We start from the raw sequence: 113,983 nt of genomic DNA on the forward strand, positions 1-113,983 counted from the left end.
CGAAGGGGGCAGGATGAGGGGGCGCTAGCTCTCTGCATATCTCTACCCTCGCCCCCTCATCCCGCTGCCGCGACCTTCTCCCCGGCGGGGAGAAGGAGACAAGCCGTGCTCGCTCGATCCGACCTCAATCTCTGAAACTTGCTCAGCCCTCCCTTGCCTCGAACCTCCTCCTGCCATAAAAGAACAAAAAGTGAACTTTGAGGGCGATATGAGCGAGACAGCGGCACCGGCGCTGAAGGAAATCTTCAACCACGAAAAACTGCGGCACATCGCCGATCAGACAAAGGCCGTCTACGCGCCTTTTGACGTTTCCGCCTTCATGGCGCTCGCCACCGAAAACCTCGAGGCTCTGGGCATCATGCAGCGCATGCGGCAGGTGGCGACAAGCCTGCACGCCACGCTTCCCGGTGGCTACGCCCGCAATATCGAAATTCTGACCGCCGCCGCCCCCGGAATAGGCAACGGTTTCGCATCCATTTCGCTGCCGGAATATGTAGCCCTCCATGGGCTCGACGATTTCGATATTTCCATGCAGGCGCTGCAATATTTCACCCGCTTCGGTTCCTCGGAATTCGCCATCCGGCATTTTCTGCAGAAGGATATCTCCCGCACTCTTGCGGTGATGGAAACATGGTCTCAGCACGAAAACGAGCATGTGCGGCGGCTGGCGAGCGAGGGCTGCCGGCCGCGCCTGCCCTGGTCGTTCCAGCTCAAGCCGCTGATCGACGATCCGTCTCCGGTTGTCGCGATCCTCGACGCCATGAAGGCCGACGAGGCTCTTTACGTGCGTAAATCCGTCGCCAATCATCTGAACGACATCACCAAGGACAATCCCGCTTTCGTACTGGCGCTCATCGACTCATGGCCGAAGGAGAACCCGCATACGCGCTGGATCGTCCGGCAGGCCTTGCGCACGCTGATCAAGAAGGGTGACGCCGCAGCGCTTGCCCATCTCGGCGCGCATGAGGAAGCAGAAATTGCACTTGAGGCGTTTCAGGTGTCTCCGGAAAAAGTTGCCCTCGGCAATCCGGTGCGGATTTCAGCCGCCTTCACCTCCACAGCCAAAGGCGCGCAGAAGCTGGTGATCGACTATGCCGTGCACTACGTGAAGAAGAGCGGTGACGCTTCGGCGAAGGTCTTCAAATGGAAAGAGATCGAGCTTCAGCCGGGTGAAACACTAAACCTGTCGATAAGCCGCGCCATGCGCGATTTCACCACCCGCAAGCACTATGCGGGTGTTCACAAGGTTGATCTCATGCTCAATGGCCGACTGGCGGCCGAAGCCTCTTTCGAGCTTGTGATCTGAGCCTGCCGAGGGCGTCTCACGCCGCCGGGAAAATCTTTGCCCGGCGGATGATGACGGAACCACGGTCTCCGGCAGCGACATCGTTTTCCGGCGGCACATCGAATTCCAGGACATCGCCGCCATCGGTGTTGGCGATCACCCGGCGCTCACCCGCCCGGTCGAGAACCCGGGCCACGGAAGCCGGAATGCCCTCATGCAGATCCTCCCATTCCAGATCGGAGGGGCGGGCATAAATCTCGACAGCGCCATCCGCCTGACCATAGGAAAAAGGCAGCTCATTGTCGCCCACATAGACCTTGCCGCCCCGCGCTACACCGGACACCCGATTGGCATCGCCCAGAAAGCGCATGACGAAGGCGCTGTTCGGCTGGCGGCAGACTTCCTTGGGCGTGCCCTGCTGAACAATCTCACCCTGATTGAGAATGACGACACGGTCAGCCAGATCGAGCGCCTCTTCCTGGTCATGCGTCACGAAAATCGTGGTGATACCAAGCGCATCGTGAATTTCCCGCAGCCAGCGGCGCAGGTCACGGCGCACATTGGCATCCAGCGCCCCGAAAGGCTCATCCAGTAGAAGAACTTTCGGATCAACCGAAAGCGCACGCGCCAATGCCACGCGCTGCCGTTGCCCGCCGGATATCTGCGCCGGAAACCGGTCGCCGAGACCATCAAGTTTGACGAGGTTCAGAAGTTCCCTGACGCGGGCGTCGATTGCCGACCTGTCGCGCTTGACCTTCGATACCTTCATGCCGAAGGCAATGTTTTCGTGGAGCGTCATATGCGGGAAAAGCGCGTAATGCTGGAACACGAAACCGACGCCGCGATCGCGCACCGGAATATTGGTGGCGTCCTCGTCTCCGAAAAAGATGCGGCCGCCATCGCTATATTCGAGACCGGCGACCATGCGCAGAATCGTCGTCTTGCCTGAACCGGAGGGGCCGAGCAGCGCCAGAAGCTCACCGCTTTCAATATCCAGCGAAACATCGCGGACGGCACGGAAGGTGTCGAAGGTCTTCACCACATTTTCGAGGCGGATTTTCATGGGAATCAGGTCTCCGTGGCGATGGCGGCACCGCCATTGGTCTTTTTGGCTCCGCGCCCTGCGCCGCGCCGTTCCAGCGCCACCTTGGCGATGATGGTGACGACGGCGAGCAAAGCGAGGATGGAGGCCGAGGCAAAGGCGCCGGCCGTCTGGTAATCGTGATAAAGCAGCTCGATATGCAGCGGCAGCGTGTTGGTCTGGCCGCGAATATTGCCCGAGACGACCGACACCGCGCCAAACTCGCCCATCACGCGGGCGTTGCACAGCACCACGCCATAAAGCAGCGCCCATTTGATGTTCGGCAGCGTTACCGAAAAGAAGGTGCGCCAACCGGACGCACCGAGAGACGTCGCCGCCTCCTCGAGATCGCGGCCCTGCGCCTGCATCAGCGGGATAAGTTCACGCGCCACGAAGGGTGCGGTGACGAACATCGACGCGATGACAATGCCGGGAAGCGCAAACAGTATCTTGATGTCATGCGCATCAAGGAACGGGCCGAAAAGCCCCTGCAGCCCGTAAACGAAGAGATAGGCGACACCGGCGACGATCGGCGAGATGGAGAAAGGTATCTCGATCAGCACCAGCAGGAAGCGCCGGCCGGGGAAATCGAACTTGGTGATCGCCCATGCCGCCGCAACGCCGAAGACCGTATTGACCGGCACGGCGATCAACGCCGTCAGCACCGTCAGCATGATCGCGTGGCGGGTATCTGGATGGGTAATGGTGGCCGAATAGACCTTCCAGCCCTGCGAAAAGGCCTCGACGCCGATGATGATGAGGGGTGCCACAACCAGCAGGGCGCCGATCACAAGAACGAAAGCGATCAGGCTGCGGCGAACCCAGGTTGCATCACCAACGCGCGGCGGCTTGCGATGCGAGGAAATGGCGTTCATGTCTCAGCTCCTCACCGTGTAGCGAAGCGCGCGCGCCTGCAGGTAATTGGTCACCGCCAACATCACGAAAGCGGTGATGAGCAGCACGGAAGCAATGGCCGCGGCGGCCTGATAATCATATTCCTCGAGCCGGATGAAGATCAGCAATGCCGTGATTTCCGTCGAGAACGGTTGATTGCCCGCGATGAAGATGATCGCCCCGAATTCGCCGAGGCTGCGGGCGAAGGACAGCGAAAGACCGGCGAGCAGTGCCGGCGTCAGGAGCGGCAGGATGACCTTGCGAAAGATTTCAAGATCGGAACCGCCAAGCGACTGCGCCGCTTCCTCCAGCGCCGGATCGAGGTCTTCCAGCACCGGCTGCACGGTGCGCACGATGAAGGGCAGGCTGGTAAAGGCCATCGCCACCATGATGCCGAGTGGCGTATAGGCCACCTTGATGCCGAGCGGCGCAAGCAACGAACCGAACCAGCCATTGCCCGCAAACAGCGTAGTAAGCGCGATGCCGGCAACGGCGGTGGGAAGCGCAAAAGGCAGGTCGACAATGGCATCGATAAGACGCCAGCCGGGAAAACGGTATCGTGTCAGCACCCAGGCGAGCGCCAGCCCGAAGATGACGTTGAAGAGCGTGGCGGCGAGCGCGCAAAGCACGGTCACGCGGTAACTTGCAACGGCGCGTGGCGAGGAGATGATCGACCAATATTCGGCCGGCCCAAGGCTAGCGGCCTTGAACACCAGCGCCGAGAGCGGCAGGAGTACGATGATGGCGACATAAGTGAGGGTAACGCCAAGGGACAATTTAAGTCCCGGCAGAACATTCCGCTTCAAACCCCGCCCCCATTTCATCATAAAGCGACCCGGCAGTTTCCCGCCGGGTCGTTTGCCTGTTGCATATCGCTGTGATTAACGGCTGCCGTAAAGCGTATCAAGCGTCGCGCCGGATGCAAAATGCTCTTTCTGGATTTTATTCCAGCCGCCGAAGGCGTCGTTGACGTTGACGAGGCGAATGGCCGGGAACTTGTCCTTGAACTCGCCGACGACCTTCTCATTGTGAACGCGGTGACCGAATTCGGCGGCGATGCGCTGGCCTTCTTCGGTGTAGAGGAAATCGAGATAGCTCTTTGCCAGATCGCGGGAACCGCGCTTGTCGACGACCTTGTCCACCACGGCGACCGGGAATTCGGCCAGCAGGCTGACGGAGGGCACGACGCCTTCCACCTTGTCGGCGCCATATTGCTTGGCGATGCCGCGGGTCTCGGCCTCAAAAGTGATCAGCACATCGCCGATTTCACGCTCCACGAAAGTGGTGGTGGCAGCACGGCCTCCGGTGTCGAATACCGGGGTGTTGTCGAAGATTTTCTTGACGAATTCCTGAACCTTCTTCTCGTCGCCGTTGAACTTCTCCTTGGCGTAAGCCGTCGCGGCGAGATAGGTGTAGCGGGCATTACCAGAGGTCTTCGGATTGGGGAAAACCACCTTCACATCGTCACGGGCAAGATCGTCCCAATCCTTGATCTTTTTGGGGTTTCCAGCGCGAACGAGGAAGGACGGGAAGGAATAGAACGGCGAAGCGTCATTCGGGAAATCCTTCTGCCAGTCGGCGGAAACAAAACCCTGCTTCACCAGAAAATCGACATCGGTGACCTGGTTGAAGGTAACGACATCGGCTTCCAGACCCTCGACGATGGCGCGCGCCTGCTTGGAGGTGCCGGCATGCGACTGATCGACCGTAACGCCCGGATGCTGCTTGATGAACGCCTCGTTTTCGGCGGCAAAGACCTCACGGGCGACGTCGTAGGACGCGTTGAGGATGGTGGTCGGAGACTGTGCCTGCGCCGCGCCAGCAATGAGAGCGGCAATGGCAGTGCCGATGATAAGAAGACGTTTCATGAATACCCCCGGAAAATCGAATGGTCGTCAACATAACGGGCGGCGGCAACACCCGCGAGAAACAGCCGTGCGTTAGGGAGCCGGGGATTGGAAATTCCGCCCAAACAGGAGCAGTTCAAAAGACGATGATTTCATATTTGGCTGCAGGCCGGATTTCTTTTGCGTCGCACAATCTAGAGGCGATGTTCGGGAAACAGATTTCCGGCATGTTCGGGAAAATACGGCGAAAGATCTTCTGCACGCACCTCTTCCAGCCGCGCCGGCCGCCAACGGGGATTGCGATCCTTGTCGACCAAGGCAGCGCGCACGCCCTCATAAAAATCATGGCCCCGCAATATTTCGGTACCGGCGGCAAATTCGCGCTCCAGGCATTCAATGAGGCTCGCGCTTTCCCGGCCGAGGCGAAGCAATTTCAGGGTCAGCTTCAGGCTGGTGGGGGAGCGTTTCTGGAGGACCTCGAGGGTCTCTCGCGAAAACGCATCATAGCGTGCAGAAAGTGCCGCAAAAATCTCCTCCACCGTGTCGAAACGGAATGTCGCGTCGATGATATCGCGGTTTAAAGCCAGCACACCTTCGCCCGCATCGACGGCGTAGGCCGCGATCGCCGCCTCGATACCTTCAATATCCTTCGCCCGCGATAGATCCGCCACGAGAGATTCGAGACCCTCCGAAGGCATGAGATAATCGGCGAAACCGGCATAGATCGCATCGGCGCCAGCGACGGCATTGCCGGTCAATCCCAGCCAGGTGCCGCATTCGCCCGGCGCTTTCGGCAGAAGCCAGGAGCCTCCGACGTCTGGAAAGTAACCGATGCCCGTTTCCGGCATGGCGAGCCTTGTCCGCTCCGTGACGATGCGGTGGCTGCCATGGGCGGAAATACCGACGCCGCCGCCCATGACGATGCCGTCCATCAGCGCCACATAGGGTTTGCCAAAACGGGCGATGCGATAATTGAGCGGGAACTCTTCCCGCCAGAAATCAAGCACCTGCGGGTCACCCGCCTTGCCCAGATCATGAATGATGCGAACATCCCCGCCGGCGCAAAGGCCCCTTTCACCTTCTCCTGACAACACCACACAGGAAACCTCGGGATCATTCTCAAAACGGGCAAGCGCCTGAAACAGGAGGCGAACCATCGGCACTGTCAGACTGTTGATGGCTTTCGGGCGGTTGAGGCGGATGATACCTGCACCTCCCCGCTGCTCGACGATGACCTGCGCCTCCGCTTCGGTTGCAAGCTCCAAGGTCCCCTCCTGCACTATTGTTCATCCGCCCATCTTGGCGGGGTTGGCCTCATCACGCAACGTTGATGTTGTCGTGTGGGAACGTCTTTCGCCTAAACCGCTTTCACCAGCGTAAAATGCCTGAAATCCGCTTTCGCAATGCAGCATGTTTGCTTGACGCCCGGAAGATCATGGCATGTAATGCAACTTGGAAATGCCGGCATTGATTCCTGTCGAGCGTGTGCCGGACCAAGCGGGATGTCGCCTTCTCAAAGGCGCTGTAAACAGCAACGGGAGACGAGCATGCAGGTTTCGGAAAACGAATGGATCAGTAAACGGGCCTATACCCTCTGGGAAAAGGAAGGCCACCCCCACGGCCGCGATGCGGAACACTGGGCACAGGCAAAACACGAATTTTCGCTTTTGAAGACATCGGAAGCGACGAAACCGGCGCAGCGCAAGAAGGCAGCTCCCAAGGCGGTTTCCGCTGAAGCCGCTCCGGACGCAGAGACGCCAGCAAAACCCAAGGCCCGTGCCCGCAAGGCTGCGGCCGCGAAATAAGCGCCCGACCGATAGTCAAAAGCAGCATATGAAAAGCCCGACGAAATCTCGCCGGGCTTTGTGTTTTTAGCGTGGGTCGCAACCCGGGTCGCCGATCCGGCATCCACCCTGGGGGTTTTCCGAGGCGGGCGCACGACGTGGGTCGTCCCACTGACGGCGTTCGGGACGGCGCTGACCTTCGTCCTGATTCGGCTGGCGATCGCGATTGCGGTCGCGGTTTTCCTCTTCGAAGCGCGGGCGATTATCCTCGCGGCGCGGCCTGTCACCCTGGTTTCTGTCACCCTGGTTCCAGTCACCGTAACGGCGCTCCCAGCGTCCGTCATTCGGTCCGCCGCCCTGGCGCGGATCGCGCCATTCGTCACGGCGGCCGTCTCGCCACTCGTCGCGCGGACGCGGCCGGTCCCAGTCGCCACGCGGCGGCGGAGGGGCCACATTCCAGTAACCGCCGGAGGGCGGCGGGCGACGCCAGCGATCACGCTCGCGATAGAAATCGCGGTCGCGGTAATAACGGTCCCAGTAACGACCGGCTTCGAAGGTGATCACCGGAACGCCGAGATCACGATAATAGCGCGGCTCTACATAGACCCGATTTTGCCGGTACGTCGTCTGGATATAGCGACCGGCGACCCAGCCGCGACCGCTGACGAAAGAGACGTCGCACCACGGCGTATCGGACAGGCAGCCATGCACCGTCAAGGGCGCGCCAGCCGGGATGACAACGACGGCCGGATAGGCCGTGCTCGGGCCGGAGCGCATATTCACATTCGCGGTGGCAAAGCCGCGCGTCGCGGCTTCGGCAAGTGCCGGCGCGGCGAGCATGGCCACCAGCGCTATTGCGCCAAACAGTTTTTTCTTCACTTCTTTCTCCTCAAGCAAAGGCCCGCTTTGCCCATGTCGGCATCCATCGCTGTCGATGGACGAGTATGCGTTCCGCATACTGCCACGACCGGAAAATACGCGTTCCTCCATGAACGCAGCATGAAACAAATGAGGCACCCCATCGGTTCCACCTGCGGCAATGAGGCGCCCGACAATTTGCCGGCGGAATGGACCGCCGGTCTTGACTTCGGGGGGCAATCATCCGACTTCAATGCAACAGCAATATGGAGCAGAACCATGAGCGAAACCGCAAAGACGACCGTCGACCAGAGCGAGGTGGATCGCTTCTCCGCGATGGCTGCGGAATGGTGGAGCCCAACAGGCAAGTTCCGCCCGCTGCACAAATTCAATCCCGTGCGGCTGGAATATATCCGCAACCGCATCTGCGACAATTTCGGCCGCGACCCGAAAGCGCACCGCCCGCTGGAAGGGCTGCGCGTGCTGGATATCGGCTGCGGCGGCGGTCTTCTTTCCGAGCCGGTGGCACGTATGGGCGCGGATGTCGTGGGCGCCGATCCTTCGGAAAAGAATATCGGCATCGCCTCCACCCATGCGCGGGAAAGCGGTGTGACCGTCGACTACCGCGCCGTGACCGCCGAACAATTGCTGGAGGCCGGCGAAACCTTTGACGTCGTCCTCAACATGGAGGTGGTCGAACATGTGGCCAATGTCGACCTCTTCGTCACCACCTGCGCGAAAATGGTCCGCCCCGGCGGGCTGATGTTTGCCGCCACCATCAACCGTACGCTCAAAGCCCGGGCGCTGGCGATCTTCGCCGCCGAAAACGTGCTGCGCTGGCTGCCGCGCGGCACGCACCAGTATGAGAAGCTGGTTCGCCCGGAAGAGCTCGAGCGGCCGCTGGTGGCAAGCGGCATGGATATCGTCCACCGCACCGGCGTCTTCTACAACGTGCTGCAGGACAGCTGGAATCTTTCGCCGGACATGGATGTCAATTACATGATGCTGGCGAAAAGGCCGTCGTAAACTCGTGCACCCAACTCTCCGTCATGGTCGGGTTTAACCCGACCGTCGATTTGCGAACGTTGGGATGCATCCTCGGGTCAGGCCCGAGGATGACCCTGCTTATTGGTCGATATCGTCAAAACCGAATGAAGTTCAATTAACGTCGTCAGGCAGCACTGGCAGGGGGGCGATCTCAATGCCCTCGTCCAGCAGGGCCTTGGCATCCTGAGCCGAGGCATGGCCGATGATGCCGCGTTCGTCGGCCTCGCCATAGTGGATCTTGCGGGCCTCTTCGGGAAATTTATCGCCGACATCTTCCGCATTCGCGCGAATATTGGCGACGGCTTCACGGATTTTTGCCAATGCTTCTTTTTTCGCCGTGTCCATGGCGAGTGTCTGGCGTTCATCCTTCTTGCGGGCGGTGGAGACCGAAGGCGCCATCAGAAGTTTGGAGACCTGCACTGAATTGCAGACCGGACAGGACAGGAAGCCGCGCTGCAACTGATTGTCGAAATCGTCACTCCCGGAAAACCAGCCTTCGAACTCATGGCCCTTGTCACAGGCCAGCGCATAACGGATCACGCCGCCTCACCTCCGGCAGATTTCAGGGGAACAACCGTATCCAGCGCGAATTCGCGGGAATTGCGCAGATTGGGAATTTTTCCGCGCGCGGCAGCCACGAGCGACGTATCGATCTCGGCGAAGATAATCTCTTCACCGGCACCACCGGCAATTGCCAGCACCTTGCCCCATGGATCGATGATGATGGAATGACCGAAGGTTTCGCGACCGTCCTCATGCACGCCGGCCTGCGCGGCGGCAATGACAAAAGCACCATTTTCAATGGCGCGGGCGCGCAGCAGAATTTCCCAGTGGGCTTCCCCCGTCTGGCGGGTGAAGGCGGCCGGAACCGTCAGAACCTCGGCGCCGGCAAGCGCTTCCGCCCGGAAAAGCTGTGGGAACCGAACGTCGTAGCAGATCGCAAAGCCGAATTTTGCCAGCGGAAGTTCGGCGACACGCGCCTCGACCCCGGGTTCATAGGCAGCGCTTTCGCGCCAGCTCTCGCCATTGTCGAGATCGACATCGAACATATGGATCTTGTCATAGCTGCAGATACGCGACCCGTCCGGCGCGAAGAGAAAACCGCGATTGGCGATCTTGCCATCCGTACGGGCAATCGCCGTCGAACCGACATGGACATGAATGCCGAGTTCGCGTGCCAGCCGCGCGGCGGTCGCGACAATAATATCGCCATCATCATCACGCAGCTGGGCGCGTAGCGCCTGCCGGTCTTTCTGGATGGCGCCGGTCATTTCCGGCGTCTGGACATAGACAGCACCTTCAGCCGCAGCGGCACGCACCAGGCGCTCCATATCGGCGGCATTCTTTACCGGGTCGACGCCGGATCGCATCTGAATGGCGGCAGCCTTGAAAGTCATCACGTCCTCCATGCCCGGAATAGAGCCGATCAGGCGGCCAACATAATGTCGAGTTTACCGGCACGCTCCAGCGCATGCAGATCATCGCAGCCGCCGACATGCTCGCCATTGATGAAGATTTGCGGGAAGGTCGTGCCGCCGGATTTCTCGATCATTTCCTGCCGGTATTCCGGCGTCGTCGTGGCGTTATATTCAGCGTAGTCGACGCCCTTGCTGTCCAGCAGCGCCTTGGCGCGCGCGCAATAGCCACAAAAATCCCGCGTATAGATCGTCACCGGTGCCATGTTCTTCCAAGCCTCGCAAACATGCGCCGAAGCGCACAATTTCCTCATCGCATTCAGGCTTCATATAGGCGCGGAAATGGCCATTGCAAAGGTCAAAACGGTCACTTCCGCGGCACCCGCTTTCCGCAGCGCACGGCTTGCCGCACCGACCGTCGCACCCGTGGTGTAAACATCGTCAACCAGCACCACACGCTTGCCGAAAATTCCCATTTCCCGACCGGATGATATTGCAAAAGCACCGCGCATATTGTCCCGCCGGGCAAGTGCCGAAAGCCCCACCTGCCGCTCGGTCGGCTTTACCCGCAACAGCGTATCCACAAGCAGGGGCTTGCCGGCGGCCTTGGCCAGATGCCGTGCCAGTTCAGCAGACTGATTGAACCGGCGACGCCAGAAACGGTGGCGATGCAAGGGCACAGGCACGATACAATCGCAGGCGTCAACCGTCCCATCACTCGCTCTCAGCATCCACAGCGCCATAAGCCGGGCAAGATCGGTCCGGTCCTGATATTTCAGCCGGTGCACGAGCTTGCGAGCGGTTCCCTCATGGCTTGCGGCTGCGCGCAGCCGATCAAAGGGCGGCGGATTTGCGATAGCCTCAGCGCTCACAGCGCCTTCGCCGTGATCCCGGGAAAACGGAATGCCGAGAACCTCGCAAAACGGGCGATCGATGAAGCTGACATCCCGCCAGCAATCGGGGCACAGGGCGCCCTCGCCGCCCGTCATGCGGGCGCATCCGGCGCAGGTCGGCGGATAAACCATGCGGAAGGCCGAGCGCAATGTGACGCGTGCCGCCGCCGACACGGCAGCGGACTTCGACAGCAATCCCGAAAACAGATCATCACCAGCACCCATGAGGTTGACTTTACCGCCGAACGGGTGCCTTTGCGAGAGCGATATGGTCCGGTCTCATCCCGGCAAAACGATGCCCAAGCGGCATGACAGCAACGATGCGGCCCGCCGATCCCAAAGGCGATGGAGGCCGAGCAGGCAAGACGATGGATATTCTCTTTGACCAGGCCCTGATTGAACAAAACCGTCACCGGGCGTGGAGCCGGCGTGACGACAAGGCCCTGTTCCTTCTCGACATGGCAGCCGAGGAGCTTGCCGACAGGCTCGCAATCGTCGAGCGCCGGTTCGAGACCGCAATCGAGCTGCATGGCGGAACGGGCGTCACTGCCCGGCGCGTGGCCGAGACAGGCAAGGTGGATATTATCCGCCGCATCGAGACCGAGAGCAGTTTTACGACGGATGGAAATAGGCCCGAGGCCGCTTCCATGGAGCATCTGCCGCTTGAGGAGGCTTCTGCCAATCTCGTCGTTTCGCCGCTTGCCCTGCATCTTACCAATGATACGCCCGGTGCGCTGATCCAGATAAGGCGGGCATTGAAGCCGGACGGGCTGTTTCTCGGCGCCATTCCCGGCAGCGGCACCTTGCAGGAATTGCGCGACGTGCTTTTGACGGCAGAGGCTGAACTGACCGGCGGCGCAAGCCCGCGCGTCATTCCCTTTGCCGATGTGCGCGACGTCGGTGCGCTTTTGCAGCGCGCCGGTTTTGCGCTCCCTGTCACCGATTCGGAAACCTACACGGTACGTTACGACTCGATTTTTCCCCTGATGCGCGACCTGCGCGCCATGGGCATGGCCAATCCGCTGGCAAGCCGCAGCAGAAAACCGCTCAACCGCGCGTTTTTCCTGCGCGCAGCGGAACTTTACGCCGAGCGTTATTCCGATCCGGACGGGCGGATAAGGGCGACGTTTTCCATCATCTATGTTTCAGGCTGGGCGCCGCATGAGAGCCAGCAGAAACCGCTAAAGCCCGGCTCCGCCAAGATGCGCCTCGCCGACGCTCTGAAGACAACTGAGGTCAAGCTTTCCTGAGCGACCGGGGCGATTTCAGCTGTTGGCGAACGTGTCAGCGATAAGCTGGAACACTGTATTGATATTGCCGCTGATGGCGGTTGCGCCACCGATGAGTGCGGCGGAAATCAGTCCGACAATTAAGCCATATTCGACCGCGGTCGCGCCGCGTTCGTCCTTATAGAAACCGATCAAAAAATGCAGCACAGGATATTCCCCATCCGCCATCCGGTGCGCTCAGCCAGCCGGCATTATGACATATTGAAATCGGATTTATCTTAAGGCCGAGCGCATGAGGGATTCGTTACCGATGATGGTAAACGATCAGCAACCGCTCTCATTGCTATAGCCAGTGACGACACAGGGCATCTCCGGCATCGGCTGGGTAATGCTGCGACGGATGGAATAGGTCTTGCCGGCATCGGTCTTCTTGATGGAGCCGGTGCTTATCATGTCGTAATTATCGGGGAACTGCGCCACCCGGGTCGAGGACTTGCCGGCCAGCATGGGGGTGACGATCAGGGAGAGCGCGATCACCGCCGTCCCGAAAAGCAGGGCGACGTTGAGAACACCGGTGCGACGGGATTTATTGGAATAAGAGTGACGACCTTCCACCGTCTTCCAGAAATCCTCGTTCATGACCAACCTCGTCTCGCGCAGTTTACCGCTTCTTTAGATTAACAATCTGCCAGAGGGTGCTGAACGATCTCTTAACGCAGCCCCGTTTTGGCACGGCAAAACCGGGATACATCGCCTTTTCACGAAGCTGTTACGGCGTGAGGCACGCCAGCTGCGCTTTAAAGCAGGTCCTGAAGGAAGGGGATGAGCGGCTCGTCGGCCGGTGGCATGGGGTAGTCGCGCAGGGCCTGCGGCTTTACCCATTTTATCGCCTGCCCTTCCCGCCCATGGGCAATGCCCTCGTAACGGCGGCAGACATAGAGCGGCATCAGCAGGTGAAAAGTCTCGTAGGTGTGGCTGGCGAAAGTCAGCGGCGCAAGGCAGGCGACCTTGGTTTTCACACCGAGTTCCTCATCCAGTTCACGGACGAGGGTTTCCTCCGGCGTCTCGCCATGCTCCACCTTACCACCCGGAAACTCCCAGAGACCGGCAAGCGACTTGCCTTCCGGACGCTGGGCCAGAAGGATGCGGCCATCCTGATCCAGCAGGGCACAGGCGGCGACCAGCAGGATTTTTTTGCCCGCTTCACTCATTCTCCCGCACCTTTGCGCCAGTAGCGATAGCTATAGGCCTCGCTGAAACCGAATTTTTCGTAAAGCGCAATCGCGGGTGCGTTGGTTGAAACAACCTGCAACCAGGCGCTTTTGGCACCGCTGATCCTTGCCCACCGCAGCGCTGAGGCCAGAATCTGGGTGCCGAGCCCCTTCTGGCGATGCGACCTCGCAACATCGAGCGAGAGGATGCCGGCAAGATCGTTGTCCTGCACGCAGATGACGGTCGCAAGCGCGCTGCCTTCAACTTCCTCGTTGATGAACAGGCCAAGCGTCGGCTTGATCGAACTGACGATTTCCGCAATCGCCGGCCTTTGGGCCGGGTCGCCATCGCTGACCTTGATGCTCGCTTCGACAAAGCGGCCAATATCGTGGCTAGGCAGGCTGACGAGGGTTTCCGGCAATTCCATGCCGGCAAGATCAGCCGTCATGACCTTGACCTCTTCGAAAACAGACCAGCCATCCTCCACGAGGAAAGCCTTGAGCTGCGGCGGCATCAGCGTCGTTTCGCGCACCACCAGCTGGCGGCCGAAATCCTCGAAACGCTTGCGGGCCTTTTCCAGCCGCACCGCGCAATTGCCGTAATCGGAGGGATCGAGCGGCACCACGCAGTTGATGCGCTTGGAAGGGTGCGAACCCGTGAGGCGAATCTGCCAGCTGCCATCATACATCACGGACGAGGCAGGCCATGCCCGGAAGCTGACGGCTTCCAGACGGCGAACCAGCGGCAGATTGACGGCCTTGTTTTCCTGCATTCTCTTCGGCTCCAACGGTCAGCTCCGGTAGTCGCCGTTGATCGCAACATATTCCTTGGTCAGATCGCAGGTCCAGACAGTGGCGGTGCCCTGACCGAGACCGATATCCACCTTCACCGGAATGTCCTCCAGCCGCATCACGGCCGTGGTCTCGGCTTCCGAATAGGCGGGATCGCGTTCGCCATTGACGGCCACGCGCACATCGCCGAACCAGATGGCAAGACGGTCACGATCGGCCATTTCGCCGGATTTACCGACAGCCATGACGACACGGCCCCAGTTGGCGTCTTCGCCGGCAACGGCGGTCTTCACCAGAGGCGAATTGGCGATGGACAGGGCTATCTTCTTGGCGGCGGCATCGTTTTCCGCACCTGTGACGGTGACTTCCACCATCTTGCGTGCGCCCTCACCGTCACGCACCACCTGCAAAGCCAGATCCTTCAAAAGATCGTTGAGCGCAGCGCGGAAGGAGGACAAGCGCTCGTCATCGGCGCTCGTTACCTTCACCTGACCATCTTCAGCCGCCGTTCCCGTGGCAAACAGCATCAGCGTGTCTGACGTGGATGTGTCGCTGTCGACCGTCACGGAATTGAAGGTTGGGCCGACACCGGCGGAAAGCAGGGATTGCAGGGCGGCGGGCTCAATATCGGCATCCGTCACCACAAAAGAGAGCATCGTCGCCATATCGGGAGCAATCATGCCCGCCCCCTTGGAAATACCATTGATCGTCACGATCACGCCGCCGATTTCGGCTGTGCGGGTCGCGACCTTGGGATAGGTGTCGGTGGTCATGATCGCCTTGGCAGCTTCCTGCCAGAAATCGGCTTCCGCCCTGACATTCATGTCGCCGAGAACACCGGCAAATTTCGAGGCATCGAGCGGTTCGCCGATCACGCCCGTCGATGCGAGAAACACTTCACCCTCAGAGCAGCCGACGGCGGCGGCGGCGGATTTCGCCGTCAGTTCGGTCGCCGCCTTGCCCTTGACACCGGTAAAGGCGTTGGCGTTGCCGGAATTGACCACCACGGCGCGCGCCATGCCGCCGCCGAGATTGGCGCGGCAGAAATCGACGGGGGCCGAGGGGCACTTCGATTTGGTAAAGACGCCTGCCACACTTGCCGGCTTGTCGAATACCATCAGGAGAACGTCAGTACGGTTCTTGTACTTGATGCCGGCGGCAGCCGTCGCCATGCGAACACCGCGCAGCGCGGGCATCTCGGGATAGGATTTCGGAGCGAGCGGGGAAACGGCAACGGACATGAGGAAGCGCCTGAAATTCTGGAAAAGAGAGGTATGGGAATGCTTGAGATGAAACGGGGCGGCCTGTAAGCCGCCCCGTAACATGGGTCATTATTACTGCTGCGGCTGAGCCTGCTGTTCTTTCGTGGCTTCGTCGTAGCCCTTCTTCAGCGTCTCATCCATGATTTCGATCTTCTGGTCAGCCTTTGCCTTCTCGATGAGGGCAACGTACTTGTCACGCATGACAAGCTGACGAACCTGCGGCTCGACCTGCTCGAAAGCCGGCGGCGGAGCGATGCGCTTGTCTTCCAGCTTGATGACGTGGAAGCCGAACTGCGTCTTCACAGGGGTCTTGGTGTAGGCGCCCTTTTCGAGGCCGAAAGCGGCTTCTTCGAATTCCGGCACCATGCGGCCCTTGCCGAACCAGCCGAGATCGCCGCCGTCATCCTTGTTGGAATCGGTCGACTTCTCCTTGGCGAGGGCCGCGAACTCCTTGCCCGAATCAAGCTGCTTGATGATGTCCTTGGCTTCATCTTCGCTCGCGACCAGAATGTGGGCGGCCTTGATTTCTTCTTCCTGCGGCAGGGCTGCGACTTCCTTGTCGTAGCGCGCCTTCACTTCGTCGGCGGTAACGGCATCAACCACATGCTTGCGGAAATAGGCATTGTGCAGCTCACGGTCCTGGATGAATTCCATGCGCTTCTTGAAATCCTCGGTCTTTTCCAGACCTTCGGCGCTGGCGTTCTTCACCAGAAGCTTGACGTCGATCGCGCCGGAAAGGGCTGCAACCTTCTTCTGCTCGTCGGGAAGCTGCGCGAGCTGCGGGTCGAGATTGCCCATGGCGAGGTCGAGTTCGGACTGGTGGATTTCCAGATCGCCGACCTTGGCGACAACCTTGTCTTCCTGTGCGAAAGCCGGAAGCTGGAGGCCGAGCGTGGCCACAATCACCGCAGCCGCAATTTTATTATAGCGCAACATTTTGAACCTTTCGGGGACAATGCCGGCTCCAGACATGGTTTCCGGCTCTGAAAAAACTTCCAAACACCGGATTGTGGCCATTCTGTAACGGGCAGAACCGTTGACATCATTTGCCCCCCCTCTTATCTGTCACGCAACCTCGCGTCCAGATACGTTGAAGGGCGAAGTCCGTCATTTGTGCTGAAAACAGCGTGACGGAGAACAGCGCCCGGCAAAACGGAATTTCAGAAAGGGCCAGTAAGATGGTCAGTCTCGGCGGAATAGCCCGCAAGTTGTTCGGTTCGGCAAATGATCGCCGCGTCCGCTCCTATAAAAGCAAGATCGCAGCCATCAATGCGCTGGAAGAGGCCACCAAGGCACTCTCCGACGAAGCGCTGGCGGCCAAGACGGCGGAATTCCGCCAGCAGCTTGCCGACGGCAAGACGCTGGACGACCTGCTGATCCCGGCTTTCGCCGTCGCCCGTGAGGCGTCGCGCCGCGTTCTGCACATGCGCCCCTTCGACGTGCAGCTGACCGGCGGCATGATTCTGCATGGCGGCGCCATCGCCGAAATGAAGACCGGTGAAGGCAAGACACTGGTGGCGACCCTCGCGGTCTACCTCAACGCGCTCGCCGGCAAGGGCGTGCATGTCGTTACCGTCAACGACTACCTCGCCAAGCGCGACGCCGCCACGATGAGCAGGCTCTATGGCTTCCTCGGCCTGACGACCGGCGTCATCGTCCACGGCCTGGACGACGATCAGCGCCGCGAGGCCTATGCCTGCGACATCACCTACGCGACAAATAACGAACTCGGCTTCGATTATCTGCGCGACAACATGAAATACGATCGCGCCCAGATGGTGCAGCGTGGCCACAACTACGCCATCGTCGACGAAGTCGACTCGATCCTGGTCGATGAGGCGCGTACGCCACTCATCATTTCCGGCCCGCTGGACGATCGCTCCGATCTTTACAACACCATCGACGCTTTCATTCCGCTTCTGTCGCCGGAAGATTACGAGATCGACGAGAAGCAGCGTTCGGCCAACTTCTCTGAAGACGGCACCGAGAAGCTCGAAAACCTGCTGCGTCAGGCGGGACTTCTGAAGGGCGAATCGCTTTACGACATCGAAAATGTCGCCATCGTCCACCACATCAACAACGCGCTGAAGGCCCACAAGCTCTTCACCCGCGACAAGGACTACATCGTCCGCAACGACGAGATCGTCATCATCGACGAGTTTACCGGCCGCATGATGCCGGGCCGCCGTTATTCCGAAGGTCAGCACCAGGCGCTGGAAGCCAAGGAAAAGGTGCAGATCCAGCCGGAAAACCAGACGCTTTCCTCCGTCACCTTCCAGAACTATTTCCGCATGTACTCAAAGCTTGCCGGCATGACCGGTACGGCATCGACGGAAGCGGAAGAATTCGGCAACATCTACGGCCTCGATGTCATCGAAGTGCCGACCAACCTGCCGATCCAGCGTATCGACGAGGATGACGAGGTTTACCGCACCGGCGAGGAGAAGTTCCTGGCCATCATCACCGAGATCAAGGCGGCGCATGAACGCGGCCAGCCGGTTCTCGTCGGCACCACGTCGATCGAAAAATCCGAACTTCTGGCCCATATGCTGCGCCAGTCCGGCTTTACCGATTTCCAGGTCCTGAACGCCCGTTATCACGAGCAGGAAGCCTATATCGTTTCGCAGGCCGGCGTTCCCGGCGCCGTGACCATCGCCACCAACATGGCCGGCCGCGGTACCGACATCCAGCTCGGCGGCAACGTCGACATGCGCCTCGAGCGCGAGCTGGAAGGCATGGAGCCGGGTCCCGAGCTTGATGCGAAGGAAGAGGCGATCCGCGCCGAGATCAAGGTGCTCAAGGAAAAGGCGCTTGCCGCCGGCGGTCTTTACGTCATCGCCACCGAGCGCCACGAAAGCCGCCGTATCGACAACCAGCTGCGCGGCCGTTCCGGCCGTCAGGGCGACCCCGGCCGCTCGAAATTCTATCTCTCGCTCCAGGATGACCTGATGCGCATCTTCGGCTCCGAGCGCATGGACTCGATGCTGCAGAAGCTCGGCCTGAAGGAAGGCGAGGCCATCGTCCATCCCTGGATCAACAAGGCGCTGGAACGCGCCCAGAAGAAGGTCGAAGCCCGCAACTTCGAGACCCGCAAGAACCTTCTGAAATATGATGACGTGCTGAATGATCAGCGCAAGGTGATCTTCGATCAGCGCCTGGAGCTGATGGAAGCCGACAATATCGGCGAAACCGCAGCCGACATGCGCAACGAGGTCATCGAAACGCTCGTCGCCAAGCATGTTCCGGAAAATGCCTATGCCGAACAGTGGGATATTGCCGGTCTGAAGGCTGGTATCGCCCAGTTCCTGAACCTCGACCTGCCGGTGGAGGAATGGGCCAAGGAAGAAGGCATCGCCGAGGACGACATTCTTCAGCGCGTTACCGAGGCGGCCGACAAATACGCCGCCGAGCGTGCGGAGCGTTTCGGTCCTGAGATCATGACCTATGTGGAACGTTCGGTCATTCTCCAGACGATCGACCATCTGTGGCGCGAACATATCGTCAACCTCGACCATCTGCGCTCCGTCGTCGGTTTCCGTGGTTACGCCCAGCGCGATCCGTTGCAGGAATACAAGGCGGAAGCCTTCGAGCTGTTCCAGGCACTGCTGGCCAATCTGCGTGAAGGCGTCACCGCCCAGCTGATGCGCGTGGAGCTGGTGCAGCAGGAACCCCAACAGCCGGAACTGCCGGAAATGACCGCACATCACCTCGACCCGGTCACGGGCGAAGACGAGATGTCGCATGGCGGACAAGTCGTGCCGGTTGCTTTCGTGCCGAGCGAGGAGCGCGATCCGGAAAACCCCGCCACCTGGGGCCGTATCGGCCGCAACGAAATGTGCCCCTGCGGTTCGGGCAAGAAATACAAGCACTGCCACGGCGTTTACGAACAGGCCTAAGCCCGGTCGACCAGAAATGAAAAATCGCCCGTAACCTGCGTTACGGGCGATTTTGTTTGTGGCGGATCGTTGCCGCCGATCGGGGTGTTGACTGGTATTGGCACTTTCCATATGGGAGCCGGATCATCTGCTGGAAACTGCCCCCATGGCCCCTCGCGATCTCGCCGCCTATATTTTTCTCGCACTCGCGTGGGGTGTGTCCTTCCTGCTGCTTCTCCATGTTGTGGCCGCCTTCGGCTGGATAGGCGCAGTGACACTTCGTTCACTGATGACCGCCGTGGCCCTCTTTCTCATCGCGCTCGCGGCGCGCCGCAAGCTCACATTTTCCGCAGGCTGGCGGGCATTTGCAATTGTCGGCGCAACGACGGTCGCCGGGCAGCTGATCGGCCTGTCCTACGCGACACCCCAGATAGGCACCGCAATGGCCGCCATTCTGGTCGCAACAATCCCACTTTTTTCCATGCTCATTTCGCAGATATGGGGGATCGAGCGGCTGACACGACAGGGAATTGCGGGTCTCGTCATCGGTTTTGCCGGCATTGTCCTGCTTGTCGGTTTTCCCGCCGTGCCCGTTACCACCGGCTTCATCATCGGCTGCGCCGCCGCCGTCGCCGCCTGCATCTGCGCCGCCTATGGCAGCAATTATGCGAGCCTTCACCTGAAAGGGGTGGGCTCCTGGGAAATCACCATCGGCTCCTTCCTGACCGGCGGCCTGATGACCTTCCCGCTTCTTCTCGCCGTGCCCTTGCCCGGAACGCCGGGTCTTGTCGATTACGGATATCTTCTCATCCAGGCGGTCGTCATGAGCGGCCTCACCTACATCACCTATTTCCGGCTTGTCTCCTCCATCGGCGCGACCAAGGCGATCAGCGTGGAGTTCGCCGTAACTGTCGTCGCGGTGCTCGTCGGCGCCCTGGTGCTCGATGAACCCCTGTCGCTTCCCCAGCTGTTTGGTGCCGGCATCATCATACTGGGCTGCGCATTGGTGCTCGATCTCCTGCCCGGCAGGAAAGCGCCGCCCACGCCATCGGGGGCATGAAGGGTTTATTAGCGTTTTCCACTAATAGTCGTGCCGGTCGTAACAGATCACACGGGATCGCGTTTTCAACGCGAGGGAAAAATGCAACCGGGCAATTCAGACTATGAGCATTATTGGGACCCGCTCAGGGCTCTCCTGATGCTGCTCGGCATTCCCTATCACGCCTCCCTGCTCTACAGCCACGCCCTGCCCTGGGACATCAAAGATTTCGAGACCAGCCCGCTCCTGAGCGCGCTCGGTGCGGCATTCGTGACGTTCCGCATGCCGGCGTTTTTTCTCGTCGCCGGGTATTTCTCGGTCATGGTCATCGGCAAAAAAGGCAGGATGCGCTGGCTCAAACAGCGCTTCCTTCGCCTCGGCATACCCTTCGTCGTGGCGGTGCTCCTGCTTGGGCCATCACAGCTTTTCATGCTCAAACTGTCGGAATTTGCCAAGGGCGACATCACTGCCGGCGAAATGATGCAGAACCTGCCGGATCTGTTGCAGCCGAGCGAGCAGTGGATCATGCATCTATGGTTCCTGCCTGCCCTTCTCGCCTATTCGGTGCTGCTTGCGGGCCTGCTGCATCTCCTGGAGCAACCACCATTTGCAGATGCAAAAGACTGGCTCGACAGGATGAATGAGCGATATCCGCGCCTGTTCTTCACCGCCCTCTGCGCCCTCCCCGTCCTGTGGGAATTGTTGGTTTATGGCTCCGATCTGCTTGCCGCGAAAAGCGAAAACAGCGTTTTTCTTCTTTATGAACGGGCCTCCGACCCCTATGCGCGCTATCTGCCATTCTTTTTAATCGGGGCCCTGCTGCGCCGTGACAGAAACCTGTTTCACCGCTTTCGCCAGACCGGCATTCTCACGGGTATCGTCGCGTCCGGTTCCATCGCGACGGCGGTAACGCTGCGATTGCAAAACCCTTTTTCAAACTCGGCGCCACTGGTGCTGGTTTCGGCGATTGCAGCCGTGACGACGAGCCGGCTCCTGATCGACCTTGCCTGCCGCTATTTTGACAGGCCCAGCCCGCTTGCCAAACGGATGACGGATGCCTCCTTCACCATCTATCTGCTTCATCATCCGCTGATTTATGCCTTCGGCACGCTTTTCATCCTGATTTCACTGCCGCCTGTCTTGGAATTTGCCGTCATCGTCGTGGCAACCACGGCAACGGCCTATATGCTGCACCAGGCAATACGGTGCAGTCCGCTTGCCCTCTTTCTTTTCAACGGCATCCGCAGGCCGCCGGTGGCAAACGATATTGGCACACAAGTCCCCGCCTCCCACACCCTTCGTTAATGATGAAGCCCTTATAATCGGGTTGCCTATTCAACTGGAAATGATGGCGTGTGGATCATGGCTATCCTCAACACGGCGGAAAAAGCCCTACCCGCAGGCCTGCGTGCGAAACTCGCGCCGCTGGTAGCGAAAATCGCTGTCATTGTGTCCGGCGGAGATGATGTCTCCCGCGCCCAGCGCATGGCGCTGGTCGCGTTTGCGGTGCGCATCGTCAGTGCCGGCATTGCGTTCATTTCCCAGATCATCCTTGCCCGTCTGATGGGCGAATTCGAATACGGCCTGTTCGCCTTCGTCTGGGTTCTGGTGATCCTGTTCGGCAATCTGTCCTGTCTTGGCTTCCACACCACCGTCATTCGCTTTTTGCCCGGCTATCGTCTGGAGGAGGCCCATGACAAGATCATGGGGCTGACCTCGACGGCGCGCATCTTCGCCATGCTTTCGGCCAGCGCTCTGGCGCTGTTCGGTTTCATCTTCCTGTATTTCTTCGGCGAGCGGATCGCAGCCTATTACCTCATCCCCGTTGCGCTGGCGCTTTTCACCCTGCCGATGGTGGCGCTTGGGGACGTGCTGAACGGCACCGCACGCGCCAACGGCTGGGCCATCTCCGCGCTCAGCCCCACCTATATCGTCCGTCCCGTGCTAATCCTGCTGTTCATGCTGGTGGCAATCGGTCTCGGTGCGGAAAAGACCGCGACGACGGCGATGCTGACGGCCCTTATGGCTACCTATGTGACCACGCTTTTCCATTTCGCCTTCATGAACCGAAGGCTCAACCGGCATTTCCGCAGCGTTACCCGCCAGGTGCATTTTCGCCACTGGCTGCGCTTCGCCTTTCCCGTCTTCCTGATTGATGGCATCGGCTTTCTGATGACCAATTCCGATGTGGTGATCGTCGGTCTTTATCTGCCGCCGGATCAGGTGGGTATCTATTTTGCCGCGGCCAAGACCATCGTGCTGATGCAATTCGTGTTTTTCTCGGTGCAGGCAGCGGCGGCGCCGCGCCTCGCCGCCCTGATTTCGGCAAATGACAGGCAGGGCCTGGCGGGCTTCGCCAGCCAGGCGGCGCGCTGGGCTTTCTGGCCGTCACTGGCCGTGGGCGGCGTCGTGCTTCTGGCGGGTCCGTTCCTGCTATCGCTGTTCGGTCCGGGCTTCGTCCAGGGTTATGAGTTGATGTTCTTCCTCTTTGCCGGCTTCCTTGCAAAAGCGTTGATCGGTCCCGGAGAAACGCTGTTGAATATGGCCGGCAAACAAAAATTGTGCGTAGCGCTTTATATTATTATCTTCGGTTGCAACATTCTGCTCAACATGGCGCTGATTCCGGTCTATGGTCTGACTGGGGCCGCGGCGGCGGTCGCGATAGCCATGTGCATAGAAGCTATGCTATTGCATATTGCCATTCGCCGTACACTCGGGATCGTCCTTTTTGCCTTCAACGATCCCCGGGCGGGTCAAGACACTGGGAAGGCGGTGTAACGATAAGCATGTCCAGCGACCCAAAGAATCCGGATTTTCAGGACCCGCGCATTGCTGCGCTGATGGCGTCTGCGGAGCGTGACCGCCCCGTTGCAGACAGCAGCCGGCGCGTGGGACGCGACGGCCGCGAATTCTGTATCTATCCGGGCCAGCTCGGTTATGAAATGCAGGAGGAACTCGACTTCCTGTCCAATCGCGTCATGGAAGCGAATGTCTTCTTCACCGGGCGGCTTCTTGCGCCCGCCATGCCGCGTATCGACGACAAGTCCGTGCGTTTCGCCCTCATTCGCGACGAAAACGGCGCCAGAAGCCGCATGCGTTTTCTGATGCCCTTTACCGTCGAAAAGCCGGGCTTTTCCATCGGTCCTTCCATTATCCGTGTCTGGGCGAACCCCTTCGGTCCGCTCGGCACACCGCTGGTCGATACCGAAGGCGCTGCGGAAACGCTCGACAATCTTTTCGACGCGCTCTCCGATCCGGAAATGCGCCTGCCGAATGTGCTCGTGCTGCCGGATGTGAGGCTTGAAGGGCCTTTCGCCAGCATGTTCAGGGCCATCGCCATCAGCCGCAACCTGCCATTGACCACGACAGGAAGTTATCAGCGGCCGGTTCTGGAAAGCCTTCTGGATGGTGAGGCCTATCTGCGCAACTCGCTCGCGCCGCACCATATGCGGGAAATGCGCCGGCAGTGGCGGCAACTCGAGCAGCTCGGCACATTATCCTATACGGTTGCCCGTCAGCCGAAGGACATACGCTACCGCATGGAGGAATTCCTGGCGCTGGAGGCGAGCGGCTGGAAAGGCCGTAAACGCACCGCTCTGGTCAATGACCGTTATCGCGCGGCCTTTGCCCGCGAGGCGATCACCAATCTGGCCGAAGCGGATGCGGTGCGCATTCACACCATCGATCTCAACGGCAGCGCGATTGCGTCCATGGTCGTCTTTTTGACGGCGGGCGAGGCCTATACATGGAAAACCGCCTTTGACGAAAACTACGGGCAGTTCTCTCCCGGCAAGCTGCTGGTGCAGAAGCTGACCGGCTGGCATCTGGACGACGCCAATATCATGCGCAGCGACAGCTGCGCGGTGCCCGATCATCCAATCATGAGCCGCTTCTGGCAACAGCGTCAGGAAATGGGCACATTGGTCGTGGGGTTGACCCAGAACAGCGACCGCGACGTGCGGCAGGTTTCCACGCAGGTGGACATGTATCGCAACACCCGCAATCTGGCCCGCAGCCTGCGGCAGAAGATCCTGTCCTTCGGACGCAAGGGCAATTAGAACCGAAGGACGCGGATAGCGTCCTTCGGTCGATGCTGCGGTATCAGACCAGATCAGCGTGAAGCGGTGCGGATCATCTTGCACAATTGCGTCAGAGCCGCATCGTAGCCGCCGCCCAGAATATCGATGCAACGGCGGGCGAGCTTGATCTGCTCGGTCCGTGACATGTCATTATAGGCCTGTATTGCATTGCGCATGCCACCGGGGGAAACCGTTCCCGGATTGCCGGGATTGGATGGATTGCCCGGGTTGCCGGGATTTCCGGGGTTCGTGGATGAACCACCGATACCAACCCCGACCCCAAGGCCAAGACCGCTCGATCCACCCACATTGGCGCCGACATTGGCATTGATGCCGCCTGAGCCGCCAACCGAGGCATTAACCCCCGCGTTGACACCGCTCGATCCGCCGACGGAAGCATTGACGTCCGCATTGACGCCGTTGCTGCCACCGACCGAGGCGTTGACATCCGCACCCAGCCCGCCGCCGCTCCTGCCGCCGACATCCGCACTTGCATTCACGCCGCCGCTGCCGCCAACGGAGGCGTCGACACCCAGCCCACCGCTGCCATTGCCGCCCACGCTGGCATTCACCCCATTCTCACCGCCAATCCCGATATCCAGCGCATGAGCGTTGACCGGCAGGATGAGACAGGCAGACAATAATAAATTGCGAGAAAGCGCCCTCATAGTTTCCTCCATATGAGTTAGGCCATTCCCGCCCCGCGTGGAAACTCCACCCGGACATCATAATTCAATTAGCAATTGCGTATATTCTAATTTATTAGAGGTGCCTAATATTAGATTGCCGACGCAACTACAGGTGTATCGATGTGGGAAAGCGTAGATATTGCGAGTAATATAGGGGACAAAATCTAAATCCGACGTAAGATCGTGCTAGATTATTTGCCGCTCACTGCTTCAAATCGATGAAGTAATTCAGGAAACGAGAATGCCACCGAAAGAACAAAAGAACCGCGGCACGTGCATCTTCTGCGGAAAATCGAACAACCGTTTAAGTAAAGAGCACATCTGGCCCAAATGGCTGCAGAACCATATCCCAGATCCCGGTCCATCGCGACATACAGTCAGTCAAGGGTTCATTATCGATGGGCAAATAGTCAATGTAATGGACAAAGGTCAACTCTATCGACCGGGAACAATAATATCGCAACGACTTCGTGTAGTCTGCTTACCCTGCAACAACGGCTGGATGAGTAGACTGCAAAACCAAAACAAACCCATCATTGAAGAGTTTATCAAAGGGCAATGGCCAAAACTGGATCTGCTTAGGCAACGTGATCTAGTTCGCTGGTGTTTGATGTTGGCTACGATGATGGACTTTGCCCACCCGCTCACTAGCGCTATCTCAGCGGAGCAAAGGCTTGCTCAGTCGACTGGCGTTATACCAGAGCAAACAATTGTCTGGATCGGAAAAATCGCAGGGGAGAAATGGCGTATAGGGTTCAATCATTTTGGCTTTGATCCGCACACGATTGCCTTTACGGCAAAAGATGCAGAGAATGTATTGAAGAATGGCCTATATATGGCTCAGACAACTACCTTCGTCGTCGGCAGCCTACTAGCTGTAGTCTATACTTCAACCAAACCCAGGACAGTCGCGGCAGCACATCTGGGAAACGCTCATTCACTAGCCATTGCTTGGCCTACTGGAACCACCATCAATGAGCCAAAACGAATACATAATGATGAGAGCGCGAATGCAGCTAGTCAAATTCTACTACCACCTGAACAACGCCAAATAGTTCGACCGGCTTGGGTCACACTATAAATGCCTACATTTTCGCGAGTTAAGGTTTTGAGTCTCAACTGCGCTGGTTCCAAAAACAAGAGGAGACTGACAACGAAGGCCGTAAATGCCTCTAACTCAAAGCTTTGGGGTTGCACGCATGGCCTTGACCATGATAGACGCCGTGGCATTACCACCGTTGCCCCAATGGCGGAATTGGTAGACGCGCCGCACTCAAAATGCGGTTCCGAAAGGAGTGCTGGTTCGATCCCGGCTTGGGGTACCACTTTCCAGAAACAGCATTGATTTTCTTTTATTTTTGCCTCGGCCTTGCCGCAAGGCCGTTCGATTGCCCAATGGTCGCCGGCATCCTCACGAAACTTTGCTTACGCACCTCGTTTATTACCGGGCTTTCATTTGCCAGATGCAGCGGACTGGATTAGACGCATCCTGTGACACACGTTGAACTGGCGACTTAATTTCGCCATCACGCCCGCCTTTTTGAAAGCCCGTTCGGGATATCTGCTTCTTCGCGAAGTTTGGGGAAAACATCATGGCCACTGCAACGACCGCCGACAACAGCCGCACGCTCGCCGCTCTTGGCGTCACGGCGGGAATGATCTTCACCGTGGGCTCCGCCCTCGGTTTCCAGCATATTGGCGGTTACACGCCCTGCGCCTTGTGCCTGTTGCAGCGCGATCCCTATTATTATGCCATTCCGCTGGGCATATTGGCCGTTGCCACCAGCGTCTTCAAGCTGCCGGTTCAGATCACCCGGCTGCTGCTTGCCCTCATCGGCGTGGCGATGCTGATCGGCGCCGGGCTTGGCGTTTATCATGCCGGCGTGGAATGGGGTTTCTGGGAAGGCCCGATCACCTGCGCCACCGGCGCGCCGTCCATCACCACCAATGCCGGCGATCTGCTGGGCAATCTGAACGCCATCAAGGCGCCTTCGTGCAACGATGCGGCACTTCGGGTACTCGGCCTTTCCTTCGCCGGCTGGAATGTCATCGCAAGCGTTGCACTTGCGGCAGTCGCCTTTTTTGGCGCGAGCCGTAAAAGCCGGTAAGCGGGAAAACTCCCTTGCAGTCCTGAAGGATCAGGGCTGCAGCTCGGTATCCCAGTAAAGATAGTCCATCCAGCTTTCGTGCAGATAATTGGGCGGGAACAGCCGCCCATTATTGTGCAAATCCTGAACCGTGGGCTGGAAAGGCTTCTGCGCCGGGAACATGCCCGCCTGCTTGGGAAGCTTGCTGCCCTTTTTAAGGTTGCAGGGAGAGCACGCCGCAACGACATTGTGCCAGGTGGTTTCACCGCCATGCGCGCGTGGAACCACATGGTCGAAGGTCAGTTCGTCCCGCGTGCCGCAATACTGGCATTCGAACTTGTCCCGAAGGAAAACGTTGAAGCGCGTGAAGGCGGGGTTGCGGGTGGGCTGCACATAGGTCTTGAGGCTGACGACACTCGGCAGCCGCATGGAAAAGCTGGGGGACGACACCGCGTGATCATATTCTGCAATGATGTTCACACGGTCTAGAAAGACGGCCTTGATCGCGTCCTGCCAGGACCATAACGACAAGGGATAATAACTCAGTGGCCTGTAGTCTGCGTTCAGAACGAGCGCCGGCAGGGCCTGTGGTGAAACTGCAATCGTCAAGGGCTTCTCCTGAGCGATTCGGCATCTGCACTTGTATATTAGGTCCGTTGTTACAGGATTGTGAAGCCTATAAATGCAGCGGAGAAGAGCTTAATTTTTCAGCGCTAAAAACGTCTTTTTTACGTTCTGGCGTCCACACGACGGGTGGGGTTCCCCGCCGCCTTCCGCTGATGCGTGACGACGACACGGCGGCGATTCGGCTGCCGCCGGGCGCAAAATCAATTTCACGCACGAAAGGGCATCGGTGGTATAATCATCGCGGCGAATGAGCGGGAAACGCTTCTGTCATTCCATGAAGGGAAGGAAACGGCCATGGTCCTGCGCAGGCATCGAGCAGAACCGTTGTGGGCAAGCCTGGCGGCTGGCGTTTTTGCCGCGCTGATGGGTGTCACCACCTCCGTCCAGGCGCAGCAATATCAGAATTTCGAAGTCACACCGGACGGCCGCGGCGGTGCGCAGGGCACGGTCGGCGGGCGCAATTTCGAGGTCTATCGCAATTACGACCGGCCACCGGCCGGTGGCCGTGTGTCGCCTGAGACAAGGCGCGAGCAACGCAATGCCGTTCCGCAGCAGACCTGCATTATCGACGCCCAGGGCAAGACCCGCTGCAAGTGAGCGTAGCAGCGTCTGATTTGCCGCCTTTTATCAACCGGGAATAAAATTCAATTTCCTTAAAAAGCAATCTATCGACTTAAACGGCCTGCAAGAAAGGGCGGCTATCTTCCCGGGTACAAGAGAAAACAACTGTGCAGGGGCAAGACATGGCGAAGAAAGCAATCCGTCTCGCAAAGACTTTGGCAGTCGCTGCCGGCATGGCGACAAGTATCGCGACAACGGCACCGGCCGTTCCGCTTGGCGGCCTCGCGAAGAATCCCGTCGTATCACGGCCCGGCCAGTTCATGACAACGAGCCGTCCGACCATCGCGCCCATCGCCTTTGCGAAATTCTGTGATAATGCCGCCGACCAATGTGTGCGGATTGGCGATCGCGACACGGTCGAGCTGACGAAACAGAAGCGTGCGGAGCTTCAGAGTATCAACTCCCAGATCAATAGCGCGATAATCTATGTCAGCGAATCGGCCGGACAGGACGAATGGAAGCTGAACCCGGCGAGCGGCGACTGCGACGACTACGCGGTGACCAAGCGGCAGCGGCTGCTGCGCGCCGGCTGGCCCTCGGGCGCGCTGCGCATTGCCACCGCCCGCACCACTGATGGCATAGGCCACGCAGTTCTCGTCGTCAGCACAAGCCAGGGCGACCTGGTGCTGGACAACCGCACCAATGTCGTCAAACCGTGGAAATCCGTGGACTTGAAATGGATCAAGATTCAGTCACACGAAAACCCGCGTGTCTGGCTGAAACTCTAGGTTCCGGTTTCACGGGATCATATCTTTCAAACAGGACGGAGGGGACTTTGGCCCCCCCTTCAATTGCGCTGCGGAAACTTGTGAAAAATCGGCGCTGGCTCTGGTTATCGATACTATGGGAACCAGTATCCATCCTCCCAGAACCGTGTCCTTCAGCAAGGTTTTGGCGAAAGCCCACATGCCTTCCAGCGGGCGGCTTTACCGGGCGAGAAGCATCCGCCTTGAACGCTCTTGACCCGGTGCCTGAGAGACAGTATCGCCAGCTATGCCCAAGGTGCTCAACTGGATTCGCGGTCGTAAACAGCCTGCCCTCCGCGACGACCGGAGGCGGCGCAGAATAGACCTTGGCGACAGGCCGGTATCCTTTCCGATCTACGCCATTGGCGACGTGCATGGCAGCTTGGATCTGCTCCTGCATGCGGAAAGGAAAATCCTTGCGGACATGGCTGGCAATCCATCTCCTGCTCTGGTCGTTCTCCTGGGTGACTACGTCGATCGCGGGCGCGATTCCTGCGGTGTCCTCGAACACCTGCTGCGACCACCACAGGCGCCGCTGCGTCGCATCGCGCTTTGCGGCAATCACGAGCAGCTCTTCAGCGATTTTCTCGAAAATCCGCAAGACAACATGCACTGGCTGGATTTCGGCGGTCGCCAGACGCTTCTGTCCTACGGCGTCGACATAGACTATTTCCTGCACAAGGGCCGTCTGCGGCTTCAGCCATTCAAGGATGCGCTGATCGGCGCCATTCCCCAGACCCACCGTCAGCTTTTATCCAGCCTGCCAATCTATGCCCGCATCGGGCCTTACATCTTTGTGCATGCCGGTTTCAGACCTGGCACGCCGCTTGAGGCACAGACCGATGAGGATATGCTGTGGATCAGGGAACCCTTCCTTTCGGAAGGCGCGGGCCTAGAGCTTCTCGTCATCCACGGGCACACCCCGGTCGCGGAACCAGAGAGCGGCCCGCAACGTATCGGCATCGACACCGGCGCTTTTACGACGGGCAGGCTTACCGTTCTGAAACTCTCGGATGCCGGGCTGCACCTGATTTCCTGACGGCGTGCGCCTACCGTTCGCCAGGGCATTTTCAGCAAAAGTGCATAGCGGTTCTACATCCGGAAAATGCATAAAACGAAACAGTAGAGCCTGTCGAACGCTTCCGTTCAAACGGGGCGTGTCCAGCACCAAAGCGGTCAGGATTCACCTGAAATCCGGATTACTGACCGCTGAGGATGTTGCCAAGCGCCGTCATCTGCTGACGGTTCCATTCGACCGCGTCTTCGAAGGCCTTGTTTCCGAGCGCCTCGCGCTGATCGCGGCTGGAGGAGATTTGCAGGATAGCATCGGCAAAAGCCTGATGGTCACTGTCTTCCACAACGACAACGCCGCGGCGATAGCGCTCCGGCAACCCCCTTACGCCAGTTCGGCTGGTGACCGTTGGGATACCGGCCGCCAGGGCATCGAGCAGTTTTATGTTGATGCCGGTGCCGAGTGCGATGGGATTTATCGAGAGCGGCGCGCGCGTAAACGCTTCCTTCAAGCGGTCCACACGGCCGAGTTTGACAACCCCTTCCCTGTCTTCGATCTTGCCGCATACGCTACCGGCCACGACCAGGCGAATATCCGGGCGTGCCGCCCTGACGAGAGGCAGGACGTTATCAAGGAATGCATTCAGGGAAATAATATTGGCATCATTGCCTGAGCCAAGGAACAGGAAGTCACTCGAGGTGAGGTCTTCCACCCTTCCGTCAAGGTCGAGAATATGACTGACAGTTGCGACGGCCGGTGCCTCTTTGCCCAGCCGCTGCCTGAAGGTACGCTCCTCTTCCTCCTGTATGGCGACAACCACATCCGCGCGGCGGAACGCTTTGCATTCCACCTGCGGGGGAACCGAGAACCAATAGCCGTATTTGTTGGCGGTATTGATGAATGCCTTATGACGGTCGGCAAAGGAATCATGGGTATCGAGAATACGACGCACATCGTCAGGCAAGCCCAGAAAAGCCCTCGAATGAAAAGCATATTCCACGATAACGGCGTCAATTCCCAGCCGGCGCTGAATATCGCGGACCTGCCGGCCTATTTCAGGGTAATAAAACTCGTCGAGGTAATTGTAGAAACCACTGTCGTGACCGAGAAGCCGGTGGACCTTGCGGACGCCGCGGAAAGCCTTGTGGCTGAACTTGAAACCGAAATCTTCGATGAAGCGGGTTTTCCAGTCTTCGCGGCGGCGGGTTATCTTATGGAAACATCCGATCGAAAATTCGGTTGCGTGGGCCTCTTCCTCAAAATCCAGCACCATCGGCGTGTCGACATAAACGAAATGAACCTCGTGACCAAGCGCCCGCACGGCGCGGGTCAATTGCAGTATTCTGCTGCGATTCCCCTCGCTGGCAGGCACGGCCGGTATGGCTGAGATAAAAGCGATTTTCATACTATCGATCAACACTCTTGGAAAAAGTTTCGAATAATTGAAAATTGTTTTTTGACAGGCCAAGTACCTCCGGCAATTTCTGCCTCACGCGTTCACGAATGTCGTCAGCCTGATCGACGAATTGCAGCAGGGCATCCTTGAGGCCCTGATCCGTATAAAAAGCGGATGGCGACAGCAATTCGGATGCGGCTAAACCAAAATGCTGATAGAGCCCCTCGAACTTGCCTTGATAAGCGACGCATGTGACGGGAACGCCTTTGCCAAGCCCGGCTATGGCAAGATGCATTCGGCCGCTGACAATTCCGTCAAGCTTGCCGGCGATGCCCTTGAGGACCGGGGCCGACCATTGGCCATCCAGATATCGAACCCGATCAGCCAGTGAAGCGGGCACGAGTCCAGAAATGGCCTGAAGGCAGAACTGGTCGCCAAAACCCTCCCGGTAATCATGCGGAATAAGCAGCCAGCATACCGGCCGTTCATCAGCCACAAACCTCAACGCTTCAGCGCCGCGCGCGATGATCGTGTCAATCTGGTTGCGATCCGCATCCTTGAACAGCATCGGGTGCAGGTTGAACCCCATAACCCTGTAGCCCTCTGCACGCTTTTGCGCGATCCAGGCGCTTGTGTCCTCGTCAGGCTCCGAAGAAACGAGACTGAAGGCTGAATCGGCCACCAGCGCCGCATGTGTCCTGGCGAAGGATTTCAGCCGGCCAAGGGACACCGGGTCACGTACATTAATTGCGACGTCAGGATGAAGCGCGCTATAAAACATCGAAAGAGCGGGATGAGGCGTTTCGTTGAAACTGAAGCCCAGGATGACGTTTTTTATTCCTGCCGCTGCCGCCAAATCCGCGGCAGCCAGCAGTTTCGCACTCACCAGGGCATTGTAATAGCCGTCCATGACGTCAGCGCCGACGACAACCACACAATCATATTTTCTTGTCTTGAATTGCTGCTGCAGGGCACTGACGAAATCAGGCCTTCCGAAAATATCGACTGGAACAAAACCACGTGCGCTTAAAACATCGGCGCATTCCAATCCGTTGACGACGACATCGACTTCTACGCGATCATTTATGGCCCGGGCGTGTTGCACCACCGCAGTGATCATCGCATCATCGCCGATAGAACCGAAGACGGTTCTGGGGTCGCAGGCCACGATCAAGAGGCGCTTCAGAACGGTGCTCGCAGGGCGTGCAAATCGCAGCTTACGCTTCTCTTTCTGCAGGGCCTTGAAGAACTCGTCTATAGTCGGCTCCCTGTTGCGGCGTTCGTTGTACTTGACCCATTCACGGTGCAGCGGTGCGGGGAGGATCTTTTTTACGAGTTTACGCATGCGCTTCCTTCCGTGAGAGCACCTTGCTCATGACGAACATCAGTGCCGATCGCGCCTGTGTGCGGGCAACCGTCGCCATGAGCAGGAAATAAGTGACGACGAACGTGGATCCGAGCAGGATGCCGGACAGGAAATCGCCAAGGCCCAGTCCGGCGATTTCAGGTCGCATCCACTGAACCAGCGCAAAGCACAGACCGCTGGAGGCAAAACTCGGCAGCAATACAAGAGCGATGCGCCGGAGCGGGACATTCAGTTCGCGCGAGACAAAAAAGAAAGTGAAGGGCGTGGAGGCGAGTTGCCCAAAAACATAGACAATGACGAGTTCACCGATACTGTCTGTCGGTATCAGCAGGATCATGAGAATTGTCGCGACCGACTTGACGGTACCGGCAATCAGCACCTTGTTCGGACTTCCGCGCGCGGAGAGAAACGGGCCGTTCTGAAACTGCACACATTGCAAGGCACCAAGAAGAAGTAGGGGCCGTGCAATCACATCCGCCCCCTGCCATTGCGCCCCGAACAGGACACGGCAGATCTCCGGTGCCAATGCGGCGAAAAGCACGAAGGCCGGTGTCGAAACGATTGCGGATATGGCGATCAACTGCTTGTAGAGTTCCGCCATTCGCTCCCGCTCGTGCGATACACGGGAAAGCACCGTCAGGGAGACGTCATAAAGCGCCGACTGAAGCAATTGCATCATAAGTTGATAGAGACGGCTGCCAACGGTGTAGAGCCCGAAGGCAGCCACACCGTATCGTCCGAGAATGAGAAAGTCGATCAGGCGCGTCGACCCGAACTCCACGATGCGCAAGCCGAGCGCCGACGAACCAAAACGAAGCAATCCGATGAAACTATCCGGCTTGAGGGTAACACCCGGAACCCAGTAGGGTTTTCGCCAGAGCCAGACGAGGTTGACGACAGTTGCGACATATCCTTGAACGACAAGGCTCCAGACGCCGAGGCCGGTAATTGCGAAAACAATCGCAAAAGCACCGCCAATAATATTCGATATAAAGGTTCTGATCGCCAGCGGTTTGAAGGCGAGCGCACGCCGATAGTTCACTTCCTGAAAAAGAGAGGCTGTATTCAGCGGCAGCAATATGCAGATCGCCACGATGATTGGCGCCAATCCATCCACCTCGAACCAGCTTTCCAGCTCAGGCGAGAACACGCAAACAGTAGCGGCCAGCAGCGTCGCTACCGCGACCGAAACATAGAACGGCAGATTGACGTCACTGGGCTCCAGATCGCGCTTCTGCACAATCGCATCCGCAAATCCGAATTCCGACAGCATCTGGATCAGCATCAGAACCAGACCGGCCGTGGCGACCATGCCGTAATCCGTGGGGCTGAGGAAACGGGCGAGGACAATGAAGAGGATGGAGGTAAAAAGCTTTCCACCCCAGTTCTGGACAATGGACCAGAAAACTCCCCGAACAGCAGCGTTGCCTATTGAATTTGAGGTCGACATCAGTTGGCCACCCGCAAAGCTGGCTGTGGTGGTGCCAAGCTGGAGTTAATGAAATTACGTGCTGGCTTCTCGAACCCTTTGAAAACCACATAACTCATGAAGGTGAGGGATATGATCGTCACACTTAGATAAGGCAGCAAAAATTCGATCGGCTCGCCAAGCGCCTGCCACATGAACCTGAATAGCGTGGCAAACAGGATCCCGTGAATCATGTAGATTGCATAGGAGCAATCGCCGGCTTTTGACAAAATGGAAGCAATTCTCCCGGAGTAGGAAATGCTTCGCTCCCCTAATGCAGTGAACAGCATCGCAAGCGCCAGGAGCACCATAATATGATTGGGATTGGAAAGCCGGAACATCCACCACGCGGCGAGTAAAAACGTGGAAAGCCCGAGATATAGAAGCAAGGAATTTGAGATTTTCACCTGCTGATAAATCTTATAGGTGAGACATCCCATCAGAAAGCTCGGTAGAGCGCGAAGCATGCCAAAATCATAATTGGCGCCATACATACCGCCGGGTTGCTCCCATAAGGGCAGCCACGGGCGTGAAAAAACATAGAAAACGATAAGGACAAGCGGGGCGGAAACGTAAATCCTGGCGCTGCGGATCACCACAACAATGAACGGAAAAAGCAGGTAGCAGAAAAATTCTGCACTGATGGACCAGGACGCATGATTGAGCGTGAGTTTGTCTGCCAGTCCCCATGCCTGCACAAGAAAAGCGTTCAGCACGATATCGCGATATTCCACGCCGCCTGTTGGAAACGACAGCAAAACGGACATGCAAACCAAAACCGCCATGGTTGCTATATGGAGCGGATAGATGCGCGCCAACCTGCGCACCAGGAATGTCGAATAATTCGCTACGCCGAGCTGCAGATCCTTGTAATTGTGAAAAAGCACAAAACCCGACAGCATAAAAAAGAAGTCGACAAAAATGCCGAAACTTCCCACATCGATGACCGACTTGGCACGGCTATCAATGCTGTTGACGTGAAAAAGCACCACGCCGATTGCAGCCAGAAACCGATAAAAATCAAGCATTAGGAACCGTAATTTATTACTTGCTTCCATCTGCTTTTCCTTCGAAAAATCCGTAACAACACAATGTCCGTTACCGGCCTACGACGCGCGCAACGTCCTGTTCTCGCTCTGCTTTGCCAAAACGTCCTCGTAGAGTTTCACGTAGTTCTCGCCGACACGGCGCGAGGTGGATTCCTCGACGATGTTTCCGAAATCGGCCTCCGTCGGCAATTCTTCGCGTGAAAGCGTCAAAACCCGCCGAATGCGTGCGGCAAGGTCGGTAGCGTTGCCCGGTTCGAACAGCCAGTCGTGATTGGTCTCGCCGATAAGTTCAGGAATACCGCCGGAGGCTGCGCCGATGACCGGCACACCCATGGCATAAGCCTCGTAGATCGTGCGTGGCGAAGGCTCGGCCCAGAAGGATGGGACGATAAGAACATCGATCTCTTCGAAAAACTCCTTCGGCTTCGCCCAGCCGATGAACTCGATCGGCAGATCACCGGCCTGCGCCTTGAACCGCTCGATGGAATCGTCCATCGCCTGGCCGGCGACGAGACAGCGCCAGTTGCCGTGGCCGACTTGCCTGAAAGCATCGACCATGTTGCCGACGCCCTTTTCCGTATTGATGCGGCCAATATAGCCGAAGGTCAGCGGCCGGTCGGCCCGGTCGATCTGCCGGCGCGCAACGGGATCGCCCTCCGGAACCGTGCAGGAATAAAAGATGACGCGGCGCAGGCTTTCCGGAATGTGATGGAACAACCCGTGATTGACGTGCGTCTTGAGGATTTCCGTACCGACGCTTGCAACCGCGCCAATATAACGCTGCGTGAATTTCTTGGTGAAATTCACCACCTGACAGCCAAGATGGATGTGCTCGCACGGCTTGCCGCCCTTGAACATCGCAGCGTTGCCACACAGAAGGTCATATTCGCAGATCGTGTGAACGATCGGAATGCCGCGCTTATGAGCCGCCCGCCATACCAATGTCGTGACGTCCAGCAAGGAATGGGTGTTGAGAACATCGGGCCTGAAATCGTCGAGCACAGCCTCAAACTGCTTCTCGACATCGAAATTCCATTGCTGCTTGAGCTTCTGCATCCGCCTTTGCTGCGGTGAATATTGCGGCCAGTCCTCAAGCCAGAAATCATTGTTGTGGAACATGCGGTAAACGCTGACGCCGTTGCGCACGGTTTTTGGTTCGGCCTGCCGCTCTATGCAGGCGGCACCGACCTCATGTCCCATGGAGACGAGTTCCTCGGCCAGATGTTCGACCGAGCGTTCGCATCCACCAACAATATGCGGCGGATAAAGGCTGCTGAGATGGAGAATTCGCATGCGGATACGCTCTATTTTCCTTCATCGAAAATTTATGTATCCACCCCGGCCTCGCCCATATACCCGAACTTTCGAGAACAAACGGGCATGTGCAAAAATAAAAAGCCGGAACGGATCTAACGTCTGAAAATATGAATAACCAAAAATCTGCTTTTAAAGAGCACGGTAATCGACGCCATTTCAAGTCATTTTTTTCGCGGCGCGGCAAAAGCCATCCCGTGTTGCGAAAAGAACAGGTCTCGTGTTAGCTTCTTTTTATGAGAGAGGTTCAGGCATAGGCGGGAAACTTTCGCCGTGCCAGATTTTGATACTACTGCTTTTTATATTTATTTCATTTCAGAACATGGATTTGATTGCGACGGAAAATGCCAAAAGCTTCCAGGACATTTTGACAGGCGTTGCTGCCATTTAAGCCAGCGTCGCCCCGCCCTATGGCGGCCACGCTAGACTTTCGCCCGGATTGCCAGGAGACGCAGATGAACGGAAAACTGCCGGTTGCCATGGGCCGCCTGACACGGCGTGGTCTTCTTTCCGTCGCACCTGCGGCATTGGTCGCGGCTGCGGGCCTGCGTTCCACAACCGCGCAAGCTCAGCCCGTCGTTTCTGCCGACACGGAAGCATTTCTGGACAGTGTCGGCGTGTGTGGCCATTTTGCCCGCACGAAGGGCGTCTATCCGGAACGTTTCGAACATATCCTGCCGGAAATGGAAGCCCTTGGAGTGCGCCACCTGCGTGACGAGGGCCTGATTACCGCTTCAGACCGCCGCAACAGCCCCGCATTCCAGCGCCTGCGCCAGATCGTGGCAGCGGATATTCGTCTCACCATCATCTGTTACGATGATCTCAATCCTTACGTCTCCACGCCGCTAGACAGGATCGCGGATTTCTACGACTGGTGCGATGGCGGCATCGAGCTTTTCGAGGGCAGCAACGAACCTGTTTTAACGAAGGATCCCCAAAATGCGCCACGCCGCTCGGCGCAGCATCAGGCAGCGCTTTACGAAACGGCCCGCTCCAATCCCCGCTTGAGCGCCATCGGCATTGTCGCACCGAGCTATATCCAGACGAACATACCGCTGGCGCTCAATCTTGAGGAGACGTGCGATTTCGGCAATATTCACCCCTATGCCGGCATGGAGCATCCCGAAACAACCGGGCCGGGGCAGCTTTCAAAATTCGTGACGGCGTCGGCACCCATAGCGGCACGCCGGCCGATACTCGCCACGGAGATCGGATACCACACCTCGCTGAAGACCAAGAGCTTCCATTTCCCCGTCACCGAAGGCATCAAGGCGCGCTATATGCCGCGCACGCTCTTATGGTGTTTCATCAGCGGTATCCGCCGGTCCTATATTTACGAGATGGTCTCCAGTTTCGCTGACGATGAGACAAACCCCGAAACATCATTTGGCCTGTTACGGCATGACCTGAGCCGTACGCCGGCTTACGAGGCCGTCCGCGCCCTGCTTTCGCTTTGCAGGGCAAAGCGGCAGACGGCGCCGGCTGAACGCCGCATCGATTTCCTCCAGAGCGATACCCAAAGAGTATCCCTGCGGCTGGCGAGACCAGATGGCGCGTTACTCGTGCCGGTGTGGCTTGCTGTCCGGGGCTGGCAATGGCCGGCGCGGATTGAGAATCCGCCTGTTGAACGTCCCACGGCTTTTTCGGTAACAGGCACACATAGCCAGGTCATCGCACACCGGTTCCACGATGATGGGTCCGTTAGCCAGCACGCCATTGTGCAGGAAGGGGGGCAATATAGGCTTCCCGCTAGCGATCAGCTCACGGTTCTGGAAGTGTTTTGAGTGATATAAAACGGGAATTCCGCCTCTCGATTTTATGCATTGCCTCGGTCGGCTGCATGCTGTGAGATGCGGAAATACAGACTGCACGACCGAGCGGCCAGATATTATTAAATATATTTTTTGTAGATGGAAATGATAGCGCAAACATCAAAAAAACCACCAGTCACCGGTTCACAACGTCTGGACGTGCTTCAGATCCTGCGCGCAGCAGCAGCAGCGATGATTGTTGCGCTACACGCCCATGCCAATTGGGAATTTTCTCTTTTTCCCCTCCCCACCACAAAGCTTGGGGCTGGCGTCGATCTGTTCTTCGTTATTTCCGGCTTCGTCATCGTCTATGCCTCAAGACCCTATTTCGCCACGCCCGGCGGACGATCGGCCTTTTTCCTGCGAAGGCTTATCCGCATTCTTCCCCTCTACTGGTTCGCGCTCACGCTGCGGCTGGTGGCGCTGGCAGCGGCGGCCTTTCTCGGCGTCAAGGCGTTCCCGTCATTGCAGGCAATCCTCACGTCCTATTTCTTCATTCCGCATGACAGCATGGGTTACGGTGACGCCTATCCATTCCCAATCCTGGATCTTGGCTGGACGCTGAACTACGAGATGTTTTTTTATGTCGTGTTCGCATTCTTCATTGTCCTGCCGCTGGAACGCGCCGTTTGGGCGACAGCCGGCACCCTTTGCGCCGGCGTCCTGATCGGCGCCGTTTTTGATTTGGCCCTGCCCTTCAGTTTTTGGCTTCAGCCTATCGTTCTGGAATTCGTCGCGGGAATGGTGCTGGCCGTGTTGTTCCTGCGCGGCCTGCGCTTGCCGGCTGTGATTGGTTTTGCGGCAGCTGTGTCCGGCCTGGCGATCTGGGCACTCGTAGACCTGAGCATGTTCGAATCCTACGGTAATCCGGGCTTCTATTCATTTCCCAGGCTGTTCGTTCTGGGCGGCGGCGCTATTCTGCTTATGGTCGCCGCCACCCTGACGAGGGGGATCACTCTGCCGCGCGTCGCGCAACCTCTCGCAGCGCTCGGAGATTCCTCCTATGCGCTTTACCTGCTGCACCCATTCATTTTTCTCGGATTCAAAGGGGCTTTGGGAGCCTTGGCACTCCCGCAGGCGTGGAACAATGGCGTCTATCTTGCCGTTGTCGTTAGCACAATCGCTATCGCCCACGCCTTTCACCGCTTCGTCGAAATGCCGACGACAGCATGGCTTCGTGACAGGATCATAGCACCTCGAACGAAGATCGCCGTATCATAAGCCCTTCAAACGAAATCAAAGCTACCTGGTCATTAAGGATAGCTGCAGCTTGCCATCCAGCGCGCATTTTAACACTTGATCGTTTGCTTGGGCTGTGCGATTTAAGAGGAAATTTAAAATGTTGGATAACTCTGTTCAACATTGCGCATATTTAAGTTTGTATTTTAAAAATTTGGAGAGTTGTAATGTCTCGCCTTCGTAACGGCTCGACGCTCGCTGGTGCGATATTGGTTACCAGCATCGGCATTTTTTCTGCACCTGCCAATGCCCAGACGGTCGAAACCACGCCTCCGGCTGCTCAGCAGCAGACGCCACCGGTTGAAAGCGCAGCGACAGGCGCTCCCGTCAAAGCCGCAGATGAAACCAACGCCGCATTTCTGGCGCGCGTTCACAGCACCAATCCCGGTACCGTCGCTGTTTCCGCCGCAGAACTGTTCAAGCAGTCTCCCGCGCCCGGAACCATCAAAGATCTCATCACCATCGCATCCAGCACCGATGCGGCGACCGCCAACGTGGCAGGAGAGGTGACGAGCGGGTTTCCCATCATCGCCGTCTCCACCAGCGCCGCACAATTCTCCGAACAGCTTTCTGCTCTGGTTCTGAGTGATTCCAGCCAGTTGCCCACCATCGTTGCGCTGGCCCAGAAGGTCGCCAACAAGGACTTCTCCGAAGTTGTCGGCGAAGGTCTCGCACTCGCTTATTCCACAGCGATGCAAAGGGGCGATACGATACTTGCCGCCGCCATACAGTTGCAGACGAAGGGCACCGGCGTGCCCCCCGATCTTCTGATCGCCTTTAGCGAAAACGTCCAGGGAACGGCCGCCGGCCCGGCTGCACCCGCAGCTGCCGCGGCAGCCGCTTCCCCCATTGGCGGCGCCGGTTCCTCACCTGCAAGCGCCAACAGCATTGGTGGCTCAGGGGATACGGGTGCCGATGGCGGGACGATACAGGCGGGCGGTGGAGCAGCCCCCGTCGGCGGTGGCGGAAGCGGAACAACAACGACCGGTGGCACGAGCACTCTGCTGTCCATAACGGTTTCAACCGGCAGCACCAGCACGCCAACGAGCACAAGTCCCGTTTGAGCCTGGCTTTGCCGCCTTTTCCTTCGGAGATGGCGGCCGCCTGTTCCACGATGCAACCGAGACTTGGCGGGCGCTGCGCCCGCCATAAAGAGCGAGGCTGACAGTTGTTGCAAAGGCACGATCCCCTGACGATGACCGATTACGATAAAAGCGGACTTACAGCCGACTTTATCGATATCGACGCCGCCCTTGCGATGATCCGTCGGCAATGGCGCATCGTCCTTGCCGCGATCGTCGTTGCCGGGGCAATTGGTCTCGCCTTCGCCGCAACGGCCGTTCCAATCTATTCCGCCACGGCAACTCTCCTGATTGACCGCAACAACAGTCAGATCGTCGAGCAGCTTTCGACAATCGGCGGCGTCATCGAGGACGAAGCGTCCATTCTCAGCCAGGTCGAAGTCCTGCAATCGGAAACCATCGGTCTCGCTGTCGTCGACAGTCTCAACCTGACGGAAAACCAGGAATTCAGGGCAACACGTGCATCGCTTCTGAGCTCGATATTCAGCACCGTCCGTTCGCTGGTCAACGTGTCGCAATGGTTCTCACCCGTCAAGAAAGAAACGGTGATTGACGATGGAACCCTGAAAAGATCGCTGTCTGACCGGCTGCTTCAGGGCCTCAGTGTCAAACGCATTGGCCGAACCTATGCACTGGAACTGACCTATAATTCAACCTCGCCGGTTCTCGCCGCACAGATCGTCAACGCGGTGGCGTCGGCCTATCTGGTCGACAAGCTCAACTCCAAATATGAGGCGACGAAGCGGGCCAGCGACTGGTTGTCCGATCGCATCGCCGAGTTGCGCCAGCGCGCCCTTGAAACCGATCTGGCCGTGCAGAAATTTCGCGCCGAACACAACCTGATCGAGACCGGCACCAGCGGCCTGCTCTCTGATCAACAACTGGCGGCGTCCAACAGCGCGCTGATACTGGCGCAGTCGGATACGGCGCGAGCGCGGGCGAGGGTGCAACGTATCGAATATATCCTCGCCACCGATGATGTCGATGCGGTCGTCACCGATATTCTCGACAGCGCGGTTGCAAATGACCTGCGCAAAAAATATCTCGAATCCTCAAAGCTCGAAGCGGAAATCACCAGCCGGCTTGGCAGCAACCATGTTCAGGCGGTGCGTCTGCGCAACGAGATGCAGGAATATCGTCGGCTGATGTTCCAGGAAATCAGCCGAATCGCGCAGAGTTACAAAAGCGATCTCGAGGTTTCGGAAGCGCGGGAAAAATCTCTCGCGGAAAGTGTCGCCAAGGCCACCAATGTCAGCACCTCCGCCAGCCAGACCCAGGTTCAGCTTCGCGAATTGCAGCGTGAGGCGGAAACCTACAAGAACATGTATCAGACTTTCCTGCAGCGTTATCAGGAAGCGATGCAGCAGCAGTCCTTCCCCGTGACGGAAGCGCGCGTTATTTCCAAGGCGATGCCGCCTTATACGCCGAGCAAGCCGAACAAAACCATGATCCTGGCGCTGTTCATGATCATGGGGGCTGCAGCCGGCGGCGGTATCGCTGTGTTCCGCGAATTCCGCGACCGCTTCTTCCGCACGGGAGAGCAGGTTCGCGACGTTCTCGGTCTGGAGTTCCTCGGCAACACGCCGCTCGTCCAGGGCAAGCCCGGCGCGGATACCCTGAAGGATCAGGGTGATGCATCCAGCGCCACACGTCCCTCAAGCGTCGCCCGCTACGCTGTCGACCACCCGCTTTCATCTTTCGCCGAAACGCTGCGCAGCACGCGGCTTGCCATGGATCTCGGCATCGCCTCGAAACACGGCGCAAGGGTGGTCGGCGTGGTATCGGCTTTGCCGAGCGAGGGGAAATCGACGATCTCCATCAATCTGGCGCAGCTTCTGGCTGGGCAAGGTGCGCGGGTTCTGCTGCTGGATGCCGATATTCGTAATCCGGGCGCCACACGTGCCCTGGCGCGTCACGCCACCGAAGGCCTGCTCGAAGTGCTGCTGGAAGGCCGCAATATTCGCGATGTCCTTCTGCACGACGAAAAGACCCGGCTCGCTTTCCTCCCGACCGTCGTCAAGCAACGCGTACCGCATTCTTCCGAGCTGCTGACATCGCCACAAATGCACAAATTGCTAGCCGAGGCCGGCAGCGTCTTCGACTACATCATTGTCGATCTGCCGCCACTCGGGCCGGTTGTCGACGCCCGCGCGATGGCCAGCCGGATAGACGGCTTCGTTTTTGTTACCGAATGGGGCAAGACCGCCCGCAGGGCGGTCCGCAATACCATCGAAAACGAAGTCCATATCCGCAAGAAATGCCTCGGCGTCATTCTCAACAAGGTCGACACTGAAAAGCTGAAGCTCTACCGGGCCTATGGTTCGAGCGAATATTATCATTCGCGCTACACCAGATATTACCATGACTAGGCGGGACGGCCTGATGCGCCTGCCCAATATCTTGGTAGTTGTGCCGGTTCTCATCATTTCCGTCTTCGTTTTGTCGGTTGCGGCACATGCGTTTTCCGAAGCACGGCGCTTTTCCGATATAGTCGCCATGGCGAGAATTGCTGACGACAGAAACGGCCTGGCACCCGATCTACTGGCCACGGCCGTCGACGGACTTCGCCCCGTCGTTGCAGAAAGAATCTGCCGTTCAGATATCGTCAAATCCGGGCTGCGGCTGGTTCTGGCCGATCTTGATGCAAATGGCAAAGACGTGACATCCGAGACCGGCGCTGCGCGCCTTGGGTTTGCCGAGACCTATATTCGTCATGCCCTATTTTGTTTTCCGGCAAATGGCGATGTTTGGCTGCGTCTGGCCATGGTTCGTTCGCTGCGCAACGCCTCACCCCTGGAAATCGCCGTGCTGATGAATTTTTCCCATCTCTACGGGCCGGCCGACGCCAATCTCATACGCGGACGCTTCGTGATGTGGCAGCAATTTCCGAAAGAAACGCTGCCACAGGCCGAAGCGGCCAGGGAGGCGGATACAGCAGTCGTCTGTGGCAAGGAAGGTGAAATTCTGCGCTGGACCTTGCGGGATGCCTGTCCCCAGGAGCCGGCAAGCGGCACGAAACGATCCAAGCCGGCGCCATGAGGTAAAATCCGCGAAATGGCGCGAAACGCCTATTCGCTCCTGACACTGTCACAGCAAACGTCTTACAAAGCCGAAAACCATGCCGCCATTCGAAGCCCAACCAGAACCGCTGTCCCTCTCACCGTCCCGACCGGTCGCGTTTCAGGACTATTTCCGGACGGCCGCAATGGTAACATTCTGGGCAATATTCCTTCTCGCGCTTCTCAATCGCGGCGCGACCGAAATCGAAAGCCGCATCGTCGTCACCATAGCAATTTATGTCCTGCTGGTGCCTTCCATTCTGGTGTTCGGGCCGCCTCAAGGCGGTTCCGGCAAAGCGCTGGTCGCCGCCTGCTTTTTGCTGGCGGCACTCATCGTCCAGACCCTGCTGCAAACATCGCCTTTACCGGGCATCGCGCCACCCAACCCGGCCTGGGCCACCGCCGCGATGTTCGCGCAGGCCGTGCCCGCCGCCACGATCTCTCTCACCCCGGCGGATGATCAGCTCGGACTTTTGAGCGCTGCCCTGCCCTTCGGGGCTTTCATGGCCGGCCTTGTGATTTTCGATAGCGACGAGCGCGCAGCAAAAGCGCTACGATGGTTTGCAATAGCCGGCGGTTGGCTGGCGCTATGGGCGATCCTGCAATTTCTGCTTTTCCCGGACATGCTGGGCTTTATTCAGAAACGCTTTTATCTTGGCAGCCTGACGGGTCTTTTCGTCAACCGCAACACCGCCGCAACCTTCTTTGGCCTCATCCTTCTCACCCTCGTCGTACTGCTGCACAAAAGGCTCGTGGCGCCGGACTGGAGGATGATCCGAGCACTTGTGGCAAACCGCCTGACGGTGCCGGACGAACAGAAACGGCTCATCCGCAAAGCCGCCTTCATCGGCGCTCTCACCGCCTTTTGCTTTCTCGCCCTGATGCTGACCGGATCTCGCGCGGGGATCATGTCGAGCTTTGCCGCGCTGCTTTTCCTTATTCTTCTCACCGTTTTCAACTCCCCCTTGAGGGCGGGCCGCAAGGCGGCGGCTTCACGGCGCAGGCGGCGCGGGTTTAAACGCAAGGCGGCAGTCATGCTCGCCATCACCATCGCCCTGTTCTCGCTTTTCGCCAGTCGGGTGGCGCTGCGCATGGAAACGCGCGTGGAAGACGATATGCGCTTCTGCTACATGCCGGGCATCATGCGCGCCATCGCCGATAACTGGCCCTGGGGGTCAGGCCTTGCAAGTTTTGCGGAAACCTATGCACCCTATCATATGGCACAATGCGGCGTGGATGCCATCGTCACCCATGCCCATAATGTCTATGCCGAAGGCTTACTGACACTCGGCATCGCATTTCCTTTCTACGCGGCTTTTTTTGTGCTTGCCCACCTCGCTATTTTTATTCGCGGAGCGCGCAAACGCAAAAGCTACCGTTACGCCTCCCATCTCGGCCTTGCGGGGTTATTGCTTGTCGCACTCCATTCCACACTTGATTTTTCGCTACAGGTGCCAGGCTTCGCCATGGCCTATGCGGTCTTCCTTGCCCCCATTGTCACTCTTTGCCTTCGCCCGCCGGGAGTGGAGCGGGAGGGGCGACGGCGAAGACAATCTTCGGCCGGTCCCATGATGCCAGGCTCGACCGGCCAGGGTGAGGCGGTGAACACCGCGTTTTGGCAACCGTAACCGCTATGAGGTGCATATTCGGACAGCGCGAAACAAATGATTGCAGAACCAAATAGGCGCGGGAAATTGGCATGCGGATATTGCAGGTAACATCTCTATTTTCTCCCGACCGGGTGGGCGGCGCGGAGATATTCGTGGAAGACCTTGCACGCGGGCTGGCGGACAAGGGACATGCGGTTGCGGTGGCCGCCATTTCCCGGAAACAACAGCCTGCGGAGCTGCGTGATGGTTTCGCCATCCACCGCCTTGGATATACGACACCGTTTTTCATCGGCGATTGGGAGCAGCAGCCGGGATGGAAGCGCAAATATTACAAAGCCGCCGTGCAACTGGATCCGCGCCTTGTGCGCCGGCTCGCACATGTCATCAATGATTTCCGCCCGGATGTCGTTAACACCCATTCGCTCTCTGAATTGACGCCGCTGATCTGGCCGATGATCCGCAGGCGAGGCATTCCGCTTGTTCATTCCCTGCATGATTTCACCAGCATGTGCACCAACGGATCGCTGTTTCACGATGGGCACATTTGCGATGGCAGCAGCAAGAAATGCCGCACCTTTTCTTATCTGCACCGGCGTTGCCAATGTGCCGTCGATGCCGTGGCCGGCGTTGGCCGCGATATTGTCGATCGCCATGTCCAGGCCGGCTTCTTCACCCATGTGCCCGAAAATCGCCGCGCGGTTATCTGGAACGCCATAGCGCCGCCGGTCTCACAGAATTCGCGCAAGCCCCGCACGGCCGGTGAGCCGATTGTTTTCGGCTATCTCGGCCGCATCGAGGCGCCCAAGGGCGCGGATCTGCTGATCGAGGCGCTGCACCTCCTGCCGCCGCAAGGCTGGCGGCTGGTCATGGCGGGTCGGGCACCGAGCGGCATCGAAGCCTATCGGCAGAAGGCCGCAGACCTTCCCGTCGAATTCCCCGGTTATGTGGAGGCCGATAATTTCTTCGCGGGTATAGATTGTCTTATTGTGCCGCCTTTATGGCCGGAGGCTTTCGGGCGCACTGTCGCCGAGGCTATCCTGCGCGGCGTTCCCGTCATCGGTGCCAATCTCGCCGGGGTTGCCGAACAAATCGGCCACGACAGGCCGGAACGTCTTTTTACACCGGGCAAGGCAATCGAACTCGCCGCACGCATGGTCGATGCCATGCACAATCCCGAAATTCTCGTGGAGACGCCCGAAACCATGGCGCGAATTTCGCAGGGCGTCTCCCCCGAGCGGGTGGTCGCGGCCTATGAAGCGCTCTATGCGGGTCTGCGCAGCAGCATTCGGTCATAAGCCGTGAGAATTGATATTTTTATGGAAAAGCTGCGCATAGCTCTCCGCCGCCTTCTGCCATGAATATAGCTTGCGGTTCTCGTAACCCGCCTCGCGAAGATCATCCGCCAGACCAGGTTCCCGGAAAAGCCGGTCAAGCGCGGCGACAAGGCTGTCGGCGTCGGCGGGGTCGAAGGTAAGCGCGCCCCTGCCGGCAATCTCCGGCGTCGCGGAGCGGTTGGAGCAGACGACCGGACATCCCAGCTGTTGTGCTTCCAAGACCGGCAGGCAGAACCCTTCATAGGTGGAGGGCACACAGAGGCAGGCGGCATGTCGATAGAGTTCTGCCAGTTGCCGGTCGTCTATGCCAGAGAGCCGGACCAGCCGCGCCTTCAACTCCGGATCGTCTAGCGCATTGCCGATTTCCTCGGCTTCGTCCTGGCCCACATGCACCACATGCAGATCCGGCCACGCCTTGCCAAGCCGCGCAAAAGCCCTGCCGAGCAGTGCAAAATTTTTATTGGACGTCGCGTTTCCGACCGCCAGTATATAAGGCCCGGCTATCGGCGAGGGCTCGTTTACAGCGTCCGGGTCAACCTTCAGGGTGCTGTCGGAATAAATGGTCAGGCTTTTGCCGGCAGCGGCGGGATAAAAGCGCGCCAAGTCCCGTCGTGTCGCATCGGACACGCAGCTTATTCGATCAGAACCGGCCATCATAAGGCGAAAAATGAAATCGGTCGTCAGGGTCGCCCGCCAGCCGATCTGTTCCGGGATCGTCTTGAAATAAAGATCGTGAACAAGCGTGACACGCCGTTTGCCGCCAAGAGGACTCCCAAAGGGATCGGCATTAAAAAGCACATCAATCCTGTGCCGGCGGCAAAGTGCAGGCAACGTCAGGGCCTGACGCAGCACATCGAAAACCATGATGCGCGGCCGCGGTGTCTCTATCAATTGAAGGCGGCTGTCACGCAGGCTTTCGGGCAATTGCGCCCGCGTCCAGGGAGAACGCAGAATATAGTCGTCCTGCGTCTGCTCCAGAAGCCACTCCAGCAGGCTGAATGTTACGCGGGCGACGCCGGAAGCCTTGCCGCCATATTGGCTCGGCATGTTTACGAGAATGCGCATCGACTGCCTCACGCCGCTTCCGCCAGCAACGCGGAAACCGCTCTGCTGGTCTCTTCCAGCGAAAAACGCTGGCTCACATCATCCCGCCCCTTCTGCGCCAGCCTTTCTGCCAGAGCCGGATGCGACAGAATGCAGCCAAGTGCTGCGGCGAGTGCGCTGGCATCGTTCGGTGGCACGAGAAGACCCGTTTCCCCATCCCGAATGATTTCGGTAACTCCGCCACCGCGTGTGGCGACAACCGGTCGGCCACACATCATTGCCTCGACCACCACCCGGCCGAAGGGTTCGGCGACTATCGAGGTGTGAGCAATCGCATCCATTGCAGCCATCAGTTCAGGAACATCCGAACGGAAACCGAGGAAGCGGACGCGACCATCGAGACCGAGACGGGATGCCTGGTCACGGATGCGCGCCTCATAGGCCTCCTGCCCGAAAAGCGCTCCGCCAACGACAACGGCCTGAACACCATCCATCGCTGCAATCGCCTCCAGAAAAACATGCTGTCCCTTCCATTCACTCAGCCGGCCGAACAACCCGACGACGCGTTCAGGGCCAAGGCCGAGTTCGGCACGCAGCCGTGCGGCCTTGCCAGGATCATAAATGGCTGCTTTCGCGGGATCGAAGCCATTGTAAACGATGCGGACCTTTTCCGCTTCGCCGCCCGCCTCAATGAAAGCCCTGCCCGTTTCCTGTGAATTGACGGCCACAAGCCTGGCAAAATGGCGCGCAAATGCCAGCGAAGCGCGGCGATTGGCGGCGCTGAAAGCTGGATCGGTGACAATGTCATGTAAAACCCAGACAAGCGGGCGGCGGCTGAGTTTCGCTGCAAGCGCACAGACAAAAAGCGCCTTCTGCGAATTGGCGCAGATGACATCGTAATGTCTCGCCTCCCGGCTCAACTGCCAGGCGACGGCCATCACGTCGGCCGCTCCACGCAGCATTGCACCGACAGATGAATCGCGACGTATCGACAGCATTTTTTTGCCAGCGGACAACATGACTGGTGGCCGCCCTGAGGCCGCAAGATCATCTGCGGCGCCGCCGCCGCTGAGAAAACAGGCACGCCAGGAAGGTGGCCCAGCCTTGACCAGATCCGTCAGGAAAAGCTCGGCTCCGCCCTTCTCACCGGTATGGCTGACAAAAAGAGCGGATGTCATGGCATCACCTGTAGTGCGGCGAGGCGTTCGCCATACCATTGCCCCTTATCGCGGGCACGAACAGAAGGCTCAAAAACGGCCCCAGCACGCCTGGCAGAGACGGGCATATCCTGATCATGAGCTTCAGTGTAAGAACGACAATGCTTGCTTACGCTTGAAAAAAATGACATTTAAACCTTCATGCGGATCAAAAATCCGATCCGCTTAAAATAAAAGAAAAATATTCTATTTTTGTATTTTAAAATAATTCGAAGAAAAATGCGTGACGTTCAATTTTATATGCTGTTCACCGCTTGGCTTCCTGCGTTTTTCCCCCCGGTATCACGGCAGCGCTATACTGCGGCCAGACCAGGAGAACGAACGATGACAGTACTCGAACATAACATATGCATATATATGACGGGAACGAAAGAGGTGCCGGCATGATCGGCGTGACACTCGGTATCGTTCCCGGGAATATCCGCGCCCTCGTCCCCTCCCTGAACGCACTCTCACCTTTGCGCGCCCGCCTGACCACCGGACGAGATGCCACGATCTTCGTGAATGGCGACAGTACCGCCTATGCCGAAGCCGGACCTTTCCAGCAATTTGCCGTCATGCTTGGCGAGCTGCACGACTTGAAAGTGGTGGTATACCGCTGGGCGGAATGGCAGACAAACGCCCCGACCGGACCGAAAGCCTATGCCGAGCCGGTGACACTGCGCGCCGGCACTGGCGGAACGCTCACGGTCTATCTCGCCGCACTGCCGGGGGGAACGGCGGGTTACATGCTCGCGGAACAGCGCGCGACTGCGCTGAAGATTCCACGTCCCGATCTGTGTATCATGCATCATGGGCACAATATGCAGAGTTTTGAGGCGCCTGGCGGCATCCTGAGTTCGGGACGATCCACCCTGTTTGGACCGCTGGGTATGACCGAATGGCACTGGCCCGACACCCCACAACTCATCACCACGCAAAATCCCTGGCGCGATAACACGGCTTACGACAAAGTCTATCAAGCGATCCTCGATGTGGGCCGGACCCACCCCAACCTCACTCTGGTGGATACCCACGCAGCATTTGTGGCAAAAGGTAAGGACGCGACCCTTTATCGTGACAATATCCATCCGAACGACGCCGGCTCTCGGCTCATCGCCCAAACCTTGTTCGGCTGTTATCTGGCGTCAGCGCCCGAAAGCAGTTTTCAGACACCTTGCTGGCCGAAACTTCCTAACACCAATCTCATAGCTAACGGCGATTTCACCGATTGGACAGGCTCCGTTCCAACGGGCTGGAGCTTGAATGCCCCAGGCTCCGTTATCAAAGCCGCCGATGTCACCTTTTCCCCCACCTTCGCACATAGCCTCGCCTTGCGTGCGAATGGTAGCCAAGCAGTGGGACTTCTTCGCTATTTCCGTAATTCGGAAGCTGTCGCAATGATCGGCAAAACCGTTTCATTTGCGGTGCTCTACAAATATTCCGAGGGGCAACGCCCACCCTTTGTTGCACTGGTCGTGAAAAGCGGTGGCACATCCCGCACCATCAACGCCGCGGCCCTTCAGTTCGGCGGAGCGAACGGTCTGGGTAACAGCGGCTGGATGTGGGCCACCGCCAACGAGATAATAATAGATTCCGACCTTAGTCCCAGTGGTTTCGGTTTATACCTGCAAATCTATCCAGCCTTCGGTGCCAGCCCGCCAAGCTCAAATGAACCACTTTATATCCAACGGGTCATCGCCACAGAAAGTCCTCTGCCGAAAGGTAATCTGAGCGGCTGAGATACACAGAAAGATTGTCTTGCGCGGCCATGCTGTCAAGATCACTATTCACCGTCATCCCCCTATTGTCCTGCGGAGATGACGCCCTCTCAACAGGGCCACTCCAGGTCCGCCAATGAAAGACAGGCCGCGAATGACCCGACGCGCAAATGGGCTGACATCGCGTCAGTTCCCGTTACCAGGCTTCGTCATGGCGATGCCGCTCTACCCTCGAAAAACATTCAATGTTCCCACTCGTTTTCTGTCCATCTTTGTTTTTTCGATCGGTTTTTTCATTCAATGCAATGTCTTGACCAGCAATATCGGCCTGCGCTTTCTCAACATCACTGACATGCTGGTGCTGGTGACTTTACCCGTCATCGCACTGCTTTACATTCGGTGCCTTACGCCTTCGATCACCCTGTTATATCTTGTCCCGCTGACTGTGATTTTCGCTCTTACGACTATTTTTGCCGATGAGCGCGGCGATGGCGAATTTTACACCACGGCGATGACCTATTTCTACGCCGTTTATTTTCTGTTCTTTGCCTATATGCTGTTCAAGGAGGATCTTCTTGAGCTGTTCTGCTGGAGTATTTTCGCCGGTTTTATCGCTGTGACGATACTCTTGTTTCTCGATATCGTCATTCATGATCGGCTTGCTTCTCTTGGCCTGTCTTTCATGTTCGATGAAGTCGGGGTGCTGGAGGCTGCGGCAAAAGGTGAAATAAGTCCGTTACTTTTGCGCGTCGAAAAAGCGGGAGGAATCTGGCCCGTAGGGAACACCGCGGGACCGGTATTCGCTCTGGCCGGTGCGGCGGCGGCCTATCTTGCAGAACGCCACAGGCGTCCCACGCTGTTTGCGGCATTTTTAATTATCTACTTGGCGACCTTTACTCTCACGCTTAACCGGTCGGGGATATTTGCGGTTCTCATCATAGGGCTCTATTACTACGTCAGAAATTTTTCAATCCGGATGCTCCTCAGTACATATTTCGGCTTTGCTCTCCTGGCCCTCAGCATCGCCGCCATTTTGCCATTGGGCGCTTTCGATTTTGCCGAGCAAGCTTTTTCGAAGCGTTTTCTTGAGGACACCAACACGAGTAATAACGCACAGGAACGTTGGGAAACAATTGTCGCCGGCGTCCAGGTCATGCTCAACCATCCGTTGGGTATTGGCTTTACTGCACGATATGGTGAATTGTCTCAAATGACGAGAATCGGCACGCCACATAATGGCTTTCTGGCCACCGCCTATGCATCGGGCATTGGATTTTGCATTCTCAGCGCCTTTGCGACCATCTATGCAGTTTTCCGAAAACGAAAGATCAGTTTCTTTGCCTATTCAGCGATTGGGGTCATAGTCGGCTACCAATTTGAAGAGCTGAATTTCAATCCTGTCTTCATGGCGCATGTTGGACTTGCCCTCGCCTATGCTTTCATCGATCTCGATTTCAGGCTTTTTCTGAAAAATACGATAACGCGGATGGCAGCGATGACGCAGAGCGTACGCAGCGGGGATGCAGGCAGCTTCACCGACAAGGTGGGAGCCTGAGACATCCAGCCTTCTGATGGAATAAATTGGTAACAAGCGCCAAGCCGATCAAATCATATATCTGCGCGGCGGCCATAGGTTCAGTTTTTTGAGCTGGCGACTAGCCTATTCCGACGACTTCAATCTCGCTGCCACCCAAACTCACGACATCGCCCACCACTTTCCCCATCAACACCCGTGCCACCGGCGACACATAGGAGATTGATCCTGTTGCAGGATCGGCCTCATCCTCGCCGACGATCCGGAACTGTTGCGTGCGCCCATCATCGCGGCTGAAGGTCACGAGGCTGCCGAAGGCAACAATGCCATTTTCAGGCGGGTTCGGCATGAGCTGGGCGGTGCGAATGCGCTCCGCAAAATAGCGAACGTCCCGCAGAGGGCTCGCGGAAAGCCGCCGTCTTTCATTGACGTCTTCGACGGCATTGGCGGCCTCGCAGGCCTCGCGCGCCAACCGCAATTGCTGTTCCAGCGCTTTCAGCCCGGCCTCGGTCACCAAATTGGGATGCGGCGAAATCACCCGATCCGGCAGAACGGTTTCGGCTGCGGTTTCGGCACTGTCTTCCTTGGTGAAGGCTACACTCAATCTGATACTCCATTTCGGTGAGACGCCGCTTGAGACATCTCTTTCCGGTCCAATCCTGCCACCACACGCTGGAGCACGGCAAGAGTAGAACCAGCCATAGCTTCAAAGCGGACCGGGCCGAAGCGGAGTTCACCGACCGCGCTACTGCTCGTTAATCAAATCGACGCTTTTCAGCACTCTCGCCTGGTACACACGCACCCCTCATATCTTGCCCTAACAGCAGGCATTTTGCCCTGTTAGGATGGTCCGTGGGAGGAGGAAGCCAACGCTAACGGACAGGAGACGGCTCATGACCCGGACAGTAGTGAATGCGCTTGGAGACACACTTTATTATAGTGGCAGTTCCACCGGATTTTTTTCCGCCACCGGGTCCGGTCCGCTGCTTGCCGGCACAGCCGGCAATGATTCCATGTGGGGCGACAGCTCCGTGAATGTGACGATGGCGGGCGGCACAGGCGACGATATTTATTATCTCTATTCCAGCATCAATCGCGCCGTGGAAAACGCCGGCGAAGGCATCGACACGATCGACACCTGGATGAGCTACACCCTGCCCGAGAATTTCGAGAATCTGCGGGTAACAGGCGACGGCCGTTATGCCTTCGGGAATTCGCTCGACAATATCATCACCGGCGGATCGGGCAGCCAGACGATCGATGGCGGCGCTGGCAACGACGTGTTGATCGGCGGTGGCGGTGCCGACACATTTGTTTTCACCAGTGGCAACGGCACCGACCTCATCATGGATTTCAGCGCCAACGATACGATCCGGCTGAATGGTTACGGCGTTACCTCCTTCGACCAGCTCGTCAGCAATGCCACCCAGCAAGGCAGCGATCTCTGGCTGAACTTCGCGAATGGCGAAGCTGTCGTTCTCGCAGGAACAACCATCGACGATCTTCAGGCTGACCAGTTCGAACTCAGCCTTGACCGGTCCTCGCTGACCCAGACCTTTGCCGACGAATTCGACGCGCTTTCTCTGCGCAGCGGGGGTGAAGGCACCTGGGACGCCAAATATTGGTGGGCGCCGGAAAAGGGAAGTTCGCTGACGACGAATGGCGAAGCGCAATGGTATATCAACCCCGCTTATGCCGGGACATCCGAGGTCAATCCCTTCAGTGTGGAAAACGGTGTCCTGACCATCACCGCTGAAGAAACCGCACAATCGGTCGCCGATGAGGTCGAGGGATACGATTATACGTCGGGCATGCTGAACACCTATTCCTCCTTCAGCCAGACCTATGGTTATTTTGAAATCCGCGCCGATATGCCGACCGACCGGGGCGCATGGCCGGCTTTCTGGCTTCTGCCGGAAGACGGATCTTGGCCACCGGAACTGGATATCGTGGAAATGCGCGGCCAGAATCCCAATACGCTGATCATGTCCACCCATTCCAATGCAACGGGCGAACAGACGTCTGTTATCAAAAATGTCAGCGTGCCGAGCACGGAAGGGTTCCACACTTACGGCGTGTTGTGGGACGCGGAACACATTACCTGGTATTTTGACGATGTCGCGGTGGCACAGACGGATACGCCCGATGATATGCACGACCCCATGTATATGATCGTCAATCTCGCCGTCGGTGGCATGGCGGGAACGCCATCTGCCGGTGATTTCAGCGATGGCTCTCAGATGATGATCGACTACATCAGGGCCTATTCGCTTTCCGACTGGGCCGCGTAAGGAACGACAACGCCGGCAGTCGCGTCCAGAACTGCCGGCGTTTCAGGCATTAGCCTATCGGGGCTGTGCCTTGTGCAAGCTGGTCATTCAGCCGCGATCTGCATCCGATCGGCGTGGAGCGACATGAGGTGCCGAGCCGTTTCAAGGCTCGCCGGCTGTTCTGCCCGGTAGCGGCGGCTGATTTCCATCATCAGGACGGTATCGGGCAGGAAGGTCAGCTCCGAGAAGATGCTTTCCCATTCGATATCGCCCCAGCCGAGCGGCATATGCAGATCGCCAATGCCAAGCGCGGTATTTTCCTGGTCGAAATATGGCTGGTAAAAACCCTGCGGCCGACCGAAGGAATCGTGGACATGCAGATGACCGGCGACCGGCGCCATGGCGCGAAGCTGCTCGCGGAAATCGAGACCGCGATAGGTGGATTCGATATAGGCATGGCTGAAGTCGATCAGCGCCACGACGTTGTCGTGACCAACAGCCTTCACGGTCGCCGCCACTTCGGCGGGCGTCTGGCGATACTGGCCCGGCTCGGTGGAGAAGATATTCTCAAGCGCGATACGCACGCCATAGGGCTTGCAGAATTCCGCAAGCTCAAAAAGCGCTTCCCGCTCACGGGCATCGGCATCGGCTCGCTCGGCGATCTGGTCCGCACGCAGCGCACCACCATGCTGAACGAGGATGCCGGCACCGATACGGTCGCATAGGACGGCCAGCGCCTTGGCGGCATCAATCTGGTAACGGCAGGTCACCGGATCCATGAAATTGGAGGACACCAGCCCGTGCACGGTGTAGCGGAAATCGAACTGTTTCGCGAGCGACACGAACCGGTCGGCACGCTCCTCGATGATGCGGCCGCCTGCGATCAGATCGAGGCTGGTCACAGCCAGTTCGACAGTGTCGCAGCCAATATCGGCCAATGCGCGCAGATCGTTTTCAAGGGTGGCCAGTTCGCCGTCGTCCGAGCCGGCGTTAAAACCGGTACCAATAAGATTGCTCATGTCGTCATCTCCAGGGGGGTAAAGAAGTTTATGCGAGTTCAGGCAGCCGCGCGGCACGCCGTAGCGTGTCGAACAGGTCCGGGCGGTCGATGTTGACATAGTCTACCCCGGCCAATGCGATCTCATTATGAAGGTCGACATCATCGCCACCATAATAAACCATGACCTCGAGACCCGCATTGCGGCATGCCTCGACAAGTCCGGGCTTGCGCATCTGTTCCGGCGTGATCTCGATGATCGAGGCATGGTGCACCGCGGCCGCGAGCGAAGGCGACCTGGCAATTTCGAGCGTCATCATCTTGCGGAAATCCGGTGCGGCGGCGGCCAGGCCCCGGCGCATTTCCTCGGAAAAGGAGAAAAAGAAGGTATCGCGCACCATGCCGAGGCCGCGCACCAGCGCTACGACCTTGACGGGATCGCAATATTTTAGCTCGACATAGACCCCGCAGCGGCCGCGCAAATGGCGCAGATAGGCATCGAGCCGGGGCACAATCGCCCCCTTGAAGCTTTCGCCGAACCAGCCGCCGGCATCCAGCGCATCGATCTCGCTCGAAAGAGCATGGCCGATGGGCCCCGTGCCGTCGGTGGTGCGGTCCAGCGTTTCATCGTGGAAGACATAAAGAACGCCGTCAGCGCTCTCACGCACGTCAAGCTCGATATAATCTGCCCCATGTCGCAAGGCGAGGTCGGCAGCGGCAAAGGTGTTTTCGGGTGCGAACCGGTTGGCACCACGATGGGAGACGATTTTGGGCATGGGAAGTCCTGTCAGTTTACGGGCTCCGGCTCACGTGCCGGAATGGTCGAATGGTGGGGAAGATCGGCGTGAAGCCCGGCGATGCGGTTGCCGGATGCGTCGAAAACAAGCGTCAGGCCGGGTTTGCAGCCGATACCAACCCGCTCGCCGGGCGCATGACGTATGACTTCACCATATTCCAGCGCATGGATCATGCCGGCAGGCGTGTCGATCGTGTAGAACACCTCGCGCCCCATGGGCTCGACGGTGGCAACCTTCCCCGCAAGCCGCGCTTCCGTAGGTTCAATGAGGGCGATATCTTCCGGGCGCAGGCCAAAGGTCACCTCGCCGTCGCAAGGACCATCGAGATCGAGCAAGGCATCGCCAATCTGCAACTGCCCGCCCTGCGACCATCCCTTCAAGAGGTTCATCGGCGGCGTGCCGATGAAGCCGGCCACGAACAGATTGTCGGGTCGGCGATAAAGATCATCAGGCGTGCCGATCTGGGCGACCGCGCCATTGTTCATGCAGATGATCCTGTCGGCCATGGTGATCGCCTCGATCTGGTCATGGGTGACGATCAGCGTGGTGATCTTCAGCCGTTTCTGCAGGCTTTTCAGCTCGGCGCGCATGGTGATGCGCAGCGTCGCATCGAGATTGGAGAGCGGCTCGTCCAGGAGGAGGATGTTGGGCTCCTTGACCAGCGCCCGGGCAAGCGCCACACGCTGCTGCTGGCCACCGGAAAGCTGCGAGGGCCGCCGGTCAAGCAACGCGCTGATCTGCACGAGGCTTGCCGCCTCCTCCACCCGCCGCGCCGCTTCCTCGCGCGCAACATTCTTGAAACGCAGCGGAAAGGCGATGTTCTGCCGCACCGTCAGGTTGGGATAAAGCGCATAGGACTGGAAGACGATGCCGACATTGCGGTCGCGCGCATCGATACGATTGACGTTGTGGCCGTCGAAGGCGATTTCTCCACCGGTCGGCGCGTAAAGCCCGGCAAGCAGGAACAGCGTGGTCGATTTTCCGCATCCCGACGGGCCGAGAACGGCGACGAATTCGCCGTCTTCGATAGCAAGCGTCATGGGTTGCAGAACCCGGGTGTCGCCCCAGCTTTTGGTGACGTTGGTAAGGGTGATCCTGGCCATGGCGATTATCCTTTGATCCCGCCGAAACTCATCTGGGTGATGTATTTCTGCGTGAAGATGTAAATGATCAGCACAGGCAGCAGATAGATGATGCCGACGGCGGCAATCATGCCGTAATTCACGCCGACGCTGTCCTGTGCCACGAAGAAGAGATAGAGGCTCATCGTCATCTGGCTTTTTTCGATGAGCAGCGTCTGGACGAAGACATATTCCTCCCAGCCGCGCAGAAAGGTGAAGGTGGCGACCGCGATCAGCCCGCTTCTCACCTGCGGCAGAACCACCATGCGAAAGGCCTGGAAGCGGGTCGCGCCATCGGTGACGGCGCTCATTTCGATGTCCCAAGGAACATTGTCGAAAAAGCCCTTGAGCACGAAGATCGCAAACGGCAGCTCCAGTGCGCTCATGACAAGCACCACGCCGAAGAGATTGTTGAGAAGGCCCATGTAGTGCAGCTGCACGAAGATCGCGACGGTGAGCGCAAGCGCCGGAAAGGCGTGCAGCAGCAGAAGGCCTCGCAGCAGGTTTTCGCGTCCGGCAAAGGCAAAGCGTGACAGCGCATAGGCGGCAGGCGTGGCGACCAGCGCTACGATCAGGGTCTGGGAGCCGGCAAACAGCAGCGAGCTGCGCATGGCTGTCCAGATGGACGGCATCAGCGCCATGCGCGTGGTGCCGGTTTTCTCGATATCGCGGCTCCACAGAAAACTGTAGTTCTCAATGGTCAGATGCGGCAGCACCAGCACGAAAACGAGTGCTGCAACAACGGCGCCAAGCGCCAGCCACAACAGCACGGGATTGCGCAGGCGCGCGGAGAAAATTGCGACCGCTATCGCCCCGCAATAAGCGAAAGCGGCGATTGCGCCGCTGCGCCACAGGACAAGCCGGCTGAGATTATCATCGGAACTCGTCAGCGATTTCACCAGCAGCCACAGATAGGGCAGGAGAACGGGAACAGAGACGACCGTCAGGAACACGAGGATGACCGGAAGAAAGCCGGCGCGATGCGCGAGACTGCGCTTTTCAAGGCGCGTCCAGTCCGGCTTCAGGTCAGGCGCGCTCCTGTGGGCAGGCGCATGGGAGTGGGCGAGCGTCATCACAGCACCTCGATTTTGGCGGGAGCAAAGGTCGAGCGCATGTTGCTGAGACGCCATTGGATGAGTGTCACGGCAACGCCGATGGCCATGAGGCCGAGTGCCAGCGCCGCGCCATAGGCGTAAGCGCCGTTTTCGAAGGCGCGCCGGTAGATATAAAGCGCATAGGTCGTGCTGTCATAGACCGGGCCACCGCCGGTGATCAGCAGGATATATTCATAGGTCGTCATCAGCGACAGCGCCTGATAGAGCGTGATGAAGCGGATGGGAGCAGAGAGCGCCGGTGCGACGACATGGCGAAGCACGCCCCATTCGCTGGCGCCATCGACACGCGCCGCATTGGCCAGATGCGAGGGTATGGAGCGGATGGACGATGTGAGGATGACCATGGCGAAGGACGCGCCGACGACGCCGTTCGCCACGACCACCAGAAGCAGCGGAAAGTCATTGCGCAGGTTGAGAGCGGGTGCACCGAGTGCGCCGAGAAACTGGTTGAGCAGGCCGGAAGAGGTCGGATCGGCGATCCATATCCATAACACGCCATAAAGCACGGCCGGGCTCATGCGCGGCAGCAGCCACAGGCCGCGAAAGAAATTGCCGAGCCGGTCCGGTATCGCCGTCGTCGTGACGGCCAGCAGCGCACCCAGGCCGATATTGAAGAGGAACAGCGTCGCGCCGACATAGACAAGCGTCGTCATCAGCACGATCGGCAGGCGCATATCACGCTGGACCATGCGCTGGAAATTCTCGACCGTAAATTTGCCGACCTTCAGATTTGCGCCCATATCGGTAAAGGCGATCACCAGATTGACGACGATCGGCGCGAGAAAAACAGGCCGAGCAGGACAAGTGCGGGCGCCAGATAAAAGATCGGCCGGGCCGGACGGCGCGCTCTGAGCTGGAATTGGGACATTGCGATATACCGGTGGGAACGCGGAAAAGCCGCCCGGCAAGGCCGGGCGGCGTGGTTTCTGGCAAACTCAGTTGCTTGCGGCTTCGCGGATTTCGATCTCTGCGCCGAATTGCAGTTCGAGCTCGTCGGCGATGAAATCGACCGCCTGCGCAGCCGTCATCTTGCCGGTCTCAACCGCCTGCAGACCGCTGAACAGCACCTTGTTGTAGCTGCCGAACTTGGTGTGGTTGGGCACGAACTGCGCATCCTTCATCATCGGCGATGCAGCGGAAAGAACCCAGTTGTCGCGATATTTCGGCATCGCCGTCTGGGCGTTGCTGATCGCCGTGTGATAGGAGGTCACGGCATGCTCGTTGTTGAAATAGGGCAATGTCGCGAGTGCCACGAGATCGGCGGCGACGTCGGCATTCTTGCTCTTTGGATTGAGGGTGTAGAGCAGCGGGTGCGACAGGTTGGAAGGTTTGCCACCCTTCTCGGCAGCCGGTGCGGAAATCCAGCCTATCTTGTTGAAATATCCCTCGCCATCGGTCGGCCAGGTCGCGCCATTCTTTTCACCCACCTGCCAGGCAACCGCCCAGACGCCCTGGTGGAAAATGAAGGCCTTCTCCTGCTTGAATGCGGTCTGGATCGCTTCCCAGCTCATGGCCGTGTTGTCGACCGGGGTCACGCCCTGCTTGGCGTTACGCTCGTACCAGCCGAGAGCCTTCGCCATCTCGGCCTTGGGGAACACCAGCTTGCCGGTCTTTTCGTCCATGAACTTCACGCCATAGGACTGAAACACCATCAGATAATCGATGCCGACATTCGGACGGTGCAGCATGCCATATTGCGCGACCTTGCCATCAACCACTTCCTTCGACAGCGCCGTCAGATCATCGAGCGTGAATTCGCCGGCATCAACCTGGGCCGGCAGGCCTTCGATGAAGGCTTCATCCTTGCCGATCTTGCGCAGCATGTCCTTGTTGTAGAAGAACATGCGGATTTCCGCGTCCTGCGGAATGCCGTAAATCTTGCCGTCCGTCGCCTTGGCCGAATTCCACAGAACCGGCAGAATGTCGCCATAGACCCACGGAGTGGCAGCGATCTTGTCTTCCATCGCCATCGCATAGCCGTCCTGCGCGAACTGGCCGATCCACTCATGCGGCAGAACGTAAATATCCGGCCCCTGCCCCACCGAAAACGCCTTCAACGTATCCAGCGCGAAAGCGTCCCAGCCCTGTACGCTGCTGTTGTTGATGTCGATAACGATGCGCTTGTCGACACCTGCTGCCTTGAACTGCGCGTTCATGATACCGGCCGCCGCCTCGATATTGGTGACGCGGCCGGGCGCATTCTTGTCGGCAAGTGTCCAGAGCTTGATGTTGATGTCTTCGGCAAAGGCAACAGCCGGCAAAAGCGCGCTGAGAGCGACCGTCGCCGCCAAGGAGAGAGACTTGAACATAGGATCCATTCCCGTTGAAACTGATTATTTAATTAAGTTGCTTAATTTACAGCTTTATGACATTCCCGGAGATAAGGCTGGGAGAGCGAAACCTTGAATGACAGACGAAACGGTGCATTGACCGGCATTGGCGCAACACAGGGCGCGCTTCTGGGATACATCAGGCGCAAAGGTTCGGCCTCACGCGTGGAACTGGCCGAGTACTGCAGCATAACCCCGGCAGCCGTCAGCATGATGACACGCAATCTGCTTCAGCGCGGCATTATCGAGGAGGGCGCACGCCGGCAGGAAGGTCGCGGTGCACCGCATATCGACCTCACGCTCAAAAAAACCGTCGGCTATGCCCTTGGCGCGCATGCCAACCGCTATTCGGTGATGTTGACGCTCTTGAACTTCGGCGGGGAGATCGTCGGCGAATTGCAGCTGCGGGGCTCCTATGGTGCGTTCTCGGATGTTCAGCGGGCGCTTCAGGACGGGTCCGAGGAACTGCTTGCGAAAAACGCGATCAATAGAAGCGACCTCATCGGCGCAGCGATCGCCATGCCGACCCGCTTTCGCAAGGAAGCCATGTCGCTCGATCTTGCCGAAGAGGTGATTTCCTGGGCGGGATCGGACCTTTCCGCCATGCTGCGCGAGGCATTGCGGTGCCCGGTCATCATCGAAAACGACGCGAATGCCGCCGCCATGGGTGAGCTCACACTTGGCAACACCGCCGGACATGAGAACTTTGCCTATCTCTATCTGTCCGAGGGGATAGGCGGCGGCATCATCATCAAGAACGAGCTTTTTCGCGGTTATCTCGGCAATGCCGGCGAGATTGGCGCCCTGCGCGGCCGTGGCGCGTCACGTCCTTCGTTTGAAGATTTGGCCGCATGGTGTCTCGAGCATGTGGGTGAGAAACCTGCCGGGCGCGCACCCGAGGCCTGGACGGATTATCTGTCGCGCAATTCCGCCGTGTTTGATGGGTGGCTCCAGCGGGCGGGACCAGAAGTCGCCCGCCTAGGCTTCGCCGTCAGCGCCATCCTTGCCCCCACGGCCATCTTTGTCGGCGGCACTTTGCCGCGCATGGTACGCGAGAGACTGGCGCAATGGCTGGATTACGAACGCTCGGACCCGTTCAGCGGTTCAAAGGTGATACAGCCGCAAATCCTGTTGCCCGAGGTCGTGGCGACAGATCCCGTGGCCTTTGGCGCCGCAGCGATGATCCTGCACGGTGTCAGCGAGGCGGGCTAAAAATGGAACACGGTTTGCGGAAGAAGCCTCAGCCGAGATTCTGAACCATGAAATAGATCAGCCAGCAATGCCCGATCACCAGCACCGCCCAGGCCCATTTGGCGGCCCGGATATCGGAATCGACCACGGTATTACTGATCTCGGCTGCGCGTCCGGCCTCTTCGCCCGCCCGCTCCTGCGGCGGCCGCGACACCGGCCCCGCTCTAAGCTCGGCCTCGCCCACGACATAAAGCCGGTCGTTGTGAACCGGTGGACGTGGCTCATCGCCGGCGCTCTCCGCGCGGGAAAGGACGCCGTTGTCGGATGCGCAATTCACCGCGAAAAGCTGCGATGACACCCGCCTGTTACGCATGTTACTTCTATTGGGCATCATAATTTTCCACACAATAAAAATAAAAATATTCCCCCGAGATTTCCGATAAAGCCGTGGCTTTACCGGACATGCTTGCGCTTCACGCACGTCGCTCAGCACCTGTCGAACCGCGTCTTCCGCGCACCTTTCCGCCCTCCCGGAGCCGATTGGCGCCCGGCGGTTACCGCGCCGGGCTTCCGGGAAACTCCCTTTTTCCCGCGTAAGGCTTGGCCTCCCGCTGGATCAGGAAGACGGATTTCTCCACCGGAAGCGGCTCGGCCGTCCGGTAGCGTTGAAACCGCCTCGAATATTCGAACCGGATCAACCTGTCGTCGAATTTCCCCGCCAGAACGCGATAGCCGTTGACGACCTCGTTCAGGATTTCCAGTTCTTCCCCCCACAGCCAGCCGCCATAGGAGGTGCCTTCGTTCGAACGCAGGACGATCTCGAAAAAATGCCCACCTGCCACGACGGGCATGCGGAAGAGAATATCGAGATTGTCCTCGTCCTGATCGTCGCTCTTCTCCGCCGACAGCCTGGCATGGGCAACTTTCGCGTGAACCAGCGCCGAGACCGGATAGAAAGGACGGCCCTTGAACCACATGAATTCGCTGACCGCATAACCGACGTCATCGGCACGCTGGTAAGGTTCGATACGCGGCTCGAACGCCATGTAGCTTCCGTTAAACGCAATCAATTTCGAAAATTCCCGATGCCTGCCCGCTGCATGTTCGCTGTTTTCCGCCCGTCATCCACGCTTCTGTCTGCGACAATAGCCAGCCCGCGTCACACCAGCGTCAAATGGAACGCTATGATGACTTTCAATTTCCCGGGCACGTTGTTAGATGGTGAATCATGAGGGGACGAATGTGGCTGGGCACGCTGAACTAATATCGATCCGGCTTTTTGGAACCCCGCGCTGTGAAGCGGTGCGGGACGCCTTTTTTCCGTCCAAGGGCTTTGCCCTGACCGCCGCCCTGATCCTTGCTCCGAACCAGTCGCTTTCCCGCCAGCAGGCCGCATCGCTCCTATGGGAAAATGTCGAGCAGAAAAGGGCTCTTGGCAATCTGCGGCAGCTGATCCTGCGCCTTCAGAAGCTCCCCAATGGCGACGAGGCGATTCTCCTGACCGAAGGCAACGACCTGAAGGCCGGAAAGCTGGCGCAGCGCACCGATCTTGCGATCTTCCTTACCGGTGCGCGATCCGAAGACCCGATGCGCCGGCTGCACGCCCTGCTTGAATTCGGCGGTGATTTGCTGGAGGGGCTGGAGACCGGGCAGGATCATCTTTATCTCTGGCTGCTGTCGGAACGACGCCGTCTCAAGGACCTGTTCTTTTCAAGCTATATGCAACTGCTCGAGGAGCTGACGCGCTTCGGCCGCGCCAGTTCGAACGACATTGGCAGGCTTGCCGAATGCGCCCTCAAGATCGAGCCGGAGCGCGAGGAAACCTACCGCGCCGCCATGGCGGCCTATGCGCGGATCGGAAACACCAGCGCCTGCGAGGGCGTTTTCCAGCTTCTGCTGGAACAGCTGCGTCAGGAAGAGCGCTCTCCGGAAGCCGAAACGGTGGCATTGAGACGCCGGATACAAAGCCTGACTTCGACGATAGCTGCCCCCAATGAGGCAGACGAGGGCAGCCGCCGAAAGGCCACGGCAAAACCGCGCGTCGCCTTTGGCCGGCCGGCGCGGGTAGACGGGCTGCCGGTCTCGCCGGTGATGCAGGCCTTCGTCGAGGATGTCGCCAACAGCCTGGTCCGATACAGGACCTTCACGGTCCTTTCGCCGCACAGCACCTTTGCGCTGACGCGCGACCGCACCGATGACAGCTACGCCATGTTGCGGGCGGATTATCGCATCATGTCGACGGTTTTCGACGATGCCCGCATGTCGGTTGCCCTGATCGAGGAAGCGACTGGCGAGATCGTCTGGTCGCTGGAAGCTGTCTTGACGGAGCGGCAGATTCACGCCGCCTTCCGGCTCCTGTCCAAACAGGTCGCAGCCGCACTTGCCCGCGAGATCGAGCGGCTACAGGTGGAACCCGACCGCAACCATAGCGGCGAAGCCTACCGGCAATTGCTGGAGGGCCAGCAGCTTCTGCGCGGCAAATGCGATCTGCCGCTGCTGCGGCGGGCCCGTTCGATGTTCCGCAAGGCGGTCGATATCGACCACAGCATGGCGGTTGCCCGTGCCCGCGTGGCGCAGAGCCTGCAGCTGGAGTGGCTGATGCTGGGTGGCAACGACCCACACCTGCTGCACCGCGCCAAGGCCGAGGCCGACGCCTCCATCGAAATCGACCCGGCCCTTGGCGTCGGCCACTGGATGTGCGCGGTGGTGGCGCTCTATCAGCGGGATTTCGACATATCCGCCGAAAAATTCTTCGAGGCAGAAGCGCTTGCGCCCAACTCCGCCGATCTTTTGCTCCAGCACGCCGATGCGCTCGCCCATTTCGGCGATGCCGAGATCGCCTGGGAAAAGTTTCAACAGGCCATCGACCTCAACCCGCTCGCGCCCGACATCTACTGGTGGGCGGGCGCCAGCATCGCGTTCAAACGCGAAGATTACGGCGCAGCAGTGGAATTATGCGGGCGGATGGAGAATGACGAGCCAGCGCTGCGCGTCTTGACCGCAAGCCATGCGCTGCACGGCGATTTGGTCGCCGCCCGGGAAACCGGCGGCAGGCTTCAGGAAAACTATCCGGGTATGACGGCGAGGGAGATCAGCAGCCTGTCTCCAGACCGCGACCCGATAGCGAATGAAAAGTTCTATCACGCTCTTCGATTAGCTGGGATCAAATAGGAGATATTATGTCCTCGCATTTCTTCATTGTCGGAAAAAAGGATTTCGGCGTTCTCTTCATTCGCACGGCGCCGCTCAGGGTTGCGTCCGTATCGCATGAGACGATTGCCGCCTATGAATCCGCCCATCCCGGCGTGGATGGCTATGCACGCGTTGCAGCGGCTGCAAAATCCATGCTCGTTCGCCAGGACGGCCAGCCCGAGACCGAGCTGGATCAGGTTCAGATCCAGGGCATCGAAGCCCTCGTCGCCGGTGGCGCCGTGGTTTCGGAGGCTGATTTCGCCTTTATCGGCGAAGTGGTCGATGCCGGCTGGGACTTCAACCGCATGGTGCAGGCGCCGATCGAAGCGGCTTTGAAGGCTGTCGGCCCTGCCGGTTCCATCACCGGCGAACTGTTCGACGCCATCCTTGCCGACGACACCAACGCGGCACCCTGATGGCGGTCCCGCAGCCTTGACCGCGGCCGGTGCTCCCAATTCAGCGACAGCGGCTTCAAGACATGCGGACGCTTCGTTCTTCGATCCCGAACTGCTTCGGCGGTTCGGGATTACCCGCGTTGGCGATGTGACCGGTCTCGATATTATCGGCATACCCGTCTGGTTCGCGACGCGGCCCAATTCACGCGGATTGTCGGTATCGCAGGGCAAGGGTCTTGTTGCAGGGCAGGCCCGGCTTTCGGCCGTCATGGAAGCGATCGAAGGCGCGGTCGCCGAGGACACCCGCAAACATATTGCTGTTTTCGGTTCCATTCAGGACATGCAGAACAAGGGCGTTCCACTCGTTCCATTCGAAACGGTCGGCCGGGTCGACCCCGCCATGCTCAATCTGCAAAACGAGCGCGCCTGGATAAAGGGCACATCCATTCGCCAGCAGCGGGACGTTTTTGCTCCCTATGAACTCGTCGGCATGGATTTCCGCGCGGATTTCCCCTGGGACCGGCGAGCCTTCCTCATGAGTTCGCAGGGTCTTGCCGCCGGTTTCGACCATGACCATGCCGTTCTCCACGCCTTGCTCGAACTCATTGAAAATGATGCCTGCTTCCTCGTCGATACATTTGAAACCCGCACCGTCGCTCCACGACCGGTGCTGTTTCCGGCCGGTATCGATGCCTCCTTCGACACGCTCGTTCAGCATCTTTCGGATATCGGTCTGCCGCCATCCTTCTTCGACCTTACCAATGCGCTTGGCGTGCCGGTGGTGATGGCGAGCCTGCCCCGATCCGTCCATACGCAGGATGGGCTTGCGACGCGCAGCGCTGCCGGTGCCGCCTGCCGTCCCGGCGCCTATGACGCGGCAATCGCCGCCCTGCTGGAGGCAATACAATCGCGTTTGACGGATATCAGTGGCGCAAGGGACGACCTCTCCCCTCTGCGTTACCAGCGGGACATGTCTTGCGCGGGGACGACGGGATCAGGAGCGCGAGCGGCCCCGGTCAATCTCGATCTTGCCCATGGCGATCCGTCCTTGCCACAATGGCGAAAGCTTGCGGAACATCTGTTCGCTGGCGGGATCGAGGATATCTATGTCTTCCCGCTGGAAACGGGCGTCTCCGGCCTGCATGTGGTGCGGGTTCTGGCAAGCGGCCTCTCCCCGGCCGGTGGCGGCTTGCAACACATATCGCAGCGAGCGCTCCATGGCCTCCTCAAAATCGGAGGGCTTTGATGAAGCCCGTCATTTTTGCAGGTCCGTCCATCCACGGCATCGCCCGCGACCATCTTTCCGGTTTCGATCTGCACGGACCGGCGGCATGCGGAGACATTTTCGATGCGGTCCGGCAGGGTGCGCGCGTGATCGGGCTGATCGACGGTCTTTATGGTGATTGTGCCGCCGTCTGGCACAAGGAAATCCTCCATGCACTCTCAGCCGGTGTCACCGTTCTCGGCGCTGCCAGCATGGGCGCTCTGAGGGCTGCGGAATGTGCGGCCTTCGGCATGACCGGCATTGGGGAAATCTTCGAAGCCTATCGCGATGGGCAGCGTTTTTCCGATGCCGATGTGGCGGTGAGCCACGCGCCAGGCGAACTTGATTATCGCCCGCTGACGATTGCGCTGGTCGATGCCGAAGCGACGCTGGAAGCGTGCCACGCCAAAATGGAGCCGGAGGAACACGACGCCCTGCTCCGCGCTGCCCGCAAACTGCATTTTACCCGCAGAACATGGCGTGCCATCACAACCGAGGCCGGTAGAGGCTCCGAAACCGCAAATTTGCTGACGGAGAGGGCAGTTTCCGTCAAACGAAATGACGCGGCCAGACTTCTGGCGCTAATTGGCGGCCAACAGCTGCCTCCTCCGGCGCTATCATGGAAATTCCAGAACACGGTGTTTTTTCAGCAATTGGCCATGCGGCGAACAGCGGGAGAAACAGCGTCTTGACCGCCATCCGGTCCCGGTCTCTGGTGCCCGATTGCGGCGGGCTGATCCGCACCATCGCGCTTGCGTTGCCCGCATCTTTTTTTTCGGCTGACAGGCCTGACAATATCGTGTCACCGCTCGTACCGATCGGAAACCTGCTATCGGCACTGCCTTGCGATGTGGCGACGGTCATTCTTATCGATCGCATCAGTCTCGAGCCGGCGCAAAACTGGCTGGACAGGCTGGAAATCCGCCCTGGCGCTGTGCTGGTTCCAATTGATGGAAACACCGGCGTTTCGCATCCCTGGATACAGGATATGTTCCATGTCCGGACCAATGGCGAGGCTGCATCCGAACTGGTTGTAACAGCGGCAAATGCTGTCGCCGATGCGCTTGCCGATTGCCTGGGGCTTGCAGCGACCGTCATTGATGTCGTTTTGCCGGGCGGCAACCAGCTGGTTGGCCCTGACTTTCGGCTGGTGGGCCATTCCAGCCTGCAGGATGACAGGGGTTTCGGCAGGAGCACCTCAAGCGACCGCAGCGAACGGTGGCAGCAGGTTCAGGCGCTTGACGGCAGGGCCGTGCACAGTTTCGGATATCGGCCGGAAGACTTAGGCAATGCCTCGGCTTGGTCGGATTCTTCCATGGTAAAGGCTTCCGCCGCGGCAATCCCCGGCGAAAAAATGCATCAATGCGGTTTCCATGTCGATCAGTTCGTTTCGGTTACGGGCCTGAACCGGGATGGCCATCCCCTGCTGCTTGTCGCCGATCCGGTCGCACCTGGCGATTGCGCCAGCCGTGCCGCCATGGAGCTGAAACGGAAACTGGATGCATCGGCTCTTTCGCTGGCGCGGCAAGGCTTTGCGATCCTGAGAAATCCCATCCCGATCCTACCCGCCATCGATACGAATAAATGCCTCCCCCGGCTTTACAACAACGTCTTTCTGGAGAATGTCACACGGTCCGGTCAAAAACGGCCATTTGTCTGGATCCCGCATTTCGGCGACACGGAGATGGTCGAGGATTTCGACAAGGAAAACCGGCACATATGGGAGAGCCTTGGATTTCACGTTATTGGCGTGGCCGGGTGGAGCCATCTGGCAAGTCGCAACGGAGCACTGCGCTGTGCAACCAAGGTGATAAATCGTGATCCTGTATAGGGTTGGCAAAAGAAAAACCGCGCTATTTTGCCAATAGTGAGCTACAATACCCGTGGAAATTGTGTTGAATGTATACCTTCAACAATATTAATTGATAATTATCCGATTTAAGACCTCACAACTGGAGGAATTCAATATGCAGGCCAAACTACCCAGCCCGATCGACGTACATGTGGGCGCACAGATCAGAATGCGCCGCAAGTCGCTCGGCATGAGTCAGAGTGCGCTGGCGGGTCGATTGGGAATTACCTTCCAGCAGGTTCAGAAGTACGAAAAGGGCGCCAATCGCGTCGGCGCGTCCCGTCTGCAGGCGATTGCGTCGGTTCTCGGTGTCGATGTCAGCTCCTTGTTCGCCAATGCGACGCCCGATGGCGGCATCGCCAATCCGGCGCTTGGCACGATCAATGCCATGCAGACATTCGTCGCTTCGAATGAAGGCTTTTCGCTGAACCAGGCATTCTCCCGGATCAAGAGCACCTCTGTCCGTAGAAGCATTGTTGCACTCGTCACATCGCTGGCTGCGACCGAAACGGCAGAAAATGCGGCTGTGCCGGCAAACAAAAACGACGATTGACGCAGGTGTGACGCTCGCGTGACGCTCGATGTGGTCGAAAATGAACAACGCAATATCAAAGCGTTTTCATACTGTCGATTGTCGAGAGGGAAGCATGGCGGCGTCTACCACAGCAATACTTGAACAGGACAATGCAGACGAGATTCTCGCGCTTGGTAGGATGGTTTCCTATCTTTGCCAGCGTTCGAAATCCATGGATCTGGGCATGTCGACCTATTTCCTCGAAATGGCGTTGTTATCGCTGGCCCAGGACATCAATCAGCACGGTCTGCCGCCGGCAGGCGCAGAGCTGAACGGCAGCGGTTTCGCACCCACCGATCTGCATTGAAAGCCTCCGGGGCAGCAATGGCATAGACCACGAATCGAGCGTCCACACCGACCTCCAGTCGCAGACCCTCGGGATCGTTCTTCGGTTTTCCGGTCCGGCCGGCTCCATCCTGCCGGACATATACCCCTCCCCAATTTTTCTTCATGCAAGCGAGGCCCGGTTTTGCCGGGCCTCGCTTCATATCAGGGCACTGCCCGGCGAAGTTCGGCGGCCGCAGCGACCATGTTGACGAGCGCGGGCCTCACCTCTTCCCATTTGCGGGTTTTCAGGCCGCAATCCGGATTGATCCAGAGCTGCCGGTCGTCAAGCCGCTGCCGCGCCAGCGCCAGGAGATCGACCATTTCTACCACGGCCGGGACGCGCGGCGAGTGGATGTCGTAAACGCCGGGGCCGATCTGGTTCGGATATTTGTAAGTCCGGAAGGCATCCAGCAGTTCCATCTTCGACCGCGAGGTCTCGATGGAGATTACATCCGCATCCATGGCCGCGATGGCATCGATAATCTGGTTGAACTCCGAATAGCACATATGGGTGTGAACCTGCGTCCGGTCCTCAACACCGCTTGAGCAAATACGGAAGGATTCCACCGCCCAGCCGAGATAATCCTGCCAGTCCCGATGCCGAAGCGGCAGACCCTCACGCAGCGCCGCCTCATCAATCTGGATCATCTTAGCACCGGCTGCCTCGAGATCATTGACCTCATCGCGGATGGCGAGCGCGATCTGGCGGCAGGTCAGGCTTCTGGCGATATCGTCGCGAACGAAGGACCAGTTGAGGATCGTCACCGGTCCCGTCAACATGCCCTTGACCGGCTTTTCGGTCAGCGACTGGGAATATTCCCACCAGCGGACCGTCATCGGCCTCGGTCGCGACACATCGCCGAAAATGATCGGCGGGCGCACGTAACGCGAGCCGTAGCTCTGCACCCACGCATGCTGGGTAAAGGCGAAACCGGAAAGCTGCTCGCCGAAATATTGCACCATGTCGTTGCGCTCGAACTCGCCGTGAACGAGGACGTCGAGGCCGATTTCCTCCTGCCAGCGTATGGTCGCTTCGGTTTCCTTCTGCAGGAATTTTTCATATTGCGCATCGGTCAGGGCGCCCTTCGAATGTGCGGAGCGAGCCTTTCGCACCTCAGGCGTCTGCGGGAAAGAGCCGATGGTGGTTGTCGGGAAAAGCGGCAGCGCAATAGCCTGCGACTGCACCTTCTGTCGCTCGGCAAATGCGCTCGCCCGCTTCTTGTCAGCCTCAGCAATCATCGCGATACGGTTCTGCACGGCGGGGTCCGTCACCTTTGGCGAGGATGCACGTGCGGCGACGGCCCCGGAGGCAGCCGCCACCTCCACCGCGACTGCGGCCCTGCCCTCACCAAGCGCCCTGCCGAGCGTGGCAAGTTCGCCGAGTTTCTGGGTGGCGAAGGAAAGCCAGCTTTTCAGATCGGCATCGAGGCCGGTCTCCAGTTCGAGATCGACCGGAACATGCAACAGCGAGCAGGAGGATGCGATTTGAAACGCCTCCACGCCGCGTTCGGCAATGGCGGCTTCCAACCGGTCGATGATCGCGGCGAGATCTGCGCGCCAGATGTTGCGACCGTCGATGACGCCAAGCGACAGGACACGGCTTGCGGGCAAAGCCTTCAGCACCGCCTCAAACTCACCCGGCGCACGCACCAGATCAATATGAATAGCCGTGACCGGAAGTGCTGTAACAGCCTCCAGATTATCCTCAAGACCACCGAAATAGGTCGCGACGAGGATTTTCAGATCCGGCGCGGCTTTCGACAAAGCCTGATAGGTCACAGTGAGCGCATGGCGTTCGCCCTCGGAAAGGTCCAGAACGGCAACCGGTTCGTCGATCTGCACCCAGTCCGCGCCGACAGCCCGCAGCCGGCGCAGCAGTTCTTCATAGACCGGCAGCAGCCTTGCCAGCAGATCGAGCGGCTTGAACGCTGCCCCACGCGCCTTGGCAAGTTTCAGGAACGTGACCGGGCCGAGAATAACCGGACGCGTGTGGATGCCGAGCGCCTTCGCCTCAAGGAAGTGGTCGACGGGCTTTTGTGAGGTGAGCACGAAATGCTGATCCTCTGAAATCTCCGGCACCATGTAGTGATAATTGGTGTCGAACCATTTGGTCATTTCCAGCGCCGGAACACCCTGTGCGTGATGGGAATGTCCTTCATGCGCATGGCCGCAACCTGCATGGCCTTCGCTCTGGCTGCCGCGCGCCATGGCGAAATAGGTCGACAGGGGAACCTCTCCGTCCGTCCATCCGTAGAGGGATGGAATGGCGCCCACCATCACGGCCGTATCGAGGACATGATCGTAGAAGGAAAAATCGTTGGAAGGGATGTGGGTGATCCCCTTCTCACGCTGAAGCGCCCAGTTTTCGGCGCGCAGCCGGGTGGCGGTTTCGCGCAGTTCCGTCTCGGAAATCTTTCCGGACCAGAAGCCTTCAAGCGCGAACTTCAGTTCACGATGGCGTCCGATCCTCGGAAAACCGAGCGATGCGACTGGAATGGTCTTATTTGGCATTGTCATACCCCATTTGGTTGTGGGGGCATGGGTAAAGCGGACGCGTGCAGGCCCGGCCTTTGCCGGACCATTGCAGCAACCACCGGGACACCCCGCCCGTGGACGTTATTTTGTCCTGGCAGGTCTCCTGGCTTACGGGTCGTCGCCTTTGCCCGTCTTCCCGGGGCTTTCACCCCAGTGACGTGGATGGACAAAGGCTCGCCGCTTACAGTTGCGGGGGCAGCTCCGGTCTTGCCGATAAAACGGCGCACCGGATTCCCTCTTAGCTCCGGGATTGAAATAATCAGGCCCGGAGAACCATGACACCCGCATTTCTCACCACGGGCGTCACGATGTCAATAGACATAAAGAAATCTTTATATCTTTATTTCACTGAGCTCAGAGCGCGACCGCACCCGGCCCCGGCACCGCACCGGGCGGCACCTTGCCCAGAATGATCATGCCGAGAACCTCGTCCTTGGTGACATCCTCTGTCCGTGCATGGCCCACCACCTTGCCGTTCTTCATCACGAAGACCCTGTCGGCCAGATCAAAGACATCGTGAATATCGTGGCTGATGAGGAAGATGCCGATGCCCTGCCGTTTCAGCTCCTTGACGAGATCGCCCACCTGCGCCGTTTCCTGCGGGCCGAGTGCGGCCGTCGGCTCGTCCATGATGAGGATGCGGGCATCGAACAGAATGGCGCGGGCAATGGCGACGGACTGTCGCTGGCCGCCGGACAACGCCTTCACCGGCTCCTTGAACCGCCGGAAATTGGGGTTGAGACGCCCCATCACCTCGCGGGCCGAGGCTTCCATGGCGACATCGTCAAGCGTGCCCCATTTCGTCTTCAGCTCACGACCGAGATAAAGATTGGCAGCCGCATCGACATTGTCGGCTACGGCCAGCGTCTGGTAGATGGTCTCGATACCGTATTTCTTGGCATCGCGGGGATTGCGGATATCCGCATCCTCGCCGTTGATGAGAATATCGCCGCCATCGCGCCGATAGGCGCCGGAGAGGATTTTGATCAGGGTCGATTTGCCCGCGCCATTATGGCCGAGAAGGGCAACCACCTCACCGGGGAAAAGATCGACAGAGGCGTTTTCCACCGCATGGATACCGCCGAAGGAAATGGAAATATTGCGCATTTCCACGAGGGGCGTGACTTGGTCCGTCATAGGAGTTCTCCTCGGTTCTTACTTGGCGCGGGCGCGGTAGATGGTGTCGAGCCAGACGGCGACGACCAGAACCACACCGACGACGATGCGCTGGAAGGGCGTATCGATGCCCACCAGCACCATGCCGGATTGCAGCGATTGCATGACGAGCGCGCCGAGCATCGCGCCCGCTATGGTTCCGACACCGCCGGCAAGAGAAGTGCCGCCGATGACGGCCGCCGCAATGGTATAGAGCTCGTCGAGCTCGCCCTGCGCATTGGTGGCGGCATTGAGGCGGGCGGTCGAGATGGCCGCGGCGATGGCGCACAGAACGCCCATCAGCGTGAATATCTTCACCGTGACCCAGCGGGTCTTGATGCCGGCGAGTTCCGCCGCTTCCGGATTGCCGCCGATGGCAAAGACATAACGTCCGAAGCGCAGCCTTGTGGCGATGAAGGTCATGACCGCACCCACGGCAAGCGCCATCAACACCGGAATGGCGATGCCGTGCGAAATGAACAGACCGCCTTCAGGCCAGGTTATGCCATTGGCATCGGCATAGTTGCGGGCGATGTTGACCGGCCAGGGGTAGCTGTTGACCACCGCGACAAAACCGACAACCACGAGGCAGCCGAGCGCCACCAGAAAATATTCCGCCCAGACCGGCCGCAACGGAAAACCGAAACGGCGGCGCTGATGACGTGAATTCAGAATGGCCGCAACGATGGCGACGCAGGCGACGACGGCTGCGATCCAGCTCCATGTCGCGCCGATCGAACCGCTGGTGCCGCCGCCCATCAGGCGAAAGGTGGAATCCATCGGCGCCACGGTGCGGCCGCTGGTGATGAACCAGGTGCCGCCGCGCCAGACCAGCAGGCCGCCGAGCGTAACGATGAAGGACGGCACGTTCAGGAAGGCGATGATGGAGCCCTGCAGCATGCCGATGGCGCCGCCAACGAGAATGCCGACCAGAAGCGTGACGATCCATGTCGCCCAATGTTCGAAGCCGAGGATCTGCGGCAGGATTTCCGCCTGCATGACACCCATGATCATGCCGGAAAAACCGAGGATCGACCCGACCGAAAGGTCGATGTTGCGGGTGACGATGACGAGCACCATGCCGGTTGCCATGACAGCCACGGAGGCGGTCTGCACGGAGAGGTTCCAGAGGTTTCTCGGCGTCAGGAACAGGCCGCCGGACAGGATATGAAATCCGATCCAGATCAGAAGAAGCGCGCCGACCATGCCGAGCAGGCGGGTATCCAGCTCCGTGGCGTTGATGAAACGGGCTATCGAGCCTGTTTTTTCCGTCTTTTGCGACGCTGTAGTATTGGACTGGGTCATATCGGCCATGAACTGCCGGTGCTCCTCACATCTTAGAGCGTTTTCGCTTTTTCCTTAAACGCGAAAACGCTCCAAATCTTTGTTCTGGCGCATTTCCGAAGGGAAAACCGGGCTCCACTTTTCCTGGAAATGCTCTAAAGGCGCCGCGCCATGAGCCATGGCGCAGCGCCCGAACCGGGACCTATTCGATCAATCGCAGGCTTTGACCGTTTTAGCCTTCACGCCCTGGCAGGCCGTTTCCTTCTTGATCCAGCCGGCGTCGATGACGACGTTCAGATTGTCCTTCGTGATGGCGATAGGCTTGAGGAAGACCGACTGCATCTTCACTTTTTTCGGACCGCCTTCAAAGGTGGAGACACCCTTGATCTCGGTCATCTTCTTGCCGCCGGCCAGTTCCAGCGCGATGCCGGCTGCTTCCTTGCCGAGTTCACGGCTGTCCTTCCAGACCGACACCGTCTGCGTGCCGAGCGCGACACGGTTGAGCGCGGCGAAATCGGCATCCTGACCGGAAACCGGAACCGAACCTGCAAGGCCCTGCGCGGCGAGAGCGGCGATGGCGCCACCGGCCGTTCCGTCATTCGAGGCGACGACCGCATCGACCTTGTTGTTATTCTTGGTCAGGAACTGTTCCATGTTCTTCTGGGCGTTTTCCGGCTTCCAGCCATCGGTATAGGCTTCGCCGACATTCTTGATCTTGCCGCCGTCGATAGCGGCCTTCAGCACTTCCTGCTGACCCGCAAACAGGAAGTCCGCATTCGGATCGGAAGAGGAGCCCTTGATGAAGACGTAATTGCCTTCCGGCTTCACCTTGAAGACTTCGGCAGCCTGCAGACGGCCGACTTCCTTGTTGTCGAAGGTGATGTAGAAGGCGTTCTGGTTTTCGATCAGGCGGTCGTAACCGACGACTGGAATACCTTCGGCAACGGCCTTTTCAACGGCCGGGCCAATCGCGTCGCTGTCCTGCGCCAGGATGATCAGCGCATTTGCGCCCTGGGAAATCAGCGATTCCACGTCGGTCAGCTGCTTTGCGGCCGATGATTGCGCGTCGGCGGAGATGTATTTCGCACCGGCCTTGTCGAGCGCCGCCTTGATGGCCGCCTCATCCGTTTTCCAGCGCTCTTCCTGGAAATTCGACCAGGAAACGCCGACGACGAGATCAGCGGCCATGGCGGCAGTGTGCAGGGAAACGAGTACGGCCGTACCCGCCAGAAGCTTGGCAAATGAATTCATGATGTCCTCCCGGTAAGGGCGAAACCTGCACCTCCATGCAGAAAAACGCCCGGAAAAAAGCTGCCGGTCTCTGTGGTTTCACAATTTTCTCGACAGTCGAGAAAATTAATGTCAGAGATTCCTAATGCTGTCAACAACGGCCGCGGGCAGCATCCGGGTGTCTTGATCTTGTCTGTGGCATGCGCCATCAGACAGGGGAGCACGACAGGAAAAAGCCGTTCAGGGAGCAGGCCCCAGCCCATGTCCGCCATTGCAAGTACGGAACTGGTGCGCCAGAAAAACAGCCTGTCTGTGATGGCGGCCCTGCGCCTGCATGGCAGCCTTTCCCATACCGAGATGTCGTCCTTCACCGGACTTGCCTCCGCCACCGTTTCCGCCATCACCATGGAACTGGAACGCGCCGGCCTCATTTTGCGCAAAGAGCAGCTTGCCGCTGCCGGACGTGGACGGCCGCGCATTCTTTTTGGGCCGCGCGGCGCCTATTGCCACGTTGCCATCATCATCATTTCGTCCGACAGCGTGCAATATTCGCTGGTCGACTACGCCGGCAAGCTGGTGGACCGCTTTACCGAACAAAGGATCGCGGCTGAAAAAGGTACGTTCGGACAATCGATTCTGACCGGGCTGGCACGGCTTGCGGATCGTTCGCGCATCGACCGGTACGATATTCTTCAGGTATCGATCAGCAGCAAGGGGCTTGTGGATGCCGCAACGGCCACCCTCGTTTGGTCACCCGTGCTCGGCAATGAAAGGATCGATTTCCAGCAATTGGTTTCCGGGGACGGACGTATCCGCGTGACGCTGAACAATGAAACCCTGCTTGCCGCAAAAGCCGTCTGGATGAGGGAGCAGGCGAAGGAACGCCCGGCGCCGGAGGCGCTTGTTACGCTTTCGCTCGGCCACAGCATCGGTCTCGGCATTGCCCGCACGGGCACCGAAGGGGCGATCGAGGTCAGCGCTCCCAATTTCGGCCACATGCTGCATCTCGCCGATGGCGCGCTGTGCCGCTGCGGCACAAGAGGCTGTATCGAGGCCTATTCCGGGTTTTATGCGATCCTGCGCTCCGCTTTCGAAGCGCCGCCGCAGGCCGAACCGGCGAAATTCGTCCCTGTTGCCGAGGTGGACAAGATTGCCGCGTCAGCCCGTGCCGGCGCGCGCATGGCGCGTTTTGCCTTCCGCACCGCCGGGCTTGCTCTCGGCAACGGTCTTTCGCGCCTGTTCAGCCTGCATGGCCATATGCCGGTTTTCATCACCGGCCCCGGCACACGCTATTTCGATCTTCTGGAAAGCGGTCTTCACGACGGCCTTGCACAATCGCAGGCAGTACGTTTCGGCGGCATGCCAAAAATTGGCATTGCGCCCGACGAACCGGAGCTAGTGTTTGAAGGGCATATGGAGCACGCGCTTTCGGCCGCCGACGACTACATCCTGAGCGCCGACGGCCCTGAGAGAGCGGGAAGGAGTTCCCCGATTTGACAGGTGCCAAACGGTCGTCCGTAACGAGACACAACCATTCGCCGCTTCGCTAAAGCCGACGCAGGCCTTCGCGATGAGCAGTATTTTCCGGCAATTTAACCGCAGTAGCGATACCAAGCCTTGCAAGCAACTGGATAAAATTCCAGCCAAGATCAATCTGTCCCGGCTCCAGGCCGAGCCGTGCCGATTCCGGAAAAGCGTGGTGGTTACCATGAAAGGATTCGCCGAAAGTGAGCACTGCTGCTGTCGGAATATTGTAGCCCTGCACAGCGACATTATCGACTGCCCACACCTGTTGGCCTCCACGATGCGCATAGTGGCCGACAAGCCAATGCCCGGTCAACGACACCGAAATGCGCACTGCGATGCCCCAAACCACCCAACTCCAGCCACCGAGAAAATAGAACAACAGTGTCCAGGGCAGTTGCTGCGCCATCCAGCTACGCTCCAGGAACCAGTAGAATCGGTCATTTGCGACCTCCGGCTCAATGAGGAACATCGGCGGATGCTTGAGTATGACTGCGCAGTGCATCTGCCACCAGGCGTCGACAAAGAAGGACCGCCGGTGGGCGAACAGGTCATGGCATGCTATTTGCCGCTGCGCCCAATCGCGTATGTCATGTGCGTAGATCATGCCGAAAGGTCCGGCCATGCCGACAAGCGTCCCCAGATAGACCAAGACACGTTCAACCGGCTTGCCGGTGCGGAAGGAGCGGTGGATCAGCAGCCTGTGCATTCCCACCGAATGTCCGGCACAAATGGTGATCGCGGTCATGATGACGAACAGAGTAAAGCCACCCCAGGAAAATGTCAGCGGCCCGAAGATAACCGCCACCGCCGTCATCGCGCCCGTCCACACCGACTTCGCCGGCATCCAGCATACGCGCCCCTCCCTTGCATCACTCAGCGCTTGCGAGATCATACGCCCTGTGGAAATCGTCGTCATCCATCCGCCCTTTTCCTGACTTGCCCGCACGCAGCCTTGTGCCATCAACCAACGGGTGGTAGTCATTTAGTCTATGAGCTAATTACCTTTATAGCCGGTTTTACCAATTAGGCAATTAGCTAATTAGTTTAATTTTCGGCATTTGGAATCATTCAGGGAAGGCAGGAGTATGTGATGGAGCAGGAGAACGATTCGGAAAAGCTGGCCGAGCAGGTAACAACTCCGCCCATGCAGCTTGTTTTTGAGGCACTGGCATCAGCCCCACGCCGCAAAATCCTGGCCTATCTCACCCATTCGGATCTTACGGCTGGTGAAATAGCTGCACGCTTTGACATGTCGAAACCCTCCATCTCGCAGCATCTCAATGTGCTGGAAACCGCTGGCTTGATCTCGGGCAAACGCGAAGGCCAATTCATCCGCTACTCGCTGACGCCGAACAAGCTGGTGAATACACTCAACAGCTTTGTTCAAGACGTCTGCCCTGTAGGGCGACCGCTTAAGAAAGAGAGCAAGGTATTGGCAGAGTTGAAAAAAAGCACAAAGGAGCGATGAACGCTCGATAGAGACCGTTCAACGTGCTGCGGAGTTCGTATCGCTGATGCTCAGGCTCGCTCCACCACGGCTTCAGCCTTTTCCTCGCCACCCGCCAGTGTTGCCACGAATGCATCCAGACCGGCGGCCTCGTCCTTGCTCAGGCGCAGACCCTGTTTCGTGCGTCGCCAGAGAATGTCCTCGGCCGCGCAGGCCCATTCATGCTCGATCAGCCAGCGCACCTCGCATTCGTAGAGCGTGCCGCCAAAATGCCGGCCGAGGCCGGAGACATCGGTGGCGCTGCCCAACAGTTCCACTGCCTTGGTGCCGTAGTTTCTGACAAGCCGCTCGGCATGACGGCCATCGAGGAAGGGATAACGGGAGACAAGCGCCTGCACCTGCGCCTCATATCTTTCGACGCCGAAATCGCCGCCGGGAAGATGCGAGCCCGCCGTCCACGGCTTACCCTTTTCGCCAATCGCCGCGCCGATCTTTTCCAGCGCATGTTCCGCCAGCCGCCGATAGGTGGTCAGCTTGCCACCGAAAATATTGAGAAGCGGCGCTTCGCCTTCCCCCTCTTCCACTTTCAGCACATAATCGCGCGTCGCTTCCTGCGCTTTCGAAGCGCCGTCATCAAAAAGCGGCCGCACACCGGAATAGGTCCAGACGATATCTTCCGGCCGAACCGGCTCATTGAAATATTCGCTGGCCGCGTTGCAGAGATAGGAAATTTCATCTTCGGAGATGCGAACCCTAGCCGGATCGCCCTTGTAATCGCGGTCCGTGGTGCCGATCAGCGTGAAATCTCGCTCATAGGGAATGGCGAAGATGATGCGGTTATCCGGGTTCTGGAAGAAATAGGCGCGCGGGTCGGAAAACTTCCTGCGCACGATGATATGGCTGCCCTGAACGAGCCGGACATTATGTACGTCGTTGCGGCCGAAGACGCCGGAAAGCACATTGTCCACCCAGGGACCCGCGGCATTGACCAGCATACGCGCCTTGTGCGTGGCCGCGCGTCCGGTTTTTTCATCCAGCGTCTCGATGAGCCACAAGCCGCCTTCGCGCCGTGCGGAAACGACCCGCGTGCGGTTCATGATTGTCGCGCCGCGATCCGCCGCGTCGCGCGCGTTGAGGACCACGAAACGGGCGTCATCCACCCAGCCGTCGGAATATTCGAAGGCCCTGGTGAAAGCCGGCTTCAGCGGCTTGCCCGCCGGGTCCTTGCGAAGATCGAGCGTGCGTGTCGCCGGCAGAAGCTTGCGGCCGCCGAGATTGTCATAAAGGAACAGGCCGAGCCGCACCATCCATGCCGGGCGCACGCCGCCTTTCTGGATGGGCAAAACGAAACGCATGGGCCAGATGACATGCGGGGCCATGGCCCAGAGGATTTCCCGCTCCATCAGCGCTTCGCGCACCAGACGAAACTCGTAATGTTCGAGATAACGCAGGCCGCCATGAATGAGCTTGGTGGCGGCGGAAGACGTGCCCGAAGCGAAATCACCCTTTTCCGCAAGCGCCACGGAATAGCCCCTGCCCACGGCATCGCGGGCAATGCCGCAGCCATTGATACCGCCACCGATGACAAAAAGATCGAAAATATTCTCGCCGGACATAGAGCCTCCACGACAGCGTCGGGGGATCGTGTCCCCATCGTTGAAAGACAATTGCCATAAAAACGAAAACAAAACGAATGTCAAAAGAAAACAAACGAAACACGTTCCGGCAAAGATGAACGGCCGCTGCGCGCCGTCCACCGTATGGCCAGCCTCTTACGGGGTCTGTGTTTCAGCCATGTGTCGGGGAAACCTGCTCAAGCTCATAGAGCACGCCGCCCATATCCTTCGGATGCAGGAAAAGAACGGGATTGCCATGCGCGCCGATCTTCGGCTCGCCGTCCCCCAGAATTCGAACGCCTTTTTTGACGAGATCGTCGCGGGCCGCGAGAATATCAGGCACTTCGAAGCAGAGATGATGCGTGCCGCCGCCCGGATTTCTCTCGAGAAAAGCGGCAATCGGCGAATTTTCGCCGAGCGGATAAAGAAGTTCGATCTTGGTATTTTCAGCCTGAATGAAAACCACGGTCACACCGTGTTCCGGCAGGGATTGCGGTTCCGAGACATCTGCGCCCAACAGCCTGTAGCGGGCAATGGCGGCTTCGAGATCGGGCACCGCGATGGCGACGTGATTCAATCTTCCGAACATGGCCGTCTTTCCCTCACGCGTTCCGCCTGACGCCTTCGAGCAGGTCAAGGACCTTGTTGGCGGCATCCATGACATTGGTGCCGGGGCCGAAAATCGCCGAGACACCGTGGTCGAGCAGGAACTGATAATCCTGCCGTGGAATGACGCCGCCAACAACGACGATAATGTCTTCCGCGCCCTTCTTTTTCAGCGCCTCGACCAGCTGCGGCGCAAGCGTCTTGTGGCCAGCGGCAAGCGACGACATGCCGACCACATGCACCCTGTTCTGGATGGCGAGATCAGCCGCTTCAACGGGTGTCTGAAACAGGGGGCCGGCCAGCACATCGAAACCGATATCGCCGAAGGCGGAGGCGATGACCTTCGCGCCGCGATCATGCCCGTCCTGCCCGAGTTTGGCGACCATGATGCGCGGCTTGGTGCCGATCCTCTCAGCCACACCGGAAAGCCGGGCGGCGAGCGTGGCAAGTTCCGGCTCGTCCTTATAGGCCTCGCCGTATATATCGCTCACCACTTCCGGCACGGCGGCATGGTCGCCGAAGGCCGCACGCAGCGCATCGGAAATCTCTCCCACCGTGGCGCGGGCGCGGGCAGCGACAACGGCGGCTTCGAGAATATTGCCCTTGCCGCTGCGGGCGATCTCGGAAAGTGCTGCCAAAGCGGCGGTCACGTCCTTGCCATCGCGGCGACGGCGCGTTTCTTCGATGCGGCGGATCTGCGCGGCGCGCACGGCGGCGTTGTCGATATCGAGAACATCAATATCCTCTTCGTTTTCGAGACGGTAACGGTTGACGCCGACGATAACCTCTTCGCCCTTGTCCACCGCCGCCTGGCGGCGTGTCGCCGCCTCCTCGATCAGCCGTTTCGGCAGGCCTTCCGCAACTGCCTTGGTCATACCGCCAAGCGCCTCGACCTCCTCGATCAGCGCCCAGGCCTTCTCTGCCAGCTCGTCCGTCAGGCTCTCGACATAATAGGAGCCGGCCAACGGATCGACCACCTTGGTAATACCGGTTTCGTGCTGAAGGATAAGCTGGGTATTGCGGGCGATGCGGGCGGAAAACTCCGTCGGCAGGGCAATCGCCTCATCGAAGGAGTTGGTGTGCAGCGACTGCGTGCCGCCGAGCACGGCGGACATGGCCTCAAAGGCGGTGCGGACGATATTGTTATAGGGGTCCTGTTCCTGCAGCGAGACGCCCGACGTCTGGCAATGGGTGCGCAGCATCAGCGACGACGCCTTCTGCGGCTTGAACTCCTCCATGATGCGCGACCAGAGCAGGCGCGCGGCGCGAAGCTTGGCCGCCTCCATGAAGAAATTCATGCCGATGGCGAAAAAGAACGACAGGCGCCCGGCGAAATCATCGACATTCAGCCCCTTGGCCAAAGCAGCGCGCACATATTCGCGGCCATCCGCCAGCGTGAAGGCAAGCTCCTGCACGAGCGTCGCACCCGCTTCCTGCATGTGATAGCCGGAAATGGAGATGGAGTTGAATTTCGGCATCTCCTTCGCCGTATATTCGATGATGTCGGCAATGATCCGCATCGAGGGTTCCGGCGGATAGATATAGGTATTGCGGACCATGAACTCCTTGAGGATATCGTTCTGGATGGTGCCGGAAAGGGCGGCGCGAGGAACGCCCTGTTCTTCCCCCGCAACGATGAAACTGGCGAGCACCGGAATGACCGCGCCATTCATGGTCATCGACACCGAGACTTTTTCGAGCGGGATGCCGTCGAACAGGATTTTCATGTCTTCGACGCTGTCGATCGCCACGCCCGCCTTACCGACATCGCCTTCGACGCGCGGGTGATCGCTGTCATAACCGCGATGAGTGGCGAGATCGAAGGCAACGGAAACGCCCTGCTGGCCGGCGGCGAGCGCCTTGCGGTAAAAGGCGTTCGAGGCTTCGGCCGTGGAAAAACCGGCATATTGACGGATGGTCCAGGGCCGCCCGGCATACATGGTGGCACGCGGGCCGCGCGTGAAAGGCGAAAAGCCCGGCAGGCTGTCGAGATGGGAAATCTTTTGAAGATCGTCAGCCGTATAGAGCGGCTTGACCTCGATGCCTTCGGGCGTGTGCCAGACGAGCGTTTCCGGTGAGCGCTTCAGCTCCTTTTCGGCAAGCTGCAGCCAATCCCGCACCGTTTTTTCACCCGACATGCATCTCTCCCCTTGTGCATTTCATTTTAGCACTGTGGCGGGTGATCGTGACGAAAATCGAACAATCCGCCCGCAGGTCCGACCCCGTAAACCGCTCCGGCCCACATGCGTTCCGGAAAAACGGCAGCGGCCATCACTCGAATTCGAGGATCACTTCATCCACCGCAAGGCTGTCGCCCGGTTTTGCCGCCACTCTGGCAACGCGGCCGCGTTTTTCCGCACGCAGGATGTTTTCCATCTTCATGGCCTCCACCGTCGCCAGCGCCTGCCCGGCCTCCACCTCATCGCCCTCACCCACCGAAATACCGGTGATGACGCCCGGCATGGGGCAAAGCAGCAGTTTCGAGGTATCCGGCGGTAGCTTTTCCGGCATCAGCAGCGCCAGTTCCGCCACACGCGGGCTACGCACATGGGCACGAATATCCATGCCGCGCCAGCGCAGGCGGATCGCAGCACCTGCAAGATCGACCTTGGCGGCGATAACCTCACCTTCCACCGTGAACAGGCCAAGGCTCTGGCCGGGAAGCCAGCCGGTATCGACGGTGAGCGCCGCCCCGTCTTCAAAACGGACCGCCGTGCCATCCGTGCCGGTTTCAACGGCGACCCTGTGGCGAGAAGCACCAAACGACACCGCCCAGTCCTGGCCAACAATGCGGCGGTGATTGCCGATGGTGCCGGAAATTTCGACCGCGCGGCTCTGCAGCCGCTGATGGATGATGGCGGCGATGGCGGAAAGCTGGCACGCCGTGGCCTCATCCGGTTCCGCGCCGGAAAACCCTTCCGGAAACTCTTCCGCGATAAAACCCGTCGTCAGGCGGCCAGCGCGGAAACGCTCATGCTGCATGACGGCCGACAGGAAGGGCAGATTGTGGCCGATACCCTCCACCTCGAAACGATCCAGCGCCTGCCCCATGGCGTCGATGGCGGTTTCACGATCCTTGCCTAGAGCGCACAGCTTGGCGATCATCGGATCGTAATACATCGAGATTTCGCCACCTTCGAAGACGCCGGTATCGTTGCGGATAACCGTTCCGTTCGCCTGCGCACCTTCCTGCGGTGGGCGATAACGCGTCAGCCGGCCGATGGAGGGCAGGAAGTTGCGGTAGGGGTCTTCGGCATAAAGCCGGCTTTCGATGGCCCAGCCGTTCAGCTTCATATCCGCCTGCCCGAAGGAGAGCTTTTCACCTGATGCCACACGGATCATCTGCTCAACCAGATCGATGCCGGTGATGAGTTCCGTTACCGGATGTTCCACCTGCAGGCGGGTGTTCATTTCCAGAAAGTAGAAATTCCTCTCGCCATCGACGATGAATTCCACCGTGCCGGCCGAGTGGTAACCGACGGCTCTCGCCAGCGCCACGGCTTGCTCGCCCATGGCTTTGCGGGTCGCTTCGTCCAGAAAGGGTGATGGCGCTTCCTCTATGACTTTCTGGTTACGCCGCTGGATTGAGCATTCGCGCTCACCCAGATAAAGTGTGTTGCCGTGCTTGTCGCCCAGCACCTGAATTTCAATGTGGCGCGGCTGGGTGACGAATTTTTCGATGAAGATGCGGTCGTCGCCAAAGGAGGATTTCGCCTCGTTTTTCGAGGAATGGAAACCCTCGCGCGCCTCGGCATCGTTGAAAGCGATGCGCATGCCCTTACCGCCGCCGCCGGCCGACGCCTTGATCATGACGGGATAACCGATCTGCGAAGCGATCCTCACCGCCTCATCCGCATCCTCGATCAGCCCCATATGGCCGGGAACGGTGGAAACGCCCGCTTTCGCAGCCAGTTTCTTGGAGGTGATCTTATCGCCCATGGCCTTGATGGCGCCAACAGGCGGACCGATGAAAACGACGCCCGCCTTTTCCAGCGCCTCGGCAAAGGCCGCATTTTCCGACAGGAAACCGTAACCGGGATGAACAGCATCCGCCCCGGTCTTCGCTATTGCCTCAAGAATCCTGTCGATGACGATATAGGACTGCGACGAAGGGGCCGGGCCGATATGAACGGCCTCATCCGCTTGTCTCACATGCAGCGCATTGGCATCCGCATCCGAATAGACCGCGACAGTGGCGATGCCCATTTTCTTCGCCGTCTTGATGACCCGGCAGGCGATCTCGCCGCGATTGGCGATGAGGATTTTCTTGATCATGCGGTTATTCTCCCCCTCTTCCCCTCACGGCAAATGCCGTACCCCGTCGTCAGATCTCGAAGAAATTCTCGAAGGATTCCGGGAAGTTCTGCCGCGCAACGCGCTCATCAATCACCAGCATTGCCTGATAGGAAAGCGGATCGAAATTCTTCTCCGCCGGCACGACCTCGCGACCGAAGAGGAGGTTGAGGCGGGCGGCGTCGAGATTGCCGCGCTCGAAGGGCTCGGCACCGAAATGGTGCCAGAGCGAGTGCAGGAAGGCGGCATCGATGCGATGCTCCTTGGTGTCGTTGCGCGCCCGGCGGGGTATCATCTTGATAGGTGTTACCCCTTTGGGGTTGGCGCGGCGGATGGTGAACTGGACGCCCGTGCTCGGCATGCCGGAGGGAAATCCCTTGTGTTTGGTCATTTCGGGCAGGTTCGCCATCTTTTGTCCTTCCAGAACATTTCCATTAAAAGCTGCCTTGCTTTTACGTCCGGAAATGCGCCAATTCAAATAGTTAGAGCGCTTTTGGCGCTCTAATCTTTTCTTACGCCTTGCCGATCTTGTCCTGCGTCTTCGTCTCGAAGTCGGAGGCATCGTGGCGTTCATGCAATTGTTCGGACGGATCGCCCGAGGTCTTGTTGACGATCACGCCACGCTTGACCGCCGGGCGTTCGCCGATTTCGAGCGTCCAGCGCATGACGTTTTTGTAACCGTCGGCTTCAAGGAACGCACCGGCATCGCCATAGGCCTGACCGAGCGCAATCTTGCCGTACCACGGCCAGACGGCCATGTCGGCGATCGTATATTGATCACCCGCCAGATAGCGGTTCTCAGCCAGATGCCGGTCCAGCACGTCGAGCTGGCGTTTGACTTCCATGGCGTAGCGGTCGATGGCGTATTTGATCTTCACCGGCGCATAGGCATAAAAATGGCCGAAACCGCCGCCGAGGAAGGGGGCGGAGCCCATCTGCCAGAACAGCCAGTTCAGCGCTTGCGTGCGGGCATTGCCCTCTTTCGGCAGGAAGGCGCCGAATTTTTCCGCGAGGTAAACGAGAATCGAGCCGCTTTCGAAAACGCGCGTCGGCTCAGACGTCGAGTGATCCATCAGCGCCGGGATCTTGGAATTCGGATTGACACCGACGAAACCGGAACCGAACTGGTCACCTTCACCGATCTTGATCAGCCAGGCATCATAGTCTGCGCCCTTGTGGCCGGCGGCCAGCAATTCTTCCAGCATGATGGTGACCTTCTGGCCGTTCGGCGTCGCCAGCGAATAAAGCTGCAGCGGGTGCTTGCCGACCGGCAGTTCCTTTTCATGGGTGGGACCGGCAATCGGGCGGTTGATACTGGCGAACTGGCCGCCATTGCCCTTGTCCCAGGTCCAGACCTTGGGCACTTCATATCCGGCGGGGAAATTATCTGCGGAGGAATTCTCGGCCATAAAAATCTGTCCTTGTGCGTTTCGGGAGGACATCCGGACATCCGGGCGCCTGAACAAACATATAGTAAGGTGGCCGAAGCATTTTTCCAGTCTCAGAGCGGAATAGTGTCGTGTTTCTTCCAGCGGGTTTCCACGCTCTTGTTACGCAGCGACGCGAAGGCGCGGGCGATGCGGCGGCGTGAGGAATGCGGCATGATCACCTCATCGATAAAACCGCGTTCCGCCGCCACAAAGGGATTGGCGAAACGCTCCTCATATTCCTTCGTGCGCGCGGCGATCTTCTCCGGATCGGAAAGCTCGGAACGATAGAGGATTTCCGCCGCACCCTTCGCGCCCATCACGGCAATTTCCGCCGTCGGCCAGGCGTAATTCACGTCCGCGCCGATATGTTTGGAGGCCATCACGTCATAAGCGCCGCCATAGGCCTTGCGGGTGATCAGCGTCACCATCGGCACCGTCGCTTCCGAATAGGCGAAAAGAAGTTTTGCGCCGTGCTTGATGACGCCGCCATATTCCTGCGCGGTTCCCGGCAGGAAGCCCGGCACATCCACCAGCGTCAGCAGCGGAATGTTGAAGGCATCGCAAAAACGCACGAAACGGGCGGCCTTGCGCGAACTGTCGATATCAAGGCAGCCGGCCAGCACCATCGGCTGGTTGGCGACAACCCCCACCGTCTGGCCTTCGAGACGGATGAAGCCGGTGATGATGTTGCGGGCGAAGGCCTCCTGCAGCTCGAAGAAATCGCCCTCATCGGCCAGCGCGTGGATCAGCTCCTTCATGTCATAGGGCTTGTTGGAACTATCAGGGATCAGCGTATCGAGACGTGCTTCCAGCCGGGCCGGATCGTCGTGGAACGGGCGCACCGGCGGCTTTTCGCGGTTGTTGAGCGGCAGGAAATCGAACAGCAGCCGCACATGTTCCAGCGTCTCGATGTCGTTTTCATAAGCGCCATCGGCGACAGACGATTTTTTCGTATGGGTGGAGGCCCCGCCCAGCTCTTCGGCCGTAACGATCTCGTTGGTGACAGTCTTCACCACATCCGGCCCGGTCACGAACATGTAGGAGGTATCGCGCACCATGAAGATGAAATCGGTCATGGCCGGCGAATAAACCGCACCGCCCGCACAGGGCCCCATGATGACGGAGATTTGCGGCACGACGCCGGAGGCGATGACATTGCGCTTGAACACATCGGCATAACCGCCGAGCGAGGCCACGCCCTCCTGAATGCGCGCGCCGCCGCTGTCGTTGAGACCGATCACCGGCGCCCCGTTGCGCACCGCCATATCCATGATCTTGCAGATTTTCTGGGCATGGGTTTCCGAGAGCGAACCGCCAAGCACAGTGAAATCCTGCGAAAACACATAGACCTGACGGCCATTGATGGTGCCCCAGCCGGTAACGACACCGTCACCCGCCACCTTCTGCTCCGCCATGCCGAAATCCACCGCCCGGTGGGTGACATACATGTCATACTCTTCGAAGGAACCTTCATCCAGGAGCACGTCGATACGCTCGCGCGCCGTCAGCTTGCCCTTGCCATGCTGCGCTTCAATGCGTTTGACGCCGCCGCCGAGCCGCGCTTCGTCGCGGCGCGACTGCAATTGCTCCAGAATGCTGGGCATGTTTCCTCCATGCGTTTTCCCAAAATCAATAGCTTAGAAAACATTCGCCTAGAAGCCTTGATCGTGCGCGTATGCGTGCCATAAATATTTGCAATGTATAATTTTGCAAAGTTGCAACATGGCGACGGAAAAACTCTTCATCGGCCGTAAGGTTCGCGGCCTTCGCGAAAACGCCCGCGCCACGCAGGCGCAATTTGCCGAACGGCTGGGCATTTCCGCGAGCTACCTGAACCAGATCGAAAACAACCAGCGACCGGTTTCGGCCAGCGTTCTGGTGACGCTGGTGGAAAAATTCCAGCTCGACATGGCGGAACTGGCGACCGGTGAAAGCGACCGGCTGGTTTCCGCCGTGCGCGAGGCGCTGAAAGACCCGCTGTTCCTGAATTACGAGCCGGGGCTTCAGGAGTTGAAGCTGATTGCCCAGAACGCGCCGGGTTTTGCCCATGCGTTGCTGCGCGCCCATCAGGCCTATCGCCAGAACAGCGAGCAACTGGTGCAGCTGGATGACCGGCTTGGCCGCGGCACCGCGCAGGTGGAAAGAACCCCCTATGAGGAGGTGCGCGACTTCTTCCACTTCGTCGACAATTACGTCGCCGAGATCGATCTTCTGGCCGAGGAGCTGGCGGAAGAACTGGAGATAGAAGGCGGCGAGACCTATGGCATTCTGGCGGCGCATCTGAAGAGCCGTTACGGCATCCATATCACCCGAACCGAGGCGGCGGGCGGTCTGATCCGGCACTACGATCCTGCCAGCAAGACGCTCGCTCTCAGCTCCTACATGGCCGCGCCGACCCGCTGCTTTCAGCTTGCATTGCAGATCGCCCAGCTTCACGCCGGCGCAACGGTGGACAGAGTGCTGGCCGGCGCCGGTTTCCGCAATGCGGAAGCCGCGGAAATCTGTCGTATCGGGCTGCATAATTATTTCGCCGCCGCCCTCATCCTGCCCTATGGCCGCTTTCACCGGGCGGCGCAGGAACTGCGCCACGATCTCGAGCTTCTGGCCGTTCGTTTCGGCGCAAGCCTTGAGCAGGTGGCTCACCGGCTCAGTACCCTGCAGCGGCCGGGCATAAAAGGCGTGCCGATCTTTTTCGCCAAGATCGACCGCGCCGGCAACATCACCAAACGCCACAGCGCCACGCGGCTGCAATTTGCCCGTTTCGGCGCGGCCTGTCCGCTGTGGAATATCCACCAGGCCTTCGAAAGCTCCGACAGGATCGTGCGGCAGCTCGCCGAAACGCCTGACGGCGTACGCTATCTTTCCATCGCCACGCAGATCGAAAAGGCCGGCGCCGGGTTCAACACGGAGAGACCGCGTTATGCCATCGCGCTCGGCTGCGAAATTTCCCATGCGCAGAATTTCGTTTATGCCGATACGCTCGATCTCGGCAATGCGGCATCGTTCAAACCCATCGGCATTTCCTGTCGGGTCTGCGAGAGGGTTGATTGCGTGCAGCGCGCCGTGCCGCCGCTGAAACGCAAGCTGCATTTCGATCATCTTTCGCGCGGAGCCCTGCCCTACAGTATCGCCGATTTTTGACCCCGCTCAGGGCAGCGGCACCATGGCGCGCCGCATGATGTTAGCGTAGTAGCCCCAGAAAAGCCGCGCGGCCACAGAGCGCCATGGCGACCAGATTGTTGCCCGCTCCGCCAGCCATTTCGCTTCCGGCCTGACCTCCAGGGCAAGCGCATGCGCGACCGCCGATCTCAGCGCCACATCGCCGACCGGAAAAATATCCGGGTGCCCGCCGCAGAACATCAGATAGACCTCCGCCGTCCACGGGCCGATACCGCGAAGCGCAACCAGCTCGGAAAGGGCCGCACGCCCCTCCTTGCGCACCACGCCGTCAAGATCGATCTGCCCTTCCGTGACGGCGCGCGCCAGCCCTTCCAGCGTCGTCGCCTTGGCGCGCGAAAGGCCGAAGGTGGCGCGCAATTCCTCCGGTGCGGCCAGATAATTTTCCGCCGTGACCGCGCCGCCGGTGCCGGCAAGGATACGCGCCCATATGGCATTGGCGCTGGCGCGCGACACCATCTGCGAAACGACGATATGGGCAAGGCCGGAAAAGCCGGGCTCATGAATGCGCAGTTCCAGCGGACCGGCTTTTTCGATGACGAGGCCGAGAGCCGGATCGAGTTGGGCGAGATGCTCCAGCCCTTCGCTGATGTCATCCATCCCGGTGATGATTTTCATGTCCGTCATTCCATATGCCGCCAGCCGCTGGCGGGGTGCTTTAAAACATGGCAGAAGAAACCATGCCTTCGCCTCTCCGTCAAAAACCGGTTTACCGTTTTGCGCCAAGCCCCAATGGCCTGCTGCATCTCGGCCACGCGCTTTCCGCCTTCCTGAACCATGATATGGCGCGAGACAATGACGGCCGCTTTCTGCTGCGCATCGAGGATATCGATCAGACGCGCTGCACACCGGAGCTGGAACGGGCAATCTATGATGACCTTGGCTGGCTGGGTCTCGACTGGGAGAAACCGGTGCGGCGGCAATCGGAGCATTTCGATGAATACCGCGTGGCGTTGGACAGGCTGATCGAGGCAGGGCTCGCTTACCCTGCCTTTTTGAGCCGTCGAGAAACCAAGGCAATCGTTCGTACTTTCGAGGCGGAGGGAGGGCTCTGGCCGCGCGATGCCGATGGCGCGCCGCTTTACCCGGCCATAGACCGGGAGAGGCCAAAGGCGGAGCGGGATGCGCTGCTCGCCTCCGGCCGTCCGCACGCCTGGCGGCTCAACATGGAAAAGGCGATCCGCGCCGCCGGCATCCCTTTATTCTGGGAAGAGAGCGGCGATGGTGAGTCAGGGCAGATCGAGGCCCTGCCCGCGCTTTGGGGCGATGTGGTACTGTCGCGTTCCGACGCGCCTTCGAGCTATCATCTTTCCGTTGTGGTGGATGATGCGCTACAGGGCATAACCCATGTGGTACGCGGTATGGATCTCTACCACGCCACCGCCATTCACCGGCTGCTACAACACCTGCTGGACCTGCCGCAACCGGCTTACCACCATCACCGGCTGATCTTGGGCGCGGACGGGCGCAAGCTCTCGAAAAGCGAAGGCAGCACCGGACTTTCCGCCCTTCGTTCGGAAGGTGCAGCGCCCTCAGATATCCGCCGGCTTGTCGGGCTCCTCTAGAACCTGCTCGCGACGCGCGCTGTTGCCGCCGATATTGCGGCGGATGATCTGCCGGACCTTGTATTTCATCAGGGCGGCATTCATCTCCGCTCCGAGCATGAAGATGACGCCGACCATATAAAGAAACACCAGCACCACCATCACCGAGGCGAGACCGGCATAGGTCGCGGCATAATTGGCGAAGGTGGAGAGATAATAGGCGAAGATCGCCGCGCCGATGACCCAGAAGATCATCGTCAGCAGAATGCCGGGCCAGACATCCCAGATGCGGCGCTTGCCGGCGGGAAGCCACAGATGCGCCGCCACCAGCCCCGCTGTCAGAACCACGATGGTGCCGTAAAGACCAAGGCTGGAGACGGTGTTCAGAACATCCGTCAGCCAAGGGAATTTCTCCTCCGCAAAGGACATGGCGACCGGCACCGCGACAAGCACGATACTGATGCCGGTGAAGACCACAACGGCGATCAACACGTAAAGCAGGCTGAGCAGGCGGGTGACATACCACCAGCGCGTTTCCGTGACTCGATAGGCGCGGTTCAGCGAAATGCGCAGCGCTTCCACACCATTGGACGCAAAATAGGCGGCCGCCAGCACCGAAATCGTCAGCAGCCCGCCGCGCGGAATGGTCAGCACCTGCTGCACCTGCGCCGCGAGCGGCCCGGCAATCGCTTCCGGCCAGGTGTCGAAAATCAGATGCACCGCCGTTTCGGAAAACTGATCCGCTCCCAGAAAACCGGCGAGAGCCGTGCCGAAGATCAGGAACGGAAAAAGGGCCAGCAGAATGGACAGCGCCATATGGCTCGCCATCGCCCAGCCGTCATCCTCGGCGAAATGGGAATAGGCATCGAAGGCAACCTTGCCTGCCAGGCGCACTGCGGCAACCATGTCACCTCCATTCATCGGCATTTCATTTGTAACTTCGAGCCGAATATGGGAAATCAGCTTCGCTTTGTACAGCGCGCAAGGTCGGCTTTCGGTTCCGTCACCGAGAAGGATTTTGCGCAATGCGATTTTCACGGACCGGTCAACCGGGCCAGAGCAATAGTCGATTTCCCGGAGCGGCATATGTCTGAAAAGCCCGTCATCATCATCACAGGCTGCTCCTCGGGCATCGGCGCCCATTGCGCCGGCGCGCTCCAACGCGACGGTTGGCGGGTCTTCGCCACCGTGCGGCGCATCGTTGATATGGCCGCGCTGGAAAATCAGGGCATCGAAACGCTGATCATGGACTATACCAAGCCGGAAACTATCGCCGCCCTGGTGGAGACGGTGGCAACGCGCACGGGAGGCCGTATCGACGCGCTCTTCAACAATGGCGCCTATGGCCAGCCGGGCGCGGTGGAAGATCTGCCTGTCGAAGCGCTGCGGGCGCAGTTCGAAACCAATGTCTTTGGCTGGCACGATCTGACACGGCGGGTCATTCCCTTCATGCGTGCCCGCGGCGCAGGCCGGATCGTGCATTGCTCCTCCATTCTCGGCCTCGTCCCCTATCGTTATCGCGGCGCCTATACCGCATCGAAATTCGCGATCGAGGGGCTGGGAGTGACGCTGCGGATGGAACTTCAGGGCAGCGGTATTCACGTGAGCCTGATAGAACCGGGGCCGATCACCTCTAAATTCACGGCGACCGCGCTTGCCCATATCAAGGGGAATATTGATCTCGAGAATTCTGCCCATGCGGCGGAATACAAACGACAGCTGGCGCGGATGGACGGTTCCGGCCCTGTCAGCCGCCACAAGCTTGGCCCCGATGCCGTCTACACTGTGCTGAAACACGCCTTGACCGCGCCAAGACCGAAGCCGCATTATCCCGTTACCGTTCCTGCCAAACAGGGGCTCCTGCTGAAACGGCTCTTGCCTGCCGGACTGTTCTATCGTCTGTTGCGCAGGTTCGATTGAGGAGGAATCACCCCGCATGTCCGGCTTCACCACCGTTCTCGCCCTTATTGTCATGGGCCTTGTCGTCATCGTGCTGATACGCGGCCTGTTCAACATGCTGAAGGGGCAGGACGCCAACCGTTCCAACAAGCTGATGCAGCTTCGCCTTCTCCTGCAGGCCATCGCGATCGCGCTGATCATGCTCACCCTCTGGCTCACCGGCGGCGGCCGTTGACATGGTGAAGCTGAACAAAATCTACACCCGCACCGGCGACAAGGGCACGACGGCGCTGGTGTCCGGCCCGCGCCGCCTGAAGCACGATCTTCGCGTCGAGGCCTATGGCACGGTGGACGAGACGAATTCGGCCATCGGCGTGGCGCGGCTTCACACAAGTGGCCTTGATAAGACGCTGGATGAGATGCTGTTTCGCATCCAGAACGACCTCTTCGATCTGGGCGCCGATCTCGCCACGCCGGATAGCGGCGAACCACTCTCCTATGAACCGTTGCGTATCGTCGAAAGCCAGGTCACCCGGCTGGAAAACGAAATCGACGAGCTCAACGCCACACTCGAACCGCTGACCTCTTTCGTGCTGCCGGGCGGCAGCGCCGCGGCGGCCAATCTGCACATGGCGCGCACCATCTGCCGCCGGGCGGAACGGCTGATGGTGGAACTTTCGGTCTCCAAAAACGAGATCGTGAGCGCGGCTGCCCTGAAATATGCCAACCGCCTGTCTGACTTCCTGTTCGTCGCCGCCCGTTTTGCCAATGATGCGGGCAAGGCCGACATATTGTGGATTCCCGGCAAGAACCGCTAAAGCGCGTCAATTGCGCAACCAAAGGGCATTCGATGTTCATACCGCTGCACGATGCGAATTCCCTCAAACACATCCGGCTGCAATATGTCACGATCGGCCTGATTGTGGTCAATGTGCTGGTCTGGCTGTTTACCGGTGTACTTGCCAGCGACACGCAGGCCAATGCCGCCGCACTCGGCCTCGGCTTTATTCCCGCGGTGGTTTTCGATTACGCCTATCTCGAGCCGGCCCTGCAGGTGGTGCCAGACGATGTGACAGTGATCACCTACGCATTTCTGCATCTGGATTTCTGGCATCTGGCCGGCAACATGCTGTTTCTCTGGGTTTTCGGTGACAATGTCGAGGATGCGCTCGGCCATTTCCGTTTCCTGATCTTTTACATCGCCTGCGCCATTGCCGGTGCGCTGTTGCACGGTTTTGTCGCCCCCACTTCGGAAGGGCCGCTGATCGGCGCATCCGGTGCGGTTTCCGGCGTCGTCGCGGCCTATTTCCTGCTGCACCCAAAGGTGCGTGTCTGGGTGCTGGTCTTCATGCGCATTCCGCTTCCTCTGCCCGCCTTCATTCCGCTGGCGCTGTGGATCGGCCAGCAGTTCCTGATGCTGGCGCTCGGGCTGGAAGAGAACGTGTCCTGGGGAGCGCATGTCGGTGGCATAGTGGCGGGCGCAATCATGGTGATTTTCATGCGCAGGCCCGATGTTCCGCTGTTTGACCGCACCATTGTTCCGCCCAAGGCGGCGCAGTTCAAGAATCCGTCGCAAACGGCAGGGTTGTCGCAAATCGAACGGGGCTATGACGGGAGCTGATGAGCCCATGGCGAAGAGATAACGTATTTACGTTAACGTCAACGTAAGATATGCCTTGCGTGCATGTGATAATGAACATTGCTCCGTTGTAATTGCGGGAAAAATGCTTATCCATGTCGCCAACCTGTTTTTGGAGGTCCGCGCGGTCTACTTATCTCGCGGACAGGAGTTTGAGGAAAGCCGCCGATGAAGATCCTTGTCCCCGTCAAACGAGTCGTCGATTACAACGTGAAGATCCGCGTGAAATCGGATGGTTCTGGCGTTGAGCTTGCCAATGTGAAGATGTCGATGAACCCGTTCGACGAAATCTCCGTGGAAGAGGCGCTGCGCCTGAAGGAAGCCGGCAAGGCCGAAGAGGTTGTGGTGGTCTCCATTGGCCCCGCCAAGGCGGAAGAAACGCTGCGTACCGCGCTCGCCATGGGCGCCGACCGCGCCATCCTGATCGAGACCGACGAAACGGTCGAGCCGCTGGCCGTCGCCAAGCTTCTGAAGGGCGTGGCGGAAGCCGAACAGCCCGGCCTCGTCATCGTCGGCAAGCAGGCGATCGACGACGATTCGAACCAGACCGGCCAGATGCTGGCAGCATTGCTCGGCTGGGGCCAGGGCACCTTCGCCTCCAAGGTCGAGCCTTCCGACGGCAAGGTTGCCGTGACGCGTGAAGTGGATGGCGGCTTGCAGACCGTTGAGCTGAAGCTTCCCGCCGTCGTCACCACCGACCTTCGTCTCAATGAACCGCGTTATGCTTCGCTGCCGAACATCATGAAGGCGAAGAAGAAGCCGCTCGACAAGAAGGCTCCGGCCGATTTCGGTGTCGATGTTTCGCCGCGCCTGAAGGTGTTGAAGACCGAGGAGCCGGCAGGCCGCAAGGCTGGCATCAAGGTCGGTTCGGTTGCCGAGCTGGTCGAAAAGCTCAAAGCCGACGGCGTCCTCTAAGGTTTCGGAAAAGGGAGATATTCTTATGGCCATTCTTCTTCTGGCAGAACACGACAACGCAACCCTTTCCGACCTGACGGGCAAGACGCTGACAGCGGCAACCCAGATCGGCGGCGACGTTCACATTCTGGTTGCCGGTTCCGGTGCAAAGGGTGCCGCCGACGCTGCCGCGAAACTCTCCGGCGTTTCCAAGGTGCTGCTCGCCGATGACGCATCCTATGCCAATGCGCTCGCCGAGCCGCTGGCGGCGCTGATCGTCTCGCTCGCCCCTTCTTATGACGTCATCATCGCACCGGCGACCGCCTCCGCCAAGAACGTCACGCCGCGCGTTGCGGCCCTCCTCGACGTGGCCCAGGTCTCGGAAATCATCGAAGTCGTCAGCCCTGACACCTTCAAGCGCCCGATCTATGCCGGCAACGCCATCCAGACGGTGCAGGCGACCGATGCGAAGAAGGTGATCACCGTACGTCCGACCGCCTTTGCCGCCGCGGCCGAAGGTGGTTCGGCAGCAGTCGAAACCATCGGTGCTGCTGCAAACCCCGGCCTTTCCAGCTTCGTTTCCGACGCGCTGGCCTCGTCCGACCGTCCGGAACTGACATCGGCCAAGATCATCATCTCGGGCGGCCGCGCGCTCGGTTCGTCGGAAAAGTTCAAGGAAGTCATCCTTCCCGTCGCCGACAAGCTGGGTGCAGCCGTCGGCGCCAGCCGTGCGGCCGTCGATGCGGGCTATGCGCCGAACGACTGGCAGGTTGGCCAGACCGGCAAGGTGGTTGCGCCGCAGCTTTACATCGCCGCCGGTATTTCCGGCGCCATCCAGCACCTGGCCGGCATGAAGGACTCAAAGGTCATCGTCGCCATCAACAAGGACGAGGAAGCGCCAATCTTCCAGGTCGCCGATTATGGCCTCGTCGCAGATCTGTTCGTGGCGCTGCCGGAACTCGAAAAGGCGCTGTGATTTTCAACAGCTATCGGGGGCGGTGCGTTTTTTAAACGCACCGCCTTCTCTTTTGCGGCGATATGCGTAACATCGCCGACCAGAACGCAGATGAAATCCCCAAGAGGAGACCAGCATATGACCGCCCCCTTTAAAAATATCGGTGTCATCGGAGCCGGTCAGATGGGTTGCGGCATCGCGCATGTTTCCGCCTTGGCGGGTTACAAGGTTCATATTTATGACCTTTCCAAGGACGGCATTGAAGCCGGTCTTGCCACGATCAATGGCAACCTCGCCCGCCAGGTCACCAACGGCAAACTTTCGGACGACGCCCGAAAAGAGGCGCTGGCGCTCATCAGCGGCTCGACGGATATCAACGACCTCGCACCGATGGATCTCGTCATCGAGGCGGCAACCGAAAATGAAGAGATCAAGCGCAAGATTTATGCGCAAGTCTGCCCCGTGCTGAAGCCCGAAGCGCTTTTGGCCACCAATACCTCGTCCCTCTCCATTACCCGCCTTGCATCCGCTACCGACCGCCCCGAACAGTTCATGGGCATCCACTTCATGAATCCGGTTCCGGTGATGAAGCTGGTGGAACTGGTGCGCGGCATCGCCACCAACGAAAAGACCTTCGATGCGGCCAAGGATTATGTGCGGACGCTGGAAAAGGCGATCACCGTCGCCGAGGATTTCCCGGCCTTCATCGTCAACCGTATCCTGCTGCCGATGATCAACGAGGCGATCTATACGCTTTATGAGGGCGTCGGCTCGGTGGAGGCCATCGATACCGCCATGCGGCTCGGTGCCAACCACCCGATGGGACCGTTGCAGCTTGCCGATTTCATCGGTCTCGACACCTGTTTGTCGATCATGCAGGTGCTGCATGACGGCCTCTCCGACAGCAAATACCGCCCCTGCCCGCTGCTGGTCAAATATGTCGAGGCCGGCTGGCTCGGCCGCAAATCCGGCCGCGGCTTCTACGACTATCGCGGCGAGACGCCGGTTCCGACGCGCTAAAGCCCAAGGGACACGTCTTGAAGGCCGCAGGATGAGGGAGGGTGACCCCTCCCACATGGATCAGAAAACTCATTTGGCCTTCATTGCCGATACCAGCGCCTTGGCATCTTCACTGTCCCAGGCGGCCGGGCCATTCATGGCGGCAAGCAGACAGCCGTTTTCGTCCAGGAGCATGGTCGCGGGCAGGCCGAAAGCGAGGCCTTCTTTTTTCAGCGTATTGAAGACCCCCATGGAACTGTCGCGGTAGAGCTTCAGCGCGTCGATCTTGTATTCGTCCATGAAGGCTTTCGGCTTTTCGTCCGCGCCAATGTCGATATTAACGGCCACCACCTCGAAATCATTGCCGCCCTTTTCATGTTCCAGAGCGTTCAGCGCCGGCATCTCTTCCCGGCACGGCACGCACCATGTGGCCCAGAGGTTGAGAAGAACCGTCTTGCCCTTGAGATCGGCAAGCGTCATCTCCTGTGCCTCCGGCCCCTTGAAGGAAAGCGGGATGACGCGCGGCCTGTCTGTGCCCGACATGGCCGCCACCTGCCCTTTCAGAAATGGCTTCAGCGAGGCAATGCGGTTTGCCGCGCCCTCACATAAACCGGCGTCAGTCACCGCTGCCCCTTGAACCGGGCTCTCAGACCCAATATGCCTGAACCAGACCGCGCCCGCGCCGCTTAAGACACCGGCAACGGCAGCAATTGCAACCAACTTGGCGGAAGGAAGCCTGAACGGCCTTTTTTCTGTCATCGAATACTCCAGGGCACTGCGAACATGGCTGACGGCACAGATCAGAAATCCTCCAACCAGATGTGGGGCGGGCGTTTCGCTTCCGGGCCGTCTGCCATCATGGAAGAGATAAATGCCTCCATCGGCTTCGACAAGAAGCTTTACGCCCAGGACATCCGCGGCTCTATGGCGCATGCCGCCATGCTGGCGGAAAAAGGCATTATCTCGCAGGAAGATAAAGACAAGATCACTCACGGCCTGAACACGATCCTGTCAGAGATCGAAGCCGGCACCTTCGAATTCTCACGCAAGCTCGAAGACATTCACATGAACATCGAGGCGCGGCTTGCCACCCTCATCGGCACGGCAGCCGGCCGCCTGCACACAGCCCGCTCGCGCAACGACCAGGTGGCGCTCGATTTCCGCCTGTGGGTCAAGGAAGAACTGCAGAAGACCGAGGGTATGCTGACGGCCCTCATCGCCGCCTTCCTCGACCGCGCCGAAGAAAATGCCGATACCGTGATGCCGGGCTTCACCCATCTGCAGACGGCGCAGCCGGTGACCTTCGGCCATCATTGCATGGCCTATGTGGAAATGTTCGGCCGTGACCGCGCCCGCGTGCGCCACGCCATCGAGCATCTGGATGAAAGCCCGATCGGCGCAGCCGCACTCGCCGGCACCGGTTATCCCATCGACCGCCATATGACGGCCAAGGCGCTCGGTTTCCGCGAACCGACCCGCAACTCCATCGACACTGTCTCCGACCGCGATTTCGCGCTGGAATTCCTGTCGATCGCTTCCATCTGCGCCACGCATCTGTCGCGCCTCGCCGAAGAAATCGTCATCTGGTCGACGCCGCAATTCGGGTTCATCCGCCTCTCGGATGCCTTTTCCACCGGCTCATCGATCATGCCGCAGAAGAAGAACCCTGATGCCGCCGAGCTGGTGCGCGCCAAGACCGGCCGCATCAACGGCTCGCTGATCGCTCTTCTGACGGTCATGAAGGGCCTGCCGCTCGCCTATTCCAAGGACATGCAGGAAGACAAGGAACAGGTTTTCGACGCCGCCGAGAGCCTGGAACTGGCGATTGCCGCCATGACCGGCATGATCCGCGACCTTGAAGTGCGCAAGGACCGCATGCGCGCCGCCGCCGGTTCGGGTTATTCCACCGCCACCGATCTCGCCGACTGGCTGGTGCGCGAAGCGGGCCTGCCCTTCCGCGATGCCCACCATGTGACCGGTAATGCCGTGGCGCTGGCGGAGAAGAAGGGCTGCGACCTCGCCGATCTTTCGCTTGAGGAATTGCAGGCCATCCACCCCGGCATCACCAAGGGTGTTTTCGACGTTCTTTCGGTGGAAGCATCGGTTGCCAGCCGCACCAGCTTCGGCGGCACCGCACCTTCGGAGGTGAAGAAGCAGATCGCCTGGTGGCGCGGACGTAACTGATAAAATCGCGTTACGCTGCGATCACAAGAAACAGGGTGCACAAGCGCCCTGTTTTTCGTTATCAGAGAGGCACATATTTCCTTTGGACAGGCCCATGCTTTCAAAAACCGCGCGCAAACTTATCGTTCCCATCGGCATGACGCTCGCCGTCAGCCTTGTTCTCAGCGCCTGCGGGCGTAAGGGCGACATCGACCCGCCGAGCACGCCGGTCGAAATGCGCAACAAGCGCAATGCCGACGGAACGGAGACAAAGCCGGCGACGGCGGAACGGCCGTTCATTCTCGACAAGCTTCTCTGACGGATAAAAGCCTGTGAACCATTTTGGCTATATCGACGGCGTGCTGCACGCCGAAAACGTGCCCGTGCCTGAGATCGCCAAGGCGGTCGGCACGCCATTCTACGTCTATTCGACCGCGACGCTGGAGCGCCATTACAAGGTGTTTTCCGGCGCCTTTGCGGATGTGGACGCCATGGTCTGTTACGCCATGAAGGCCAATTCCAACCAGGCGGTGCTGAAGACGCTGGCAAAGCTCGGCGCGGGCATCGACGTCGTGTCGGGCGGCGAATTGCGCCGTGCGCTTGCAGCCGGCGTTCCGGCAAGCCGCATCATGTTCTCCGGCGTCGGCAAGACGGTGGCGGAAATGGATTATGCGCTGGAAGCCGGCATCTACTGTTTCAACATCGAATCCGAGCCGGAACTGGAAGTTCTCAACCTGCGCGCCGTGAAAGTCGGCAAGCGGGCGCATGTCTCCTTCCGCATCAATCCGGATGTGGATGCGCGCACCCACGCCAAGATTTCCACCGGCAAGAAAGAGAACAAGTTCGGCATTTCCTATGAGCGCGCCCGTGCGGTCTATGCCCATGCCGCCACCCTGCCCGGCATCGAAGTCACCGGTATCGACATGCATATCGGCAGCCAGATCACCGAATTGCAGCCTTTCGAGGACGCCTTCCGGCTGCTGCGCGAACTTGTCGAGGCGCTGCGCACCGACGGACACACGATCAGCCACGTCGATATTGGCGGCGGTCTCGGCATTCCCTATCGCGAGGACAATAATCCGCCGCCGCTGCCGGATGCCTATGCCCATATCGTCAAGAATGAGCTGAAGAGCCTCAACTGCAAGATCGTCACCGAGCCGGGCCGCCTGATCGTCGGCAATGCCGGCATTCTGGTGACGGAAGTGATCTATGTGAAGGACGGCGGCGAAAAGACCTTCGTGATCGTTGACGGCGCGATGAACGACCTCATCCGCCCGACGCTTTATGAGGCCTATCATGGCATCCGTCCGGTGGTGCAGCCCGCCGCAGACGCGCCGCGCATCAAGGCCGATATCGTTGGACCTGTCTGCGAGACCGGCGATTATCTGGCGCTCGACCGGGAGATGGCTGCGCCGCAGCCGGGCGACCTGATCGCCGTCAGTTCCGCGGGTGCTTATGGCGCGGTGCAGGCCGGCACCTACAACTCGCGCCTGCTGGTGCCTGAAGTGCTGGTGAAGGATGACAAATTCCACGTCATTCGCCCGCGCGGCACCTATGAAGAGCTGATCGCGCTCGATTCCGTGCCCGCCTGGCTCGATTGATCTCGCCTGCGTCACCGGTTGGTCGATCACAATCAAGCGAAGCTGCCTAAAAAATGGGGGTGAGGGCTTAGGTGCCCTCGTCTTCGCCACAAAGAATGTTATCCTTGCTCCGTGACATGAAACAGCTCGCCGTTCCGGGAATGGCGTTCGACGTGGCCAGAACCGGGAGAACGGATTGATGACCACAGCCGGAGAGGACAGGACAGGCAGAAAGCGCCCGACCGGCGCGTTCGCGCAGCGGCCGGACCTTGCCCGCCGGGTTGCCGCCAAGCGCTTCTTCGCTAAAATCGTACTGCTTTCGGAAAAAATTGCGCCGAAAACGCTGTGGCCGCTCTCCATCGCCGCCGTGTTTCTGGCGCTTGCCTGGTTCGGCCTCTACCGGCACATGCCGGATTTCCTGCGGCTCGGCGTTGTTTTCGTGCTGGTTTTCAGTTTCATCGCCACGCTTTTGCCAATCCTGCGGCTGAAATGGCCGACGGATAATGATGCATCCCGCCTGCTTGAAGATCGCAACGGTCTCGCGCACCAGCCGGTTGGCGTGCAGGAGGACGAACCGGCCTTCGATACGCCTTTTTCCCGAACGCTGTGGAAAGAACACCAGATCCGCATGGCGGAGCGCATTGCCGCGCTGAATGCCGGCCTGCCAAAACCCGATATCGCCCGTTATGACCGTCTGGCGCTGCGCGCCGTTCCCGCCCTTCTTCTGGCGGCCGCCTTCGGTTTTTCCTATTCAAACGGCGCGGGCACGATTGCCGATGCCTTCCGCAGCCGGCCGGCGGTCGGTCCCCTCAATCCCGATATCCGTCTCGATGCCTGGGTCACGCCGCCATCCTATACCGGCCGCGCGCCGATTTTCCTGACCGGACGCGACGCAACCAACCGTGACGCGGTTTCCGTGCCGCAATCCTCCAAGCTGACGATACGCATGACCGGCGGCGATGGCGGCGAGGAAGTGACTTTCGAGCCTGAAATGGCAGGCGCGCTGCAAAAGCTTGCGCCGGAAGCGGCGCGTGCCGACAGCGCAAGCGGCGATATTGCCGTTCAAACGCCGGTTCGTTCGGCAGACCAGCCCGTCGCGCCGCGCACCTTCGCCATGGATGTTACCGAAAGCGGCATGATCACCGCCAATGGCGAACAATGGGTGTTCAACGTCATCCCCGACCAGCCGCCCAGCATCGCCTTCGACAATATGCCGCGCCGCGCCGTTAACGGCGCGCTGGAAATCGGCTTCACCGCCAAGGACGATTATGGGCTGAAGGAAGCTCACGCCATCATCGAACCGATTGGCGTTGCGGAAGGTGCGACCGCGCTTTATCCACCGCCGGAATTCAAGCTTGATCTGCCGCGACAGAATAATCGCGAGATCAAGGGCCTGACCAGCCGCAACCTGACCGAACATCCGATGGCGGGAAAACGCGTGCGCATCACGCTGGTGGCGACGGACGGCGCCGGGCAGACGGGCCGCAGCCCCGCGCATGAAATGGTGCTGCCGGGCCGCAACTTCTCCGAACCGCTGGCCGCCTCCATTGCCGAGCAACGGCAGATCTTCTCGCTCGACACGCGCCAGATGCCGAAGGCGATCGCCTATAACGAGGCGGTGGGCCTGCGCCCGGAAGAGACCATTCCCAACACCACGCATTATCTCCTGCTGCAATCGGCGCAGACCCGCATGCGGCTCGCCTATAATGAGGAAATGCTGAAGGACACGGCCGATTATCTCTGGCAAATCGCGCTCGGCATTGAGGATGGCGATCTTTCGCAGGCCGAAAGACGCCTGCGCGATGCGCAAACTGCGCTTTCCGAAGCGCTTCAGCGCAATGCCTCCGACGAGGAAATCGCCAAGCTGATGCAGGAATTGCGGGAAGCCATGCAGCAATTCATGAGCGAGCTTGCGCAGCGCATGCAGAATGCGCCGCAGGCCAACATGAACCAGCAGGCACAGAACGTGCTGCGCCAGCGCGATCTGGAAAACATGATAAATCAGATCGAAAACCTTGCCCGCTCCGGCAATCGCGACGCGGCGCAGGAAATGCTCTCGCAGCTGCAGCGCATGATGAACAATCTGCAGGCCGGCAGGCCGCAGCGTCAGGGCCAGCAGGGACAGCAGCAGAGCAGCAAGATGCGCCAGCAGATCGACAAGCTGGGCGAAATCCTGCAGCAGCAGCAGAAGCTGATGGACGAAACCTTCAAGCTCGATCAGGCGCTGCGCGACCGGATGCAGCGCGGTGACCCGCAGCAGGGCGACGACGAGCAGCAGATGGGTGAAAACGGCCAGCAGCCGCAAGAAGGACAGCAGGGCCAACAGGGCGAAAATGGCCAGCAGGGCGGACAGCCAAGTGATCAGATGACCGCCGAACAATTGCGTGAAGCGCTGAAAAACCTGCGTGCGCAGCAGGATGCGCTTGGCAAGCAGCTCGGCGAATTGCAGCAGGGGCTACGCGATCTCGGCATGGAACCGGGCGAAAATTTCGGCAAGGCGCAGCAGGAAATGCAGGGCGCCGGCGAGGCGCTTGGCAAGGGCCAGGGCGAACAGGCTGTCGAAGGTCAGGGCAATGCGCTGAATGCGCTGCGCCAGGGCGCGCAGGACATGATGGGCCAGATCATGCAGGCCATGCGCCAGCAGGGCCAGCAGCCCGGACAGGGTCAGGAAGGCATGGCCGGACAGGGCGGCCAGAACGGCCGCGACCCGCTCGGCCGTCCGCGCAGCACCACCGGCCCGGATTTCGGCGATCAGGTGAAGGTACCTGATGAAATCGACGTGCAGCGTGCCCGCGAAATCCTCGAGGCGATCCGCGAAAAGCTCGGCAACAATCCGCCTGGTGAAATTGAACGGCGGTACCTGGAGCGGTTGCTGGATATACGGTGAGGTTTCGCACAGGCAATGCTGCGGCTCATTATGTCCTCAACGCCTGAACTTTTCCGTCATGCCGGACTTGATCCGGCATCCAGTCGACGCGCGTCTGCGCGGCGGAAAGAGGTCTTTCAGCCCAAGGACTTGGGCTGGCTAGATTCCGGCTCAAGGCCGAATGACGGAAGGTGGGAATAGCGCAACGACGACTGCGGTGATGTCCGGCCAACAAAAAAGGCGGCCCTTTAAATCTCTTCAATCTCGACACTCAGGCCGCAAGCGCCCGCGCCACCGCCTTGCGGATATCCGGAAGCGCAAAGGGTTTGGAAACAACATCCACGATCTTCTCCGCCAGATCGTCAGCCCGTTCTCGCTGCTCGGCATAACCCGTCATCAGCAGGATGCGCATGGCCGGGAAGCGTTCGGCGGCGCGGTGCGCCAGCTCGATGCCATCCATGACCGGCATGCGGATATCCGAAAGAAGAAGATCGAAACTGGTTTCCTGAAGCTTTTCCAGCCCCTGCTCGCCGTCTGCCGCCTCATGGGTCTCATGACCGTCGAGACGCAGCGCGCGGGCGACGAAAGCCCGCAATGCATCCTCGTCTTCGGTAATCAAAATCTTCGCCATCAATCATTGCTCCTGGGCATCATTTCCAGCCGTGAGCAACATCGCAGGCTCCTCTTTTCAAGAGGTAAACACCCAGCCTTTCGCTGGGTGGATGGTTAACGAGGCGTCTCCGCAATGTGCCATCCCGGCACGGCGAAAAAGCTCAGGCGTCGCCGGTCACGACGCCGACGAAAGGCAGTTCGCGGAAGGCATAAGCCACATCCATGCCGTAACCCACGACGAAATAGTCAGGACATTCGAAACCGACATAATCGGCCTCCAGATCTTCCTTGCGCTTGACCTTCTTGTCCAGCAGCACGGCGATGGTGACGTTGCGGGCGCCACGCTCATAAAGCAGTTCCTTGGCGAAACGCAAAGTGCGGCCGGATTCGAGAATATCGTCGATCAGGAGGACGTCGCGGTCCTTCACGTCGCTGTCGATATCCTTGACGATCCGCACCCCTTGCGAAACCGTGCCGGCGCCATAGCTCGACAGCGTGATGAATTCGACTTCGGGCGCAAGGCCGCTGTCATGCAGCGCGCGGATAAGATCGGCCGCGAAAATGAACGATCCCTTGAGCACGGCAATGACCAGCAAATCCTTGGTCGGGCCGCTGGCGATGTGCCTGGCCATGTCGCGATTGCGCTCGGCGATCTGCTCGGCGGTGTAAAGCGGCTCGATATTTTTTCCACGGACGACGGGCATTCTTACTCCTGTGCTACGCCTTGCCGATTTTACCTTTCAGTAAAAATACAGGAGACGCGTTAGCACAGTCAGCGTTCGGACGCACCCGCCTCGACGAAGGAAAGCTTGATGTCAGGCATTTTTCCACCGGGATGGCGCAACTTTGCCGAAAAACCATGGCTGAAGCCAGGCTGCATCTGCCTGACCGGCGGCTCGATGACCATGCTGGCCAAGAGCTGTCCCTTGGCAATGAAGAGGTCGGCGCGAAGCGCGGGCACGTCTTCTAGCGTGGTGCCGTTATTTTCAACGATGCCGTTGATGAGCAGGACCTCCATGCCGCCCGCCTCCTGCGACGTGACGGTGACATGGGAGATGGCAAGCGGGTTTACCGGCGCGGCAACAGCCGACTTTTCCGGCACGACGACGGAGAGGCCGCCCGAGCAGATGAAAACAAAAATGGCAAGCCCCGCGACCAGCGCCGAATAGGCATCCGCAGACAGTCGCGACAATTTGCGATCCACCCAGCCGACGAATGCCAAACCGAGCACACCGGCGGTGACGGGTGGTTTTTCCCTCTGTTGACGCGCCGCACCACGGTTGTCGTTTCCGGGCCGAGGCGAACGGTTTTCCTTGATGGTGACAAATTCCGCGTCTACCACATCGCGATCGGGATTTGCTGCGCGCGCCGAGCGGCGCACCGGCGTTTCCGGCATCAGGAGGTCGAAATCGAATGCCGCTTGCCGGCGAGATGAACGGAACATAGCCATAGAATTCCCCGGTCAGGTTTTCCGGCCCGCAAAACTGGGCATTGCAACGAATCCTGCCAAGTTTTAAATTTAAATGGTTAATGCTTCGCAAAAACGGCTCGCGCAGGCCACCGGATCCGGGTTAAACCCCGACATCCGAACCCCACGCGCCAGCGGCTTGCGAACCACCACGAAACGAAGAGACTGGAAGTCCGTTGATCCATTTCGAAAATGTCGGGTTGCGTTACGGCATGGGACCCGAGATCCTGAGGGACATGACCTTCGACATTCCCAAGGGCTCGTTCCAGTTTCTGACCGGCCCTTCTGGTGCCGGCAAGACCACGCTGCTCCGCCTGCTTTTGATGTCGCTGCAGCCGACGCGTGGCAATATCCGCATGTTCAACCGCGATGTGTCGCGCATTCCGCGCAGCGAGCTGCCGATGCTGCGCCGCCGCGTCGGCATCGTGTTTCAGGATTTCCGGCTGCTCGATCATCTGACGACCTATGAAAATGTCGCCCTGCCGCTGCGCGTGCGCGGCAAGGAAGAGAGCGCCTATCGCAACGACGTGATCGAGCTTCTGAAATGGGTGGGGCTCGGCGAGCGTATCAACGTGCTGCCGGCCATCCTCTCCGGCGGGGAAAAGCAGCGTGCCGCCATTGCCCGCGCGCTGATGGACCAGCCGGAAATATTGCTGGCCGACGAACCGACCGGCAACGTCGATCCGCCAATGGCCAAGCGCCTTCTCAACCTCTTTCTGGAACTCAACCGGCTGGGCACGGCCGTCGTCATCGCCACCCATGATTTTGGCCTGATGGACCAGATCGATGCGCGCCGGATGATCCTGACCGAAGGGCGGCTCGATATCTATGAATGAGATCAACCGCAAACCGTTGAAGCCTGAAGCGGCCCAGCCGAAGCGCCCACCCATGCGCATCCGGCCGATGGCGCCAATCCTGCCGCCCTCCAACATTCAGGGCAATGCACTGATGGTGGTCATCGCCATCATGGCCTTTCTTGCGTGCCTCACACTCGGTGCGGTCTCCATGGTGCGCGCCACCGCCGCCACCTGGCAGAGCCAGATTTCCCGCGAGATCACCATCCAGATCAAGCCCGAGGACGGGCTGGACATGACGGCGGCACTGAACAAGGCGCGCAATCTGGCGCTCACCTTCGTCGGCACGCGCGATGGCACGATCCTCGACGATGCCGCCACCTCACGCCTTCTGGAACCGTGGCTCGGCAGCGGTCTCGACCTTTCCGAACTGCCGATCCCGCGCCTCGTCGTCATCACCATCGACGAAAACAACCCGCCCGATTTTCAGGCAATGCGGGACATGCTGAAGGCTGAGCTTCCGCAGGCGTTTCTCGACGACCACCGCACATGGGTGGACAGGCTGGTCTCCATGGCCAGAACCACGGTCATGATCGGCGTCGGCGTTTTGATTCTCGTCTTCACCGCCATGGTGCTGACGGTGGTATTCGCCACCCGCGGCGCCCTTTCCGGCAACCGGCACATCGTCGAGGTCCTGCATTTCGTCGGTGCCGAAAGCAGCTTCGTGGCGCGGGAGTTTCAAAAGCACTTCCTGAAAATCAGCCTCAAGGGGGCAGCGGCGGGCAGCGCGCTGGCGGCGACGGTTTTTCTTGCAGCCGGTTTCTGGCAGTCGAGCACTGTCGCCACACCACAGAGCGATCAGGCAAGCGCGCTTTTCGGCTCGTTTTCGGTCGGTCTCGGCGGTTATATCGGCATCGCGACAACCATGATCATCATCGCGCTTCTCACCACCATCACGGCGCGCGTAACAGTCATTCGCACGATTGACGATATTGACCGGGTGCGTTCCGATCCGTCGAAAAGCGATGGTCTTGCATCTTAAATGCCGGACCGGATTTCCCGAGTAGACTGAAACCGTTGCAAGCCGGATGTAACCTGCGGACGGTGGACAAAAATGCCTGTTCCTTGCCTTAATCGGCGAGTATTCAGGAGGAATGTTTGTGAGTCGGATGGACCAGGATCAGACAGGCACGCGACCGGCAAAAAAGAGCCTGCTGTCGCGGCGCGGTCGCTTGCGCCGTTTTATTCGTGGCCTCATCCTGCTTTGCGTCATCGCCCTCGGCGCTTTTTCCGGCGGTTTCCTGTGGTTTGCGGATTCCGTTGCCTCCATGCGCCCGCCGGAAGGCGCGAAGGGCGACGCGATTATCGTTCTGACCGGTGGTTACCAGCGCATTGAACAGGCAGTCGGCCTGCTGCGCGACGGCGTGGGCAAGCGCCTGCTGATCTCCGGCGTCAACCCAGCCACCACCCGCTCGCAAATCCGCAAGATGACGCAAGGCTCTTCGGACATGTTTTCGTGCTGCGTGGATATGGGCTATAAGGCCATTGATACGATCGGCAACGCCAATGAGGCGGCAAGCTGGATACGCGATCATAACTATTCCGCCATCGTCGTCGTCACCAACAATTACCATATGCATCGCAGCCTGCATGAATTGCGCAATGCCAGCCCGCAGACGGAGTTCATTCCTTATCCCGTCATCAGTGCGGACCTTGCCCGGACCAACTGGTTCTCCGAGCCGGATGTGGTCAGAACCATGCTTTATGAATATTTGAAGTTCGTAGCGGCGGCGGGACGCGACCTGACCGGCTTCGGCAAGGGTGACGGCCTGCGCAAGGCCTCTGCCGATCATTCCGCGATGAAGGCTGCGAGCACTTCGCCCTGAAGGGAGAGAGAAACGCGCTTGCTGCTTGGCCTTGTTTTCGTGTAGGCGTCTGGCATCGGCATCCGGCATCGAGGCGCTCAAAGTTTCGGAACGGCTGCATCCCGGGAAGGCTGTTGATGCTCAAGCTGCGCTCTTTTCTTTTCAATACGCTGTTTTATCTCAATCTGATTGTCCGCATGATCGTGCTGACGCCGATCTATTTCATCCTGCCACGCAAGATCGCCTTCGAAATTCCCAAGAACTGGGCGCGATCCAACCATTGGCTGATGAAAACCATCGTCGGCACCACCTTCGAGATCGAAGGGCTGGAAAACATTCCCGAGACCGGCTGTATCTTTGCGCCCAAGCATCAGTCCTTCTGGGATACCTATGCGCTGCTGCCCAATCTGCCAGACCCCGTCTACATTCTGAAACGGGAGTTGATGTGGATTCCGCTGTTCGGCTGGTATGTGATGAAACAGCGCATGATCCCGGTCAACCGCGCCGCACGCGGCAAGGTGATGCTGAAGGTCATGGAGCGGGCGAAAGATGAAATGGCCGCCGGCCGCGAGCTCATCATCTACCCCGAAGGCACGCGCCGTCCGCCGGGCGCTGAGCCTGAATACCGTTACGGCATCGCAAGGCTTTACCGCGACCTGCAGGTTCCGGTCATTCCCGTCGCCATGCACCCCGGCCTCTTCTGGCCACGCCGGTCGACCATGCGCTATCCCGGCCATTTCAAGGTGCGTATCCTGCCAGCCATCGAGCCGGGGCTGGACCCCGACGTGTTTTTCAAGCGCTTGATCGATGTGACGGAGAAGGCGAGCGACGAGCTGCTGCTGGAAACCGTGCGCAACAATCCGCACCTGCCGCTGCCGCCAACCGCCATCAAACGCATCGCCGAACTTCAGGGCAAGGACACAGCCGCCGGCTGAGCCGCGAGCGTGCCGACATTGGCGGCAATGCTTTCCAGTAGCGAGTCGCGAATGCCCATATCCTGCAGATGCTGCACGGTATTAAAGACGTAGTCCGTGTTCGGCCCGGAGCGACCCGAGGCAGCCGCGACGATGACCGCCGCCTCGGTCACGCCCAGACCGCCAATATATTGTTCATGCGCGGGATCGGCCACATAGGTCACCGCGCTGCCGCGCCGGCCATCGGCAAAGGCAATTGCAACAACACGTTCCTTGTAGACATTCGTTATGAGTTCACGTTCACGCAGATAGGTCATGACGGGGTCGTGGTCTTTTCCCCTGACGCGGAAGGCGACGCCAAGGCAGGAACCGCCGCGCTCCAGCCCCAGCACGAGGCCCGGCTTTTCCTCCGTACCGCGATAGACGCTGGAACTGATGCAGAGCGAGCGACGATAGCCATGCAGCCGCGCCTGCTGCCTTTCCTCAAAGGCAAAGCCGGGGTTCCACATCAACGAACCGTAGCCAAAGACCCAAAAATCGTCCATATCCCAAGCCAAATCAAAATTACCTGAAGTCTGTTCATCGGAGATCAATATGGCAGCGTCAAGCCAATCCGGCACCTCCAAAAAATTCCTCTGGCTTGGTATCGCCATTGTGCTGGTCATCGGATTTTACACAGCCGGGTGGTTTTATGCCGCCGACAGGCTGAAGCAGACGGTGCTGAACGTGATATCCCCCTCACAGGCCCGAAATGTCAGCGGTGAATGCGGCGATATCGCCTTCAAGGGTTATCCCTTCCGCATCGGCCTCTTCTGCTCGAAGGTGATGGTGGACGACAAGCAGAACGGCGTTTCCGCTTCCTTTGGCGAATTGCGCTCGGCAGCGCAGGTCTACAATCCCGGCCACATCGTCTGGGAACTGGATTCGCCGGCAGAAATCCGCACCGCCCATGGCCTGACGGTTTCTGCCGCCTGGCAGAACATGCAATCGAGCATCGTCACCAAGCTGAAGGGCATCGACCGCACATCGCTCGTCATTGATGGACTGAAGGCGCAGGCCATTTCTTCCGTCACCGGCCAGACCATCGATTTCGATGCCGTGAAGACGGAAATGCACCTGCGCCAGAACGGCGCCGATCTCGACGGTGCAATCACGCTTACCGACTCGGCGACCGTCATCAAGGACTGGCCGCAGGTTCTTCCCCGCCTCGACGCCATCGTTGATGTCACACTCGCGGGCAAGGCGGGCATGGTCGACGGCAGCGACAGTTCCGGCCTGTACGGCGCAAGCGGCGAGCTTCGCCGGCTGGTGGCCGATATCGGCGAGGGCCGCACCATGCGCATCAGCGGCCCCTTCTCCTTCGACAATGAGGGTTATCTCTCCGGTCAGTTCAAGCTGGAGATCGAAAAGCTCGGCGCCTGGTCGGACAATGCCAAGCAGGCGTTCCCACAGCTGCAATCCACCATCGACACAGCCCGCAAGCTGCTCGGCGCGCTTGCCGGCGGCGGCGACAGGGCGTCCGTCGATCTCGTGGTCGATCGCGGTCGCGCCACCGTCAGCGGCTTCATTCCGCTTGGCAAGATCCCGCCGATCTGAGCGGGTGCCCCATATTCAACGTCATCCTCGGGCTTGTCCCGAGGATGACGAAGCAAAGAGTTGGTAATTTGCCAGCGGGTCCGATGGCCGGATCAAATCCGGCCATGACGGTACGTCAGAAGCGACTTACTTCTTCTGATCCAGAGCGTGCCGTCCAAAGTCCGGCGCGTCGACGTCCTGACCGGCCTGCACGATGGAGCGGCGGATGGCGCGGGTGCGGGAAAACAGCTCGAACAGCTTGTCGCCTTCGCCCCAGCGGATCGCTCTTTGCAGGGAGGCGAGGTCCTCGGAAAAGCGCGCCAGCATTTCTAGGATGGCGTCCTTGTTGTGCAGGCAGACATCCCGCCACATGGTTGGATCGGAGGCCGCCAGACGGGTGAAGTCGCGAAAGCCGGAGGCCGAATATTTGATGACTTCCGATTCGGTTACCGTCTCCAGATCATCAGCCGTGCCGACGATGTTGTAGGCGATGATATGCGGCAAATGCGAGACGATCGCCAGAACCTTGTCATGGTGTTCGGCATCCATTTCATCCACGCGCGAACCAAGCGCCCGCCAGAAATCCTTCAGCTTCTCCAGCGCCTCGGCGTCCGTGCCAGGCAGCGGCGTGAAGATGCACCAGCGCTCGCGGAAGAGGCCGGCAAAACCGGCATCCGGGCCGGATTTTTCCGTACCCGCCAGCGGGTGCCCGGGAATGAAATGCACATTGTCAGGCATATGCGGCGCCATCTGCGCGATGACGGACGCCTTGGTGGAGCCGACATCGGTAACGATGGCGCCGGGCTTCAGGTGCGGCGCGATCTGCTGCGCGACGCTTTCCGAAGCCCCGACCGGCACCGAGACGATGACGAGATCGGCATCCTTCACCGCCTCCGCCGCCGAGACCGTGTAATCCGTGCCGAGCGCCAGCTCCGCCGCCCTTTTCAGCGTGTCTTCGCTACGGGTGGAAATCGTGACATGCCGGGCAAGTCCCAATTCCCTGACATCGCGGGCAATCGACGAGCCAATCAGGCCGATGCCGATCAGCGCGATGCGGTCGAACATGATTTCACCCATCACGCCTGCCCCATGAACTCGCCAAGCGCCGCGATGACGCCGAGATTGGCTTCTTCCGACCCGACGGTCATACGCAAGGCATTGGGGAACCCGTAACCGCGTACCGCGCGCAGAATGTAACCGCGGCGACTCAGGAACTCATCCGCATCCGCCGCACGCCTGCCGTCCTGATCCGGAAAATGGATGAGGATGAAATTGGTGACAGAGGGCGTGACGCTAAGGCCGAGACCGGTGAAGGCGGTCACCAGCTTTTCCATCCACAGGGCATTATGTGCCACGGCCTTTTCCACGAATGCCTGATCACGAATGGCAGCGGTGCCCGCCGCTATTGCCGGCGCACTCATGTTGAACGGTCCGCGAACACGGTTCAGCGCATCGATGATGGCGGCTGGAGCATACATCCAGCCGACGCGCAGCGCCGCAAGACCATAGACCTTCGAGAAGGTGCGGGTCATCACCACGTTGCGGTTGCCGGAAACCAGTTCAAGACCAGCCTCGTAATCGTTCTTGCGCACATATTCGGCATAGGCCGCATCCAGCACCAGCACGACATGTTTCGGCAGACCGGCCTGAAGGCGACGGATTTCCGCGACAGGAACGTAGGTGCCGGTGGGGTTGCCGGGATTGGCAACAAAAACCATCTTCGTCTTCGGCGTGACGGCGGCGAGGATCGCATCCACATCGACCGCGCAGTCCTTTTCCTTCACCGTCACCGGGGTCGCGCCTGCGCCCATGATCTGGATCTTGTAGACGAGGAAACCGTGTTCGGTGATGATCGCCTCATCGCCTGCACCGAGATAGACATGGCAAAGCAGGCC

The 113,983-nt window shown here is 59.1% G+C and carries 105 protein-coding genes, 1 tRNA gene, 2 pseudogenes and 1 riboswitch (1 of these 109 running past the window's edge); of the genes and pseudogenes, 53 read left to right on the plus strand and 55 right to left on the minus strand.

Going from position 1 to position 113,983, the window contains the following annotated elements; all coding sequences use genetic code 11:
• Positions 1–208 precede the first annotated feature (208 nt).
• Positions 209–1,306: a DNA alkylation repair protein gene (locus AGR13A_RS17030; RefSeq protein ID WP_139786083.1), complete on the plus strand. Its 1,098-nt coding sequence runs from the start codon at positions 209–211 to the stop codon at positions 1,304–1,306.
• Positions 1,307–1,322: 16 nt separating this feature from the next.
• Here AGR13A_RS17030 and AGR13A_RS17035 read toward each other — a convergent pair whose 3' ends face one another.
• The 5 genes from AGR13A_RS17035 to AGR13A_RS17055 all read right to left on the minus strand — a co-directional run bounded on the left by AGR13A_RS17035 (position 1,323) and on the right by AGR13A_RS17055 (position 6,372).
• The gene (locus AGR13A_RS17035) at positions 1,323–2,348 is read right to left on the minus strand and encodes a sulfate/molybdate ABC transporter ATP-binding protein (protein ID WP_080837851.1); all 1,026 of its coding nucleotides are present in this window, start codon (positions 2,346–2,348) and stop codon (positions 1,323–1,325) included.
• A 5-nt stretch (positions 2,349–2,353) separates the two neighbouring features.
• Complete coding sequence (gene cysW, locus AGR13A_RS17040; protein ID WP_080837854.1) at positions 2,354–3,241, minus strand: sulfate ABC transporter permease subunit CysW; 888 nt, start codon at positions 3,239–3,241, stop codon at positions 2,354–2,356.
• Positions 3,242–3,244: 3 nt separating this feature from the next.
• Complete coding sequence (gene cysT, locus AGR13A_RS17045; RefSeq protein WP_080723039.1) at positions 3,245–4,087, minus strand: sulfate ABC transporter permease subunit CysT; 843 nt, start codon at positions 4,085–4,087, stop codon at positions 3,245–3,247.
• A 54-nt stretch (positions 4,088–4,141) separates the two neighbouring features.
• Positions 4,142–5,128, minus strand: a complete 987-nt coding sequence (gene cysP, locus AGR13A_RS17050) for a thiosulfate ABC transporter substrate-binding protein CysP (RefSeq protein WP_080837857.1) — start codon at positions 5,126–5,128, stop codon at positions 4,142–4,144.
• Between the two features lie 173 nt (positions 5,129–5,301).
• On the minus strand, positions 5,302–6,372 hold the full coding sequence (locus AGR13A_RS17055) for an enoyl-CoA hydratase/isomerase family protein (RefSeq protein ID WP_080837859.1): 1,071 nt from the start codon (positions 6,370–6,372) through the stop codon (positions 5,302–5,304).
• A 282-nt stretch (positions 6,373–6,654) separates the two neighbouring features.
• On the opposite strand from AGR13A_RS17055, the gene AGR13A_RS24995 reads away from it, so the two are divergent.
• On the plus strand, positions 6,655–6,912 hold the full coding sequence (locus tag AGR13A_RS24995) for a DUF2934 domain-containing protein (protein ID WP_035221324.1): 258 nt from the start codon (positions 6,655–6,657) through the stop codon (positions 6,910–6,912).
• Positions 6,913–6,978: 66 nt separating this feature from the next.
• On the opposite strand, the gene AGR13A_RS17065 is transcribed toward AGR13A_RS24995, so the two are convergent.
• Positions 6,979–7,770 (minus strand): SH3 domain-containing protein, encoded by a 792-nt coding sequence (locus AGR13A_RS17065; protein ID WP_035221425.1) that lies wholly within the window; start codon positions 7,768–7,770, stop codon positions 6,979–6,981.
• Between the two features lie 258 nt (positions 7,771–8,028).
• On the opposite strand from AGR13A_RS17065, the gene ubiG reads away from it, so the two are divergent.
• Complete coding sequence (ubiG, locus tag AGR13A_RS17070; RefSeq protein WP_035221428.1) at positions 8,029–8,775, plus strand: bifunctional 2-polyprenyl-6-hydroxyphenol methylase/3-demethylubiquinol 3-O-methyltransferase UbiG; 747 nt, start codon at positions 8,029–8,031, stop codon at positions 8,773–8,775.
• Positions 8,776–8,907: 132 nt separating this feature from the next.
• On the opposite strand, the gene AGR13A_RS17075 is transcribed toward ubiG, so the two are convergent.
• From AGR13A_RS17075 to AGR13A_RS17090, 4 genes are read right to left on the minus strand one after another with little or no spacing between them, the layout of a single operon-like run.
• Complete coding sequence (locus AGR13A_RS17075; RefSeq protein ID WP_035221328.1) at positions 8,908–9,336, minus strand: DUF1178 family protein; 429 nt, start codon at positions 9,334–9,336, stop codon at positions 8,908–8,910.
• Positions 9,333–10,193 carry a carbon-nitrogen hydrolase family protein gene (locus AGR13A_RS17080; RefSeq protein ID WP_080837863.1) on the minus strand — a complete coding sequence of 287 codons (861 nt, stop codon included), beginning with the start codon at positions 10,191–10,193 and terminating at the stop codon, positions 9,333–9,335. The genes AGR13A_RS17075 and AGR13A_RS17080 overlap by 4 nt, the downstream gene beginning before the upstream one ends.
• 29 nt (positions 10,194–10,222) lie before the next feature.
• Positions 10,223–10,477, minus strand: a complete 255-nt coding sequence (gene grxC, locus AGR13A_RS17085) for a glutaredoxin 3 (RefSeq protein WP_035221334.1) — start codon at positions 10,475–10,477, stop codon at positions 10,223–10,225.
• Between the two features lie 60 nt (positions 10,478–10,537).
• A complete protein-coding gene (locus AGR13A_RS17090; RefSeq protein ID WP_080837865.1) occupies positions 10,538–11,329 on the minus strand; it encodes a ComF family protein in 792 nt (263 codons plus the stop codon).
• Between the two features lie 143 nt (positions 11,330–11,472).
• Here AGR13A_RS17090 and AGR13A_RS17095 point away from each other — a divergent pair, with 143 nt between their 5' ends.
• A complete protein-coding gene (locus tag AGR13A_RS17095; protein ID WP_080840270.1) occupies positions 11,473–12,354 on the plus strand; it encodes a methyltransferase domain-containing protein in 882 nt (293 codons plus the stop codon).
• Positions 12,355–12,369: 15 nt separating this feature from the next.
• Here AGR13A_RS17095 and AGR13A_RS17100 read toward each other — a convergent pair whose 3' ends face one another.
• From AGR13A_RS17100 to AGR13A_RS17125, 6 genes are all read right to left on the minus strand, one after another.
• Positions 12,370–12,561 carry a Flp family type IVb pilin gene (locus AGR13A_RS17100; RefSeq protein ID WP_035221338.1) on the minus strand — a complete coding sequence of 64 codons (192 nt, stop codon included), beginning with the start codon at positions 12,559–12,561 and terminating at the stop codon, positions 12,370–12,372.
• 96 nt (positions 12,562–12,657) lie between these two features.
• Positions 12,658–12,972, minus strand: a complete 315-nt coding sequence (locus tag AGR13A_RS17105) for a hypothetical protein (RefSeq protein WP_003500236.1) — start codon at positions 12,970–12,972, stop codon at positions 12,658–12,660.
• Between the two features lie 158 nt (positions 12,973–13,130).
• Positions 13,131–13,544, minus strand: a complete 414-nt coding sequence (gene mutT / locus AGR13A_RS17110) for an 8-oxo-dGTP diphosphatase MutT (protein ID WP_003500233.1) — start codon at positions 13,542–13,544, stop codon at positions 13,131–13,133.
• Positions 13,541–14,317 (minus strand): GNAT family N-acetyltransferase, encoded by a 777-nt coding sequence (locus AGR13A_RS17115; protein WP_080837868.1) that lies wholly within the window; start codon positions 14,315–14,317, stop codon positions 13,541–13,543. The genes mutT and AGR13A_RS17115 overlap by 4 nt, the downstream gene beginning before the upstream one ends.
• Positions 14,318–14,335: 18 nt before the next feature.
• Positions 14,336–15,577, minus strand: a complete 1,242-nt coding sequence (argJ, locus tag AGR13A_RS17120; RefSeq protein WP_080837872.1) for a bifunctional glutamate N-acetyltransferase/amino-acid acetyltransferase ArgJ — start codon at positions 15,575–15,577, stop codon at positions 14,336–14,338.
• 93 nt (positions 15,578–15,670) lie between these two features.
• Entirely contained in the window at positions 15,671–16,534 is an 864-nt protein-coding gene (locus AGR13A_RS17125; protein WP_035221432.1) for a peptidylprolyl isomerase, read from the minus strand.
• Positions 16,535–16,776: 242 nt separating this feature from the next.
• Here AGR13A_RS17125 and secA point away from each other — a divergent pair, with 242 nt between their 5' ends.
• From secA to AGR13A_RS17150, 5 genes are all read left to right on the plus strand, one after another.
• A complete protein-coding gene (gene secA / locus AGR13A_RS17130; RefSeq protein WP_080837876.1) occupies positions 16,777–19,494 on the plus strand; it encodes a preprotein translocase subunit SecA in 2,718 nt (905 codons plus the stop codon).
• 145 nt (positions 19,495–19,639) lie between these two features.
• The gene (locus tag AGR13A_RS17135; RefSeq protein WP_035221347.1) at positions 19,640–20,533 is read left to right on the plus strand and encodes a DMT family transporter; all 894 of its coding nucleotides are present in this window, start codon (positions 19,640–19,642) and stop codon (positions 20,531–20,533) included.
• A gap of 81 nt (positions 20,534–20,614) precedes the next feature.
• The gene (locus tag AGR13A_RS17140; protein ID WP_080837879.1) at positions 20,615–21,817 is read left to right on the plus strand and encodes an acyltransferase family protein; all 1,203 of its coding nucleotides are present in this window, start codon (positions 20,615–20,617) and stop codon (positions 21,815–21,817) included.
• A gap of 57 nt (positions 21,818–21,874) precedes the next feature.
• Entirely contained in the window at positions 21,875–23,290 is a 1,416-nt protein-coding gene (gene uppV, locus AGR13A_RS17145; RefSeq protein ID WP_080837883.1) for a Wzx-type polysaccharide biosynthesis protein UppV, read from the plus strand.
• An 8-nt stretch (positions 23,291–23,298) separates the two neighbouring features.
• A complete protein-coding gene (locus AGR13A_RS17150; RefSeq protein ID WP_035221352.1) occupies positions 23,299–24,570 on the plus strand; it encodes a GNAT family N-acetyltransferase in 1,272 nt (423 codons plus the stop codon).
• A 53-nt stretch (positions 24,571–24,623) separates the two neighbouring features.
• Here the strand turns inward: AGR13A_RS17150 and uppQ are convergent, their stop codons facing one another.
• Positions 24,624–25,259 carry a polysaccharide biosynthesis GNAT family N-acetyltransferase UppQ gene (uppQ, locus tag AGR13A_RS17155; RefSeq protein ID WP_080837887.1) on the minus strand — a complete coding sequence of 212 codons (636 nt, stop codon included), beginning with the start codon at positions 25,257–25,259 and terminating at the stop codon, positions 24,624–24,626.
• Positions 25,260–25,521: 262 nt separating this feature from the next.
• On the opposite strand from uppQ, the gene AGR13A_RS17160 reads away from it, so the two are divergent.
• From AGR13A_RS17160 to AGR13A_RS17170, 3 genes are all read left to right on the plus strand, one after another.
• Positions 25,522–26,361, plus strand: a complete 840-nt coding sequence (locus tag AGR13A_RS17160) for a hypothetical protein (RefSeq protein WP_139786084.1) — start codon at positions 25,522–25,524, stop codon at positions 26,359–26,361.
• A 159-nt stretch (positions 26,362–26,520) separates the two neighbouring features.
• Positions 26,521–26,605 (plus strand) — tRNA-Leu (locus AGR13A_RS17165).
• Between the two features lie 267 nt (positions 26,606–26,872).
• A complete protein-coding gene (locus tag AGR13A_RS17170; protein ID WP_080837893.1) occupies positions 26,873–27,388 on the plus strand; it encodes a disulfide bond formation protein B in 516 nt (171 codons plus the stop codon).
• Between the two features lie 30 nt (positions 27,389–27,418).
• Here AGR13A_RS17170 and AGR13A_RS17175 read toward each other — a convergent pair whose 3' ends face one another.
• On the minus strand, positions 27,419–27,976 hold the full coding sequence (locus AGR13A_RS17175; RefSeq protein WP_035222725.1) for an HNH endonuclease: 558 nt from the start codon (positions 27,974–27,976) through the stop codon (positions 27,419–27,421).
• A gap of 312 nt (positions 27,977–28,288) precedes the next feature.
• Here AGR13A_RS17175 and AGR13A_RS17180 point away from each other — a divergent pair, with 312 nt between their 5' ends.
• The 3 genes from AGR13A_RS17180 (at position 28,289) to AGR13A_RS17190 (ending at position 30,400) form a co-directional block, all read left to right on the plus strand.
• Positions 28,289–28,591: a hypothetical protein gene (locus AGR13A_RS17180; RefSeq protein WP_080837896.1), complete on the plus strand. Its 303-nt coding sequence runs from the start codon at positions 28,289–28,291 to the stop codon at positions 28,589–28,591.
• A gap of 146 nt (positions 28,592–28,737) precedes the next feature.
• Positions 28,738–29,343, plus strand: coding sequence for a transglutaminase-like cysteine peptidase (locus AGR13A_RS17185; RefSeq protein WP_080837899.1), 606 nt, complete (start codon positions 28,738–28,740; stop codon positions 29,341–29,343).
• Between the two features lie 265 nt (positions 29,344–29,608).
• On the plus strand, positions 29,609–30,400 hold the full coding sequence (locus tag AGR13A_RS17190) for a metallophosphoesterase family protein (protein ID WP_080837903.1): 792 nt from the start codon (positions 29,609–29,611) through the stop codon (positions 30,398–30,400).
• A gap of 160 nt (positions 30,401–30,560) precedes the next feature.
• Here the strand turns inward: AGR13A_RS17190 and AGR13A_RS17195 are convergent, their stop codons facing one another.
• From AGR13A_RS17195 to AGR13A_RS17215, 5 genes are read right to left on the minus strand one after another with little or no spacing between them, the layout of a single operon-like run.
• Positions 30,561–31,778, minus strand: coding sequence for a glycosyltransferase family 4 protein (locus AGR13A_RS17195; RefSeq protein ID WP_080837906.1), 1,218 nt, complete (start codon positions 31,776–31,778; stop codon positions 30,561–30,563).
• 1 nt (position 31,779) lies between these two features.
• The gene (locus AGR13A_RS17200; RefSeq protein ID WP_080837908.1) at positions 31,780–33,114 is read right to left on the minus strand and encodes a polysaccharide pyruvyl transferase family protein; all 1,335 of its coding nucleotides are present in this window, start codon (positions 33,112–33,114) and stop codon (positions 31,780–31,782) included.
• On the minus strand, positions 33,107–34,585 hold the full coding sequence (locus AGR13A_RS17205; RefSeq protein ID WP_080837911.1) for a lipopolysaccharide biosynthesis protein: 1,479 nt from the start codon (positions 34,583–34,585) through the stop codon (positions 33,107–33,109). The genes AGR13A_RS17200 and AGR13A_RS17205 overlap by 8 nt, the downstream gene beginning before the upstream one ends.
• Positions 34,585–35,661 (minus strand): acyltransferase family protein, encoded by a 1,077-nt coding sequence (locus AGR13A_RS17210; protein ID WP_080837913.1) that lies wholly within the window; start codon positions 35,659–35,661, stop codon positions 34,585–34,587. The genes AGR13A_RS17205 and AGR13A_RS17210 overlap by 1 nt, the downstream gene beginning before the upstream one ends.
• Positions 35,662–35,709: 48 nt before the next feature.
• Positions 35,710–36,945: a glycosyltransferase family 4 protein gene (locus AGR13A_RS17215; protein WP_080837918.1), complete on the minus strand. Its 1,236-nt coding sequence runs from the start codon at positions 36,943–36,945 to the stop codon at positions 35,710–35,712.
• 476 nt (positions 36,946–37,421) lie between these two features.
• On the opposite strand from AGR13A_RS17215, the gene AGR13A_RS17220 reads away from it, so the two are divergent.
• The 7 genes from AGR13A_RS17220 (at position 37,422) to AGR13A_RS17250 (ending at position 47,062) form a co-directional block, all read left to right on the plus strand.
• Complete coding sequence (locus tag AGR13A_RS17220) at positions 37,422–38,750, plus strand: hypothetical protein (RefSeq protein WP_080837922.1); 1,329 nt, start codon at positions 37,422–37,424, stop codon at positions 38,748–38,750.
• 132 nt (positions 38,751–38,882) lie between these two features.
• A complete protein-coding gene (locus AGR13A_RS17225; protein ID WP_308400289.1) occupies positions 38,883–39,998 on the plus strand; it encodes an acyltransferase family protein in 1,116 nt (371 codons plus the stop codon).
• A gap of 185 nt (positions 39,999–40,183) precedes the next feature.
• Complete coding sequence (locus AGR13A_RS17230) at positions 40,184–41,080, plus strand: hypothetical protein (protein WP_080837927.1); 897 nt, start codon at positions 40,184–40,186, stop codon at positions 41,078–41,080.
• 131 nt (positions 41,081–41,211) lie between these two features.
• Positions 41,212–43,467, plus strand: coding sequence for a polysaccharide biosynthesis tyrosine autokinase (locus AGR13A_RS17235; RefSeq protein ID WP_035222701.1), 2,256 nt, complete (start codon positions 41,212–41,214; stop codon positions 43,465–43,467).
• On the plus strand, positions 43,460–44,137 hold the full coding sequence (locus AGR13A_RS17240; protein ID WP_308400291.1) for a hypothetical protein: 678 nt from the start codon (positions 43,460–43,462) through the stop codon (positions 44,135–44,137). The genes AGR13A_RS17235 and AGR13A_RS17240 overlap by 8 nt, the downstream gene beginning before the upstream one ends.
• Before the next feature lie 79 nt (positions 44,138–44,216).
• Complete coding sequence (locus AGR13A_RS17245) at positions 44,217–45,785, plus strand: O-antigen ligase family protein (RefSeq protein WP_080837932.1); 1,569 nt, start codon at positions 44,217–44,219, stop codon at positions 45,783–45,785.
• A gap of 71 nt (positions 45,786–45,856) precedes the next feature.
• Positions 45,857–47,062 (plus strand): glycosyltransferase family 4 protein, encoded by a 1,206-nt coding sequence (locus AGR13A_RS17250; RefSeq protein ID WP_080837935.1) that lies wholly within the window; start codon positions 45,857–45,859, stop codon positions 47,060–47,062.
• Here AGR13A_RS17250 and AGR13A_RS17255 read toward each other — a convergent pair.
• Together AGR13A_RS17255 and AGR13A_RS17260 are read right to left on the minus strand one after the other, a co-directional pair.
• Positions 47,057–48,166, minus strand: a complete 1,110-nt coding sequence (locus tag AGR13A_RS17255) for a glycosyltransferase family 4 protein (protein ID WP_080837938.1) — start codon at positions 48,164–48,166, stop codon at positions 47,057–47,059. The genes AGR13A_RS17250 and AGR13A_RS17255 overlap by 6 nt on opposite strands.
• Before the next feature lie 8 nt (positions 48,167–48,174).
• Positions 48,175–49,323, minus strand: coding sequence for a glycosyltransferase family 4 protein (locus tag AGR13A_RS17260; protein ID WP_080837941.1), 1,149 nt, complete (start codon positions 49,321–49,323; stop codon positions 48,175–48,177).
• A 422-nt stretch (positions 49,324–49,745) separates the two neighbouring features.
• Here AGR13A_RS17260 and AGR13A_RS17265 point away from each other — a divergent pair, with 422 nt between their 5' ends.
• Both AGR13A_RS17265 and AGR13A_RS17270 read left to right on the plus strand, forming a co-directional pair.
• Entirely contained in the window at positions 49,746–51,083 is a 1,338-nt protein-coding gene (locus tag AGR13A_RS17265) for an SGNH/GDSL hydrolase family protein (protein ID WP_080840272.1), read from the plus strand.
• A gap of 133 nt (positions 51,084–51,216) precedes the next feature.
• Complete coding sequence (locus AGR13A_RS17270) at positions 51,217–52,617, plus strand: O-antigen ligase family protein (protein WP_080837943.1); 1,401 nt, start codon at positions 51,217–51,219, stop codon at positions 52,615–52,617.
• A 100-nt stretch (positions 52,618–52,717) separates the two neighbouring features.
• Here the strand turns inward: AGR13A_RS17270 and greA are convergent, their stop codons facing one another.
• Complete coding sequence (gene greA / locus AGR13A_RS17275; protein WP_080837946.1) at positions 52,718–53,200, minus strand: transcription elongation factor GreA; 483 nt, start codon at positions 53,198–53,200, stop codon at positions 52,718–52,720.
• Positions 53,201–53,489: 289 nt separating this feature from the next.
• Between greA and AGR13A_RS17280 the strand changes: the two genes are divergently transcribed.
• The gene (locus AGR13A_RS17280; RefSeq protein WP_080837949.1) at positions 53,490–54,887 is read left to right on the plus strand and encodes a family 16 glycosylhydrolase; all 1,398 of its coding nucleotides are present in this window, start codon (positions 53,490–53,492) and stop codon (positions 54,885–54,887) included.
• Between the two features lie 83 nt (positions 54,888–54,970).
• On the opposite strand, the gene AGR13A_RS17285 is transcribed toward AGR13A_RS17280, so the two are convergent.
• The 6 genes and pseudogenes from AGR13A_RS17285 to AGR13A_RS17310 all read right to left on the minus strand — a co-directional run bounded on the left by AGR13A_RS17285 (position 54,971) and on the right by AGR13A_RS17310 (position 61,205).
• Positions 54,971–55,885 (minus strand): TIM barrel protein, encoded by a 915-nt coding sequence (locus AGR13A_RS17285; RefSeq protein WP_142170871.1) that lies wholly within the window; start codon positions 55,883–55,885, stop codon positions 54,971–54,973.
• A gap of 28 nt (positions 55,886–55,913) precedes the next feature.
• Positions 55,914–56,639: a glycerophosphodiester phosphodiesterase family protein gene (locus AGR13A_RS17290; protein WP_080837954.1), complete on the minus strand. Its 726-nt coding sequence runs from the start codon at positions 56,637–56,639 to the stop codon at positions 55,914–55,916.
• 11 nt (positions 56,640–56,650) lie between these two features.
• On the minus strand, positions 56,651–57,763 hold the full coding sequence (locus AGR13A_RS17295) for an ABC transporter ATP-binding protein (protein ID WP_080837956.1): 1,113 nt from the start codon (positions 57,761–57,763) through the stop codon (positions 56,651–56,653).
• Between the two features lie 5 nt (positions 57,764–57,768).
• A complete protein-coding gene (locus AGR13A_RS17300) occupies positions 57,769–58,854 on the minus strand; it encodes a carbohydrate ABC transporter permease (protein ID WP_080837960.1) in 1,086 nt (361 codons plus the stop codon).
• Positions 58,854–59,764: pseudogene (locus AGR13A_RS17305) on the minus strand (carbohydrate ABC transporter permease). The gene AGR13A_RS17300 and the pseudogene AGR13A_RS17305 overlap by 1 nt, the downstream one beginning before the upstream one ends.
• Positions 59,765–59,831: 67 nt before the next feature.
• Positions 59,832–61,205 carry an ABC transporter substrate-binding protein gene (locus tag AGR13A_RS17310; protein WP_080837964.1) on the minus strand — a complete coding sequence of 458 codons (1,374 nt, stop codon included), beginning with the start codon at positions 61,203–61,205 and terminating at the stop codon, positions 59,832–59,834.
• Positions 61,206–61,298: 93 nt separating this feature from the next.
• On the opposite strand from AGR13A_RS17310, the gene AGR13A_RS17315 reads away from it, so the two are divergent.
• Positions 61,299–62,438 carry an ROK family transcriptional regulator gene (locus AGR13A_RS17315; protein WP_080837967.1) on the plus strand — a complete coding sequence of 380 codons (1,140 nt, stop codon included), beginning with the start codon at positions 61,299–61,301 and terminating at the stop codon, positions 62,436–62,438.
• A 28-nt stretch (positions 62,439–62,466) separates the two neighbouring features.
• On the opposite strand, the gene AGR13A_RS17320 is transcribed toward AGR13A_RS17315, so the two are convergent.
• Both AGR13A_RS17320 and AGR13A_RS17325 read right to left on the minus strand, forming a co-directional pair.
• Complete coding sequence (locus tag AGR13A_RS17320; RefSeq protein WP_080840274.1) at positions 62,467–62,808, minus strand: hypothetical protein; 342 nt, start codon at positions 62,806–62,808, stop codon at positions 62,467–62,469.
• A gap of 163 nt (positions 62,809–62,971) precedes the next feature.
• Positions 62,972–63,463 carry a hypothetical protein gene (locus tag AGR13A_RS17325; RefSeq protein WP_080837970.1) on the minus strand — a complete coding sequence of 164 codons (492 nt, stop codon included), beginning with the start codon at positions 63,461–63,463 and terminating at the stop codon, positions 62,972–62,974.
• A 172-nt stretch (positions 63,464–63,635) separates the two neighbouring features.
• On the opposite strand from AGR13A_RS17325, the gene AGR13A_RS17330 reads away from it, so the two are divergent.
• The 7 genes from AGR13A_RS17330 to AGR13A_RS17360 all read left to right on the plus strand — a co-directional run bounded on the left by AGR13A_RS17330 (position 63,636) and on the right by AGR13A_RS17360 (position 70,001).
• On the plus strand, positions 63,636–65,588 hold the full coding sequence (locus tag AGR13A_RS17330) for a BTAD domain-containing putative transcriptional regulator (RefSeq protein WP_167377578.1): 1,953 nt from the start codon (positions 63,636–63,638) through the stop codon (positions 65,586–65,588).
• 8 nt (positions 65,589–65,596) lie between these two features.
• Positions 65,597–66,025 (plus strand): hypothetical protein, encoded by a 429-nt coding sequence (locus tag AGR13A_RS17335; RefSeq protein ID WP_080837973.1) that lies wholly within the window; start codon positions 65,597–65,599, stop codon positions 66,023–66,025.
• A 16-nt stretch (positions 66,026–66,041) separates the two neighbouring features.
• Positions 66,042–67,250 carry a YcaO-like family protein gene (locus AGR13A_RS17340; protein WP_080837975.1) on the plus strand — a complete coding sequence of 403 codons (1,209 nt, stop codon included), beginning with the start codon at positions 66,042–66,044 and terminating at the stop codon, positions 67,248–67,250.
• A complete protein-coding gene (locus tag AGR13A_RS17345) occupies positions 67,250–67,960 on the plus strand; it encodes a TfuA-like protein (RefSeq protein ID WP_080837980.1) in 711 nt (236 codons plus the stop codon). The genes AGR13A_RS17340 and AGR13A_RS17345 overlap by 1 nt, the downstream gene beginning before the upstream one ends.
• Positions 67,957–69,099 (plus strand): hypothetical protein, encoded by a 1,143-nt coding sequence (locus tag AGR13A_RS17350; RefSeq protein ID WP_080837986.1) that lies wholly within the window; start codon positions 67,957–67,959, stop codon positions 69,097–69,099. The genes AGR13A_RS17345 and AGR13A_RS17350 overlap by 4 nt, the downstream gene beginning before the upstream one ends.
• A gap of 136 nt (positions 69,100–69,235) precedes the next feature.
• Positions 69,236–69,673 carry a helix-turn-helix domain-containing protein gene (locus tag AGR13A_RS17355; protein WP_080837989.1) on the plus strand — a complete coding sequence of 146 codons (438 nt, stop codon included), beginning with the start codon at positions 69,236–69,238 and terminating at the stop codon, positions 69,671–69,673.
• A gap of 94 nt (positions 69,674–69,767) precedes the next feature.
• Entirely contained in the window at positions 69,768–70,001 is a 234-nt protein-coding gene (locus tag AGR13A_RS17360) for a hypothetical protein (protein WP_035222648.1), read from the plus strand.
• Positions 70,002–70,183: 182 nt separating this feature from the next.
• On the opposite strand, the gene metE is transcribed toward AGR13A_RS17360, so the two are convergent.
• From metE to xylF, 4 genes are all read right to left on the minus strand, one after another.
• Positions 70,184–72,532 carry a 5-methyltetrahydropteroyltriglutamate--homocysteine S-methyltransferase gene (metE, locus tag AGR13A_RS17365; RefSeq protein WP_080840278.1) on the minus strand — a complete coding sequence of 783 codons (2,349 nt, stop codon included), beginning with the start codon at positions 72,530–72,532 and terminating at the stop codon, positions 70,184–70,186.
• Positions 72,533–72,632: 100 nt separating this feature from the next.
• Positions 72,633–72,849, minus strand: a riboswitch (cobalamin riboswitch).
• A 61-nt stretch (positions 72,850–72,910) separates the two neighbouring features.
• Entirely contained in the window at positions 72,911–73,693 is a 783-nt protein-coding gene (locus tag AGR13A_RS17370; RefSeq protein WP_035222645.1) for an ATP-binding cassette domain-containing protein, read from the minus strand.
• Between the two features lie 18 nt (positions 73,694–73,711).
• On the minus strand, positions 73,712–75,025 hold the full coding sequence (locus AGR13A_RS17375; RefSeq protein WP_080837993.1) for a sugar ABC transporter permease: 1,314 nt from the start codon (positions 75,023–75,025) through the stop codon (positions 73,712–73,714).
• A gap of 180 nt (positions 75,026–75,205) precedes the next feature.
• Positions 75,206–76,246: a D-xylose ABC transporter substrate-binding protein gene (gene xylF / locus AGR13A_RS17380; RefSeq protein WP_035222640.1), complete on the minus strand. Its 1,041-nt coding sequence runs from the start codon at positions 76,244–76,246 to the stop codon at positions 75,206–75,208.
• A gap of 240 nt (positions 76,247–76,486) precedes the next feature.
• Here xylF and AGR13A_RS17385 point away from each other — a divergent pair, with 240 nt between their 5' ends.
• A complete protein-coding gene (locus tag AGR13A_RS17385; RefSeq protein WP_080837996.1) occupies positions 76,487–77,722 on the plus strand; it encodes an ROK family transcriptional regulator in 1,236 nt (411 codons plus the stop codon).
• 49 nt (positions 77,723–77,771) lie between these two features.
• Here the strand turns inward: AGR13A_RS17385 and AGR13A_RS17390 are convergent, their stop codons facing one another.
• The gene (locus AGR13A_RS17390) at positions 77,772–78,668 is read right to left on the minus strand and encodes an acyl-CoA desaturase (RefSeq protein ID WP_080837999.1); all 897 of its coding nucleotides are present in this window, start codon (positions 78,666–78,668) and stop codon (positions 77,772–77,774) included.
• Positions 78,669–78,842: 174 nt separating this feature from the next.
• On the opposite strand from AGR13A_RS17390, the gene AGR13A_RS17395 reads away from it, so the two are divergent.
• A complete protein-coding gene (locus AGR13A_RS17395; RefSeq protein ID WP_035222633.1) occupies positions 78,843–79,220 on the plus strand; it encodes a metalloregulator ArsR/SmtB family transcription factor in 378 nt (125 codons plus the stop codon).
• Positions 79,221–79,270: 50 nt separating this feature from the next.
• Here AGR13A_RS17395 and AGR13A_RS17400 read toward each other — a convergent pair whose 3' ends face one another.
• From AGR13A_RS17400 to AGR13A_RS17430, 7 genes are all read right to left on the minus strand, one after another.
• Positions 79,271–80,815: a glycerol-3-phosphate dehydrogenase gene (locus AGR13A_RS17400; RefSeq protein WP_080838001.1), complete on the minus strand. Its 1,545-nt coding sequence runs from the start codon at positions 80,813–80,815 to the stop codon at positions 79,271–79,273.
• A gap of 172 nt (positions 80,816–80,987) precedes the next feature.
• Entirely contained in the window at positions 80,988–81,404 is a 417-nt protein-coding gene (gene mce, locus AGR13A_RS17405) for a methylmalonyl-CoA epimerase (RefSeq protein ID WP_080838003.1), read from the minus strand.
• Between the two features lie 13 nt (positions 81,405–81,417).
• Positions 81,418–83,559: a methylmalonyl-CoA mutase gene (gene scpA, locus AGR13A_RS17410; RefSeq protein ID WP_080838007.1), complete on the minus strand. Its 2,142-nt coding sequence runs from the start codon at positions 83,557–83,559 to the stop codon at positions 81,418–81,420.
• Positions 83,560–83,692: 133 nt separating this feature from the next.
• Positions 83,693–85,696: an acetyl-CoA carboxylase biotin carboxylase subunit gene (locus AGR13A_RS17415; RefSeq protein WP_080838010.1), complete on the minus strand. Its 2,004-nt coding sequence runs from the start codon at positions 85,694–85,696 to the stop codon at positions 83,693–83,695.
• Between the two features lie 49 nt (positions 85,697–85,745).
• Positions 85,746–86,123, minus strand: coding sequence for a hypothetical protein (locus tag AGR13A_RS17420; RefSeq protein WP_003520841.1), 378 nt, complete (start codon positions 86,121–86,123; stop codon positions 85,746–85,748).
• A gap of 103 nt (positions 86,124–86,226) precedes the next feature.
• A complete protein-coding gene (gene yghU, locus AGR13A_RS17425; RefSeq protein WP_080838013.1) occupies positions 86,227–87,123 on the minus strand; it encodes a glutathione-dependent disulfide-bond oxidoreductase in 897 nt (298 codons plus the stop codon).
• Positions 87,124–87,215: 92 nt separating this feature from the next.
• The gene (locus AGR13A_RS17430) at positions 87,216–88,748 is read right to left on the minus strand and encodes an acyl-CoA carboxylase subunit beta (RefSeq protein ID WP_080838017.1); all 1,533 of its coding nucleotides are present in this window, start codon (positions 88,746–88,748) and stop codon (positions 87,216–87,218) included.
• Between the two features lie 118 nt (positions 88,749–88,866).
• Between AGR13A_RS17430 and AGR13A_RS17435 the strand changes: the two genes are divergently transcribed.
• The gene (locus tag AGR13A_RS17435; RefSeq protein WP_080838020.1) at positions 88,867–90,285 is read left to right on the plus strand and encodes a helix-turn-helix domain-containing protein; all 1,419 of its coding nucleotides are present in this window, start codon (positions 88,867–88,869) and stop codon (positions 90,283–90,285) included.
• Between the two features lie 6 nt (positions 90,286–90,291).
• On the opposite strand, the gene AGR13A_RS17440 is transcribed toward AGR13A_RS17435, so the two are convergent.
• Complete coding sequence (locus tag AGR13A_RS17440; RefSeq protein WP_208612408.1) at positions 90,292–90,948, minus strand: DNA-3-methyladenine glycosylase family protein; 657 nt, start codon at positions 90,946–90,948, stop codon at positions 90,292–90,294.
• 38 nt (positions 90,949–90,986) lie between these two features.
• Here AGR13A_RS17440 and gluQRS point away from each other — a divergent pair, with 38 nt between their 5' ends.
• Positions 90,987–91,886 carry a tRNA glutamyl-Q(34) synthetase GluQRS gene (gene gluQRS / locus AGR13A_RS17445; protein ID WP_080838023.1) on the plus strand — a complete coding sequence of 300 codons (900 nt, stop codon included), beginning with the start codon at positions 90,987–90,989 and terminating at the stop codon, positions 91,884–91,886.
• Here the strand turns inward: gluQRS and AGR13A_RS17450 are convergent.
• The gene (locus AGR13A_RS17450; RefSeq protein WP_080840281.1) at positions 91,854–92,771 is read right to left on the minus strand and encodes a YihY/virulence factor BrkB family protein; all 918 of its coding nucleotides are present in this window, start codon (positions 92,769–92,771) and stop codon (positions 91,854–91,856) included. The genes gluQRS and AGR13A_RS17450 overlap by 33 nt on opposite strands.
• A gap of 180 nt (positions 92,772–92,951) precedes the next feature.
• Between AGR13A_RS17450 and AGR13A_RS17455 the strand changes: the two genes are divergently transcribed.
• The 7 genes from AGR13A_RS17455 (at position 92,952) to AGR13A_RS17485 (ending at position 98,272) form a co-directional block, all read left to right on the plus strand.
• On the plus strand, positions 92,952–93,785 hold the full coding sequence (locus AGR13A_RS17455; protein WP_080838026.1) for an SDR family oxidoreductase: 834 nt from the start codon (positions 92,952–92,954) through the stop codon (positions 93,783–93,785).
• A 16-nt stretch (positions 93,786–93,801) separates the two neighbouring features.
• On the plus strand, positions 93,802–93,999 hold the full coding sequence (locus AGR13A_RS17460) for a twin transmembrane helix small protein (protein ID WP_004445622.1): 198 nt from the start codon (positions 93,802–93,804) through the stop codon (positions 93,997–93,999).
• Between the two features lies 1 nt (position 94,000).
• Positions 94,001–94,582: a cob(I)yrinic acid a,c-diamide adenosyltransferase gene (locus AGR13A_RS17465; RefSeq protein WP_080838029.1), complete on the plus strand. Its 582-nt coding sequence runs from the start codon at positions 94,001–94,003 to the stop codon at positions 94,580–94,582.
• A gap of 32 nt (positions 94,583–94,614) precedes the next feature.
• Positions 94,615–95,385, plus strand: coding sequence for a rhomboid family intramembrane serine protease (locus AGR13A_RS17470; protein ID WP_035222606.1), 771 nt, complete (start codon positions 94,615–94,617; stop codon positions 95,383–95,385).
• Between the two features lie 186 nt (positions 95,386–95,571).
• The gene (locus AGR13A_RS17475; RefSeq protein WP_035222604.1) at positions 95,572–96,318 is read left to right on the plus strand and encodes an electron transfer flavoprotein subunit beta/FixA family protein; all 747 of its coding nucleotides are present in this window, start codon (positions 95,572–95,574) and stop codon (positions 96,316–96,318) included.
• A 25-nt stretch (positions 96,319–96,343) separates the two neighbouring features.
• Entirely contained in the window at positions 96,344–97,273 is a 930-nt protein-coding gene (locus AGR13A_RS17480; protein ID WP_080838031.1) for an electron transfer flavoprotein subunit alpha/FixB family protein, read from the plus strand.
• A gap of 117 nt (positions 97,274–97,390) precedes the next feature.
• A complete protein-coding gene (locus AGR13A_RS17485; protein ID WP_035222597.1) occupies positions 97,391–98,272 on the plus strand; it encodes a 3-hydroxybutyryl-CoA dehydrogenase in 882 nt (293 codons plus the stop codon).
• 69 nt (positions 98,273–98,341) lie between these two features.
• Here AGR13A_RS17485 and tlpA read toward each other — a convergent pair whose 3' ends face one another.
• Entirely contained in the window at positions 98,342–99,010 is a 669-nt protein-coding gene (gene tlpA / locus AGR13A_RS17490) for a thiol:disulfide interchange protein TlpA (protein ID WP_035222595.1), read from the minus strand.
• A 24-nt stretch (positions 99,011–99,034) separates the two neighbouring features.
• On the opposite strand from tlpA, the gene argH reads away from it, so the two are divergent.
• From argH to AGR13A_RS17510, 4 genes are all read left to right on the plus strand, one after another.
• The gene (gene argH / locus AGR13A_RS17495; protein WP_080838033.1) at positions 99,035–100,435 is read left to right on the plus strand and encodes an argininosuccinate lyase; all 1,401 of its coding nucleotides are present in this window, start codon (positions 99,035–99,037) and stop codon (positions 100,433–100,435) included.
• A 94-nt stretch (positions 100,436–100,529) separates the two neighbouring features.
• Positions 100,530–100,733 (plus strand): LPS translocon maturation chaperone LptM, encoded by a 204-nt coding sequence (lptM, locus tag AGR13A_RS17500; RefSeq protein WP_003497438.1) that lies wholly within the window; start codon positions 100,530–100,532, stop codon positions 100,731–100,733.
• A gap of 13 nt (positions 100,734–100,746) precedes the next feature.
• On the plus strand, positions 100,747–102,015 hold the full coding sequence (gene lysA / locus AGR13A_RS17505; protein WP_035222590.1) for a diaminopimelate decarboxylase: 1,269 nt from the start codon (positions 100,747–100,749) through the stop codon (positions 102,013–102,015).
• 178 nt (positions 102,016–102,193) lie between these two features.
• The gene (locus AGR13A_RS17510; protein WP_080838036.1) at positions 102,194–104,881 is read left to right on the plus strand and encodes a TIGR02302 family protein; all 2,688 of its coding nucleotides are present in this window, start codon (positions 102,194–102,196) and stop codon (positions 104,879–104,881) included.
• Between the two features lie 250 nt (positions 104,882–105,131).
• Here the strand turns inward: AGR13A_RS17510 and AGR13A_RS17515 are convergent, their stop codons facing one another.
• The 3 genes from AGR13A_RS17515 to AGR13A_RS17525 form a co-directional block, all read right to left on the minus strand.
• Positions 105,132–105,491 carry a response regulator gene (locus AGR13A_RS17515; protein WP_003497441.1) on the minus strand — a complete coding sequence of 120 codons (360 nt, stop codon included), beginning with the start codon at positions 105,489–105,491 and terminating at the stop codon, positions 105,132–105,134.
• 142 nt (positions 105,492–105,633) lie between these two features.
• Entirely contained in the window at positions 105,634–106,176 is a 543-nt protein-coding gene (gene hpt, locus AGR13A_RS17520; protein ID WP_080838040.1) for a hypoxanthine phosphoribosyltransferase, read from the minus strand.
• 68 nt (positions 106,177–106,244) lie between these two features.
• Complete coding sequence (locus AGR13A_RS17525; protein ID WP_080838043.1) at positions 106,245–106,916, minus strand: hypothetical protein; 672 nt, start codon at positions 106,914–106,916, stop codon at positions 106,245–106,247.
• A 200-nt stretch (positions 106,917–107,116) separates the two neighbouring features.
• Between AGR13A_RS17525 and ftsE the strand changes: the two genes are divergently transcribed.
• From ftsE to AGR13A_RS17545, 4 genes are all read left to right on the plus strand, one after another.
• Complete coding sequence (gene ftsE / locus AGR13A_RS17530; RefSeq protein ID WP_003497447.1) at positions 107,117–107,776, plus strand: cell division ATP-binding protein FtsE; 660 nt, start codon at positions 107,117–107,119, stop codon at positions 107,774–107,776.
• Positions 107,769–108,776 carry a cell division protein FtsX gene (locus AGR13A_RS17535; RefSeq protein WP_035222576.1) on the plus strand — a complete coding sequence of 336 codons (1,008 nt, stop codon included), beginning with the start codon at positions 107,769–107,771 and terminating at the stop codon, positions 108,774–108,776. Before ftsE ends, AGR13A_RS17535 begins: the two co-directional genes overlap by 8 nt.
• A gap of 127 nt (positions 108,777–108,903) precedes the next feature.
• Complete coding sequence (locus AGR13A_RS17540) at positions 108,904–109,620, plus strand: YdcF family protein (RefSeq protein WP_167377631.1); 717 nt, start codon at positions 108,904–108,906, stop codon at positions 109,618–109,620.
• A gap of 116 nt (positions 109,621–109,736) precedes the next feature.
• Positions 109,737–110,534 carry a lysophospholipid acyltransferase family protein gene (locus tag AGR13A_RS17545; protein ID WP_080838049.1) on the plus strand — a complete coding sequence of 266 codons (798 nt, stop codon included), beginning with the start codon at positions 109,737–109,739 and terminating at the stop codon, positions 110,532–110,534.
• Here AGR13A_RS17545 and AGR13A_RS17550 read toward each other — a convergent pair.
• Positions 110,507–111,058 (minus strand): gamma-glutamylcyclotransferase, encoded by a 552-nt coding sequence (locus tag AGR13A_RS17550; RefSeq protein WP_080838054.1) that lies wholly within the window; start codon positions 111,056–111,058, stop codon positions 110,507–110,509. The genes AGR13A_RS17545 and AGR13A_RS17550 overlap by 28 nt on opposite strands.
• Positions 111,059–111,107: 49 nt before the next feature.
• Here AGR13A_RS17550 and AGR13A_RS17555 point away from each other — a divergent pair, with 49 nt between their 5' ends.
• Positions 111,108–112,109 (plus strand): DUF2125 domain-containing protein, encoded by a 1,002-nt coding sequence (locus tag AGR13A_RS17555; RefSeq protein ID WP_080838057.1) that lies wholly within the window; start codon positions 111,108–111,110, stop codon positions 112,107–112,109.
• A gap of 126 nt (positions 112,110–112,235) precedes the next feature.
• Here AGR13A_RS17555 and AGR13A_RS17560 read toward each other — a convergent pair.
• Together AGR13A_RS17560 and hisC are read right to left on the minus strand one after the other, a co-directional pair.
• A pseudogene (locus tag AGR13A_RS17560) lies at positions 112,236–113,186 on the minus strand (prephenate/arogenate dehydrogenase family protein); the annotation flags it as partial.
• Positions 113,165–113,983 carry the 3' portion of a histidinol-phosphate transaminase gene (gene hisC, locus AGR13A_RS17565; RefSeq protein ID WP_080838062.1) on the minus strand. Its footprint extends 288 nt past the window's final position, so the window shows 819 of its 1,107 coding nt (coding positions 289–1,107); the start codon falls outside the window, past its right edge; its stop codon occupies positions 113,165–113,167. The pseudogene AGR13A_RS17560 and the gene hisC, both read right to left, overlap by 22 nt.

The organism is Agrobacterium genomosp. 13 str. CFBP 6927, from assembly GCA_900012615.1.
In the GTDB taxonomy this organism is placed as follows: Bacteria; Pseudomonadota; Alphaproteobacteria; order Rhizobiales; family Rhizobiaceae; genus Agrobacterium.

Coding starts and splice junctions, on each gene's coding strand:
- gluQRS (WP_080838023.1), top strand. CDS start 90,987: ATGGCAGAAGAAACCATGCCTTCGCCTCTCCGTCAAAAACCGGTTTAC.
- AGR13A_RS17115 (WP_080837868.1), bottom strand. CDS start 14,317: ATGCAGGAAAACAAGGCCGTCAATCTGCCGCTGGTTCGCCGTCTGGAA.
- mutT (WP_003500233.1), bottom strand. CDS start 13,544: ATGAGTGAAGCGGGCAAAAAAATCCTGCTGGTCGCCGCCTGTGCCCTG.
- AGR13A_RS17105 (WP_003500236.1), bottom strand. CDS start 12,972: ATGAACGAGGATTTCTGGAAGACGGTGGAAGGTCGTCACTCTTATTCC.
- AGR13A_RS17310 (WP_080837964.1), bottom strand. CDS start 61,205: ATGTTCAAGTCTCTCTCCTTGGCGGCGACGGTCGCTCTCAGCGCGCTT.
- AGR13A_RS17335 (WP_080837973.1), top strand. CDS start 65,597: ATGTCCTCGCATTTCTTCATTGTCGGAAAAAAGGATTTCGGCGTTCTC.
- AGR13A_RS17285 (WP_142170871.1), bottom strand. CDS start 55,885: ATGAGCAATCTTATTGGTACCGGTTTTAACGCCGGCTCGGACGACGGC.
- AGR13A_RS17270 (WP_080837943.1), top strand. CDS start 51,217: ATGACCCGACGCGCAAATGGGCTGACATCGCGTCAGTTCCCGTTACCA.
- AGR13A_RS17240 (WP_308400291.1), top strand. CDS start 43,460: ATGACTAGGCGGGACGGCCTGATGCGCCTGCCCAATATCTTGGTAGTT.
- AGR13A_RS17190 (WP_080837903.1), top strand. CDS start 29,609: ATGCCCAAGGTGCTCAACTGGATTCGCGGTCGTAAACAGCCTGCCCTC.
- AGR13A_RS17220 (WP_080837922.1), top strand. CDS start 37,422: ATGAACGGAAAACTGCCGGTTGCCATGGGCCGCCTGACACGGCGTGGT.
- AGR13A_RS17385 (WP_080837996.1), top strand. CDS start 76,487: ATGTCCGCCATTGCAAGTACGGAACTGGTGCGCCAGAAAAACAGCCTG.
- AGR13A_RS17255 (WP_080837938.1), bottom strand. CDS start 48,166: ATGCGCATTCTCGTAAACATGCCGAGCCAATATGGCGGCAAGGCTTCC.
- AGR13A_RS17435 (WP_080838020.1), top strand. CDS start 88,867: ATGGCGACGGAAAAACTCTTCATCGGCCGTAAGGTTCGCGGCCTTCGC.
- AGR13A_RS17205 (WP_080837911.1), bottom strand. CDS start 34,585: ATGTCGACCTCAAATTCAATAGGCAACGCTGCTGTTCGGGGAGTTTTC.
- AGR13A_RS17290 (WP_080837954.1), bottom strand. CDS start 56,639: ATGCCCAAAATCGTCTCCCATCGTGGTGCCAACCGGTTCGCACCCGAA.
- AGR13A_RS17345 (WP_080837980.1), top strand. CDS start 67,250: ATGAAGCCCGTCATTTTTGCAGGTCCGTCCATCCACGGCATCGCCCGC.
- AGR13A_RS17095 (WP_080840270.1), top strand. CDS start 11,473: ATGGATATTCTCTTTGACCAGGCCCTGATTGAACAAAACCGTCACCGG.
- AGR13A_RS17470 (WP_035222606.1), top strand. CDS start 94,615: ATGTTCATACCGCTGCACGATGCGAATTCCCTCAAACACATCCGGCTG.
- grxC (WP_035221334.1), bottom strand. CDS start 10,477: ATGGCACCGGTGACGATCTATACGCGGGATTTTTGTGGCTATTGCGCG.
- AGR13A_RS17325 (WP_080837970.1), bottom strand. CDS start 63,463: ATGGCGTTCGAGCCGCGTATCGAACCTTACCAGCGTGCCGATGACGTC.
- AGR13A_RS17540 (WP_167377631.1), top strand. CDS start 108,904: ATGGACCAGGATCAGACAGGCACGCGACCGGCAAAAAAGAGCCTGCTG.
- AGR13A_RS17480 (WP_080838031.1), top strand. CDS start 96,344: ATGGCCATTCTTCTTCTGGCAGAACACGACAACGCAACCCTTTCCGAC.
- AGR13A_RS17135 (WP_035221347.1), top strand. CDS start 19,640: ATGGCCCCTCGCGATCTCGCCGCCTATATTTTTCTCGCACTCGCGTGG.
- AGR13A_RS17430 (WP_080838017.1), bottom strand. CDS start 88,748: ATGCCCAGCATTCTGGAGCAATTGCAGTCGCGCCGCGACGAAGCGCGG.
- uppQ (WP_080837887.1), bottom strand. CDS start 25,259: ATGAGGGCGCTTTCTCGCAATTTATTATTGTCTGCCTGTCTCATCCTG.
- AGR13A_RS17420 (WP_003520841.1), bottom strand. CDS start 86,123: ATGGCGAACCTGCCCGAAATGACCAAACACAAGGGATTTCCCTCCGGC.
- AGR13A_RS17515 (WP_003497441.1), bottom strand. CDS start 105,491: ATGGCGAAGATTTTGATTACCGAAGACGAGGATGCATTGCGGGCTTTC.
- AGR13A_RS17185 (WP_080837899.1), top strand. CDS start 28,738: ATGGCGAAGAAAGCAATCCGTCTCGCAAAGACTTTGGCAGTCGCTGCC.
- AGR13A_RS17450 (WP_080840281.1), bottom strand. CDS start 92,771: ATGGTTGCCGCAGTGCGCCTGGCAGGCAAGGTTGCCTTCGATGCCTAT.
- AGR13A_RS17390 (WP_080837999.1), bottom strand. CDS start 78,668: ATGACGACGATTTCCACAGGGCGTATGATCTCGCAAGCGCTGAGTGAT.
- AGR13A_RS17180 (WP_080837896.1), top strand. CDS start 28,289: ATGGTCCTGCGCAGGCATCGAGCAGAACCGTTGTGGGCAAGCCTGGCG.
- ubiG (WP_035221428.1), top strand. CDS start 8,029: ATGAGCGAAACCGCAAAGACGACCGTCGACCAGAGCGAGGTGGATCGC.
- cysP (WP_080837857.1), bottom strand. CDS start 5,128: ATGAAACGTCTTCTTATCATCGGCACTGCCATTGCCGCTCTCATTGCT.
- AGR13A_RS17440 (WP_208612408.1), bottom strand. CDS start 90,948: ATGACGGACATGAAAATCATCACCGGGATGGATGACATCAGCGAAGGG.
- AGR13A_RS17375 (WP_080837993.1), bottom strand. CDS start 75,025: ATGGCCGATATGACCCAGTCCAATACTACAGCGTCGCAAAAGACGGAA.
- AGR13A_RS17545 (WP_080838049.1), top strand. CDS start 109,737: ATGCTCAAGCTGCGCTCTTTTCTTTTCAATACGCTGTTTTATCTCAAT.
- AGR13A_RS17320 (WP_080840274.1), bottom strand. CDS start 62,808: ATGCCCAATAGAAGTAACATGCGTAACAGGCGGGTGTCATCGCAGCTT.
- AGR13A_RS17360 (WP_035222648.1), top strand. CDS start 69,768: ATGGCGGCGTCTACCACAGCAATACTTGAACAGGACAATGCAGACGAG.
- argH (WP_080838033.1), top strand. CDS start 99,035: ATGGCTGACGGCACAGATCAGAAATCCTCCAACCAGATGTGGGGCGGG.
- AGR13A_RS17090 (WP_080837865.1), bottom strand. CDS start 11,329: ATGGGTGCTGGTGATGATCTGTTTTCGGGATTGCTGTCGAAGTCCGCT.
- AGR13A_RS17475 (WP_035222604.1), top strand. CDS start 95,572: ATGAAGATCCTTGTCCCCGTCAAACGAGTCGTCGATTACAACGTGAAG.
- argJ (WP_080837872.1), bottom strand. CDS start 15,577: ATGTCCGTTGCCGTTTCCCCGCTCGCTCCGAAATCCTATCCCGAGATG.
- uppV (WP_080837883.1), top strand. CDS start 21,875: ATGGCTATCCTCAACACGGCGGAAAAAGCCCTACCCGCAGGCCTGCGT.
- AGR13A_RS24995 (WP_035221324.1), top strand. CDS start 6,655: ATGCAGGTTTCGGAAAACGAATGGATCAGTAAACGGGCCTATACCCTC.
- AGR13A_RS17245 (WP_080837932.1), top strand. CDS start 44,217: ATGCCGCCATTCGAAGCCCAACCAGAACCGCTGTCCCTCTCACCGTCC.
- AGR13A_RS17210 (WP_080837913.1), bottom strand. CDS start 35,661: ATGGAAGCAAGTAATAAATTACGGTTCCTAATGCTTGATTTTTATCGG.
- AGR13A_RS17400 (WP_080838001.1), bottom strand. CDS start 80,815: ATGTCCGGCGAGAATATTTTCGATCTTTTTGTCATCGGTGGCGGTATC.
- AGR13A_RS17100 (WP_035221338.1), bottom strand. CDS start 12,561: ATGGCGGATGGGGAATATCCTGTGCTGCATTTTTTGATCGGTTTCTAT.
- AGR13A_RS17535 (WP_035222576.1), top strand. CDS start 107,769: ATGAATGAGATCAACCGCAAACCGTTGAAGCCTGAAGCGGCCCAGCCG.
- AGR13A_RS17080 (WP_080837863.1), bottom strand. CDS start 10,193: ATGACTTTCAAGGCTGCCGCCATTCAGATGCGATCCGGCGTCGACCCG.
- AGR13A_RS17225 (WP_308400289.1), top strand. CDS start 38,883: ATGATAGCGCAAACATCAAAAAAACCACCAGTCACCGGTTCACAACGT.
- AGR13A_RS17195 (WP_080837906.1), bottom strand. CDS start 31,778: ATGAAAATCGCTTTTATCTCAGCCATACCGGCCGTGCCTGCCAGCGAG.
- AGR13A_RS17525 (WP_080838043.1), bottom strand. CDS start 106,916: ATGTTCCGTTCATCTCGCCGGCAAGCGGCATTCGATTTCGACCTCCTG.
- tlpA (WP_035222595.1), bottom strand. CDS start 99,010: ATGACAGAAAAAAGGCCGTTCAGGCTTCCTTCCGCCAAGTTGGTTGCA.
- cysW (WP_080837854.1), bottom strand. CDS start 3,241: ATGAACGCCATTTCCTCGCATCGCAAGCCGCCGCGCGTTGGTGATGCA.
- secA (WP_080837876.1), top strand. CDS start 16,777: ATGGTCAGTCTCGGCGGAATAGCCCGCAAGTTGTTCGGTTCGGCAAAT.
- yghU (WP_080838013.1), bottom strand. CDS start 87,123: ATGGCCGAGAATTCCTCCGCAGATAATTTCCCCGCCGGATATGAAGTG.
- AGR13A_RS17035 (WP_080837851.1), bottom strand. CDS start 2,348: ATGAAAATCCGCCTCGAAAATGTGGTGAAGACCTTCGACACCTTCCGT.
- AGR13A_RS17460 (WP_004445622.1), top strand. CDS start 93,802: ATGTCCGGCTTCACCACCGTTCTCGCCCTTATTGTCATGGGCCTTGTC.
- AGR13A_RS17250 (WP_080837935.1), top strand. CDS start 45,857: ATGCGGATATTGCAGGTAACATCTCTATTTTCTCCCGACCGGGTGGGC.
- AGR13A_RS17355 (WP_080837989.1), top strand. CDS start 69,236: ATGCAGGCCAAACTACCCAGCCCGATCGACGTACATGTGGGCGCACAG.
- AGR13A_RS17465 (WP_080838029.1), top strand. CDS start 94,001: ATGGTGAAGCTGAACAAAATCTACACCCGCACCGGCGACAAGGGCACG.
- AGR13A_RS17510 (WP_080838036.1), top strand. CDS start 102,194: ATGACCACAGCCGGAGAGGACAGGACAGGCAGAAAGCGCCCGACCGGC.
- AGR13A_RS17230 (WP_080837927.1), top strand. CDS start 40,184: ATGTCTCGCCTTCGTAACGGCTCGACGCTCGCTGGTGCGATATTGGTT.
- AGR13A_RS17200 (WP_080837908.1), bottom strand. CDS start 33,114: ATGCGTAAACTCGTAAAAAAGATCCTCCCCGCACCGCTGCACCGTGAA.
- AGR13A_RS17170 (WP_080837893.1), top strand. CDS start 26,873: ATGGCCACTGCAACGACCGCCGACAACAGCCGCACGCTCGCCGCTCTT.
- AGR13A_RS17295 (WP_080837956.1), bottom strand. CDS start 57,763: ATGGCCAGGATCACCCTTACCAACGTCACCAAAAGCTGGGGCGACACC.
- scpA (WP_080838007.1), bottom strand. CDS start 83,559: ATGTCGGGTGAAAAAACGGTGCGGGATTGGCTGCAGCTTGCCGAAAAG.
- AGR13A_RS17125 (WP_035221432.1), bottom strand. CDS start 16,534: ATGTTGCGCTATAATAAAATTGCGGCTGCGGTGATTGTGGCCACGCTC.
- AGR13A_RS17485 (WP_035222597.1), top strand. CDS start 97,391: ATGACCGCCCCCTTTAAAAATATCGGTGTCATCGGAGCCGGTCAGATG.
- AGR13A_RS17030 (WP_139786083.1), top strand. CDS start 209: ATGAGCGAGACAGCGGCACCGGCGCTGAAGGAAATCTTCAACCACGAA.
- AGR13A_RS17550 (WP_080838054.1), bottom strand. CDS start 111,058: ATGGACGATTTTTGGGTCTTTGGCTACGGTTCGTTGATGTGGAACCCC.
- hpt (WP_080838040.1), bottom strand. CDS start 106,176: ATGCCCGTCGTCCGTGGAAAAAATATCGAGCCGCTTTACACCGCCGAG.
- AGR13A_RS17280 (WP_080837949.1), top strand. CDS start 53,490: ATGACCCGGACAGTAGTGAATGCGCTTGGAGACACACTTTATTATAGT.
- AGR13A_RS17555 (WP_080838057.1), top strand. CDS start 111,108: ATGGCAGCGTCAAGCCAATCCGGCACCTCCAAAAAATTCCTCTGGCTT.
- AGR13A_RS17160 (WP_139786084.1), top strand. CDS start 25,522: ATGCCACCGAAAGAACAAAAGAACCGCGGCACGTGCATCTTCTGCGGA.
- AGR13A_RS17150 (WP_035221352.1), top strand. CDS start 23,299: ATGTCCAGCGACCCAAAGAATCCGGATTTTCAGGACCCGCGCATTGCT.
- AGR13A_RS17415 (WP_080838010.1), bottom strand. CDS start 85,696: ATGATCAAGAAAATCCTCATCGCCAATCGCGGCGAGATCGCCTGCCGG.
- xylF (WP_035222640.1), bottom strand. CDS start 76,246: ATGAATTCATTTGCCAAGCTTCTGGCGGGTACGGCCGTACTCGTTTCC.
- AGR13A_RS17215 (WP_080837918.1), bottom strand. CDS start 36,945: ATGCGAATTCTCCATCTCAGCAGCCTTTATCCGCCGCATATTGTTGGT.
- metE (WP_080840278.1), bottom strand. CDS start 72,532: ATGCCAAATAAGACCATTCCAGTCGCATCGCTCGGTTTTCCGAGGATC.
- AGR13A_RS17455 (WP_080838026.1), top strand. CDS start 92,952: ATGTCTGAAAAGCCCGTCATCATCATCACAGGCTGCTCCTCGGGCATC.
- AGR13A_RS17140 (WP_080837879.1), top strand. CDS start 20,615: ATGCAACCGGGCAATTCAGACTATGAGCATTATTGGGACCCGCTCAGG.
- AGR13A_RS17235 (WP_035222701.1), top strand. CDS start 41,212: ATGACCGATTACGATAAAAGCGGACTTACAGCCGACTTTATCGATATC.
- lptM (WP_003497438.1), top strand. CDS start 100,530: ATGCTTTCAAAAACCGCGCGCAAACTTATCGTTCCCATCGGCATGACG.
- mce (WP_080838003.1), bottom strand. CDS start 81,404: ATGTTCGGAAGATTGAATCACGTCGCCATCGCGGTGCCCGATCTCGAA.
- AGR13A_RS17395 (WP_035222633.1), top strand. CDS start 78,843: ATGGAGCAGGAGAACGATTCGGAAAAGCTGGCCGAGCAGGTAACAACT.
- AGR13A_RS17370 (WP_035222645.1), bottom strand. CDS start 73,693: ATGACGGACCAAGTCACGCCCCTCGTGGAAATGCGCAATATTTCCATT.
- AGR13A_RS17330 (WP_167377578.1), top strand. CDS start 63,636: ATGGTGAATCATGAGGGGACGAATGTGGCTGGGCACGCTGAACTAATA.
- cysT (WP_080723039.1), bottom strand. CDS start 4,087: ATGATGAAATGGGGGCGGGGTTTGAAGCGGAATGTTCTGCCGGGACTT.
- AGR13A_RS17260 (WP_080837941.1), bottom strand. CDS start 49,323: ATGACATCCGCTCTTTTTGTCAGCCATACCGGTGAGAAGGGCGGAGCC.
- AGR13A_RS17300 (WP_080837960.1), bottom strand. CDS start 58,854: ATGACGCTCGCCCACTCCCATGCGCCTGCCCACAGGAGCGCGCCTGAC.
- AGR13A_RS17265 (WP_080840272.1), top strand. CDS start 49,746: ATGATCGGCGTGACACTCGGTATCGTTCCCGGGAATATCCGCGCCCTC.